The following is a 115,343-nucleotide window of genomic DNA, read 5'->3' as shown; positions in this document are numbered from 1 at the left end:
AAATTTCTCTTCCTTCCATTACATAGAAAAACATCCAGGCTGATTTCACAGACTGAAAAGCCGCTTGTCCGGTTTTTTTTTGAAAATATCTTTGACAAAATAGTAACAAATCAAAATCAACCGCGTAAATTAGTTTTACAAAATATATACAAATGGGCAAGGAATACCTCGGCGAATTTGAAGAACTGGTGTTGACCATGGTGGGAATCCTTCAGGAGGAAGCCTATGGCAATGCCATCGTGAACGAAATCAAGGAGCGCATGGGTCGCGAATCGAACCTGAGCGCGGTGCACGTCACACTTTATCGGCTGGAAGATAAAGGACTGATCAAATCGAAAATGGGTGGCGCCACCAACGCCAGGGGAGGGCGGCGCAAGCGCATCTTCACCATCACCAACGCCGGCGTGGCCATGCTGCGTGCCATGAAAGACGCGCGCATGGATTTGTGGAAGCTGGTGCCTCAACTAAAATTTATAGGAGGGCGCTAAGCATGGAAACATCAAACCATCCACCGCGATTGGCCCTTCGCTTTGTGAAGTGGATTTGTCCTGCGCATTTATACGAAGGCATTGAAGGCGATCTGCTCGAAGCGTTTGACGCCGACGTGGTTGCCCTGGGCGAACGAAAAGCCCGTTGGCAATTGAGACGACGCGCGCTCGGTTTTTTCCGCCCCGGCATCATTTTGAGAAACAGGTTCACGCTATCCTTTATGTCTATGATTATGGTTAGAAACTATTTCACCGTAGCGACGCGCAACATTTCCAGGCGCAAAGCCTATTCATTCATCAACGCCTTTGGGCTCAGCACCGGCATCGCATTTTGCCTGCTCATTTATTTGTTCATCAACGACGAGCGCAGCTTCGATCAGTTTCATGAAAACAAGGATCGCCTCTTTCGGATGAAAGCAAATGTGTATCGGGGCCATCGCGAAGGAGAATCGAAAAGTCCCTATTTCGAAATGGCGCACATGTCGCTGGGGCTGGCCCCTGCATTGAAATCGGAAGTGCCCGGCGTTCAGTATGCTACCCACTTTTGCCAAAGCCGTGCCTTGCTGAAACACGATGACAAGATTTTTAATGAAGCAATCGCCTATGTGGATGCCGACTTCTTTTCCATGTTTTCGTTTCCACTACAGGAAGGCAACGCCGCTAAACTCTTTTCAACACCCGATGAAGTCGTGCTCACACCCGCGTTGGCCCGAAAATATTTTGGTCGTGAAGACGTGCTCGGACAAACGTTGTTGGTAGGCACAAAACCTTTCACCGTCATGGGCATCGTGCAGGAACCGCCGGCAAATTCAAGCCTGCAGTTTGGTGTATTGCTACCAATGCAAAGCTGGGGCGCTTACAATCCTTACAACCTGGAGCACTGGATCAATCAGGGCTTCCCCACTTTTGTGCAATTGCAAGCCAACGCCAATGCGCAAGCGTTCCGCGCCAGCATAGAGAAGATCACCGAAAAATACCTGGGCGACGAAATGGTGAAATGGCGCGAACAGGAAAAATTGTCGGCCGATGTTCCGGTCTATGAAATGGGATTTACAAAAATCACGGACATTCACCTCGAGAAAGCCATCGCCTGGGACAACGTGAGCGACGCACAATATTCCTGGATTTTGAGCGGCGTGGCGTTGCTCATTCTGTGCATCGCCTGCATCAACTACATATCGCTTGCGCTCACCTCGTCGGCCAAGCGGCGCATGGAAGTTGGTATTCGCAAATCGATGGGAGCGTTTCAAAAACAATTGGTCTATCAGTTTGGTGTAGAGTCGATACTGCTGGCCTTCCTCTCCATGATCATCGGCCTGGCCATGGTCGTGCTGGCGTTGCCGGCATTCAATTCGTTTACGGGAAAAGCTGTGCATCTGGGCGCCCGTGATCTGGCGATGTTTATTGCCGTGGCCCTCGGCTTTGCGCTGCTGGTGGGACTTGTGGCAGGCAGTTATCCGGCCTTCTACTTGTCGCGCTTCAAACCGGCGCAGGTATTGAAAGGGCAATTCACATCACGGCTCACGGCGGGCTTTTCGCGACCGCTTGTTGTGATGCAGTTTGTGCTGTCGTCGTTTCTCATCATCAGCTCGGTGATCATGTACCGGCAAATGGAATTCATCACAACCAAAGACCTGGGGTATAATCAGCATCAGGTAGTGATCATCCCAACCCAGGCCGGATGGGACGAAAACAGCGCGCGGGTGGTAGACAATTTCCGTGCGCGCGCTTTGCAACATCCTTCAGTGAGCATGGTTTCGGCAACAGACAACCCATTTGCCGGATTCGAGTATATGATTTTCGGCTACGCGGTGAAAGGCGAAAACAAGGCCATATACGGCTACACCATTGATCCCTACTACCTGCAAATGTTAAACATACCGGTGGTGCAGGGCCGTGGGTTTTCTCCCGACATGCCGGCCGACACAGTCAACACAATTGTTGTCAACGAGGCCCTGGTGCGCGACATGAAATGGAAAGACCCCATCGGTCAATACCTCAACTTTCATGCGTCCGACCCAACGTCAAAGGGCGCCCAAGTGATCGGCGTGGTGAAGGACTTCCATTTTCTATCCCTGGAGGAAACTATAAAACCTATGTTTTTCTCTATCGACAAGAACAATGGACGTGCGGATAAGATACTGGTGAAAGTGGCACCCCAGGATATGGACCTCACCCTCGATCAACTCCAAAAAGATTTTGCCGCGGTGGCACCCGACAAGCCCTTTGAATATTCGTTTCTTGACGAGAACGTAGCGAAACAATACGCCGCCTATGCGCGATGGATGAACATCATGGGATTCTCAACAGCGTTTGCCATACTCATCTCATGCCTCGGGCTGTTTGGTCTCGCGGGCATCAACGCGCTGAACCGCACAAAGGAAATCGGCATACGCAAAGTGATGGGTGCCGACATGAAAACCATTTTCATTTTACTGAACCGGCAGTATGTGTGGCTTGCGTTGCTGGCGTTCGTCATCGCCGTGCCCTTGTCAACCTACGCGATGAACCGGTGGCTTAACAATTTCCAGTTTCACATCACACTGCAATGGCCATTGTTTGTGGGCAGCATGGCCATAGGACTTTTGGTAGCGTTGGCAGCGGTAAGCTATCACGCCCTGAAAGCTGCAAGGATCAATCCGGCCGATACACTGAAATACGAATAACGCTCATCGCGAATAGACATGCCTGCACAGAAACATCAACCCGATTTAGCCCACGCGGAACACCGCATTCGTTTTTGGATGCGTCTGCTGAAATGGTTTTGCCCTCCAGCGCTCTACGAAGGCATCGAAGGCGACATCCACGAACAGTATATCACAGACGTGGAGACGCTCGGTGAACGTCGGGCAAGACGGCGGCTACGGTGGATGGTGATCCGGTTCTTCAGGCCGGAAATTATCCTGAGAAACAAGTTTGGCCTCCGCGCACAATGGTTGATGGGGTGGCAATGGCTGAAGAATTATTTTGCGCTGGCCGGTCGAAGCATCATAAGAGATAAGGTCACGTCGACGATCCACGTTCTGGGACTTTCCGTTGGTCTTGCTGTAGCCATTCTCATTCTGGCGTATGTGAGGTTTGAACTTAGTTATGATAACTTTCATGAGCATGCCGACCAGACCTACCGTGTCGCCACGAAGGTGATGTTGCAAGGTGATGTGATTTCGCAGGAGACAAACACTTACGACGGAATTCGCACCGCACTGCAGAGCGATTTCCCGGAAGTGAAAACAGCGACGTCGATCTATGGCATGAAACCCGATGGATTGTTTGTGCGCTATGAAGACGAGGAGAAGACGCTGAAACCTCTTGAATCGTTTGAAGCGTTTGCCGCAGACGAACATTTTTTTGACGTGTTCTCTTTCCCCTTGATGCATGGGGCTCCCCATAAAGTGTTTGCAGAAGACTACACGGCCGTGGTTTCAGAAACCCTGGCCCGGAAATATTTCGGGGGCGATGCCATGGGAAAAATTCTGACCACCGACGACGGTGAGGAGAAAAGGCGCTTCACCATCACGGGTGTTGTGGAGGATGTGCCACCGAATTCACATTTCACATTCGACCTTCTGCTTCACTGGACCGGCAAACCCAAGATCAAACAAATCAACACCGACTTCTGGGTCTGGGGTGGGCAGCTGTATGCTGTGCTCAGCAACGGTGCCGATCCCCGGGCGCTCGAAACAAAACTCAACCGCCTCGCGCGCGAGAGAAATGGATTGAAAGCAAAGAAAGACGACTATGGACAAACCAGCACGTTTTTGCTCCAGCCGTTGCGCGACATTCACCTTCACTCACACCTCCAATACGAACTGGGTGTGAATGGAAACAGTGTTGAAGTGTATGTACTCTGTTTCCTGGCCATCATCATCCTCGCCATTGCCTGGATCAACTACATTAACCTGTCCACCGCCGTGGCCATCGAGAAAATCAAAGCCGTGGGTATACGCAAGGTCATGGGGGCATCGCGTATGGGGTTGTGGTGGCAGGTTCTTACGGAGGCCGCCGTGTTCAACGCGTTGTCGATGACCGTGGCGGTGGGCATTGTGGCCCTGGCTTTCCCCACCATTGCAGCCCTTGTGCATTTGCCCTCCGGTGCGTTGGTTTGGGTTGATGGCAAGGTGTTGCTGGCACTGCTGTGTTTCTTTGGCATCAGCACATTGATTTCGGGGGCCTATCCCGCCTATGTGATCGCGTCGTTTTATCCTGTCTCGGCACTGAAGGGAAAGGGAGCGAAGGTTAATGTTTCGCTGCGCAAATTTCTGGTTGTGTTTCAGTTTTCATCAGCCCTCATTTTGATTGTCGTCACGCTCGTGTCGAGCGAGCAACTCACCTTTATGCGCACACGGGCGTTGGGATTCACCACCGATCGCCTGCTGGTGGTCAAAGCCTTCAACTTCGACGCAGAAATCTGGTCAGACTCGGCCGGAGGTTTTATGATGGATGAAGCCTATGCCCGGCAAGCGGAGGGGTTTAAGGAAGCACTTCGCGGAACCTCATCGGTCGCGAATGTGGCTACACTATCGCACCTGCCCGGAGAAAGCGTGAACTGGGGCTCGGAGTTTAAAGCACCCTCGGTCGATCCCGAAAAAGCCATTCGACTAAAGGCCGTTGGCGTGGACTATGATTTCCTGAAAACACTGGGCGTTCGCCTCATTGCCGGCCGAAATTTTTCACCTGACTTTTCTACCGACCGTGGCAACGAGGGCAAGCGCGCCGTGCTGTTAAACGAAGAGGCCGTGGCACGACTGGGGTTCAAAGATCCCGCATCGGCCGTGCACCAACATCTTCAAACCTATTGGGGTGCCGACTATGAAATTGTGGGTGTAGTCAACTCCTATCACCAGCTTTCACTCAAAGAAAATTTTGAGCCGCTGTATTTCATCCTTCAGCCCCGCGCACTTTCGTATTATGCACTGCAACTTGAAGCGACCGATTTGTCGGAAGCCGTGGGCAACGTAGAAACAATCTGGAAGCGCCATTTTCCGGATCGACCCTTCAATCATTTTTTCCTCGACCACTATTTCAACGCACAATATCAATCCGACAAACGTTTTGCAACTATCGCGGCAGTGCTATCGGCCCTGGCTGTTTTCATCGCGTGCCTGGGACTGTATGGAATGACTTCGTGTGCCGTAGCACAACGCACAAAAGAAATCGGCATACGCAAAGTGCTGGGCGCATCGATGGCCAGCCTCGTCCAACTCTTTTCGCGCGATCTCGTATGGCGCATCCTGTTGGCCAACCTACTCACGGCACCCTTTCTATACGTTGGCATTCGGCATTGGATGGAGAGCTACGCATTTCGGATCCCACTCACCGTTTGGTTTTTCGCGGTGCCGCTGGCAGGCATGCTGGCGCTTGCGTTGTTGACCGTGAGTGTGAAAATTGTTTTCACGTCGCGAAGAAATCCCGTCGACAGTCTGAAACACGAATAAGGCCGACCACGCTGCTTACAAGGGCCGTCCAACCGCAGAAACTTTAAAAATAGGGGCGATTCCCTGGTTCCTCAACGGATTGAAATGCGCCGAAAGATTAGGATGAACATTGCGTGCGGGAAATTGTAAAAATTTTGAGTACATTAGCTTACGTATCATTTAAAAGAAGCGCTATGAAAAAAAGTTTTTACTGGGGATTGGTATTAGCAATGGGGTTACCGCTGGTTTTCGGGTCGTGTAACAAGGATGATGATCCTGCGCCCGTTGATTCGCTTGTAGGCACGTGGAAGAGAGATGTATACCGATTGACGGATCTCCCAGCCAATTTTTCGAATTTTGAAGGTACTCCGTTTACGTACTATTATTTGGGCAGCTACGAAGAAGGAGTGACGTTCACATTCAAGAGCGACAACACCTACACACGCAATTTTGCCGTCTACATCAATCCGGATTTTTCCGAGACCGGAAAATGGACGCATGAATCGAGCAAAATATCGATGAAGACTGACGACACCGATTTCGACGATGAGGAATTTACCGTGGAAGGCGAAATTACAGCCGATGCCATGACGCTTTCAAAACCTGAAACGTATTCTTTGCTGCCCGATGCAGTCACCGATACGTTAACAAACGCCTGGGCAGAGGCACACGAAGAAGAGCTGGATAAATATTTCCAGCAAGTGAACGTAAAACTTTTGTTCGTTTTCGACAAAGTAAAAACACCTTAGTCGGTAAGGAAAAGAACAGATCAACAGAAGCCGCGATGTCCTCGCGGCTTTTTTTGTGAATTGTGTGAACGTGCCAAAAATGCTAAATTCGTAGCACCAGTTGCTTTGTTTAATAAATACGGAAGGGCATGAGTGTAGAAACTAAACGAAAATTTACACAGTCAGAATACCTGGAAGCTGAGCGGAAAGCCTCGGTGAAGAGCGAGTTCTACAAAGGCGAGATCTTTGCAATGTCCGGAGCATCGTTCAATCACAACGTCATAACGACGAATTTCCTTGTAGCCCTGAGTATCTTGCTAAAGAACAAATCCTACAGACCCTTTGGCAGCGATATGCGCCTGCATATTCCCGCCAATTCATTATTGACCTACCCCGATATCTCAGTGGTCTGCGGCGAAATCGAATTGCTCGACAGCAACTTCGACACCATGTTGAATCCCAGTTTTGTGGCAGAAGTGCTATCCCCGTCTACGCGCGATTATGATACAGGCGGAAAATTCACCCTCTACAGATCCATCTCAACACTGAAGGAATACTGGACGGTATCGTCCTATGACTTTGGAATTTTGAAATATGTGAAACAGCCCGATGGCGACTGGCTTCTCAGCGAAATCAACGAACTGGGTGTCGTGGTCAAACTCAACAGCCTTGACATCGAAATACAAACCAACGATCTCTACAACGGCGTTAAATTTTAACGGATCTAATCAAAACCTGCTCTTCGCCCAGGTAGCCACGGTTTCACCAATCGCCAGCGACGATGTTGCAGCTGGGGAGGGAGCGTTGCAAACATTAATCACCTGTTTGCCTTCCACGATAAGAAAATCGTCCAGTAGCCCGCCCGTGCGGTCGCAGGCCTGAGCCCGAACTCCGGCGCCGCCTTCCATAAGATCCTCCTCGCGTATGTCGGGCATCAGCTTTTGAAGGGCTTTGGTAAACGCGGCTTTCGAGTAGGAGCGGTGCATTTCACCGAGCCCCGTGCGCCAGTACTTCGAAACAATTTTCCGGAACCCGGGCCAGGCCAACGTTTCGCCCAACTCAGCCAGGTTCACGTTCGATTTCTTATAGCCTTCGCGCGCGAACGCGAGCACGGCATTCGGTCCGCACTCCACGCCGCCACCCGGCATGGTGGTGAAGTGAACCCCCAGGAACGGGAAGTTTGGATCGGGCACCGGATAGATGAGCGTCTTCACCAGGTATTCTTTTTCTTTCTTCAGCTTGTAATATTCGCCTCGAAAAGGAATAATCTTCACATCAATATTGGGTGCCGTCAGCTTCGCGATCTTGTCAGAATAAAGTCCGGCGCAATTCACCACCAGCTTGCCCGTATAGCTTTCTTTTTGGGTCACCACCACCGCCTTGTCAGAGCCCAGTTGGATGTCGATCACTTTTTCACCCAGACGCAACACGCCGCCCAGTTGCTGGAACACCTCGGCATATTTTTCGGCCACCACGCGGTAGTCCACGATGCCGGTTTGAGGAACGTGTATGCCCGCAATGCCGGCCACGTGGGGCTCATGCTCTTTAAGCTCGCCCGCGTTTAGCATCTTCAGGTTTTGCAGCCCGTTTTGCTGGCCACGTTCGAATATGTTTTTGAGATAGGGAAGTTCTGTTTCGTCGGTGGCCACAATCACTTTTCCACACAGCTCAAAGGGTATGCTGTGCGTGCGACAGAAGTCGATGAGCAGGTGATAGCCACGGATGCAATTGGTGGCCTTGAGGCTGCCGGGTTTGTAGTAGATGCCCGAGTGAATAACGTTGCTGTTATTGCCTGTCTGATGGTTTGCGACCACGGTCTCTTTCTCCACCACCACCACCTTCAGCGCCGGTGTGCTGCTTTTCAGTTGGAGTGCTGTAGCCAGACCAACTGCGCCACCGCCCACTATGATTACATCGTATTGCACAGAATTTTTTTTGCGAAACTAAGGATAAATCGGGTGTCGTAAAATTAAAATTCGCCTATGCCCGGATAGGTATGATGCGCACCGTGAGCGTGGAGTCCACCACCACAAAATGATTCTCCGGCACGAGTGTCCACGAGGTGTCGTCGGTTAGTTTTTCGGAGACCACCAACACCGCGTGGTCGTCGTCCTCGGGTGCCACCAGCTGCGACACGCCGTCTTCCACAACATAGCGGCTTCCTTCGGAGTGATACAGGGTAAGTGGCGGATCTTCGGAGGATGTAATGTAGCGCGTGCCCACCGTGAACAGCCCATTGGTCACCACCATGTTGAGATAGGCAGGTTCGTTAATGCCGTTGTCACTCATAAGTTTCTTCAGCTCAACAAACAAGTGCTCAAAGGCATCGATGACGGCTTCGGGGTCAATGGTTTTGTGGTGATCAAAAAGATAGTTGAGGAACCAGGCGAAGAGGTGCTCGGAGTCGGTTTGCCCCTTGATCCAGGTGTATAGTTCATCGCTCAGCGGCTCACGCAGTTTTCGTTTGATGCGTTGAAAGTCCTCCACGCCGCCGTTGTGCATCATGAGAATGTTTTTGTATTGGAAGGGATGGCAGTTAGACTCGGACACTTCGCCCACGCTGGCGGCCCGCACATGCGCCACAAAACAATCGGTCTTGATCTTGGGGGCCAGGTTGCGCAGGTTTCGGTTGCTCCACGCCGGGCTCACCGACACAAACGTGACGGGTTCCGAATAGACCTCCGGCACATACCAGCCAATGCCAAAGCCGTCGCCATTGAGAGGCTCTTCCAGTTCTTTGGCGTTGATGCTTTGGTTGACGAGAGAGTTTTTGGGTTGATACAGCAGCTTGTCAATGACGATGGGCGTGCCCAGATAGGCCATTAATCGACACATAGTATTGGGGTATTAAGATGGATTCTAAAAGTTACGGTTTTGCCGTTAATAAAAAATCGATGCGACGCATGAGACGCAACCGCGGGGAATAATTAAATTCGGGCAGGGATGCAGGTTTAGGAGGGAGCAAAGAACATCCATCCCAAATCTGCTGAACACGGCAAAGGGAGAAAACTGCGAAACAGGAGCAATCCTTACCCGATGTCAGAAAAGCATGATTTTTCACACATTTTACGACAAGGACGGGTATATTTTTGCATGCTCTTCAAAGAAACAGTATTATTACCGATCATGAAAAAAGTCCCCTTTATCGTGCTTTTTCTGGCCATGAGTTCTCTTTCCGCGTTGGCCCAGAATTACAAGATGCATTCCGTGTTCATCTATAGCTTTACCCGCTACGTGCAATGGCCGGATGCCTACAACCAGGGCGATTTTGAAATTATGGTACTGGGCGATTCGCCGATCGTCAACGAATTGAAAGCATTGGCCCAAGCCAAAAAAGTCGGCGACCGCACCATCAAGGTCACACGAATCAAAAGCCCATCCGAAATCAAAAAGTGCAACATGCTTTTTGTACCCGCCGACAAATCGGCGCAAATCACCGAGGTGATGGACAAGGTCAATGCACAATCCATACTGGTGGTCACTGAAGAGCCGGGACTGGGAGCCAAGGGGAGCAACATCAATTTTATCGTGAAAGACGGTAAATTGGCGTTCGAATTGAACCAGGCCGCCGCCAACAAACAAGGCCTCAAGGTCAGCAATGAATTATCCCGCCTCGCGATATTGATCTAACACAACTTATGGAAGAGACACAAAAGAAGAAGAAGAGTCTTCGTTTAACCATCGGTAATAAAATACTGGCTGGTTTTCTTATTTTAATAGCCCTGTTCATCGTGAACGTGCTAATCGTTATTTGGAAAGGGAACGTCATCGATAGCGTTGTGAATAGCTCAAGTAATGTATACCGCCCCTCGCAGTCAGGCATCAAAGATTTTATCCTGATGGTGACCCGCTCAAAAATGCTCGTCACCAACTGGGTCTACCTGCAAACCAACCAGGAAGATAAAAACGCGTTGCGCCAACTGCAGGACTACGACTATCCCGCACTGAAAGGCGAACTCACCAAACTGATGGCCACCTGGGAAAGCGACAGTCAGAAACGCTGGATGGACACGGTGTTCCTGAGTTTCGATACACTGCTGAACGTGCAAAAGGAATCCATCATGGCCAACCTGCAGTCGTTCGAAAACTATGAAGATCCACTCACCAAGCTTTTGGCAGAAGATGCCATCGAAAGCCAGGTGATCCCGCGCACAACCAAACTCATCACGCTCCTCAACCGCGTGGCCGCCAAACAAACCGAGGTGACCGTGCGTTCGGATAATGAAATTAAAGACTCCATCAAAAGCCTTAGAAACTACACCCTCTTTCTCGGGACAAGTATTATTCTCATAGGCCTCTTCAGCGCATTCTTCCTCCGAAGGGCCATCACCAAGCCCGTCAACTTCCTCAAGAACGTGGTGGTGAAACTGGGACGTGGCGAACTGGTGGAAGAGAAACAAGCCCAATTCACCAACGACGAAATTGGAGACATGGCCGTGGCCATGGACAACCTCGTGACGGGTTTGAAAGGCACAAGCCTCTTTGCAGAAAATATCGGTAATGGAAATTACCAAACGGAATTCAAACCGTTGAGCGAGCACGACGTGCTGGGCAACGCCCTCATCAACATGCGCGACAACCTTTCGAAAGTTGCCGACGACGATAAGAAACGCAACTGGGCCACCGAAGGCATGGCGAAGTTCGGAGAGATCCTGCGCACCAACACCAACGACCTCAACAAACTCGCCGACGAGATTGTGGGTAACCTGGTGAAATACCTCAAAGCCAACCAGGGCGCACTCTACATCATTGACGACGCCGACGAAAACGAAGAACCCACCATGTCGATGAAGGCATGCTATGCCTGGGACAAAAAGAAATTCCTGAACCAAAAGATCTACCGCGGCGAAGGCCTTGCCGGTCAGGCCTGGCAGGAAGGCGACCTCGTGTACCTCACGGAAGTGCCGCAGAACTATATTAAGATCACCTCAGGTCTTGGCGACTCAAATCCTACCAGCGTGCTCATCGTGCCGCTGAAGGTGAACGACCAGATTTTTGGTGTGGTGGAAATAGCCTCCTTCAACCTCTTCCAGGATTTCGAAATGGAATTCGTGCAGAAGATAGCCGAAAGCATAGCGTCGACCATTTCGTCGGTAAAAATCAACGCGCGCACACAGCGCCTGTTGGAAGAATCGCAGGAGATGACCGAACAAATGCGTGCTCAGGAAGAAGAGATGCGCCAGAACATGGAAGAACTCCAGGCGACACAGGAAGAAATGCAACGCAGCCAATCCGAAACCGACAGCACCCTGTCGGCCATTCACGGCTCCCTGTCGGTTGCCGACTACAGCATAGACGGCTCCATCACGAAAGTGAACAGCAACTTCCTCGAACTCTTCGGCTACACGCAAGACGATGTGATGGGAGAACACCACCGCATCTTCGCGACCAAAGAAGATAAAGCCAGCGACGACTACCGTCAGTTCTGGAAGGATCTTGCGGCAGGCTACCCCAAGAAAGGAACCTTCAAACGCATGAATCGCAAGGGCGAAATCATAACCGTGCGTTCCAGCTTCTCGCCAATCAAGAACCGCACAGGTGAGGTGGTGAAATTGATGGAGATCACGTATGAATTAAAATAAATCTGAAACGTCAGGGGCTCCACAGGCGGGTGGCCATGACGTTGCGAAATAAAAGACGAAGAGGCCGCCTTGTGGGCGGCCTCTTCGTCTTTTAGTCGCAGTCAAATGCGGTTGGCCCACAAAAGTTAGCTCTCAATTCCTCATGCACGCACGTTCAATAAATTTCAGGTGTTGGCTTTGAGATGCACCCGTTAATAGCGATCTTCATGAAATCGCATCCGCACGCGCCAAAGTGCCAAATATCCAGACCTCTCCAACATCTTAGTAACATCCTAGAAAGTCCCTTGAAACACCCTTGGTTAGGTAGGTCATGTGCAGGTCATCGTCGGGGTATGTACGGGGTCAAAGCACGTATAATGTACCGTCGACCACCCGGAAAGGAGTCAAGTCCCAACAAAAACGAGGCTGCAAAAAAATTGTTGATCTAAAATGGGGGAGTGCCCGCATGGATTTATCGATGAGACTGACCTGTCAATACTCGGTCGACATCTCAAAGTGTGCTTCGGCCGAATCCATCACTTTACCCTCTTCGCACTTTAACACGCGCGCAGGAAATTTTTTGATGAGGCCATAGCTGTGTGTCGCCATCAGCACGGCGGTACCTGTTTTATTGATCTGTTGGAAGATCTTCATGATACCGGCCGACACTTCGGGGTCAAGATTACCGGTGGGTTCATCGGCAAGCAATATTTGGGGTTCGTTCAACAGGGCACGGGCAATCACCACGCGTTGTTGTTCGCCGCCCGAAAGTTGATGGGGCATTTTCTTTTCAACCGAACCAAGGCCCACTTGCATGAGCACTTCCGATGCACGTGCGCGCATTTTCACATTGTCGCGCCAGCCGGTGGCTTTCATCACAAACATGAGGTTTTCGCCCACGGAGCGATCGTTGAAAAGCTGGAAGTCCTGGAAGATGATGCCGAGTTTTCGGCGAAGTAGGGGAATTTCGCCGGCCTTAATGCCGCGGATATTAAACCCGCACACATCGATGTCGCCCAGTCGGAGGGTGAGGTCGGCATACAATGTTTTCAGCAGTGAAGATTTACCCGAGCCGGTGCGGCCTACGAGGTAGACAAATTCTCCCTTCTCAATATTAAAGGAAATGTTTCCCAGCACCGTGTTGTGGTCCTGGAAGATGCTCGCGTCCTTAACGCGTACGACGGGGTCGGTAGAGAACATTTCGGTAGTCACAAAATTGAAACGCGCATGGAGGCGATTTGTTTTACGAAACCGCTTCCATGCGCTGATTCATCTAGCCATTGGCCTTCTTGTGGTCGGCGAGGAATTTTGCCAGACCGGCATCCGTGAGCGGATGGTTCAGCAAGGCAGTGATTACGTTGAGGGGGCAAGTTGCCACATCGGCACCCAACTCTGCGCATTGCAGCAAGTGGATGGTGTGACGTACCGAAGCCGCCAGAATTTGCGTTTCGTAGCCGTAGTTGTTGTAGATGTTCACGATCTGCGCGATCAGCTCCATACCGTCCTGTCCAACATCATCCAAACGGCCGATGAAGGGAGACACGTAAGAAGCGCCGGCTTTGGCTGCCATGAGCGCCTGGCCTGCCGAGAAAATCAGTGTGCAGTTGGTACGGATACCATCGGCGCTGAATTTCTTGATGGCTTTCACGCCTTCTTTAATCATGGGTATTTTCACAACAATCTTATCGTCGATCTTCGCCAGTTCACGGCCCTCCTTCATGATGTTGTCAAAATCGGTGGCGATAACTTCCGCGCTCACATTGTCATCCACAATTTTGCAGATGGCTTTGTAGTGATTGCGAACGTTCTCCGTGCCCGAAATACCTTCTCTCGCCATCAGCGAAGGATTGGTGGTTACGCCGTCCAACACGCCGAGGTCGTAGGCTTCCTTGATTTCGTTAAGATTTGCGGTGTCAATGAAAAATTTCATGCGTATAAATGGTTTTTTACGGTTTCGTGATTCCCGGTCCGCCCTATGGTGAGGGCCCATGCGGTGGCCACGTTTGTTAATTATGGCTTAAAGGTAAGCATGATTTAAGAAATCTCTGTCGAAAAAATCGGCTTTCGGGAAACGCCGGGCAAAGAGGGGAAAAAACAAAAAAATGGCAAACCGAACATCGCACCGCTACAACCACCTACCCTTGCTACCTTCCGGTCCTGGGGGATTCAGCAGGAGCTGGTCGTGCCGATTTGCCGGTGCAAAGATACGAGCATCAATGGATAATTGACAACTCGCCCCATAAAATTCCCACAGAAGGCTGTTATCCCGCTAAGCCTGAGAGATATAAATTGAACTCCAGGGCGCTGCCGTCTTCAAATCCGTCCACTTTCAGATCTTCCAGCACCTCCGCATCGAAATCCAGATCGCGACGTTCCACCGCACCGGAGGGGAGCAGGGTGAGTTCGGTTCCCTTCCACAATATCGGGTTCACCTTCACCAGGATGGTCATGCCTTCAAATTCTTTCCTGAAATACTGATGAACGATATTGCTGTCTTTCCCCATTTCATGTTTCTTTAACGCATGGTTCGACTGGACTTGCCTGAGCATTTTTTCACAGATCGCCTGTCGGTTCAGCGGCTAAGGTACGAAGACGCAGAAGAAATTTTCTACGCCTACGCCAGCAAGCAAGAAGCCACCCAATTCATCTCCTGGCCCACCCATCGCACCATGGCCGACACCGAGTCGTATCTGCGCTATGCGGTGACCGCCTGGAATGTAGGCACTGACTATTCGTTTTCCATTCGGCTAAGGGAAAGCCGTCGGCTCATCGGCAGCTTTGGCGTTATAAATGAAGAGGGCAAGTTGCAGTTCGGCTACATTTTCAGCCCCACCCAATGGGGCAACGGCTATGCCACCGAAGTGTGCCGCGCCATGATGCCGTTGCTTCGGGACCAATACGGCGTGTATCGCATTCAGAGTTTTGTAGATGCAGACAACATCGCATCGGCGCGTGTGCTGGAAAAGAGCGGCCTCATCGAGGAAGCGCGGCTGCCGGGCTGGTTCAGGTTTGTGAATCAACGCGACAAGGTGAAAGACTGCATTCACTATCGCCTTCCCCTCGAAAAAATACGCTAGACCGTTAGCTCGGCTTCCTGTGTAGTAAGCCGGCGCACAGCTTGCCCGGCGCGTTGTTGTTCAATTCGCGGCGCGATCGCGGCCAGTTGGTCTTCCAGAAGATCGGCCCATGTGTTGAGATACTTTACCACATCGGGTTTCAAATTATGATGAAGGTTTCTTTCTGCCACGGGTAGGCGGTGCAAAACGTTGCCATCCGAAAGTCGCTCGAGGTGTTTCAGATCGTCGGTGTCGAACCCTTGCATCAGCATGTCGTCAATCACCGTGTCCATGGGCAGACCGCTTGCCGGGCAATAGTCATTGAGCTGTTCGCTCCAGTCGCCGTGACGCTGCATGGCGCGGCGGTGAATTTCATCCTTGCGAAGGTGTGTCACTTCCTGCGCCAGAAAGCCGCAGTTGCACGACCCCATATGGCCCCATTGATAGGTGTTGCTTTGCTGTAGTGCCTGCGCGGTGCGCCTCAGCAATTGAATGATTTCGTATGATGCCCGGGCCATAAGATGTGGGGTATAGTGAGGATGGAAGCTGCTATCAAAACCGTGAAATATCAATTTTTAAATAGTTTCAATCGTTTGTAAGAGAAATTAAGTGTACATTCACCTATTCTAAAATCCACATAGGCTCAGCGAATGTTTGTTAACGCACACACCGAAACGTTAAAAGAACTACAGGCTTCAGGAGCCCCCGCCAAGGGGTTGACTTTGGATGATCATTATCTCTGGCAAAACTTCCGGAAGGATAATGAGCTCGCGTTTTCGGTGCTTTACAACAAATACACGCCCAAGCTTTTCAACTACGGCATGCACTATTGCAGCGACCGCGACCTGGTGCTCGATTGCCTGCAGGAATTGTTCTCGTCCTTCTGGGCTAAACGCAAAACCCTGCCCGATGTTTATTCCATCAGCTCCTATCTCTTCAAGTCGTTTCGGCGGCTGCTGCAAAAAAAGCTGACCTGGCGCCGCCGGTTTTTGCTTTCCCTGGATGCCAATCCTCACCCCAGTTTCGAAATCACATTGCCGTTCGAACACACGCTGGTGCAGGAAGAAGCCGAGAACGAACGCTCCGAGAAACTGAAGCGCAACCTCCAGAAGCTCACACGACGCCAACGCGAGGCCCTCTTTCTGAAATTCTACAACAACCTCAACTACGCCGACATCGCGTCCATTATGGAGCTACAGGTTGATTCGGTATATAACATCATCTCCAAAGCGCTGGATAGCCTTCGGCGGGAAATGAAAGGTTGAGAGCGTAATACGATTTTTCGCCCAAGGGCTGTTTGGCAAAACGGTCAGTCTACTTCCAGTTGCTCCAGAATGTCGGCCATGGCTTCGAAATCTTTCAGACCGGGTTTGATTTCAGCGGTCCCATTCAGCACGACGCCCTTCACATGCGGATTGTCGAGAAGCACATTCAGATCCTCTTTTGATTCAAGAACCAGCAGCGTAGGGTATGCAGACGGGTTCACGTTTTGTCCGTGCTGAATCACGTAGGAGGGATGCAGGGGTAGGTTGGGCAATTCGTCGTTTTCGCGCACCGATACAATAAAGGGAAGGGGCAGGGAGTCAAACAGGGCCAGCTCGGCAGCACCCATTTCGAGATAATCGGGCTTATAATTTTCGAGAATCTTGTCGAGGTCGGACGCGTGTTGCAGGCCATAGATTTCGGCTACCACAGAAGGCCCCGTCACCCAGCCGCGAATTTCCTGGAAAAGTTTCGATTCAATAAACTGGGGTTGTCCTTCCACCACGCTAAAACCCAGCAAATCAACGCCCATCCCGGCGCAATAGCGGGCATCGCTAAGGTTGGTGATGTTGCCTACTTTCACGAACGTTTTTAACGCCATAGTTTTAGTGCTCCAGAAAAAATAACTTTGTGACTATTTACGTTCAAAGGTGTGCCGGGATTAAAGAAAAACCTACTATCGGTGAAGCATTTTTTTAGATACCTCTTGGGGATGGTGGCATGTGCGGCGGTCTCGTGTAGTTCACCCGATGTTCGCAGAACCGATCACGGCGAAAGCTATTTTCCCCTGCAAAAGGGATTCTACCAAATCTATGACGTCAACCAGGTGAAGTACGTCCTGGGCGTGCCGGAAACGCTCGCCTATGAACTGAAGGTGCAGGTGGCCGACTCGTTTGCTACGTCCAACGGCGACTACACCTATGTGCTCTATCGCAGCAAACGCAATGCGGGAGAAACCAGCTGGACCTACCTCGACACGTGGTCAGCCACACGCAGCGATAGACAGGCCGTGGTGCAGGAAGAAAACGTGGCCTATGTTAAACTTACTTTTCCCGTCGCGGAAGGCATTTCCTGGAATGGAAATCAATTCAACACCGGCGTCGAGGAAACCTACAGCCTTCAGAACCTTGGCCAGCCCCAGGCTGTGGGCACTACCGTGTTTGAGGATTGCATCACGGTGAATCAAAGCGACAACAACGACCTCATTGTGTTTCTGGATCAGCGCCAGGAAATCTACGCGCGCCAGGCGGGTCTTATCTCCAAACAAATTACACAACTTCACTATTGCACCGACACCAACGCCGGTTGCCTCGGCCAGCAGATTGTTGACGAGGGAATCATCTACACGCAAACCCTGAAGACACATGGTGTGGAGTAAGGCGATCCTGACGCTGCTGTGCTCGGCCATCCTGGCGACAACTACTGCACAGGTGAACCGCTACATGGTTTTTTTTAAAGACCGAACAGGCACATCCTACAGCGTTGACGCGCCCCTTGTCTTTCTCTCGCAGCGCGCAATCGATCGCCGAACACAACAAGGAGTTAACATAACCGAACAGGATTTTCCGGTAAACAAGGCCTACGTGGAGGCACTGCAAGATGCTGGTGCCGAAACATTCTTCTCCACCCGCTGGATGAACGGCGTGCTGGTGCAATGCGACAACGCGTTGCTGCCCACGTTGCAAGCCCTCGCCTTTGTTGACCACGTGGAGTTTGTGGCGCCCAACGCAAAATTGCAAAAGTCAGGAAGAAAGAAAGTGACCTACGCCATCAAGGCCGACGAGGTGGCTTCGAAAACGCAGGCGCAGTTGCAGATGATAGGCCTCGACCAGATGCAGGCCGCAGGCTACAAAGGACAAACCCGGGTGATCGGCGTGTTCGACGGCGGTTTTCCCGGCGTGAACACCACCACACCATTTCAACACCTCATCGACAACCATCAAATCGACCTCGCGGCCTCGCGCGACTTCATTGCCAATTCCGACAACGTGTTTCAATACAATGAACATGGCACCGAAGTGTTCTCCATCATCGCCGCCAACCAACAAGGCGTCTTTACGGGCGGGGCATATGAAGCCACTTATCAGCTCTACGTCACGGAAGATACGGGATCGGAATATCGCATCGAAGAATACAACTGGCTCTTCGCCGCCGAGCGGGCCGATAGCGCAGGCGTTGACATTGTGAATTCGTCGCTTGGCTATTTTGATTTCGACGACGCGTCCATGAACTATGCCAAAAGTGCGATGGATGGCAAGACCACGGTGATCTCACAAGCTGCGCAGTGGCTGGCCGACCGCGGCGTGGTGGTGGTGTGCAGCGCCGGTAACGAAGGCGGCAAAGCCTGGCAAATAGTGACGGCCCCGGCCGATGCCAAAGACGTGCTCGCCACAGGCTGCGTGAGCATGGGAGGCATTCGCTATGGTTCAAGTTCCATCGGCCCCTCGGCCGACGGAAGAATAAAACCGGATGTGGCAGCCATGGGCGTTTCCAACAGCATCATCCGTCCCGATGGTTCCACTGGAAGTGCCACGGGCACCTCGGTGGCGGCTCCGCTCATCACAAGCCTTGTGGCCGGGGTGTGGCAACGCTATCCGGAGCTGAGCGCCAAAGAAGTGATGGACCTGATCCGGAAGTCCGCGTCGCAGGCCAACAACCCCGACAACCTGTTAGGCTATGGCATCCCCAACTTCAAAGCAGTGGTGAATTACGTGGAGCAACAAACGCAGGAAAATACGTTCGAAGTTTATCCCAACCCCATCACACACGACTCCCTCACCATCCGCCCGTTCAACCCCAACGAAGTGGCAACGTGCCAGGTGGAAATCGTGTCGTCGCAGGGACGTTTGGTGCTGCGCAGCGAGATCGCGTTCTCGTGGCTTGCCCGCACCTACACGGCCGACCTTTCGCAGGTGGCGTCGGGAGTGTATGTGCTCCGGCTGACCTGGGGTGATCGACGGTTCGTCTACAAGCTCATCAAGATTTAGGAAGATCAAATTTCTCAAATCCCCTTGGCGTTAGCGGCGAAGTCTTATTTTTGTTCGCAGATTTTACCGACACACATGCAAACGCCCATCATTGCCCCATCCATCCTAGCCGCCGACTTTGCCAACCTGGAACGCGAAGTGAAAATGATCAACGCGAGCGAAGCCGACTGGATGCACGTCGACATTATGGACGGTGTGTTTGTGCCCAACTTCTCTATGGGCCTTCCCGTGGTGGAAGCCGTGAAGCGTCATGCGAAAAAACCGCTCGATGTTCACCTCATGATTGTGAATCCCGAGCGTTACCTCGCCGCGTTCTGCAATGCCGGTGCGCATTCCATTTCGGTTCACGTGGAGGCCTGCACCCATCTGCACAGCACCATTCAGCAGATCAAAGCCCTGGGATGCCAGGCTGGAGTGGCCATCAACCCGCACACACCCGTGGTGCAGCTCGAAAACATTATCGCCGACATCGACCTGGTGTGCGTCATGTCTGTGAACCCCGGCTTTGGCGGACAGAAGTTTATTGAACACACCTACCGCAAAGTGGAGAAACTCAAAAAGCTGATCCTCGACAACAACGCTCACGCCAAAATTGAAATCGACGGCGGTGTGAACCAGCAAAATGCCAAGTTGCTGCTGGATGCCGGCGCCGATGTGCTTGTGGCGGGAAACTTTGTGTTCAGCTCCGAAAACCCCATTGAGACGATCCGGTTGCTAAAGGCCATCCGGTAATTTTTCTGCAGGACCGTGCCCCCTAAAAAACTTTCACGGCACTTTCTCCGTATCTTCGGCAAGGTTCTTGTTTTTCAAGCTATCATATTCGCGTTCCCATGAAATACTTCGTCATCGCTGCCCTGGTTGCCTCGCTATCTTTCTCCTGTCAACGAAGTGTTACCCGCGTCACCCCCGACACCGCCATCGATCTGAGCGGCCGCTGGAACGACTCTGATTCGCGCATCGTAGCCGACAAAATGATCAGCGAGCTCATGACTTCCGAAAAATTCAAGGAATATGCGAAGGAGAAAGGCCGTAAGCCCGCCATTGTGGTGGGCCTGATCCGGAACAAAACCAGCGAACACATCGACGCCGACAACTACATCAAAAAGCTGGAAGTGGCCATCTATAATTCCAACTTCGCCGAAGTGGTGGAGTCGGAAACCTTTCGCGACAAACTCCGGCAAGAGCGCGCCCAACAGCAGGACTTTGCCGATCCCGCCACCGTGTCGCAGTGGGGCAAGGAAATCGGCGCAAGCCTCATGCTGTTTGGCGACATGACGTCGGAAACAGACACCAGCAACAAAAAGCGCGTCGTCAACTACATCACCACACTCTACCTCACCGACATCGAGACCGGCAAACGCGTGTGGTACGGACAGCAGGAGATCAAGAAATTTGTGAAGAACTGATAGCACACATGAAGCGCGTGTTGTTTCGTGGACTCTTACTCATCGTCGCCGTCACGTCACTGTCGGCTTGCGCCACCTATTATCAACAGCACGGCGAGTTCAACTACGAGTTTGAAAAGGGCGATCTGAAGCAGGCCCTCAACGCCATGAAACCCGGCGAAGCCGAAAGTAAATCGCGCTTCATCTACTTCGTGAACAAAGGACTGCTGCTTTCCATCACAGGCCAGTATGCCGAAAGCAACGACTACTTCGAAAAGGCATTTCTTTTTGGCGAAGACTATCGCATCAACTATTTCAACGAAGCAACGTCCTATCTCACCAATCCCAACTTCACCGTCTATCGCGGCGAAGACCACGAACATTTGATGTTGCTCTATTTCAAAGCCATCAACTACCTGAAGTTAAATCAACCCGAAAGCGCACTGATCGAATGCCGTCGCCTCAACATCCGCCTCAACCAGCTCACCGACAAATATGCCTCCGAAGAAAAATTGCAGCGCGACGCGTTCATTCACACGCTCATGGGCATCATCTATCAATCGGCCAAAGACTACAACAACGCCTTCATTGCTTATCGGAATGCGGTAGACGTCTATGAAAATGACTACGCCCGCATGTTCAGCATGACGGTGCCGGAACAACTCAAAAAAGACCTGCTCAACACCGCCTACTGGACAGGCTTTGTAGACGAGTTTGAAAACTATAAAGCCAAATTCGACATGCCCGACTACACGGCGGTGCAACCCGATGCCGAACTGGTTTTTTTCTGGCACAACGGACTTGCCCCTGTGAAAAGCGAGTGGAGCATTAATTTTGTGATCGCCCCCGGCGTGGGCAACGTCATGGTGTTCAGCAATGAGCAACTGGGATTTTCATTTCCCTTCCCTGTAGAAGACGAGAAAGAGCGGCGCGATCTCGCCAGCCTGCAGGTGTTTCGCGTGGCATTTCCGCGCTATGTGGAGCGCCCGTTGTATTTCCCTTCGGCAAACCTCGAAAGTGCCGGAGCAACCTATCCGTTAGCACTGGCCGAAGACATCAACAAGGTTGCCTTTAAAAGTTTGCGTCAGCGCATGCTCCAGGAATTTGGAAAAGGACTTTTGCGTGCAGCCCTGAAAAAAGCGGCCGAGCAAGGCCTTCGGAAAAAGGACGACCGCCTGGGTGCTGTGTTGGGCATGGTCAACGCCATGACAGAAAAAGCCGACACCCGAAACTGGCAAACATTGCCACACAGCATCTTCTATGCCCGCATGCCGCTGAAGGAAGGCGCAAACAACGTGAAGCTCACCTTGCAAAACGGCGAACACCAGCCCACCGACTACAACTTTACCTACGAGCCCAAAAAAGGACAGACACTTTTTCATACCTTCTCGTCGTTAGAAACATTACCGGCGAGCTATAGCTTTTACTGAGGGGAACCACCACCAAAATTTCTGTGGCGCGACACACCGGCAACGCGTATCTTGTATACTTTTCGCGACACTTGGGCGACAGTATGGTTTGAATTTCCCGTAGGCGGTGATGCGCCACAGGCAACAATAGGATGATTGCGGAATTTGACTTACCTTTAACGCCCAATGAGCAGATTATGAACGGCTTACATTTTTTGACTTTTGAGGCATAAACCGGTTTTTTTTCTGAGACGTTACACCCCAATACTGGCGCTTGTTGTTCTGTGTCTGGCATGCCTGCCCGAGTCGGCCTGGGCACAATACGAAAGCGAAAGCGACGCCTCAATTCCCCTCGAAAACTTCTACATCAAACGCCAAGGCATCAGCGGCTTCCGGCGAATACTGAGCAAAGTAACCTTTGGCCTCAGCACCGGCTATGGCAACACAACGTTCAAGCATGATCTGAAAGGTTATGGCATTTTGCAGAACCCCGACTCGGTGCCTAAACTGTTTCCCGGCAACACCGTGGGAACCGGCTATTCGAAATGGGTGAACAAGATAACCCCCACCGGCAACACGGTACAGGCAGGAGCCTTCCTGGCCAACTCCGACACCACCAAGCTGGGCTTCAAAGGCAAATCGTTTAACATCCCCATCAAGGCCACCATACACGTGGAGTTCGACCGGTATCGCATCGGCGCGGGCTATTCGTTTGAGTACACGCACATGGGAACCTTCAAGCCCACCAACTATGGCGACCGGATCAGCGCATTCAACACCGACTTCTCCAGCTTCTTTCTGAAGAAATACTTCGGCATGATCGGCGGCACCGTCTACCGCTACAACGAATACCTGCTGGTGATCGACGCCAACATCGGTGGCTACAGCATGGGCAAGAACTTCGACAAGAGTGTGATGCAGAAGGGCGTGTATCTCAACATCGGCGCGGCGGTGGAGCGGGAGATGTCGGAATATTTCCGGGTGTTTGTGCGGCCGTCATACGAGATCAAGAGCTACAAGATAACACCCCCCGAAGGTGGGCAAAGCATCACGAATAAATTCAATGCGTTCTATGTGAACGTGGGCGTGACCTATCGTTTCCCCGAATTGCGCAGGTGCTTCCTGAAGACGTGCAAAGCACAGATGAATCACGCGCACGGCAACCGCGAGTATCGCAGCCGCGTGCATCCCATCTACAAAAAACAGAACCCGCACTACGGCGAAAATCATCCCAACCTCATCAAGTACAAAGGCAAAAACAAGCGCAAGCTCAGCCCGTACTGATCGCTTTGCCAGCACGGTTTTTCAACGTTTGTGAAGCACCAAAATCAACTGCAAAAAACACGATAAACTATTTGCGGATAGCGGTTAATAAACAGTGTTTTTTATTATCTTGCACAGCTTTAAAAAGAGCCCCTTTTAAGCTAAAAACAACGATTTTACATGGCAGAAGATAGTGGAGGCCTACCCCCAGCAAGGCAAAGTATAATTCCCATCAACATTGAAGATGAAATGCGCGGTGCGTACATCGACTATTCGATGTCCGTAATCATTTCACGCGCATTGCCCGACGTTCGCGACGGCCTCAAGCCGGTGCACAGACGCGTGCTCTACGGGATGCAGGAATTGGGTGTGAACTACAACAAGCCCTATAAAAAATCCGCCAGAATCGTGGGCGAGGTTTTGGGTAAGTATCACCCCCACGGCGATTCGTCCGTGTACGACACCATGGTGCGTATGGCACAAGACTGGTCCCTGCGCTACACGCTGGTAGACGGTCAGGGAAACTTCGGTTCTATCGACGGCGACTTTCCAGCCGCCATGCGCTACACCGAAGCCCGCCTCAAACGCATTGCAGAAGAATTGCTGGCCGACATCAACAAAGAAACGGTTGACTTCCAGCCCAACTTCGACGACTCGCTCACGGAGCCCACAGTGCTTCCCGGCAAGATCCCCAACCTGCTCATCAACGGCTCTTCCGGAATTGCCGTGGGCATGGCCACCAACATGGCACCCCACAACCTCACCGAAGTCATCAACGGCATCGTTGCCTACATTGACAACAATGAGATTACCATTCCGGAACTGATGCAGCACATCACAGCCCCCGACTTCCCCACCGGCGCAATCATCTATGGTCACTCCGGCATTCAGGAAGCGTTCATGACCGGCCGGGGGCGCATCGTGGTGCGTTCGAAAGCCGAAATCGTGACCTCGCCCACCGGCAAGGACCAGATTGTGGTGACGGAAATTCCCTACATGGTGAACAAAGCCATGATGATCGAAAAAACCGCCGCCCTCATCAACGAGAAAAAAATCGAAGGCATCTCCGACATCCGCGACGAATCGGATCGCGAAGGCTACCGTGTGGTCTATGACCTGAAGCGCGACGCCATCCCCAACATCGTTCTCAACAACCTTTTCAAATACACACAGCTTCAGTCGGCCTTCAGTGTCAACAACGTGGCCCTGGTGAAAGGCCGGCCCGTAACGCTGAACCTGAAAGACCTCATCAAATATTTCGTAGAGCACCGTCACGAAGTGGTGGTTCGCCGCACGAAATACGAACTGGCCGAAGCCGAAAAGAGAGCACACATCCTGGAAGGTTATCTCATCGCCCTCGACAACCTGGACGAAGTGATCTCCCTCATACGCAACTCTAAAGATCCGGAAACGGCACGCGAAGGATTGATGACGCGTTTTGGTCTCACCGAGATCCAATCCAAAGCCATTCTCGACATGCGCCTGCAGCGCCTTACTGGCCTGGAGCGTGACAAGATTCAGGAAGAATACAAAGAAGTGAAAGCACTCATCGACCGCCTCAACGAAATTCTGGCGAGCGAAGCCCTGCGCATGCAAATCATCAAAGACGAGCTTGCCGAATTGAAAGATCGCTATGGCGACGCGCGCAGAACCGAAGTGGTGGCCAATGAAGACGACATCTCGTATGAGGACATGATCCCCAACGAAGAAATGCTCATCACCATTTCCAATCAGGGCTACATCAAACGCACTTCCCTGTCCGAATTCCGTACGCAGGGTAGGGGGGGCGTTGGATCACGCGGTGCCGCCACCAAAGAAGACGACTTCACCGAGCACATGTTTGTGGCCCAGGCCCACAACTACCTGCTCATTTTCACCGACCAGGGCAAAGTATACTGGAAGAGAGTTTACGAAATTCCCGAGGGAACAAAAACGTCGAAAGGCCGGGCTGTGCAAAACCTGATCAACATCGAGCCCGGCGACACCGTGCGGGCGGTGATCAACGTGAAAAACCTCACAGACGAAGAATACATCAACAACAACTTCGTGATCTTGTGCACGGAGAACGGAACCATCAAGAAGACGTCGCTCGAAGCCTACTCACGTCCCCGTCAGGGCGGCATCACGGCCATCTCCATACACGAAGGCGACCGGTTGTTGAATGCTTCCATGACCAATGGAAAAAATCACATCATCATAGCCAAAAGCGAAGGCAAGGCGGTTCACTTTAACGAAAACGACGTGCGCCCCATGGGCCGGACGGCAGCCGGTGTTCGCGCCGTCACGCTCGAGTCGGAAACCGACAAAGTGATCGGCATGGTGTGCATCAGCCGCGAAGACGCCAACCTGCTGGTGGTTTCTGAAAACGGCTACGGCAAGCGTTCGCTCATCGACGACTACCGCATCACCAAACGGGGCGGCAAGGGCGTGAAGACGCTCAACATCACAGACAAAACTGGCAAGCTTGTTGCCATCAAGGAAGTGGGAGATGATGATGAACTGATGATCATCAACCGTTCGGGCATAACCATCCGCATCAAAGTGGGCGAACTCCGTGTCATGGGGCGCGCTACACAGGGCGTAAGGCTTATCAAACTGAACGATGATGACCGCATCTCGTCCGTTGAAAAAATTCAGAAGATCGAAAAGATCGAAGATGAAGTGAAGGAAGCCGGACTTGACACGCCGCCCGACACCGACATCAAGCCTGAAGACGGCGCAGCATTACCCCCGGATTTAAATCAAGAACCATAAACCCTACAGTTAACATGATGAAAAGAATAGCACTCTTACTGTTAATGGTGGTCACCGTTTCCGCGTATGCACAAAAGGCGGTGAAACCCAACCTTAACAAAGCGTTGAGCCTCTACAAAGAGGGCAAGCTGGATGAAGCCAAAACGATGATCGACCTGGCAACTACCTACGAAAAAACCACGAACGATGCCAAGACCTACTATTATAAAGGTCTGATCTACGCTGCCATCGACACCACATCAAACGAAACCTACAAGGCATTGGCCCCCGATGCATTTCAGACAGCCCTCGACGCTTTCAAAAAAGGCGATGATATGAACACCGGCAAAGAGCACTTTGTGCAGGAAGCCAGCGGTCTGCCCGTAACCAAAACACAGCAAATTGCCGTGTGGGCAAACGGATACCTCAACAAAGGTGCAACCCTCTATCAGGAAGAAGACCTGGAAGGTGCTTTGAAGAACTTTGAAAAAGTGCAACTCATCACCCCCAAAGACACCACAGCCTATTTCTATGCAGGCTTCGTGTCGAACGGCCTGGAGAACTGGGACAAAGCTGAAAGCAACTTCAAGAAATATATGGAGTTGGGTGGAAAATCGCCCGATGCCTACTCGGTGTTGGTGAACATCAACAGCGGTCCTAAAGAAAACAAAGAAGAAGCGTTGAAACTGGTTCGCGAGGCGAAAGCAAAATTCCCTAAAAACACAGACTTCCCCAAAGTGGAGATCGGGTTGCTCATCGACTTGAAACGCATCGATGAAGCAAAATCAGGATTGGAATCGGCCGTGAAGAAGGAACCCAACAACAAGATCCTTCACTTCTATTTGGGCTACGCCAACCAGAACCTGAACAACAATGCCGAAGCAAAGAAAAACTACGAAGAAGCACTCCGCATCGATCCGAAGTATTTCGAAGCATCGTTCTACCTGGCCAAATTGATGTATACCGACGCAGCAAACCTGAAGAAAGAAATGTCGAGCCTCGGCATCTCGCAAGCCGATCGCAAGAAGAAAGTGGAGATCGACAAAGTGTTGGTAGAGAAACTGAAAGTGGCATTGCCCTATTGGGAAAACACCGAAAAGCTGAACCCCAGCGATCAGGAAGTTTTGGATGTGCTCTACTCGATCTATCGCGACCTCGGTCTGGAAGATCAAAGCAAGCGCATTGAAAAACGCTACAAAGAACTCGGCCTCGAAAACTAAGCGGCCAAAAGAAAATAGAAGAGAGGCTGGTAGCGATACCAGCCTCTCTTTTTTTGCTTTAGTGAAGCGAAGGAAAATCAAGCACCACATCGTCGGTTCCGTAGGGATAGCCCACGCACGTGAGCACCCGGCCCGACGCCAGTTCTTTATCGAGCAGCACTTCATTATAGGAGAGCCACACTTTTCCCTGCAGGCAGGTGGCCGAACATGTGCCGCACTTGCCGGCCTCACAACTGTAGGGCAACACGACGCCCGCGCGCTTGGCCGTTTCCAAAATAGTGAGAGGATATTGAACCGTTAGCGCATGCGTGTGCCCGGCGTAGTGAAGCGTTACGCGGTGGGGCAACTGATCGGGAGGAAGTTCTTTCACAACGGGTTTAACGGTGCTGAAAATTTCCTTTCGGATTTGTGCTTGCGGAACACCCTCTGTCAGCAGCGTGATCGAAATCATCTGCATGTAGTCGTGTGGGCCACAGAGGTAAAACAGAGCCTTGTCTTTTTCGGCGCCCAGTGTTTTGTCGAGATAATGCTGAAGCATCAGTTTGCTGATCCTCGCCTTCATCAGATCTTTCGCCACACTGAACAGGTAGAGGACGTGAAAATTTGGAAATGTTTTTTCGAGTGTTTTCAGTGCGGTGTAGAATATCGCACGGTCCTCCGAGCGATTGCTGTATACCAAATAGACATGAAGTGTTGGGTGATCGTGCAAAAGCGTTTTGATAAGCGGCAACATCGGCGTAATGCCACTGCCGGCCGCCATAAAAAAATAGTGTGAGTGTCCTTCAATGTGCTCGGGCAATAAGAAGAACCCCGAGGCGCCAATGGTCAGCAGGGTGTCGCCCACGGCGCAATGATCGAACAGAAAACGGGAGTATTCGCCGTTGTCGATGCGCTTCACCGTGATGGTGAGCGGCTCACCCCAATGTGGGTGCGATGAAATAGAGTACGAGCGTCGTTCTTCTTTGCCCGGCTTGAGAAACACCAGGGTGAGAAACTGTCCCGGCTGATAGGCGAGGGGCGAGTCGTGGTGCAACACAAACGACTTGGTGTCGGGTGTTTCGAGACGGATTTCAGCAATGGTGACGGCGATATAGGGCGATTCGTTCATGTGTTATTTTATGCTAACGGTAGGCAAGATAAATCGCGGATGGCATATCTTTTCGCAGCTTTTTAATCAAACGATTCCATAATGGAACATCCCGAATAGGGAATATTTTCATTGGAATTTCACTTTTGCTGGAAAATTTTAATTTACATTTGCGAGCTTTCGCAATGGTCTGGAACAAATTGAAATGAACATAACGTTCACGAAAATCAGGAGAATATCAGGAGTGGTTTTTGAGGCCCTGCTCATCACGTGCATCATGGGCTGCTTGCGATCGACTCCCAGGACCGGTTTTTCCAAGACAGAATATTCCCTTACGGTTGGCGCACTTTCCTCGAAAACGCTCGTGATGCATCAGGCTGCTGACTCCGGTGTGAGGATCGTTTCCTTCAGCCGTGGTTCCATCAGTGTGGGGGATGTTTTTGCCCAAAGTGTTGAACTTTTCAACATCTCTTTCTACCGCAATGCCGCACTTTTCATCAATGCTTTTCAGCGCAACATATTCTATGTGCTCATCACGGCTAACGCTCCTTAGGCATGGGCATTCTTTTTTCTGATAGTTCTTTATCAGAAAGTTTCAAAATAGCTTTTTATTACACGATATTACGCTTTCATATCATTTGAATATGAACCCCTAACATGCTTGGAGCTGCACTATCATTCAGAGATTTATTGAACCCCGAAACGATCATCCAATACGGAGGGCTTGTCCTTCTGATCGGGATCATCTTCGCGGAAACCGGGCTGTTCTTTGGTTTTTTCCTCCCCGGAGATTCGTTGTTGTTTGCAGCGGGCTTATTGTGCGAATCAAAATACTTGAGCACACCTGTGGGCATTTTAATTCCATTGCTTATTTTGGCGGCCATCCTGGGGTCGACGGTCGGTTATGGCATCGGCCGATGGGCAAAGAACTACCTCGAACATCGCAAAGAAAACTTCTTCTATAAGAAGAAATACATTGATATGACGGAGACGTTCTACCAGCGACACGGCATGATGGCGTTCGTGTTGGGTAGATTTCTTCCTATTGTCAGAACCTTTGTTCCGATCCTGGCCGGCATGGCCCGCATCGATTTCAAAAAGTTCTGGATCTATAATTTACTCGGCGCCACAGCGTGGATCGTCTCCATGGTTTTGGCGGGATACTTGTTAGGGAACGCTTTTCCGGGACTTATTGATCACCTCGAGATCATCGTCGTGGTCATGATTCTCGTTTCAACGATCCCCGTGATCACAACGTTTCTCCGGAGCCAGCGGAAAGTGTTGAAAGAGAAAGTGAAATAGCTGGATCCATGCGTACCCTTGATGAGATGAAAAAGAATTTTTAAAAAACAGAAAAATAAATAGACGGTGCCTGTGACTTTTGAGGGTGCCTGAGATTATAGACTTGTCTTTGTTACCGGGCAAGTCTAAGAATTGAACCTTGTTTCTTTACTTAAACTTTAATAAAACTTGTAAACCTTTAACTTATGAAAACTCAGAATTCCTCCAATTCCTTAGCTGACAGCGTAAAATCCGGATTTGCCGCGGTTATAATCCCTGTAGAACTTGCCCTGGCGTATCTGTTTTATTTCTTTGTGCTGGGTGCTGAAGAAAACTTCGACGCCAGCCATCACCCCGTAAACTATTTGGGTACCGTTCACGAAGGTGGTCCCGCCATCGTACCCATCCTGATTTCTCTTTTGATGATGACCGTTACGTTTGCCATTGAACGTCTGTTCACCATTGCTAAAGCAAAAGGAAAAGGCAGCGTTCGCTCTTTTGTTCAGAAGATCAGAACACTCCTCGCTTCGGGTAACATCGCACAAGCCATCGCAGAATGCGACAAACAAAAAGGATCGGTTGCCAACGTGGTAAAAGCCGGCCTTTCGAAATACAATGCCTTGTTGGGCGACAACACACTGGATGCTGAGCAAAAAGTATTGCTGATCCAGAAAGACATCGAAGAAACAACACAACTTGAAATGCCCATGTTGGAGAAGAACCTCGTTATCATCGCCACCATCGCTTCGATCGCAACCCTGATGGGTCTGTTGGGAACGGTATTGGGTATGATCAACGCCTTCTCGGCCATGGCACAAGCCGGTGCTCCTGATGCGGTGAAACTGGCAAGCGGTATCTCTGAAGCCCTTATCAACACAGCGTTGGGTATCGGTACTTCCGCGGTAGCCATCGTGTTCTACAACTACTTCACTTCCGCTATTGATGCATTGACTTACGGTATTGATGAAACGAGCTACAGCATCGTTCAAAACTTTACGGCAAAATCTAAAGGTTAATTTTTATGGGAAAAGTAAAAGTACATAGGAGTTCTCCGTCGCTCGACATGACGCCTATGGTTGACTTGGCTTTCTTGTTGGTAACGTTCTTCATGCTCACTACAAAGTTTGCACCTGAAGAGCCGGTGTCGGTAGACATGCCGTCTTCGGTATCGGTTATCAAACTTCCGGAAGTCGATATCTTGACCATATCCATCTCCAAAGATGGCGTTGTCTTCTTCAACATGGACGGAAAATACAACCGTCAGGAACTGTTGGGGAAAATGGGCACGGAGTATAACATCCCTTTTTCGGATGAAGAAAAAGAACGATTCTCTGTACTTCCCAGCTTCGGTCTTGACATCAGAAACCTGAAAGAGTTTCTGGCGCTCGGCCCAGACGAACGGAAGAAGGTGAAGCAAAACGGAATCCCCACCGACTCCCTCAACAATCAGCTGGCGAAGTGGGTAGTATTCTCACGTACCACAAACCCCAAGCTTCGTATCGCCATCAAAGGCGACCGCGATTCAAACTACCCGGTAGTGGAAGACGTGATCAACACACTGATCGATAACCGCGTAACACGGTTCAATCTGATCACGAACATGGAAAAAGGTCCAGCACAACTTAATTGATAAAACTATGTCAGAAGTAAGTCAGCAAGGTGGTGGTGGTAGTAAGGACGGCAAAGTAAGAAGTAAGAAATCGTCAACGAAAATTGACATGACACCCATGGTGGATCTTGCTTTCTTGTTGCTCACGTTCTTCATGCTCACCACGACCTTCAATAAACCACAGACGATGGAGATCACCATGCCGGACAAACCGAAGCCTGATGATGTTCAGCCCGAAGTGAACGAGAAACGGGTACTCACCCTTATTTTGGGTGAGGGAGATAAGATCTATTGGTACAAAGGGATCACCGATCCTAAATTAGAAGTAACCAATTTTTCTGCAGATGGCATTCGTAAAGTGTTGTTGACACAGAACGCTCAAACCAAGGATATGATCATCCTGATCAAAGCACTGGAGAAATCCAAGTACAAGAACATGGTGGATATCCTGGACGAGATGAACATCACTGACATGAAGCGATACGCCATTGTGAAAGTGACGGATACGGATAAGGAATTAGTAAAAGAATTGAACTTATGAAAGCAGAACAATTAACCGTTCAGTCCCAGTGGGAAGACATGGTGTTCGAGAACCGGAACAAGGAATACGGTGCGTATTTCATCCGGAAGTCATACTCGAAACACGTGATCTTTGCATTGATCGCGATGCTCTTCGTGTTGGGCTTCGTGCTGGCATACCCCACCATTTCCGAATGGATAAAGGGGCAGCAAGAGGTTGAAGCTCCGGTGCTGAAAACCACGAAATACACTGACTTGGCGGCACCTCCGCCAATCCAGGAAAACACACCTCCTCCTCCGAAGTTGGACATTCCCCCTCCGGTGAAGACCATCATTAAATTCCTTCCTCCGAAAGTAACGGAGAAAGAAGTTCAGGAAGAGGAAGAAATGCCTACGATCGACGAGATCAAGGAGAATGACACAGGAGCAGAAACTGTGGAAGGCACAGGCGAAGTGGTGTTCGATGAACCCGTAGCCGAAGTGACCAAGCCCGCAGTAGAAGAAGATGTGATCTTCACCGTAGTAGAACAACCCGCAGAATTCGAAGGTGGTCTCCAGGCCATGTCGAAATTCGTGGGCAAGAACCTGAAATATCCCGCTGTGGCTCGCCGCATGGGCATTGAAGGATCGGTGTTCGTGAGCTTCGTGGTAGACAAAGCTGGTAACATCAGCGATGTGCAGGTAATCAAAGGTGTGAGCGCCGAGTGCGACAAAGAAGCTGCACGTGTGGTTTCGATCATGCCTCCCTGGAAGCCTGGTAAACAAAACGGTAAGGCTGTAAAGTCACGTTTTGTGTTGCCTATCAAATTCAAATTGTCAACGTAGTATCATGAGACCCAGAACTGATGGTTACAAACCGGCTGCGCCGTTCGAGATGATTATGAAATATCTCGGGTTGGCCATGGCAGTAGTGTATGTTGTCATTGGGGTGGCGATAGTTTGGCGGGCGGATGAAATGTTCAGGCTCCCGTCAAACTATTCGTTACCATTGGGATGTCTCCTGATCATATACGGACTGTTCAGAGGATACGGCGTGTACCGTAAATACTTCAAATAATTGCAAACGAAATGAGGAACGCTGTCTATGCCGTATTAATCTTGGCGTTCGTCGGTGCCTGCACAAGGAGTAGCAAAAGAGAGTACATCGAAGATACCCCCACAGCCGGTCACATCAAGATCGCAGTGGACGAATCGTTGAAGCCTCTCATGGAAGCGGAAATCGACGCCTTCGAAGGCTTGTATAAAAATGCGCACGTCGATGCCATCTATACCTCCGAAGACGAAGCCATTGCCCTGGTGCTGAAAGACACGGCCCGCATAGCCATTGTTACCCGGAAAATCAGAAAAGAAGAACAAACCGTTCTCGATACCCAAAAGATTGTTCCCAACGAAGTGAAGTTTGCCAAAGATGGCATTGCACTCATTTTGCACAAGAACAATGTCGACACCGTACTACAACTGAGCCAGTTGAAAGAAATTCTGGAAGGTAAAATCACCGACTGGAAGCAAATCAATAAAAAAGCGGCATCTGCTAAAATAGAGGTGGTCTTCGATCACCCCAATTCCGGCATTATACGCTATTTGCGCGATTCGCTGGGTGACTTCGGAAACCTGCCCGCCAATTGCTTTGCCGTCAACTCCAACGAAGCTGTGGTTGACTACGTGTCGAAAAAGAAAAATGCCATTGGCTTGATCGGTGTGGGCTGGATCAGCGACAACGACGATTCTACCTCCAATCGCTTCATGCAACAGATAAAAGTTGCGGGGATCACCCGCAGCAGCGAGGCCTACGAACCATTCCAGGCCTACATAGCACAAAAACTTTACCCCCTTTCACGAGATATTTTTATGGTGAGCCGCGAAACGAAGCCAAGACTTGGCAGCGGATTTGTAGCGTTTGTAGCAAGCGAAAAAGGACAGCGGATTGTTCTAAAACTCGGCCTCGTGCCAACAACCATGCCCATTCGCATTGTAGAAGTAAATCGTGAACCTATTCATTAATTCAGAAAGTATGAAAAAGAGATTTGAAATTGTAGATAGCGTTAACCTTAAACAATTCCTACTGGGCCTGGTCATGCTGGTGTCTGTGGCGGCTTCGGCGCAACAAGACCCTGAGGTGACAAAGGCGTTGCGACTCATTGAATTGGACAAACCGTCGCAAGCCATTTCCACACTGGAAAAGGCCATCGCAGCGAACCCCGCGCCAGCACCCCTGTATTATTACCTCGGCTATGCCCAGATTAAAAACGGCGAACGCGAAAAGGCAAAAGCCACGTTCACCAAAGGCATTGCTGCCGACGAAAAACAAGCCTTGAACTATGTAGGCAAAGGCCTCATTGCGCTCCAGGAAAAACAAGCCACCGATGCCAAAGCCCTTTTCGATAAAGCGCTTGCCCTCACCAAGTCGAAAGACGTGACGGTGCTCCAGGCTGTTGCCGAAGCTTACCTCGGCAGCAATCAGACTGCAAAGGACGCCATGCCCTTGCTTGAAAAAGCAAAGAAGCTTGACGAAAAGAATGCGATGACCGAAGTGCTCCTTGGCGACGCATTTCTTGGTGTGAACAACGGTGGTGCTGCGGTGAGTGCCTACGAGCGCGCAGCCAAACTGGACCCTAAAATCGCATTGCCCCACTACAAAATCGGGTTGGTATACCTCCGTTCGCAAAACGTGCCGGTAGCCGAAGAAGCTTTTAACAAAGCAATCTCGATCGACCCCGAGTACACCCTCGCCTACAAAGAGCTTGGCGAATTGTACTACCTGGCGAAAGACGGTGCTAAAGCGGTGAAAAACTATGAAGTGTATATGGCGCACAGCGAGAAAGCTGAACAAAACAGAACCCGCTATGCATTCTTCATCTTCATGTCGAAGGACTATGCCCGTGCAAACAAGGAATTCGCGACCATCGTGGCCAAGCCCGATGTTCCTCCGATCGCGCTGAAGTATTATGCTGCCTCGCTGTTCGAATCGGGCAACCTGGAAGAAAGCCAGAAGGCCTTCGATAGATATTTCTCGGTACAAAACGAGAAAGCCGAAGCCTCGGAGTTTGCCTACTATGGCAAACTGTTGTTGAAAACAGGCAAGGATTCATTGGCTGTGGTAAACTTCCAGAAGAGTCTTGAGATCGAAAAGAACCAACCCGAAATTCGCGAGTTGGCGGCTGAGACCCTGTTCAAACTGAAGCGCTACAATGACGCCATACCACAATACAGAGCGTTGATTCCGCTGCGTTCGAAGCCATCGCCTAAGGATTATTTTAACCTGGGTCGTGCCTTCTATCTGACGGAACAATACGCACCTGCCGATTCGGCGTTCACAAAGCTTATTGAGATCCAGCCCAATCTGCCGGCCAGCTACCTGTGGGATGCCCGCGCCAAAGCAGGTCTTGATCCCGAGTCGGAAGCAGGCGTGGCAAAGCCAGTATATGAGCAGCTGATCGAAAAGTCATTGGCGACACCCGAGAAATCGAATAAGAAGGATCTGATGGAAGCCTATTCTTACCTGGGCTATTACTACTTCCTGAAGTCGGACCGCAAGCAGTCGAAATTGAACTGGGAGAAGGTGTTGGCCATCGATCCCAACGATGTGAAGGCGCTTGAGGCTATCAAGGCCCTTCAGCAACAATAAGAATTGAAACAGGATTTCCTCGAGGGGTGAAGCTCCTTGAGGGAATTTTCTGTTCAGCACTCAAGAAAGACAAGTAAAGATTTGGCCGGGGAGCCAGCAGGGCAACAACGTGCATCCATGCGTTAAAGTTAAAGGTTGCGCATGACCCATTAGCATCGTTGCCCTGCCCTGGCCATTTTGTTTTAAGAGTTGCAAGTATATCAAATCTGATCGGTTTAATGTATACCGGTCACGACCAAAATTCACCGAAAGAGGCCCCCAAAGGGCCTTTTTTCATTTCCAGGCCACCATTTGCCCCAAGACGCGGGGGGCCAAACGGTCACCCCATCCATACCTTCCGCTCCATTCATATCTTGACCAAGGTTGGCTTTCAGCCAACCTTCCCTTCCGGCACCACCCAGTCCAAATCCATTTCACCTTTTCACAACACACCTCCGCCTCACCATCAAGTCAACGCTAACTTCTTCCATCACAACAGCACACATCAACACTCCATCTGGCCCCTCACGCGACCGCTTGTCAACACCGTTATTTCGGGCTAAATTAGAATGATTCTTAACTCAAAAGAGATGTCCGACATCAAACGTATGCGTAAGAAATGAGTAGCATTTTTTATGTTTCTGATGCATTATAACAGTTAAGAAAGCAATACTTTTACCACGAAATTGAAACCTTATGGAAGATTCCGGTCTGATTCAATACGCACCGATAGCCATCATGTTTGTGGTTGCCCTCGGCTTCGTGGGAACAACCATGGTGGCCACACACTTGCTTGGCCCCAAGCGCAAAACCAAGATCAAACAGGATGCCTTTGAGTGCGGTATCGAGCCCGTTGGCAACGCCCGTGTTCCCTTCAACATCAAATATTTCCTCGTGGCCATTCTCTTTGTTTTGTTCGACGTGGAGGTGATCTTTATGTACCCCTGGGCAGTGAACTTCAAAGGACTGGGAATGACAGGTTTCATTGAAATGGTTTTGTTCATCAGCACGCTGTTGCTGGGATTTTATTATATCATCAAGAAAGGCGCCCTCAAGTGGGAGGATTGACATAACGCACATGGAAGCAACAACAACAAAAGTGAAGATGGTGGAGCGGCCCGACGGGCTGGAAGGCACGGGTTTCTTTGCCACGAGCCTGGAGAAGGTGGTGGGCATGGCCCGAAAGAATTCCATCTGGCCGTTGCCGTTCGCCACGTCGTGCTGTGGCATCGAGTTCATGGCCACCATGGGTGCGCACTATGACCTGGCCCGCTTCGGATCGGAGCGTTTGAGCTTCTCGCCACGCCAGGCCGACCTGCTGATGGTGATGGGAACCATTGCCAAGAAGATGGGCCCCGTGCTGCGCCAGGTCTATGAACAGATGGCTGAACCCCGTTGGGTGCTTTCGGTAGGAGCATGTGCTTCCAGCGGTGGCATATTCGATACCTATAGCGTGTTGCAAGGCATTGACCGCATCATTCCCGTTGACGTATATGTGCCCGGTTGCCCCCCGCGCCCCGAACAGATCATTGACGGTGTGATGAAGATCCAATACCTCGTGGAAAACGAATCGCTTCGCCGCAGAGACTCTGCCGAATACAAAGCCATGTTGAACCAATACGGAATTGAATAGCATGGAAGGAACAGCCCTCGAAAAAAACATCGCCGTACTGAACGAAAAATTTGAAGGGGAGATACTTCATTCAGCCATGCTGTATGATTTTCCGACCATCACCCTCAAGAAGGACAAGATCATCGAGATCATCAAATACCTGAAAGACCACACCGACACCAAATACCATTACCTCACCACCTTGTGTGGCATTCACTATCCGGAGCTCAACCAGATCGCGATCATGTATCAGCTTCACAACATGATGAGTGGGGAGCGTGTTCGGTTGAAGATTTATTTGCCGGCCGAGAACCCGCAGGTGCCCACGCTCACCAGTGTGCATGCATCGGCCAACTGGATGGAACGCGAGACGTTTGATTTTTTTGGTGTGATCTTCACCGGCCACCCCAACCTGAAGCGCATCCTCAATGTGGAAGACATGATCGTGTTCCCGCTGCGCAAGGAAATTCCGCTGGAAGACCAGGTGCGGGTAGATAAGAACGACACTATGTTTGGACGATAAAATCCTATGGAAGAAGTTAAGCAACAATTCACCGATCAAGCATACCAGGAAGAAGAAAAGCAGTACTCATATCTGAACCTTGGCCCGACTCACCCGGCCACGCACGGTATTTTTCAGAACGTACTGAAAATGGATGGCGAGATCATTGTGGATGCGGAACCTACCATCGGCTACATTCACAGAGCATTCGAAAAACTGGCCGAACGCCGCCCGTTCAACCAGATCACCCCCATCACCGACCGCATGAACTATTGCTCGGCCCCCATCAACAACCTGGGCTGGCACATGACGGTAGAAAAACTTATCGGCGCCGACATTCCCAAGCGCGTGCAATACATGCGCGTGATCATTATGGAACTGGCCCGCATCACCGACCACTTGATTTGCAACGCCGTGATCGGTGTAGACACAGGGGCCTTGACCGGCTTTGTGTATATGTTCCAACAGCGCGAGCTGGTGTATGAAATCTACGAAGAGATCTGCGGCGCCCGCCTCACGTCGAACATCGGACGGATTGGTGGTTTTGAGCGCGACTTCTCTCCGAAAGCATGGGAGAAAATCCATCGCTTCCTCAAAGAGTTTCCGAAAGTGCTGAAGGAGTTTGAAAACCTCCTGGAACGCAACCGGATTTTTATGGACCGCACCATTGGCGTGGGCGGCATCACAGGCGAGCGTGCGCTGGAGTATAGCTTCTCCGGACCAAACCTTCGCGCTGCCGGTGTTGACTACGACGTGCGCGTGGCGAGACCCTACAGCTCGTATGAAGACTTCAACTTCATCATCCCCGTGGGAACCAACGGCGACGTGTATGATCGCTTCATGGTGCGCCAGGGTGAGATGTGGGAAAGCCTCAGCATCATTGAGCAGGCCATTAAAAACATGCCCGACGGACCTTTCCATGCGAAAGTGCCTGATTTCTATTTGCCCCCCAAAGAAGAAGTATATAACAACATGGAAGCGCTCATCTATCACTTCAAGATTGTGATGGGTGAAACGGATGTGCCGAAAGGCGAAGTGTATCACTGTGTGGAAGGCGGAAACGGAGAACTCGGTTTCTACCTGATTAGCGACGGCGGACGCACTCCTTTCAGACTGCACATGCGCCGTCCTTGTTTCATTTATTATCAAGCGTACCCGGAGATGATCAAAGGCTCTATGTTGTCGGATGCGATTCTGACCATGAGTAGCATGAATGTGATTGCCGGCGAACTGGATGCCTGAGAAAACGGAAAAGATGGAAGAGATAAAATTTTCTGAACAGTCACTCGCGTTGGTGAACAGAATCATCAAGCGTTATCCTGAAGGAAGACAAAAGTCGGCGTTGCTGCCCGTGTTGCACGTGGCGCAGGCGGAGTTTAACGGATGGCTGAGCCCCCCGGTGATGGACTATGTGGCCTCGCTGCTGAGCATCAAGCCTGTGGAAGTATATGAAGTGGCGTCGTTCTATTCCATGTATAACCTGGAGCCTGTGGGCACGTGCCTCATTGAGGTGTGTCAGACCGGTCCGTGCTGGTTGCGCGGCTCCGACGACATTGTGGCCCATCTGGAAAACAAACTGAACATCAAAGTAGGGGAGACCACCGCCGACGGCATGTTCACCCTGAAAACGGTGGAATGTTTGGGCTCGTGTGGCACAGCACCGATGTTGCAGTGTGGTGCAAAGTATCACGAGAACCTGACCACCGACAAAGTGGACGCGCTGGTAGAAGACCTGCGCTCGGCCAATGTGCGCAGCACGTACATGAAGTGAGTTTGAATTTGTTTCGGCGTGGTGAAAGCCTTACGCAAACCAAAAAACGAAACTCGCGATCCGGCCAGGGATTGAAATGGAAAGCCCGAATGCGATGGGCGTGTGTGGTGGCCGGACTTGCAATGGAAAGCCCGATCCGCCAGCTGGCGGAGGCCGCCAAAAAATTGAATTGACATTTGCCGATCTCATGGAGAGAAGCGAATAAACAGAACATAAAAGATCAACGGAAACCAAAACCAATGGGCAAGAAGTTATTAACGGAAAACATCAACGTCCCTGGGATAGAAACGTTTGAGGTCTATCGCAAAAACGGCGGCTATGCTTCGGTGGAAAAAGCACTGAAGACGATGACGCCCGACGAGGTGACGGAAGAGGTGAAGAAGTCGGGATTGCGTGGACGGGGAGGTGCTGGTTTTCCGGCCGGCATGAAGTGGAGCTTTTTGGATCGCAAATCGGAGAAGCCACGCTACCTGGTGTGCAACGCCGACGAAAGCGAGCCGGGCACTTTCAAAGACCGTTACCTGATGGAGAAGATGCCTCACCTGTTGGTGGAAGGCATGATCACAGGCAGCTATGCCCTTGGCGCAAAGACCTCGTACATCTATATCCGCGGCGAGTACATGTACATTGTACGCATTCTGGAGAAGGCCATTGACGAAGCCTATGCCGCCGGATTTCTTGGACAAAATATTTTAGGCACAGGCTATTCGCTCGACCTCTATGTGCACCCCGGCGCCGGCGCCTATATCTGTGGCGAAGAAACCGCGTTGCTCGAATCGCTCGAAGGCAAGCGTGGCAATCCGCGGTTGAAGCCTCCGTTCCCTGCGGTGGCCGGTTTGTATGCCGCTCCCACGGTGGTGAACAACGTGGAGACTATTGCGGCCGTGGTTCCCATTGTGAACCTGGGTGGCGATGAATATGCAAAGACAGGCATCGGCAAGAGCACGGGAACAAAATTGATTTCGGCTAGCGGCCACATCAACAAGCCCGGCATCTATGAAATTGAACTGGGCTTGCCCGTAGAAGAATTTATCTACAGCGACGAATATTGTGGTGGCATCTGGAAAGGAAGAAAGATGAAAGCCGTTGTGGCCGGAGGTTCGTCCGTACCCATTTTGCCTGCCGACCTCATTCTGAAAACAGCCAAAGGCGAACAACGCCTCATGACCTATGAGTCACTTGCCGACGGCGGGTTTGTGAGCGGCACCATGTTGGGCTCGGGAGGTTTTATTGTCTATGACGAAACGGCCTGCATCGTGCGCAACCTGTGGACGTTTGCCCGCTTCTATCATCACGAATCGTGCGGCCAGTGCAGCCCTTGCCGTGAAGGCACCGGCTGGATGGAGAAAGTGTTGCACCGCATCGAGCACGGTCATGGCCATAGCGGCGACATTGACCTGCTGGTGGACGTGGCAAAGAAAATTGAAGGCAACACCATTTGCCCGTTGGGTGACGCAGCAGCCTGGCCTGTAGCCAGTGCGATACGTCACTTCCGCGAAGAATTTGAATATCACGTGAAGTATCCCGAGAAAGTGAAGAACCCGAAACACTTTGAAGTGGAGCCCTTTGTTTCTGAAAAGAAACTGGAGGCAGTGGGAGCCTGATAGGGAAGCGACACAAAACAAAAATAGATCAAAAGCAAGAACCGATAACGCAAGAGCGACATGGCAAAAGTAACGATAGACGGTGTGGAGGTTGAGGTAGCCGATGGCACCACAATTTTGAATGCAGCGCGACAGATTGGTGGCGACCTCGTGCCGCCCGCGATGTGTTACTACACCAGTTTGAAAGACAGTGGCGGAAAGTGCCGCGTGTGCCTGGTGAAGGTGACGCAGGGCTCGGCCAAAGATCCGCGCCCCATGCCCAAGCTGGTGGCCTCGTGCCGCACGCCCGTGATGGATGGCATGGTGGTGCAAAACATCACCTCGCCCGAAGTGCTGGAAGCCCGCAAAGGCGTTGTAGAATTTTTGCTGCTGAACCACCCGCTGGATTGCCCCATCTGCGACCAGGCCGGCGAATGCGATTTGCAGAACCTGGCCTACGAACACGGAGCAGCCAAAACCCGCTATGAAGAAGACCGCCGCACGTTCGAGAAAATCGACATTGGCGACAAGATAAAACTGCACATGACGCGCTGCATTCTGTGCTATCGCTGCACCTATGTGGCCGACCAACTCACCGACGGCCGTGTGCACGGCATCATGAACCGCGGCGACAAATCGGAGATCAGCACCTACATCGAGAAAGCGGTAGACAACGACTTCTCGGGCAACATGATTGACGTGTGCCCCGTGGGCGCGCTCACCGACAAGACCTTCCGCTTCAAGAGCCGTGTGTGGTTCACCAACCCGCAAGATGCGCACCGCGATTGCCCCAAGTGTTCGGGCAAAGTGGTGTTGTGGATGAAGGGCGACGATGTGCTGCGCGTTTCTGCGCGCAAAGATCAATATGGCGAAGTGAAAGAGTACATTTGCAACGAATGCCGCTACGACCACAAGAACGTGGCGGACTGGACGGTGGAAGGCCCTCGCCACATAGACCGTCACTCGGTGATTGCACAGAATCACTACGAGCGCACCGACCTGCTGGCGATGAAGAAAGAGATTGAACGTCAGATTGAATTTGAAAAAGGAAAAACACTACCCGAACCTAATCCTTCGCTAACGGCATGATTTCATCCTTCCTGATTTATAAGACCATTTTGGTGGTGGCCGTGTTCGCGATCACCTTGTTTGTGGCGGCCTACTCCACGTATGCCGAGCGCAAGGTCGCTGCCTTTTTGCAGGACCGTGTTGGCCCGGACCGTGCGGGACCCTTTGGCATGTTTCAGCCGCTGGCCGATGGGTTGAAGTTCATGATGAAAGAGGAGATTATACCGGACTCTGCCAATAGATTTTTATTTATCCTGGGGCCATCCATTGCGATGCTCACGGCATTGATGGCGGGTGTGGTGATTCCCTGGGGAAATACACTGGTGATCAATGGCGAGTCGTATACACTTCAGATCGCTGAACTCAACATCGGCATTTTGTATGTGTTCGCCGTAGTGTCCATTGGCGTGTACGGCATCATGATTGGTGGCTGGGCGTCGAACAATAAGTTCTCGTTGCTGGGCGCCATTCGTGCCTCGGCACAAATGATCAGCTATGAAATTGCCATGGGGCTTTCGATCATCGCGTTGGTGATTACAACCGGCACGTTGAGTTTGCGCGAGATCAGCCTGTTGCAAGCCGGTGGTGTGGGAAGCGACTGGAATTTTTGGAATGTGCTCTATCAACCTGTGGGCTTCATCATCTTCCTGATCTGTGCCTTTGCAGAATGTAACCGCACCCCGTTCGACTTGCCCGAGTGCGAGACAGAACTTGTGGGGGGCTATCACACGGAGTATAGCAGCATGAAGCTTGCGCTGTATTTGTTTGCCGAATATGTGAACATGTTCATCTCGTCGGCAGTGATCTCGATCCTGTATTTTGGCGGCTTCAACTTCCCGTTCATGAATGACCTGGGGTTGGATCAAAATACCATCACCATTCTGGGTACGGTATTCTTCTTTGCAAAAATCACCTTCTTCATATTCTTCTTCATGTGGATTCGCTGGACCATTCCACGTTTCCGCTACGATCAGTTGATGAACCTCGGATGGAAAGCGCTGATACCGCTGGCGGTGATCAATATATTTATTACGGGACTAGTGATGATTTTAACCAGCAAATAAGCCCATGCAAGCCTTAACCAATCGCTCGAAAGTAGTAGTGAAGAAAGAGATGAGCTTCCTGGAGCGGATCTATTTGCCCGCCATTCTGGGAGGTGTAGTCATCACCATCAAACATTTGTTCAAGAAGAGCGCCACGGTGCGCTATCCTGAAAAGAAACGCGAGATCAGCCAGATATGGCGCGGACAACACACCCTGAAACGCGACGAAAAAGGAGCGGAGCGCTGCACAGCCTGTGGCTTGTGTGCTGTGGCCTGCCCGGCAGAAGCCATCACCATGACGGCCGCCGAGCGTGTGAAAGGCGAAGAGAATTTGTATCGTGAAGAGAAATACGCCTCCACCTACGAAATCAACATGCTGCGCTGCATCTTCTGCGGCTTGTGTGAAGAAGCATGTCCAAAGGAGGCGATCTTCCTCACCGATCGCATTGTGACGACGGATTATGCCAGAGGCGAATTCATTTACGGTAAAGATAAATTGGTGGAGCCTGTTGATGCACGCGTGGATGTGACCCCGCGCCAGACGGCCGCCGTGCTTGAATTCAAAACGCAAAAGCAATTCAGTCATAACAAATAACCTATTTCGCAGTGCCGACGCTAAACCTGTTTTACTTTCTCTCATTCGTAGCCGTACTCTCCGCCCTGCTGGTCGTGTTTTCGAAAAACCCGATGCACAGTGTATTGTATCTCATCATCACGTTTTTCGCCATCGGCGGACACTATCTGTTGATGAACGCGGAGTTTCTGTTTGTGGTGCACATCATTGTGTATGCCGGCGCGATCATGGTCTTGTTCCTCTATGTGATAATGCTGCTGAACCTGAACCAGGAATCGGAGCCACACAAGAGCACCGTGTTGAAGTTTGCCGCTACCATTTGCGGCGGGCTGCTGTTGCTCATTCTGGTGGCTGCGTTCAAAGGCGCGGATCAACTTCCCGCAGCGGCAACCGAACACACCGTGGGCTATGTGAAAAGCCTGGGCATGGTCCTGTTCACCGAATATCTTCTCCCCTTCGAAATAACCTCGGTGTTGTTGTTGGCCGCCATGGTGGGCGCCGTGATGTTGGGAAAACCCGAGCGCCTGAACAAAGGATGATTTGACCAAAAGTTGACATACGAAAAAAAGCATACATGATTCCTATAGACTATTACCTCTGGCTTAGTGCGACCCTGTTCACCATCGGTGTGCTGGGCGTTTTATACCGCAGGAATGCCATCATTGTTTTTATGTGCATCGAGCTGATGTTGAATGCCGTGAACCTGGTGATGGTGGCGTTTTCGAACTATATGAACGATGCCGCCGGACAGGTGTTTGTGTTTTTCATCATGGCCGTGGCCGCAGCCGAAGTGGCGGTGGGCCTCGCGATCCTCATCATGATGTATCGCATCACACGCACAACCGATATTAATATTTTGAATCGCTTAAAATGGTAGGGATGGATGCTCTGATAACCCTTATTCCTGTATTGCCCTTGCTGGGCTTTCTCATCATCGCCCTCAGCGGACGCAGACTGGGACACGGCGCGGCTTCTTTTGTGGCCTGTGGCGTTGTGTTCCTCGCCTTCATATTCGCCATCGTGGCGTTCACCCAACTCATTTCCATGCCCGAAGACCACCGCTATTTTTCGGTGCTGGTGTTCGACTGGATTCACACGGCGGGCTTCTCGGCCGACATCAGCTTCCTGGTAGATCCGTTGTCGGGCTTCATGCTGCTCATCATCACCGGTGTGGGCTTTCTCATTCACCTGTATTCCATCGGCTACATGCACGACGATGCAGGCTTCAACAAGTTTTTCTCGTACCTGAACCTGTTTGTGTTCTTCATGCTGTTGCTTGTGATGGGTTCCAACTACCTGCTCATGTTTGTGGGCTGGGAAGGCGTGGGCCTTTGCTCGTATCTGCTTATCGGCTTCTGGTTCAAGAACCACGACTATAACAAAGCGGCCAACAAAGCTTTCATCATGAACCGCATTGGCGACCTTGGGCTTATCCTGGGCGTTGTGTTGATCTTTGTTCACTTCGGCAGCATCAACTATGTTGACGTGTTTCCCAAAGCCGCTTCCGTAGACGCATCCATGATCACGCTCATCACCGTGTTGCTGTTTATCGGCGCGATGGGAAAGAGCGCGCAGATCCCATTATACACATGGTTGCCCGATGCCATGGCGGGTCCTACGCCCGTGTCGGCACTCATCCACGCCGCCACCATGGTGACGGCCGGTATCTATATGGTGGCGCGCAACAACGTGCTCTATTCGCTGTCGCCTGCTGCGATGCAGCTGGTGTTGATTGTGGGCCTGGCCACGGCGCTGTTTGCAGCAACCATTGCCATTGCACAAAACGATATTAAGAAAGTGCTGGCCTATTCCACCGTCAGCCAACTGGGGTTGATGTTTGTGGCGTTGGGTGTGGGTGCTTATTCAACGGGCATCTTCCACATGGCCACGCACGCGTTCTTCAAGGCGCTGTTGTTCCTCGGGGCCGGTAGCGTGATTCACGCGTTGCAAGGCGAACAGGACATTCGCAACATGGGTGGGTTAAAGAAACATTTGCCCATCACCTACATCACATTCCTCGCGGGTGTGCTGGCCATTTCGGGTATTCCCCCGTTTGCCGGTTTCTTCTCGAAAGATGAAATTCTGGCGCAGGCTTTTGCACAGAATCCTGTGGCGTGGGGTGTGGCGCTGGTGGCGTCGTTGCTCACATCGTTCTATATGTTCCGGTTGTTTTTCCTCACGTTCTTTGGTGCGCCCCGTGCGAGCCACGACGTGATGCATCACATACACGAATCGCCCAAGAGCATGTCGGTGCCGTTGATGGTGCTGGGCGTGTTGTCGGTGATTGGCGGGTTCATGAACATTCCCGAAGTGTTGGGAGGTTCGGCCTGGTTAAATGAATTTATGTCGCCGGTGTTTGCGCCGTCGAAAGCCATATTGGAACATCACCACCTCGATCACGCCACAGAGTTTGGTTTGATGGGTGTAGTGATCGTGCTCACGCTGGTGATGATCGGTATTGCCTACGTGATGTATGTAAAGAAAAATCAGGTGCCTGCCGCAGAAGGAGAAGCTATTGGCGGACTCCACAACACGGTGCTGCACAAATATTATATCGACGAGCTCTACGACGGCATTGTGGTGAAACCGCTTTTCTGGTTCTCGAAAAAGTTTGACGATGTGGTGGAACGCCTCGGTGTTGACGGCCTCGTGAATGCATTTGGTGGTGCCGTGGTGAAAGCCAGTCAGGGCATGCGCCTGTTGCAAAACGGAAGCATCGGCTTCTACATCTTTGTGATGGCCATCAGCATTATTCTGATGTTGACCTTTTTTGTGATCCGGTAGTCTTTTTGAGTGAGATAAAATTATGATGATATTGTTTTTACTTTCCTGGCCCTTACTCGCATCGCTGCTGCTGTTTGCGTTCAAGCCCAAGCAAGCGTGGGTAGTGGCCTTCGTCGCATCCCTCATTGAATTGGTGGCGTCGCTGGTGCTGGTGTTTCAGTTCGACAAGAGCGCTGCTGTGGAGTATGCTATCAACGTTCCGTGGATCGCTTCCCTGGGTGTGAACTTCGCCATTGGTTTTGATGGCATCAGCTTGTTGCTGGTGTTGCTCACCACGGTGTTGGTTCCGTTCATCATTCTTTCATCCACAAAGCATTCGTACAGCTCGGCCTTCTACGGTTTGGTGCTCATGATGCAGATGGCCCTCATCGGCGTGTTCACCGCCATGGATGGATTTCTGTTCTATCTGTTCTGGGAAATTGCCCTCATTCCGATCTACTTCATCTGTTTGATCTGGGGTGGCGAAGACCGCGGCCGCATCACACTGAAATTTTTTATCTACACCCTGGCGGGCAGCTTGCTCATGCTGGTGGCGTTGATCTATCTCTACTTCCAGACACCCGGATCGCACAGCTTCGAAATTCAGGCGCTGTATGAAGCCGGTCGCGCCTTGCCGCTGGCCGAACAAGGCTTCATTTTCTGGGGCTTGTTCATTGCCTTTGCCATCAAGATGCCGGTGTTCCCGTTTCACACGTGGCAACCCGATACGTATAGCGTAGCGCCTTCGCAGGGCACCATGCTGTTGTCGGGCATCATGTTGAAGATGGGCTTGTATGGCGTGATCCGCTGGCTTGTGCCGGTGGTGCCTGCCGGTGTGCACGAGTGGGGCATGACGGCCGTGGTGTTGTCGGTGATCGGCATCATCTATGGATCGTGCATCGCCATCGTTCAAAAAGATTTTAAACGACTCATTGCCTATTCATCCATTGCCCACGTGGGGCTGATCTCTGCAGGTATCTTCACACTGAACAAAATTGGTGTGCAGGGTGCGTTGATCCAGATGTTGAGCCACGGCATACTCGTGTTTGGGTTGTTCTATGGCATCGACATCATTGAAACCCGCGTGAAGACGCGCACGCTGTCGGCGTTGGGTGGCATACGCCATGTGGCGCCGGTGTTTTCGGCAGTGTTCACGGTGGTGATGCTGGGCACGTTGGCCTTGCCGTTCACCAGCGGCTTTGTCGGCGAGTTTTTGCTGATCAACTCTATCTTCCAATACAACGCCATTCTCGGGGCGGTAGGTGGTCTCACGATCATTCTCGGCGCCGTGTATATGTTGCGCAGCTTTCAACAAGCCATGTTGGGTGAAACCAACAGCACAACCGAATCTTTCGTGGACCTGAGTGGTCGCGAAAAGCTGGTGTTGTTCCCTATCGTGGTCATCATCATTGTGATGGGCATATATCCCGATCCATTGCTGTCGATTTCCGAATCGGCCGTGACGAATCTTTTATCGATTGTTCAAGAATTTTCCGCTTCTGCAAAATAGTATGAATGCACTGCTGGTCATTTGTGGTCTAGGTTTCGTATCGCTTCTCGCCGAGATCGCCAATTTTAAAAAGTTGCTCACCGTGCTGGTCATCCTGGCACTTGCTGCCGCCGTGGTGCTGGTGGTGCTCGACTGGAACACGTCGCAGTCGCTCTATCACGACATGGTGGTGTTCGACAATTTTGCACTGGGCTTCACCGGTCTGTTGTGTCTGGTCACGCTCGGTTGGTATTGGATGACCCGCGACTTCTTCGAAAATCACCCGCACCAATCCGATCGTTTGGCGTTGGTGGTGTTTGCATTGGCCGGGGGCATCATCATGGTGTCGTTCAACAACATGGCCATGCTGTTTCTGGGCATCGAGATTTTGTCGATATCGCTTTATGTGCTGGCTGGCAGCAATAAAGCCAGCCTGCTTTCGAATGAGGCGGCTTTCAAGTATTTCCTCATGGGATCGTTCGCCACGGGCTTCCTGCTGATGGGCATTGCCCTGGTGTATGGCGCAACCGGTTCGTTCGACATCACCAAAATATCGGCGCACGTGGCGTCGCATGCCGACAGCCTCCCGCGCTTTTTCCACGCCGGTGTGTTGTTGATTTTTGTAGGCATGACATTCAAGATCTCTGCGGTTCCTTTTCACTTCTGGGCTCCTGATGTATATGAAGGATCGCCCACACCCGTAACGGCCTTCATGTCGACCGTGGTGAAGACGGCAGCGTTGGCGGCGTTCTTCCGGATGTTTGCATCGTGCTTTGCATCGGTCGAAGCATCCTATCACATCGTGCTTCAGGTCATCATTGTGCTCACGCTGGTGGTGGCAAACGTAACGGCGGTGTATCAGGGCAGTGTGAAAAGAATACTGGCCTACTCCAGCGTAGCGCACGTGGGCTACATATTGTTGGCCATCATGTCGTCGGGCAGTGCAGCTTCGGGCGTGTTGTTCTACTACATGGCATCCTATTCCGTGGCCTCTATCGCGGCCTTCGCGGTGTTGCAGGCCGTGGAGTTGTCGTCGGGTAGCACGGGCGTGGACGCCTTCAACGGGCTCTATCACAGAAATCCTTTCCTGGCGGTGGTCATGACCATTGCCATCCTTTCGCTGGCGGGCATTCCGCCGTTGGCCGGCTTCTTTGGAAAATACCTGGTCTTTGCACAGGCCTTGCAGCATGGCTATCTGCCCTTCGTCATTCTGGGTGTGCTCACCTCGCTCATTGGTATCTACTACTATTTCAAAGTGCTCATCGCCATGTATCGCGCGGAAAAGGAGGGACCCCGTCCCGACAAATATTCCACGGTGCTGCTGGTGTTATTGGTGGCGGCCATCCTGGCGCTGGGAATATTTCCCGACCACGTGATCGGCCTGCTGAGACTCTAAACCCTTTTGTGTGCGCACAAATCCACCTCCGGGCCATAGCCACGGGGTGCTTTGCATGTTCTAACACCTTCTGAAAGAGCGTGTTGTTTTGCTTTTCTTTTTCAAAAAAGTTATATTCAATCGATTGAATTTAAACAGCCTATGGGAAAAGTAAATGACATTTTGCAAGGTAAAGGACGGAACGTATTTTCCGTTGACCCCGACACAATGGTGTATAGTGCCATTGAACTGATGTGTGCAAAGAACATCGGTGGCCTCATGATCGTCGAGCACGGAAAGCTCGTCGGTATCTTCACAGAACGCGACTATGCGCGCAAGCTCATCCTGAAAGGGAAGTCCTCCAAAGACACACCCATCAAAGAGTTGATGACGCACAAGCCCTTCACGGTGACTCCCGAAAACAGTATTGAAGAGTGCATGGGACTGATGACAGCCAAACACATCCGGCACTTGCCCGTGGAAGAAGACGGCGTGCTGGTGGGCATGATCTCCATTGGCGACGTGGTGAAGTTTGTCATTGAAGAACAGAAGAACATCATCGAACACCTGGAAAGTTATATATCACGCTAAGGCATTGTTTCGGGTTCTTGTCCCGAAAACGCTTTACAAGAAAAAGGGCCGCTTGAATTTTCAAGCGGCCCTTTTCTATTTCGTAAGAGGCTTTGTTAGAAGCGGAACGAAACGCCCAGGTTCACGTCGCTCATGTTGTCATAGCCCGTTTCGAGGTATGCGCCAAAGGAGTCAGTGAAGTAGTAGCGTGCACCCACTTTCACAGCAACGTTCACTTCTGTTGCAGTGTCGTCGCCAAAACCGGCGTTGCTCACGGCACGATTGCGGAGGGCCAAGCCTGCGCCTGCATACACGTCGAGTTGTTTCACCGGAATGAGTTTGTTGAAGTGATAGTAGCCCATCACCGCCATATGGAACGCAGTGATTTTTGCTTTCTCGGCATTACCGTTGTACTTGTAAGAACCACCTGTGATGCCCAGCTCGCCACCGATGCCCACTTCATCCATGATGCCGTGTTCGTATTTTGCGTAGAGCACAGGGAGTGAAGAGTGGCTGCCATAGCCGTTCCAATAGCCAACTGGTTTGTTGGGGAAACCCAGACCGAAAGATAGAATGCCAGTCGACTTGGAGTAAGATCCACTGTTTCTTGACTTGTAAGGAGAGTTATAGAACGCCTTACCACTTTGTGCCTGGAGAGCACCTGCGGACAACATTCCAGCCAAAACTAAAAAGACTACTTTTTTCATTTGTTTGTAAAGTTTATTTAAGTTCAAATTCATGCAATTTCTGTTCCTCAAATCTAGGAGTGTAACGGAAATAAATCAAAATGGATATAGGTGACCCAAAGCCATTTTTCTACCACCCGGCTAATAATACGCCTGTTCAAACAGTCCTCACCTTGGGGCGTTGAGTATACACCTTGAGGTGGCGCAATAAACAGGTTCAGATTGGTCAGTGATTATGGATAGGTCTATGCCTCGTCCAGAATCACAACCTTCTCCATCACGTCGCCCTGGCGCACAGCATCAATCACGTCGAGACCTTCATACACCTTGCCGAACACGGTGTGGTTACGGTCCAGATGTTTGGTGTTGTCGCGGCTGTGGCAAATAAAGAACTGCGAACCACCCGTGTTGCGTCCGGCATGCGCCATAGATAAAACACCGCGATCGTGGTATTGGTTATCGCCCGTGAGCTCGCAATTGATATGGTAGCCGGGGCCGCCGTTGCCAATGCCGTTGGGGCATCCGCCCTGGATAACAAAGTTGGGGATGACCCGGTGGAAGGTGAGGCCGTCGTAAAATCCTTTTTCCGCCAGGGTGATGAAATTCTTCACGGTGTTGGGGGCATCTTTCTCGAAGAACTTAATCTTCATGACGCCTTTTTTAGTATGAATTTCTGCGATCTTCATGGTATTTGAATTTAGGCCGCAATTTAGCACGAGATATTCATTTTGATAGCCGAAATTTGAATTTGACAAGCGTAGGCACACAGTTTTCGGTGTCTGCCACGGGCCGCCTTATACTCATTTTCTTTGCCATGAAAAAGTGTATTACCCATAAAAAAATGTATGCCACACAGACCCTGGCCGAAGATGCCCTCATCGACGCGCGGGCGCGCTTTCACTATCGCGGGCAGCAGGGACCGGTGGCCGTTTACAAATGCGACGAATGCGGACAATATCACCTCACCTCGCAAGGCGACATGAATGCACGCCTCTCGCAAGACATTGCCGCCGGAAAGATTGACCTGCAAAAGGAAGCCAATCACTGGCTCGATAAAATGAAAAAGCGTTAACAGCGCATAACCCCAAAACCCTCATGAAAAGCATCACAAGAATTCACACGGCGCACTATCAACCCATCGCCGACCTGGTCACCTACACGGCCATGCCTGCAGGAAGCCTGGAGCATATCGATCCGTTTCTGTTACTTAACCACCACGGCCACCAGGTCTATTCAAAACACAACCATGGCCTGCCCTTTGGGCCACACCCGCACCGCGGCATGGAAACCGTCACGTTTATTCTGGAAGGCGACATCATGCACCGCGACTCGGGCGGTCACGAAAGTGTTATTGAAAGCGGCGGCGTGCAATGGATGACGGCCGGCAGCGGCCTCATTCACGCAGAAACTTCTTCCGATCGTTTCAGAAGCGAAGGCGGCCCGCTGGAGATACTGCAACTGTGGCTAAACCTCCCCGGTCGCCTGAAGATGACCGCACCAAAATATACGGGTCTTCAAAAGGACAATATCCCCTCCGTTGCGTTAGACAACGGCAACGTGACCCTGAACATGATCTCCGGCAACTGGCAAGGCAACACCGGAGCATTCACCTCACTGACCGGCATTGCGTTGAGCACCGTCTATTTCAAGGCAGGAGGGAAGCTGAACACAACAGTGCCCGCTGACGAAAACATTTTGTTTTATGTGATCCGTGGCAGCCTGAAGGTGAACGAAGCAACCGCAGAAACCCATCAGCTGGTGGAGTTCGGACAGGAAGGCGACGATCAACTGGCCATTGAAGCCACCGACGACAGCACACTGCTCTTCGGCCATGGCGCACCGCTGCACGAAACCATTGTGGCGCAGGGCCCCTTTGTGATGAACACCGCCGAAGAGATTGCCGAAGCCTATAGCGACTATCGCGAAGGCAAGTTTGGCACGTGGGGTTAGGGTGAGCGAAGGCTGTTAAAACAAAAAGAGACCGGCGTCGATAACAATCGCGCCGGCCTCTTTTGTATGAAGCATACCTTATTGTTTCAGTTCCAGTGTTTCGGGCGTGCGTGACACAACGCGTGTCCATTTCAGAATCACTTCGTGGCGCACCTTGTCGTCTTTCAGCAGCACAACGTTGGAAGGCTGCATCACGCCGTCAACTTCCGCGGTGTTTTCGAAAGGATCGTGTTGCACGGTGATGTGATAGTCGGTTTCCAGATAGCGATAGCGCAGGTTGAACGAAGGCCAGCTGTCGGGAACACACGGCAGCACCGAGAGTTTGTCGCCCTCGCGTTTCAACCCCAGGAACGATTCCAGAATCAGTTGATACATCCACCCTGCCGAGCCGGTATACCACGTCCAGCCACCGCGTCCCGTGTGAGGATAAACGCCATAGACATCGGCCGCCATCACATACGGCTCCACTTTGTAGACAGCCACATCAGCTTCGGACTTGCCGTGTTGAATGGGGTTTATCATATTCAACAACTCCCACGTGTGGTGGCGATCGCCAAGCTTTGCGAAGGCCATCACCATCCAGATGGCAGCATGTGTATACTGCCCGCCATTCTCGCGCACACCGGGAACATACCCCTTAATATAGCCCGGATCCATTTCACTCTTGTCGAACGGAGGTTCCAGCAATTGAATCAGTTTCTTGTCTTTGTTGATGAGGAATTGATCGACCGACTTCATGGCCAGTTGCACGCGTTCAGGATCACCGGCACCCGAGAGAATGGACCAGCTTTGCGCGATAGAATCAATACGGCATTCGTCATTATCGGAAGAGCCCAGGGGAGTGCCGTCGTCGAAATAGGCGCGGCGATACCACTGTCCATCCCAGGCATTTTTATTAATGTTCTGTTTCAGCAACGATGCGTTTTGTTTGCAAACATCAACAAAGGCCAGATCACTCTGCGACTCGGCCAGCGGAATGAAACGGTTCAGCACATCATAGAGGAAAAACGCGAGCCAAACGCTTTCGCCTTTGCCGTGAATGCCCACCATGTTCATGCCGTCGTTCCAATCGCCCGAGCCAATGAACGGAAGCCCGTGCTTGCCATAGTGCAACGCGCGTTGTATGGCGCGCTTGCCGTGCTCATAGATGCTGCCGCGCCGTTCAGACACAAGCGGAAGATCGTAGTACGATTCTTCCTGTGCATTCAACGGTCGCCCTTCGAGAAACGTCGTCGTTTCGGTCAACACAGACGCGTCGCCGGTTGTGGCCACATACCGACTGGTGACATAGGGGAGCCAGAGAAAATCGTCGGAGCAAAGCGTGCGCACGCCGCGGCCCACGGGCGGATGCCACCAGTGTTGTGCATCGCCTTCCTGGAATTGTCGCGACGCGGCCAACAGAATCTGCTCGCGGGTGAGTTCGGGTTCGGCATGAAGCAACGCCAACGTATCCTGCAACTGATCGCGGAAACCAAACGCGCCACCCGATTGATAGAAACCACTGCGTCCCCACAAGCGACACGACATCACCTGATATTGCAGCCAGCCATTGGTGAGAATGTTCAACGACGTGTCGGGTGTTTCAATCTGAATGGTGCCCAGTGTATGATTCCAGAAGGCTTTCACTTTTTTCAATTCGGCAGCAGCACCGTCGTTGTCGCGGAACTGGCGGATGAGAAGCTCCACTTCGTGACGATCGCGGCCTGCACCCATGGTGAAGATCACCTCGCGTGTAGCACCCGGCTCCAGTTCGAACGGAACCTGCAACGCCGTGCAAGGGTCAGTGCCCGCGCCATAGCGACCCGAAAGTTTTGCGCGGCGCATGCCGTCTGGATTTTTCAGAGAGCCGTTGCGGCCAACAAACTCTGTGCGGTCGGTGGTGAACGTATAGTGCGCTTCGTCCACATCGAAGAAGGCCATGCGGTTGGGAAACTCGGTGTTGTAGGAATTTTTGATGAGCAACGTGCCGGTGCGTGTTTCCAACTCCGACACAATGTGCATCGCCGACTTGGAGCGCAGGTTGCCCAACACCCACTCGGCATAGCCCGTCACCGAAAGCTTGCGGGCTTTGGCTGAGTTGTTCCTGATTTTGATGACCATGAATTTGACAGACGCTTCCTTCGCCACAAACGTACACGCCTCCGAGGCGATGCCGTCGTGTGCATAGTCGAACGAGCTATAGCCAAAACCATGACGTGTGGTGTAGCCATCAATGCCCGGTGCGGGCCCCGGCATGGGCGACCAGAACTCGCCGTTCTCTTCGTCGCGCAGGTAATAGGCTTCGCCACTGGCGTCGCTCACCGGATCGTTGTGCCATGGCGTGAGACGGAATCCGTGTGCATTTTCAGACCACGTATACGACGGACCGTTCTCGGTGATGATGGTGCCGAAGTTTGGATTGGCAATGACATTGATCCACGGCAGCGGCGTGGTTTGATTCACACCCGAATGGATCACATACTCTTTTCCATCGGCAGAGAATCCACCACGGCCATTAAAGAACTGAAGCGTATTGTTAACCGGCATCTTCGCTTTGGTGACCGGCGCCGGAAGCGTGGTTGGCGTGAGGTAGGGGATGACCTGCTTCGAGGTGGTGCGCTTGTTCATCTGGTCTTCCAGCGTGCCACGGCTATCGGAAATGATGACGCGTGCCACGGCCTGCAACAGAATGCGATCTTCGGTCGACACCTGGTCGACGGGCCGCACAAATATTCTTCCCTGCTTGTCGGACGTGTTGGTGCCAATACCCGCCGCGATGAGCCCTTGAATCTGGTCCTGCAACAACTGGCGGTAGCCGCTCGGATCTTCATTGAGAATGACAAGGTCGGCAGCAAGACCTTTCAAATGCCAGTAGGCTTGCGCCTGAATGAGTTGTTTCACCAGCGTGATGTTGGCACTGTCCGACACATGCAGCAACACAATGGGCAGATCGCCCGAGATGGAATAGCTCCACAACGCCGACTGTCCGCGTTGATTCTTGAGCAACACACCCGACGCTGCGCGCAGGGCTGGGTTGGTGTAGATGACAGAGCTGGCCAGGCGTCCATACAGCTCGGCCTCGGCCTCCGTAGCGTTGATCTGACGCAGCACCACCTGGCTATGCGTCCACGACAACTCGAACGCGCGGTCGCGAAGGTGCAGATCCTGGTAGCGGTCAATGAGGTTCTGGCTGGCCTCGCGTGTGTCGGCAATGCCGGTAATGATGTCGATGGTCACGATCTCGTCGGGCTGGAGGCTGAGACGATACTGGATGGCCACGATAGGATCGAGCACCGAACCCTGCGAACCCGACAACGGCGAGTCGCTGTCCATCACATGCGGATGGCGCACAGTGTGGCCACGGCCAATAAACTTGAGCCGGTCGGTTTCATAGGAAATGGTGTGGGCCTGCGGCGTGTTCACCTTCATGAGGTGGAACATAAACGGCGGACGTTCATCCTTCGAGCGCGGGCGACGTGTGCAGAGCAACGCTTGTTGCTGCGACAGAATTTCCGTTTGCACAAAAAGATTGCTGAACGTGGGATGCGCCGCATCGGCCACCGGAATGGCCAGCACCACTTCGGCATAGCTGGTAAACTCCAGGCGGCGATATTCTTTCGAACGGTTGGTGATGTGAATCCTCCTGATTTCGATATCGTCTTCGGGAGACACAATCACTTCCGTATACGTTTCAATATTCTCATCGCGTCGGCGATATTCCACACGGCCTTGCGAGAACACGGCGGTGTATTGATCGGCCTCCTTCGCGGTGGGCTGGTGCGTGTTTGACCAGAACACATCCGAATTCAAATCGCGGATGTAGCAGAAAGCACCCCACGTGTCGGTGGTGGTGTCTTCGCGCCAGCGCGTCACGGCCATCTCTTTCCAGCGGCTGTAGCCGCCCCCCGCGTTGGTCATCATCACATGATAGCGCCCGTTCGACAACAACTGCACTTCCGGTGTGGGCGTATGCGGTGTGTGGATCACGCGGATCTGCGAATGCAGGGCAATGGGCGTGATGTCTTCCATTTCGGTAGAAGCCGAATAGTAGCCAATGGCTTTCGGCACTTGTTCCTGCAACAGCAAAAGCGCGGTTTGAAACTGAGCGTCGGCTTCGAAACGTTTTTGCATGGGCTGGTCGAGCAGCAGGTAGGCCAGCGAAAGCAGCCCCATGCCCTGATGGTGGGCCATAAACGTTTGAATGACCACGCGCGATTGCCCGCGCGGCAATCGCGCCGGCGTGTAATCTATCGATTCGAAAAAGCCGAACTTCCCTTCAAAGCCTTCTTCCTGCAACCTGCGAAGGTTGCTATAGGATGCCTTGGGATCGATCATCAAGGCCATCACCGTAGCATAAGGCGCAATGACCAGGTCCAACCCAAGCCCGCGTTTAAAGCCCAGCCCGGGCACGCCAAAGGCGCGGTATTGATAGGTGAGGCTGGCGTCAACAATGTTGTAGCACGACTCGGAGATGCCCCAGGGTACCCGTTGCTGGCGGCCGTATTCAATCTGTTTCTTCACGGTGCCTTTGCAGGTTTCGTCCAGCAAGGTGTTTTCGTAGGTGGGCATCACCAGCACGGGCATGAGGTATTCGAACATGGAACCGCTCCACGACAACAACACCGGAGTGTTGTCGGCCGTGGTGAGGCGACGGCCCAGGGCAAACCAGCTTTCTTGGGGAAGCTTGCCTTGCGCAATGGCCACAAACACACCGAGGCGTGCTTCGGAAGCCAGCAGGTCGTAGAAGCTCGCGTCGCGATGATTCTCGTCCACGTTGAAGCCGATGGCCAGCAGGCGTTGCGACTTGTCGTAGAGGAAGCCATATTCCATGTCGGCAAACTGTTCCGCCTGGTTGGCGAGATCCTGAATCACGGCCATGCGCGCCCGCGCATGTTCGCTGGCGGTGGCGCAATGTTTTTCTATGCTTTCTATCCAACGCTGTTCAAGGTCGGTGCCCATTCGCAGCGCTTCAAAATGTTCTTTGTGAATCTTGGGCCACGACGCCACCTGGAGCAGCGTAGGGATTTCTTTTGGAAGCACGGCGGCGCAACGTTCGGTGGGCGCCGTCAGCACGATCCATGGCGTGAGCATGGCAAACTCCTGGGCCACACGCTTCAGTTGTTCGGCGCAGGCCGATAGCCAGAATTGCAACTCGCTGTCGGTTTGGTCGCGCAGTTCGTCGTGCACGTTCTGGAAGCGCGACGCAAAGGTTTCCCACCGCGTGGCGGCGGTCACCACGTCCACGTTGGCAATAGGGTTACCGTTGTTGAACTCGTCGCACAGTGCGGCGAGGCCTGCATGTTTGTTGTTGTTTTGAATGGCGGCCAGCCGCAGTGTGTCGTGTAGGCCGTCCCACACGTGAACGGAAATTATTTTTGACGAAGGCAATGCCAGAAGGCCTTGACGCAAGGTGAGAAGGTGACCGGCAAAGTTTCCACTGTCCACCGTGGAGATGTAGCGCGGGTTCAGGGTGTGCAGGGTCTGCGTGTCATACCAGTTATAGAAGTGGCCGAGATAGCGATCCATCACGGCAAGCGTGCCAAAGGTGTTGGTGGTGCGTTCCAGTAAAGTGGACACGGTGCTGTAGCCAAAGTCCACCGCCGTGAGGTTGGCCAGCAGCGACAAGCCGATGTTGGTGGGCGACGTGCGATGGGCCACCACGGGAATAGGATATTGCTGAAGATTATCCGGCGGAAGCCAATGATCTTCTTTGGTGACGAGGCTTTCGAAAAACGCCCACGTTTTGCGGGCCAGCTCGCGCAGATACAGCTTCTCGTCTTCGTTAATCGACGAGCGCTGCGGAGGCAAGGGTCGACTGAGCCACCACACCAGCGAAGGCGACACGGCCCACACCAGCACAAAGGGAAACGCGATCCACAAGGCTTCGGGTTTGTATTGCCACAGGTAAGCAAAAATCAAAAACGACGACAGCGTAGACACCCACATCATCATATAAGCATCGCCAGGACTTTCCGTTTTCTTTTGCACAAAGCCCGACGGATTCCACTCCAGCAACTTGCGCCGGCTGATGTAGATGCGCCACAGCGTTCGCACAATGGCGTCGAGGCTCATAAAGGCTTCGAAGGGCAGGCACACCAGGGTGAACAGGGCCTGCAACATATTTTTATAGGTAGCCAGGAAGGAGTTGTTGAGGTGCTGGCCATAGGTGATCTCCGGTGGCTTGCGCAGACCACTCCACGTAGATTGCAACAACGACGGCAACATCACCATGCCAATGGTGATGAGCGTCCAGAACCAGGGATCGGGCATCAGCGTCCAGCCCAGCACGAGGATGGCCATGAACGCGATGGGAATAATGCTGCGCCGCAGATTGTCGAAGATCTTCCAGCGCGACAGGGCGGAGATGGAATTTTTAGTGAATCTTTTTTTGGCACCGGGCACAAACGGAAGGAACCAGTTGGCAATCTGCCAGTCACCACGCGTCCAGCGGTGGCGTCGTGCGGCGTCCATGCTGTAGCGCGAAGGATATTCTTCGTAGAACTGCACGTCGCTGGCAAACCCGCAGCGTGCATACGAACCTTCCAGCAAATCGTGACTGAGAATCCGGTTCTCCGGGAAACGCGCGCCAACGGCTTTCTCGAAAGCGTCTACGTCATAAATCCCTTTCCCGATAAACGATCCTTCTTCAAACACATCCTGATAAAGATCGGACGTGACGCGTGTATAGGGATCGATGCCCGAGTCGGTTTCGTGCATACGCGTGTAGCGCGAGCGCACGGCCCCGTGCAGGCTCACGGCAATGCGCGGTTGAATGATGCCATAGCCTTCCACCACGCGCTTCAGCTTCTCGCTGTAGCGCGCCTGGTTGAGCGGGTGCGCCATCAGGCCCACAAGCTTCCATGCGGCGTCGCGGGGCAGTTGAGTGTCGGTGTCGAGTGTGATCACAAACTTCACGTTGGTGAAGAACCGTTCGTGACCTACAATGTGCGAGAAGCGATCTTTGCCTTCGCCTTTCAGAAGTTGGTTGAGGTCGCCCAGTTTGCCGCGCTTGCGTTCATAGCCCATCCACACCTTGTCGCGCGCATTCCAGACCCGGGGCCGGTGAAAGAGGCAAAACGCGTCGGGATTCTTCGCCGCATATTTCACATTGAGCGCGTTGATGCTCTTCTCCACAAAATCAATCAGCGCCGCGTCGTCGGGCATCACTTCCTGGGGAGCATCCTTGAAATCGGTCAGCAATCCAAAAATAAGATTCTTGTCGCGGTTGGCCAGGAAGCGCACTTCCAGATCTTCCACCAAACCAGCCGCCTGCTTCACGTTGGCGATGATGGTAGGCACCACCACCAGCGTGCGATTCTCCGGCGGAATGCCCGTAGAAAAATCCATGCGGGGCAAAGGCTTGGGCGCCGCCAGCACAGTAGCCCACCAGTTGATCAGCGCCAGCGCCAGATGGCTTGCGCCCAGCGTGGCCAGCACGCCGATAACAATCAGCAACGTGTCGCGAAGGCCATCGTCGTAGGCTTTGGAAATGAACGCATAGCTGACCACCGCCACAATGAGCAGGGCCACCGAGAAGTACAGCACACGTGCGCTCTTCGATAAAAATCTTTCCAGCGCCTGAAACGAATTCAACTTCATCTTCGACGCCTTCTCCGTCTGCGTCACACCACGGCCCACCAGATAGTAGCCCACGTGTGCCTTGCGCGTGTCGGAGGGATTAGACGCTGCGCTGCTCCGGGCCAGGTCAATGGCCGTGCGGGCCACTTCATACTCCGACAGCGTGCTGCGCTTGGCAATTTTTTCGACCGCGTGCCGGTAGTTGTCGCGCGTATAGAAATCCATCTTTGGATACACACCATCCACATCGCTCAGCAACGTCTGCTCCACAATGCTCATGGTCTCCACAAACTCGCGCCAGTCCATCTTGGCGAGGAAGCGCAGGCTGTTAATGCTGTTGCTCATCGACAATTGGTCGGCCGCCTGTTTCTGATTCTCCTGCAGCACCATCAGGTTGATGGTGGTGGCAATTTCGGAGAGGTGTTGTTCAAGCCAGGTGAGGGGCAAGGTTAGGTCGAGGCCCTTCCATTGCAGCTTGCGTGTGAACTCGGCCACAAACGCACTCACCATGGGCGGATTGGAACGCGCCATGTCGGCAATGGTGATCACAAGGTCTTTGGGATTTTCTTCGGCGGTTTGAATAACACGGTCACCCCATTCCGTGGCGAGGTCTGCGTCCACCCTGTCAACAGCAATGCGCGCGGCCACGCGGCTAAGGTTTTCCAAGAGCGCCAGTCGCAGCAGGATGGGAATGGCCCACAATTCGCCCAGCGTGAGGAAATTCACTTTCTGGTAGGCAGCAATAAAACTGCTGAGGCTGTTGATATCCACCCGGCCATCGCTGTGCGAGATGATCTGGATGGCGATGTCATACACTCTGGGAAAGCCTGCAGCCGGACCGTTGCTGAGGCGGGGCAGGCCTTTGCTATAGCCTTTGGGCAAATAGCGTTTGCCTATGCGTATTTGATCTTCAATTAAATAGAAGTTGTCGAGCAGCCATTCGCCGGCGGGCGTGATGGCTTTTTTTTCGCGCACCGAATCGTGCAGGAGCGAGGTGACGTGAAAGAGAATGCTTTCATTTTCAGCCAGGCGTTTCAGCAAAAGTTCGGGTGCCTGTTCGGTGCTGACCGTGTGGGTGGCGGCGAGGTGTTGCGCCAGTTGCTCCATTTGTTCGGTGCTGAAGAGTTCGGAGCGGAGGGGAGGCTTTTCGTTTACGTCTTGCCTCACAAAGTTATCTTTTTGAAAGCGTTGCAGAAGGGGGGATAGAATTTCGTCAAGAGTTGCTTTCGCTTTCATGTTTAAGGATTTGATTCGTCATAATAAAAAAGTAATCTCCGCTTGCGCAGAGAAAAATTTTGTAACGGCGCTGAAGATCACGGTGTGCCTCAGCTGAACATTTTGGTGAGCTCTTCCCACAACACGGGCTTCTCGAGAATGCGAAAAGCCGACGCCGACGTTTTGGGCACGTCGAGGGCGCTGATGAGGTTGAGTTGTGTTTGCGGGTAGTTCACCAGAATGAACTCCGTTTTGCCCCAGCCCAGGCCATCGGGCAGGTTGTTGTCGAGGAAGATGTAGTCGGGCTTCTGCTCTTCCAGCAGCCGCATGCCTTCGGCGATGGTGTGCGCCACGTAGACATCGTATTTTTTTGGTGTGAAGAAATGCTTCATGAGGATGCCCAGGTCCTCTTCATCGTCAATGATCAGCACTTTTTTGTTTTTCATATGGTTTCACTTGGCCACGGTAGTGTAAAAACCTTACCAGAAATTGAGCGGGGAAAGCGGCCCCTGTGGGGAGGCAATGGGGTGAGATGGGGAATTAAGGACACAAAAAGTGTGGAGGGAATTGCCCCTTTTGGGATGTTGGATTCGGGTGATAATGAGCTTTTTGTGGCGAATCAAACGCCACGGCCGGAGGCCTGGCTTCGCGTCGGGTTCGAAAAATGAATGCCTCCCGCATGGCCAGAATGGGGTGCAACGCACCGCCAGGCCTCCAGGCCGTTGCGAGCCGTCTCGAAACTTATTTTCGGCTGGGTTGCGATTGTTTCGGGGCAACTTTTATATTTGCACTTCCTTTTTGAAAAGGGGGCTGAATTCAACACTGGAGAGGTGGGTGAGTGGCTGAAACCAATAGTTTGCTAAACTGTCGTACGGGTTATTCTGTACCGGGGGTTCGAATCCCCCCCTCTCCGCATTCCGATTTTGTAGGGCTTGACCGGCGGTGGTTGTGATTTTTGATTGATTTATGTTTGATTTCGAAAAGCTAGAAGTGTATCAGATTGCCAAAGGGGTTGTTACCGATTCCTTGAAAATCATATACTCTAACGCCAACCTCGACCCCTACATCAAGGAACAATGGAAAAAGGCCAGCATGGACATCCTGCTGAACCTGGCCGAAGGCACCGGAAGGATGACCAACGCCGACAAAAAGCACTACATCACCATCTCGCGCAGCGCGGTGTTCGAGTGCGTCACCATCCTGCAAATCCTCGGCGAAACGGGAAGCCTTCCCTTGGCCGAAGCCCAGGGCCTCTACGAGCGCTACGAAAAGATTTCGAAGATGCTCCTCGGCATGTACAGAAGTCACGAATAAGAAAAACATAAAACCAGGTCCGATAGCTCAACTGGATAGAGCATCAGCCTTCTAAGCTGACGGTTCGGGGTTCGAGTCCCTGTCGGATCACAAATACATCAATCAAATCATTCAAAAGCTCGAAATCTCGCTGATTTCGGGCTTTTTTGTTTTCCAGAAGGTGTCAATTTGTTCATATTTTATCAAAAGTCTGGTGAGCAAATCGAGACCAAGAAATTTCTGGTGAGCACTGCTCTCGATTGGTTGTAAGTAGTTGAAAATCAAGATGTTCAACTGCTAAACATCTTGATCGTCCGATAACAACAATGGAGATTTATAACCATTTAAACAGTTATCGTATGAACAAAACCCTTAAAATTCTCTTCTATTTGAAGAAACGGTCTGGCTATACGTCCGGGCCGCTTCCAATCTACCTTCGTGTCACAGTAGACAGTCAGCGGATGGAGGGCGCATCACAGCGCGAAATTGACCCCGATAAATGGGACGTTACAAAACAGGTGGCAAAAGGAAATACTGCAGAGGCCCGTCAACTCAACAGTTTTCTTGATTCACTTCGAAATCAAATCTATGAGGCACAGCGAGATCTTCTTAATCGAGGTGAGGAAATAACTGCACAAGGCCTAAAAAATGTCCTTTATGGCTTCACCGACTCTAGTAGAACGATCTGCGAAGCATATGAATACGTAATAGCTCAGGTTCACGAACTTGTTGGACGAGAATATGCAGTAGGTACACTGAGAAGATACAACGCAGCCTATGCAGCCATAAAGGCTTTTCTGTTGTCAAAGCATGGACTAAAGGACTTGCCGATCAAAGATTTGTCTTCGCGATTCATCATCGAATTCGAGTTTTTCTTAAAGTCAGTTCGCAACGTTCAGCATAACACTGCAATGAGTATCATAAAAAAACTAAGACGCGTAATTCGTATTTCTTTAGCAAATAGTTGGATTGAAAAAGATCCGTTCGCGAACTATAAAATCAAGGTTCGTGAGACCAATCGTGGCTTCCTAACCGAACATGAATTATCAGCAATTAGGGCTAAAATATTCCTCTCGGAGCGATTAACTCAAATCCGTGATGTCTTCGTGTTTTGTTGTTTCACGGGTCTATCCTACAGCGATGTAAAAGCACTTACGCGCAGCGATATCACCGTGGGAATTGATGGCGGGAAGTGGATATTCATATCGCGCCAAAAGACGAATGCATCTACACGTATCCCATTGTTGTCACCTGCGCTTGAAATTATATCGCGCTATGAACAACACATTGTTTGCGTGAATAAAGGGAAACTCTTGCCGGTTCCCAGTAACCAAAAGACCAATGAGTACCTGAAGGAAATAGCGGTCCGGTGTGATATTAATAAGAATCTTACGTTTCACTTAGCGCGGCATACATTTGCGACGACGGTCACATTAACAAATGGAGTGCCTCTCGAAACAGTAAGCAAAATGTTAGGACATCGAACCATTCGTGCAACTCAGCAGTATGCGAAAATAGTCGATTTGAAGGTCAGTAGTGATATGAAGGCTTTGCACTCAAAATATGACAAAATAGATGAAAGCGCAGTTAACGAATGAGGTAATATTTTGGTCATGCAAATGATCAAAAAAATGAATTGAAACTGGCTGCCTTGTTGGTTGATATGGCGGCTTTTAGATATGTCGACGTAGAATATATCCGCGCTTGTCGCATTAATCACGGCCGATACAAGTGAGAAGGTCGAGTCAAATCGGATCTGACGCAGTTGCTATAAGGGGCAAGTACTATAAACTTTACGGTATTTCATGAGTATCCCAGTTGTTGTGATTGGAGAATATGTGTGTATGAGTGCCATCGGAAAGAATTGCACCTTTCATTATTCGGCATTATTTGTTTATTCAGAAAACAGTGAATTTATTTTACTCAAGAGAGAACGCCATCCGAAATGAGGATTTTCTCTGCTGAGATTTTTAGTATTTCGGATCTTAGTTGAGGCCAGTTCGTACTGGCCTTGCTTACGTAAGAAAGATCGCTGATGATTAATTCCACAAAATCCAGGAATTCGTCTTTGGTTTCCGCGCCCCGTATTTGCGAGCTTGTCTGACTTTTCCGAGGGCAATTATGATATACAACAAAGCAATGCAGGTTAGCCTCATCAAAGAAGAAGTTGAGCCGATGAGCGTCGTTGCCGTTATTTTGTTGGATAGAAAGTGTGGTCACTGCTTAATTTTTGTACACAAATGTTGTATCACTAATGACTGAAGTACCGTTCGATGTGCTAGCAATTACTTTCAATATTCCCTTATATGATGAATTGCCGGCAGAAAAGATTACGCTTGTTTTTCCAGAACTGTCGCTAGAAAGCATTTCATTTCTGAAGTTCTCTTTAGGGAAGGCATGACCAGCGTCATCGGTGACAATGAAGGTGATTCGATTGCCGATGGTTGGGACACCATTTTTCCTTGTAATTGTCGATGAGATTGTGATCTTTCTCACCTTGGAATACGAATAGGGAATCTCGGCCACACGCCTGGCATTCATATAGTGATTGTGAGAAATTGGACAGATGGATAGGACGAGCAATTCTTGCCGTGTCAATTTCATTTCTAATCGTATCGCGGGTCCTCACAGCCCGTGCATAATCAACCCGCCCTGTGGCCGTGACGGATGCAAGGGTGACTGAGTCGAGGCTCCGCAAAGCTCTTTCTTTTCTCGGTACATAAAGCGAACTGTTACGGGTTAGAAAATCTATCATTGCATGAGCAACAACGGCATTACTCGTGCTGCTATTCATAAGATCAATCGCCAGCTTTAAGAAATCGCTTGATTCCTTCTCATTCTGTTTTCGGTGAACATCAAGATGATAACTTCTGCCGGGCTTAATACCGTTGAAATGCGCCAATAGAACATGTTTTTTTCCACGCTTTGAAATAGCAAATGTATCTGCCTGACCTGCGTCTTTCGTAATTTTATGTTTGCGATGGCTGATATACTCAACTGAGATGGGGTCAACGGGATAAGAATACTCTATTGAAATGTAAAATGGCCTGTCAAAATCAACAGCCTCCGTCAGTCTGTTTGTGATCGTGTCTATTTTGTATGTCTTCTCGTTTGCTACTTCGATTTGAGCAGAAGCAAACGAGTTAATTAATCCGAGCCCGCCAAGCAGCAAAAAACGGAGTGAGACTGGATTAAAAATTCGATCTAGCATAGGTTAGGTAAATTGAAAAAAGCCCATCCTTCTCTCAGTTCGTATGAACTAGAGACGGATGGGCTCATTCAATTATACAAAATAAAAATGTCACGTCAAAAAAAAACATCTTCATCCCCGGTCCAAAATGGTCCGAGTAAGCGTAGGTCGTCTTCCGCTTAGGTAAAGATGATTCGACCGAGTCTCGGGCTACCCAAATAGTCGCTTAGCCATTTCAACTTTAATCCTGGCTATTAGTTTTGTTTGCAGAGTCAACTGATTTTCCAATAGATGAAAGGCTTGGAATTGCTCAACCATCTTTGAAAATTCCACAGGATTAAGCAATGATTTTTCAATAGCACGCTTTATCTCGTCTTGAACGTCTCTAATTCTAATGAACGGGATCACTGAACCGACCAGAAGAGGAATGTACCTTCCCGCTTTCCACAAACTGTAACAGATCCAGAAGAGCTTTTGCTTGTCTTCTTTCGAATCGGTAGTGATGACAAAACAGTTCGGGCAAGGTTTGTCCAGCGGTTTACCAGCGTTGTATCCTTTGGACAGGATGAAGAAATGATTGGCCTTGTAGGCAGCGGAGATTCGGTGTGTTTTGATGTTTAGTATTTGCATGGCATTCTCTTTTTTACCATGCACTCCAAAGGGTTGTATTGTAAAATCTAGCATATCGTCAGGATCAGCGTTTTTCGTGTCAAGGGGGTCGATGCAAAAAATGGGAATGACTCTACAATCGACACTTGCTTGCCCTTGACACGAAGGATTTAAGCTGATCCTACATTTGCTTTCGATTTTACGGATCGCATGTAAAACAGAGAATGGCATGCCACTAAACCACCAAATGTTTGAGCGTTACAAATGCAGCACAAATCCTAGACGGAAGCTTTTCTTCCTTTCGCTTTCCGCTCGCCAGGTTCCTCGTTCATTTTCTCTTTCGTGTCGGCTTTCTTATCTTCGGTGTTTTTGGAGTTACTTTCCTGGATTTTTTCTCCCTGGCCTTTATGTTCCCTCACGCCTTGAAACTGCTTTTGCATGCCTTCGTTGTAGACGTTGATGGTGCGATCTTTTGGGCTGGCCTCGATATACATTTTTTCCTCCTCACCATTGCGGGCGAACGTCACCGGTTGGAGATTTCCTTTCTGCATGGACTTGACGAGTTCAGCCGTACCGGCAGCATCTTTGAGTTCTTTGATGGGATGTTTGAGGAGGCTTTTCTCCACATCGAATCCCCAGGCAGAATGATATTGCTGGACCTTGTGATTTCCATTCTCTTCCTTCTTGGCGTTGAGCATCAGCCAGGCGTCATAGGGTTGACCTTCCTTATTGGTTAATTCTTTGTGGACGGCACGGCCATCCAGGAGATTGTACGCTTCTTTTGCCGTGATGCCTTTTCCTTTGTTGATGTAAAATGTTTGCGACCGCTCTTGCTCAGGGTCGGGCTTGGCTAGTGTTGCCCTGTAGCTATTGAGAAAATACATGTCATTCTGTTTTGACTTTCCAAAGTCAATTGAAAATTCAACGACATCTTTCTTGTCGCCTTTGGAAAACTCCGCCAGCATGGGCAGTTTGAATTTTTCTTCTCCTGCCTGCATTTTCTTTTCCAGTTCGGCATTGAGCTTATCGCCAAAGCCAAGGAAGAAAAGACGTTCCTTTAAGAATTCTGCGTTTTCTTTGTTCATGATTGATACGTATTTAAAAGTGATTGAGTAAGCGATAGACTTATTTAAGAGGGTGCAATGATCTTTGCCTTGATAAGAGACCTATTACGGACTTGTAATTGGAGATGCCTTCCACCATTCTTTTCCATCAGTTCAATAATGAAGACCTTGGCATCCGGAAGGGTGCACTTGGGAATGGCAAAGACAATATCCTCGCTGCTTTTGCCAGCAAAGACGTCGACTTTTCCTGTATGGTAGATCGGCTCTTGCGCTACTTCCTGCGAGGCTGTTCGTTTCACGTTCTGCTTATCCCGGATGTAGAAGCGAAGCATGTCGGTATGAAAAGGAATGTTCGAGCCGTTGGTAACCCTGAGGTGATAGAATAGCGTGTTGTCCTGAATGTATATTCCCTGCAGGGCCAGTTTCATTTGATATCGGGCGGTAGAATTGACCGGACGCTTCGTTTTTAACGCCAGAACAGTGCTCGCACTTTTTTCAAGGGTGACACTCGTATTCTCGTCCTTGAAGGTCACCCGAGGATTAGTACTGTCGCCTACCTGTATGGTAAAGGCCTTCGGAGCGTCAGCATACGTGACCAGAAAATGGTGCAATCTTCCGTCAATAGTGATGACGGTGAGATTTGTTTCTTTAAACTTCACCCTTCCGGCTTTTACCTGGAGCACATTTTCTACTCCCTTTACCTTTTGTGCCAGGATGTCGCGGCTTCCACGATCCACCGCGGAGATGCCCGCTGGAAAGATAATGCTCGACGTTTTGTTGACGGTTAGTTCCAGTAGCGATTGGGCGAAGGTTGTATGTGCTACGCAGCAGCAAAACACAATGGCTGCGAGTACAGTTTTTAATTTGAATTGCATAGATGTTGTCGTTTTGATTTGGTCTTGTTTGATTGATTTTAAGGTACTCGATGCACTAGAAGATGTCCCCCAGACTGGTGCACCAGATCAGGAAGCGTACATAAAGGCCCGTGAAAAGGCTGACGAGCATGGGGATCATGGTGAGTGTTTTTATGACGTTAGATGTTATGGTTTAACTATTGATTTTTGAGTACGATCGGAGTGAGGTGACTAAGATGGCTTTTGATTGGCGTCCTTGATCAGGATATGATACCCGGCCTTCACCGATATTTTGATCAGCTTTGCTTTTTTACTGAAGAGTCCCTTTGCCGCTTCGATTCCGGCGGTTGCTGCTTGAACACCGAGCGAATTGTCCAGGGAGTTCAATTGTATGCCTTGGATGGATTGGCTCGTGGCTTGTTTTGCTGCATCACGCGTAATAGCACCTGGAATATAAATTCCATCAAGGCCATCCAAATCGAACACTTTTAGCGCAACCGGAAACAAGGAATTCTCATCCCGTATGGATGTAATTCCGATGACTAACCGTTCACCGGCAATAGAGCAGACGCCGTATATGAACTGATCCTTTTTGATTAGATGTCCGTTGATAAAGACATCGGAAAGCAATCTCATTTTGATGGTTGATCCGGCCACGACGGTTTGTGTACCATGGATGACGGCCTGGATCGCGTTGTCTTCCGCATGTTCTCCCCGATATTCATCTAGTCCGTAGAAAGCGTTTTGACTTTCGGGGAATTCACCCCGCTGACTGATCGGCCCTAAGGAGTCGTTTTCGATGTCCTTTTCGACTAGGGTAATATTGTCCTCTTCCTGGGCCGCCTCGACTTCGTAGAGGTGCGTCTGGTTTAATTGACGTTGTGTTTTGATCTTGTCCGCTATCCGCTCTGGATGTTGGATGTCGAGAATTTTTTCGAGGACGCCCTCGATCTGTTGCATCTCCGGATCACCCTCGCCGGGCGAAGCCATCATTTGCATCATGGTCTCCAGGCGTGTTACGTCACTGTTGTCAGATGGTTCCCGGGGCGCAATCGTGGAAGTCGTGCTTGTTTCAGGAGCCACTTCTGGCAATGACTGTGGTTCAGCGATCTGCCGCGTTAATTGTTCAATCTTACTGTTGATGAGTGCTTCCTGGGTTGAGATCTGGTGATACCGATCCTTTTGTCCAAGCGAAGTATTGAGCCGGCTTGTTTTGTCGGGAACGGTATCCGGTGCGCTTCCGTGGAGTGTTGCGACAACATAATACGGATCGTTGCGCCTGGCCTCGTCATATTTGATAGAGTCGCGTCTGGCCTGCTCATACAATGTGAATTTGTCCCACAACTCGTCTTCTTTTTCAAAATGGGCACCGGGGAGGTTGAAGTTTAAACCCGACGTTACTGTTTCTGCTTTTACCGGCGTGCCTTGTCCACCGCCGAGTGCCCAAAAAATCATGGTGATAAAAGGGAATGCCAACAGGGGCAGCACCATATAAAACCTGCGTTGCTGTAAGAATTTTTGTGAATGCGTTTTCATGGGATTGTATTGTTAGTTGTTAGTAATTTTCGGTTTACTCGTTTTTACTCATGCCACTGGATGAGGCGTGCCACGCTGTCGAGCAGTCCATGGCGGCCTTGCAGGATTTCTTGAAAGGCGTGCACGTCATGGATTTTTAAGCTGTCCATCGCGTGCTTGAAATCGCGCAGCATCTCAAGATCCGCTGGTGATAGCCGGGGCGCTTCCGGTAGTGGGATCACGGCGGTAGCGATCTTTCCTTCCGGTAATCGTGCCCTATGCGCCTGGTCTTGGGTAAAGGGTGCAACCACCATGGCTACGCACAAGCTGGCCATGATGCACCCTGTAAGGATGAGGTAGCGCTTTTGTGTTTTCACAGGCAAACGGTTGAGGTTGCCGCCGAGCTTGTCGGCCATGGCCTTTTTGAGCGATTCTATTTTTTCGATGGCATTCATTGGTTTATCGGTTTAAGGTTTGGATGTCTTTGTTCTCGATGGTATTCCAGTGCTCGATCAGAAAGCCATGTGGGTTGTGATCGGACCGGGCAACGTTCCGTAAAGTGCCTTCGGAAATGAGACTGCGGATGACAATGGAGGTGGCGCGAAGAATGCGCTGCTTGGCATAGTAGCGGAAATAGTACGGGTAGCGGTCCAGGTCAATACGGATGCTGTCCACTTCTATGGTTTGGCTGATGTTGCCCGAGATGATATTGGCGTAGTAGCGATTCTCTTTGAGATTGTCATACTGCTGCTTTGCCGAAATATCAGCCAGATACAGAGCCTTGGTTATCCCGGTACGAATCATTTTGTCATCGGGGTCCAGGGTAAAGAAATGGTGATGAAATATTCTTACATGGTCTTTCGCCTCTACCGGAATATTATCTTTTCGCTCCGCCGAATACGCTTCCAGCGCTTTGGCATTGGAAAGGATGTAGATGCGTGCTTGCGAGGCGGTGATCAGGGCAAAGCTCTGGTACACCGTATAGCCGCAGATGAGAACGCAGGCGGCGATGAGGGCAAGGGAAAAAGTCCTGATGTGGCGGAAGGCGGTGTCAATATTTTTGAGTTGCTGAAACATGAGTTTGGTTATTTTTTGCCAGAGAGTTTATCGTTCATAAAGTCATTGCGGGTGTGCGTGCTGCCCTGACCCGATGCTGTGTTTTCCTGCGAGGAAGTATTCAATACCTTCACCGCAGCTCGCGCTCCTGAGGCGGTAGAAATAGCGGCACCCGAAAACAGGTTCGACGTTTTGTAAAGGAGCGTGCTAGCGCCGCCGGCATGGACGATGTAATTGGCAACAGAAGGCACGGTGAAGTAGCCGACAATGCCAATAATGAGGAAGATCAGGTATCCGGTGTCGGCTGCACTAAAGAAGGTGTCGCCGTAGCGGTCGATCTGCGCCAGATCAATGCGAAGCATGTTCTCCTGAATCTTGGCAATGATGCTTCCAAAGATGTTAGCCACGGGAAGCCAAAGGAATACGTTGATGTAGCGAGCGATCCAGACGGTGAGCGTGTTTTGCAAACCGTCGAAGATGGACAGCCCAAATACGAGCGGTCCTAAGATTGCCAGCACGATGAGCAGGAAGGTGCGGAGTGTATTGATGCAGAGTGCTGCGGCCTCATAAAGGATGTGGAGAATTTCCGAGAGCCATTGCTTGAGCGCATTCTTAATGCCGTAGGCAGTTTTGGTCATCAGGAATTGAATACCGTTGCTAAGCAGGTTGGGATCCTCATCGTCTCCGTCGGGGTTTGCATAGCGATACCATTTTCCGTGTGTTGCTTCATCGCCAAACAATTGGTAAAGGACTGTTTTCTTTATAGCCTCTTCCTTCTGCTTTAGCAGATAAGCAATGGCATCGTTGGAGCGGGTCATCATGGCGCCGGTGCCGGTGACGGTTGGCTGCAATACGCCGTTCATCAGGGAGATCACATAGGGAAAAAGTGCAATGGCAAGCCCGATAGCAAAGGGCCTGAGCAGCGGGTAAAAATCTATGGCTTCGGCGTTGGCTATGCTGCGCCACACGCGCGCGCCGATATACCAGAGGGCGGCAAATCCACCGATACCTTGTCCAACACCGATAAGCTGATCGCACAGCGGTAACATATCGGTGTAAAGCTGATCCAAGACGCTTTGCAGGGTGTGAATTTCTCCAGAGTAGGTTTGTGCCTGGGATACTTTTGGCAAAAGAAGTCCCGCGGTCGCTAGTGCAGCGACCTTTAAAAAAATCGTTTTCATAATAATGTGTTAAGGAGTTACCTCATAGAGTTTTTGTAGTGTGCCGATCGCATGTCTCTCCTTCGCGCGCTGTGTGACGAGCACCTGGGTGCTGCCGTTGAAGGCTTTCAGGAATGAGACTTTGTTTTGCATGTCCAGGTAAATGCGATCAATGGAGGAAAGCCTTTCTTCATCGCTCATCCGTAGGCGATTCGCCGTGATGACGATAAGCAATTCATCCAGGTTGCGTAAACTCTGGTTAAACAGGTGTGCATACACATTCTCCAGGTAGCGAATTTCACGCACTGTTAGATTCGGATCGTTCCTGAATCTGTCAAAGACGCGCTTGTATTCCTTTACCAGGAATTGCTGGTAGCCGATGATGTAGGGAATGCGCTTGTAGTTTCTCACCGCAGGGCTTACCGCATAGAGACCATCGAGAAACACCTGGTGAATGTTAAAATTCCCCTCGGCAATGTCCTTGATGGTGTTATACCCTTTGGTAAGAATCTTGTATCCCTTGTACATGTTATCCAGGATCTCTTCGAGCTGCTTTAGTTTTTCCAGATTAAGGATGAGCTGCGCAATCTCCTGTGCCTGCGCCGCCACAGCAGACGGGAGACACACGGACATGAAAAGGATTATCATTAGTTTTTTCATAAACAGGATTTTTAAGAGGATCTACATTTCAAGTATGATCTTTTCGCTACTACGAACCTGGTGACGTTCTTTCGCACGCTGGTTGGCAAGAAGCTGTGTCGAGGAAACAAAGCATTTGGTGAAGGTATAGTTGTCCGCCATTTCTTCGTAAATCTTATCCAGGTGCAGCAATCGCTCGTCGTCTTTCATTTCCGCCTGGCCGGCAGTGAGTATGAGGGTCAATTCATCGATGGCGTCATGGCATTCGGTAAGCATTCCCTGGTGAACATCCTGCATGTATTTTATTTCCGCTTCGGTAAAATAGTCACTGTCGGCGACCTGAATCTGGAGTTTATCAAACAAGCGGATGATAGATTCCTGGTACATGACAATGACCTTGACCTGCGGAGCATGGCTCACCAAAGGATTCACGGTCTTCAAAGAATTCAGGTACGTCTTATCCTGCAGGAGAGAACCGCCCTTGATATCGCCAATGGTGGTAAGGCCCTTGTCCACAATCTCATAGCCTTGTTTTAAATATCCCAGGTAAACCTTTAGTGCGGCAATCTGCTGGACCAGATACTTTATCTGCGTTTTCTTCTGGCTGAACCATTCATTAAAGGTTGGTGCATCCTGCGACCTTGCCGAGGAAGCCAGTAAGAGAAGAAGGATAACTACTGCTGAGATTTTTTTCATGGGCTGTTTTTGTTATAGTGTTAGCTGGCGCCATTTGTTTTTATTATGTCGTTGGCTTCTTTTGGCGTTGGCAAGTCTTCAGGATATGTAATGGCGATTTCCTTTTTTCTGAATACCCCGCGGTAGTCTCCAGCTCAATTCTTCCCCCGAAATCCAGAGAGTCGGTAAATGCAGTATTGAACATACACCGGACAAAAGGCTCGTCCTCATCATCCCAGTGCGAGAACGTGGTGAGATGAATTTTGTCAACAACCTTTTCATCCTCGTAGCACTGGTAGACATACTTGGTCAAATTTTCCAGCAACTTTCCAGGAAGCCGTAGTTGGAGACAAATGTGCCATCCTATCCCTTTCGATTCATGTATTGCACGAAGCCATCAATGTGAGAGAACATGTGTTGCATATTGTCAAAGGCCATATAGTTTTTTCACCTTGTCAATCTCATATTGTGTTCTGGCCCGGCTAATGCTGAGCTGGAAAGTATTCATGTTGAATTCCAGCAGGTCTGCCAGGTTCTGTTCGATGCGCTCTGCGGACTGGGTAAGAATGGCAAGACGTTGTGCGTCGCTCATTTGGGTCTTAAAGGAATTGATCACGAGCAGGAGCTGGTCCAGGTTCCGGATGCTATCATCGAGAATGCCTTTGTAGACGCGGTACATGTAGTCGATTTCTTTTTCTGTAAAATGGTCGTCATTGCGTACCAGTGTCCAGGCCCGGTTAAATTCTTTGACAATCCGGATCTGCTTGTCCATGATCTGCCGGATACGCTGATAGGTTGACAGTGCGGTCTTTACCTTCCAGAGCTCGTCATAATACTCCTTAAAAAGCTTCCGATGTTTGTCGGTCCAGTCGGCAATCTCCGTGAGCTTTAGTTCGGAAAGCTTGTTTTCCAACACACGTTGCGCATTCTGAAGCCAGATCGTTTTGTTCTGTAACCGCTGGATCATCAGATCGACGGCTTTGATCACTCTCTTGATGGCTTCCTTAATGATGATCGCAATGGCAATCGCAGCCTTCGCCTCCTGCTGCGGTGGCGTTACAAGCAGACACGAAAACGTCAGCAGTAACACGAGGGCGATTTTCTTTACATGTCCCATAGGAAAGAATTATACTGAATGTCCGACGCGTAGTTCATGGGCCAGGGCAGCAATCCCCTTTCGGATATCACCGTATTTTTTGGTGTATGCCTGTACCTTCATCTTTTCAGATTCTTCTGTGGTGTAGGCCAGGTATTCTTCCAGCGACACTTCCGTAGCATAGACTTTTGAAAGCACGCCGCCCAGACTAATGAAGACCTCTTTGTACCTGCGCGTAGGATCATTGCTTTTGTTGATGGAGAGTACCAGAGCTTTCTCCTTCTCGGTGAGACCAAGCAATTCCTGGATCTGATCGAATTTGTTTTGATACTTACTCTGATCGAGTAGAATCTTGCAATCCGAGTTGTTGATGATGGCTTGCTTCACGATAGGCGAACTGATGATATCTTCTACTTCCTGGGTCACGACAATGGCCTCCCCGTAAAACTTGCGCACCGTTTTGAACAGGTACTTGATGTATTCGGCCATGCCTTCCTTGGCAATAGCTTTCCAGGCTTCCTCGATCAGGATCATCTTGCGGATACCTTTGAGCTTGCGCATCTTAGAAATGAAAACTTCCATGATAATGATGGTGACCACGGGAAAGAGAATCGGGTGGTCCTTGATGTTGTCCAGCTCAAAGACGATGAACCGTTCGCGCAGGAGATCCAGATTCTTGGTGGCGTTCAGCAGGTAGTCGAACTCACCGCCTTTATAATAGGGGCGTAAGACGTAAAGGAAGTTCTCGGCGTCAAAATCTTTCTCTTTGACCTTATCCGCCTTCAGGATGGGGACAAACTCGTCACGCAGGAATTCATAGTAGGTGTTAAAACAGGGAAAGATATTTTTGCTCTTGCCCAGTCGTTCATAATACAGCTGAAGGGAAATGGACAGGGCCACGTATTCTGATCGGTTAAAGGTCTCATCATCTTTTTTCCAAAGGGCGAGCAAAAGCGTTTTGATGCTTTCCTTTTTCTCGGTGTCAAGCGTATCGGCGCCACTAATAAAGAAGGGATTAAACTTGATCGGATTGGATTCGTCGTAGGTGAAGTAATAACCACCCACCAGATCGCACAGACCTTTGTAGGAATGCCCGACGTCCACCAGCACAATGTGGGTACCCTGTTCATAGTAAGAGCGCACCATATGGTTTGTAAAAAACGATTTGCCGCTGCCGGAGGGACCAAGGATGAATTTATTCCGGTTGGTGCAAATGCCTCGTTTTACGGGTTCATCCGAAATGTCTACATGCACCGGCTTTCCGGTTAAACGATCCCCAAGACGAATGCCTACCGGACTTATGGAAGACCGGTAGCATGTCTCCAAATTCAGAAAGCATGTAGCCTGCTCGGCAAATGTGTCAAAGGTTTCGTTCATAGGGAAGTCCGCTTCGTTGCCCGGTATGCCTGCCCAGAAGATCTGCGGCGCGCCATCGGTTTCCTGACGGGCGACGGCATCCATTTGGGCAAGGGCCGAGGAGACTTGCGTTTTGAGCTCTTTGAGTTCTGCTTTACTATCGGTCCAGAGCATCACATTGAAATGCGCTTTTACAGGCTGACGTTGCTCGCCAATGGCTTCGTTGAGAAAGTCATTGGTGGCGTCACGACTGATGGCGTTTTCGCGCGAGTAGGTAGACAGCGATTGCAGACGAAGACGCTTGCTTTCCAGCTGCTTGATGGTCTTGTTCACATCATCCATGAAGATGTACTGATTGTAGATGTGGTTACAGGACAGCAATTGGCCTACGGGCGAGGCAAAGCCCACGCTGAACTTCGTCTTGTCGGTGGAGTACTTATCATAGTTGATGCGCGAGCCGCACAGCGAGGGCAAGTCTTCCACGTCAGAAAGCGAGAACAGCTGACAGTGCTGATCACCGATCTGAAGGCCATCTTTGAAATGAATGTCCCGGATCACGGGCGTTTCCTTTTCGGAAAGCAGAAAACAGTATCGTTCCAGAAGCCCGGCTTTTTTACGCGTTCCCGCCAGCGCGTCATTGTCTATGCGCTTGAGCTTTACAAATCCGCTGTCGGATAGAATCCGTTCAAACTGCCCTGCGCTGTCGAGAAACTCTTGGATGCGGGCGGGATTGACCGCGTCGGCAGGAACAAGGTGTGGCCGAATCAGACCAGAGAACAAGGAGCTGGACGGTCTGCGGTCAACCGGTTTATGAGTAAGCATGATGTAACAGGTATGCTCTAGGGATGGGCGTTCGTTAAAAAAACGTTCGCTGGAACGGGTGAGAAAGGAGAGGTCTGCGTTCTCAAAATCGGCGCGATGCTTTTGAGAAAAGAACCAGTCTTGCTTATGAAAGAGCGAATTCTTGGGCAAGACCTTGATCGCTTTCACCAGCACCTGGTGAAAGGCCTCATAGTCCTGATCGGAAAGCGTAAATATTTCCGGTAGCGTCGCCTCAAAGGCGAGTGTGACGTCTCCCTGCTTGGAGAGAATGCAGTCATGCTCGACTTTGTAGATCGGGAATGTTTGAAGAAGTGGAAGGGAGGGTGACATAAGAACTACTTTGATAAGTGAATAAAAATCTTTCGCGTTCTTCCGGCGAGCGAGGCCGGAATATTTCTTTTGGCGAGTTTTTTTACCAGGCCATGCTGACCGTAGGTGTCGCTGAGTTTATACACGCCCATGAAAAGGAGTGCACCCAGAAGCGCAAGGATGCCCAGGCACAAGAACATGTTCACGCCACAGATGTAGAGCACAGCAAAGACAATCAGCAGAACGATTACACCCATGCCCAGATACCCGATGTATTGTGCCTTGAGTCCCTTGAACTCGATGGGTCTGTTGATGCCTTTGTTTATCTTATAAACGCTGTTCATACAATCTGATTCTTACACGCCAAAGAAGGACTTGAGTACGGTGGCCACCACCACCAGGAAAATGCAGCTTCCAAACCATGCTGCTGCCACGCGACCGGTGTCCGGATCGCCGCCGTTCCATTTTTGATAAACCTTTACCGCGCCAATGAGCCCCAGCACGGCGCCGATGGCATACATGAGGTTAGTGCCTGTTTCGAAGTAACTTCGCACGCGCATGTTGGCTTCGTTGATACCGGCGTTGCCGTCCTGGGCGTAGGCGTACGCATAGCACAGGAGGTAACCAATCAGGGCCAGGGCAAAGGCTTTGCCTTTCTTGAAATTGAATTGTGGATGTTTCATAATGGAGGAGTTTAAAATGTTTGAATTATTTAAGTGACTTGCTGGACGTTGTCCACCAAGCTGTGATTTCTGAGAGGGAAACTTCAAAGGAGAATTGACGTGCAGCATCGTGCAGGTAGAGGCTAATGGCTTGCTGATAGGAGGTCCCCAAAAGTTGAGGATAGCGGATGAAGAGCGCGTGAAAGAACTCAGCAGTCTCGGCCTGGCTGGAATTGTATTCAACGACCAGGCCAACGAGTGTTTTGATTTCCTCCAGCAGATCGGCAACGCTGCCTACCAGCAACTGGTCATTGGATTTGCTTTCAACAATTTGAACGGGTTGTTGAATGCTTTCCTGAAGCGCATCGGCGGATGCAATGGCAATCTCTTCGCCTTGAACGGAAGATACTTTCTGTGCCATGGATTCTTGCTGGACGTTTACTTCGCCCATGAAGTTTGTTAACGAATTTGTTTCCCGTGAAAACGGTGGGGGTGCAGGATTGAACCGTGCCTTTGCCCACGTGATAAGGTCTTTGCTATATAGGAGCAATACCGTGATGCTATAATACGCGGCACTGGCAAAGAGGATTGCCGAAAAAAATACTTTCCAGGTGAGTGAATTGAACATATGCTTTCGTGTTTGATTCGAAAGCGAATGTCATCGATTGACAGCCGTCAATGTTCATACTAGAAATCTACTAGAGTCGATTTATGGACAAAATGTTTCCGGGGTACCCTGGCAGCACTGGGTAGGTGAGCGGTCGATATTGCGCTGGTTGGGTTGATAATACATCATGCGCCTCCGTGCTAGTCATCCATGCGCTCTAACCGTAGTAAGAATTTCGATTTGAGATCATCTAGAAAATTTGCCTGTTTACCTTTTCGCATGCGGATTTTCTGAATAAAATCGTAATGGTTGTCAATTCTGATGTTGAACATTTCTTCAAAGGCTTTGACTAATTTTTTAACGTCGATGTCCCCATTGTTTATACGGCCTGACGCGTGCAAAGCAACTAAAAGCTCAATGGCATCCGACTTCTTACCCGTCCAGTTCAGATCGAACGGTTTGCCTGCAGGCCTGTCCAGGGCGGTTAATCGGTGTTGGATAGTAGACTTTAGTAACTCATTAGCCAGGAGCTTTGCGAGCCGGTCATCGTAGCCGGTAGAGAAATTTTGGTCGATCAGTCCCCGGAAGGATGTGCGTTTGCGTGTAAAATAGACATCGTCAAAATGAGTTTGGCCGCCCATGCAATACAAATAGAATTCATTGTTCTTTCGTGCATACCGTTCCATCTTGACGAGCAACCCCTCATAATATTTTTTCCGTGCCTCAGAATCCTTAAATGAATCAAATAGACATAGTGAATACTCCGCTTTGTAATAGTAGTAGTGACTGGTCAATACCGGCTTTGATTCCTTGAAGAACTTTATTTCCTCCAGTTGGTCAGAAAAGGTATAGCGGTAAGAAAATTGTTGGAGGTCATGGATCAAATCCTGAACAAGAGGAATCATGCGCGCGGCAAAGGTGAGACTTTCCGGATGGGTGGACCGAATCTGGTCAGCCTGCTGCTTCATTTGGGTCTGAAGGGTGTCGGTAAATTCGAGGATGGTCATAGCGGTATGGGGTTAAGCTGAGGTCGAGCCATTAAGCCTATCGTCAATGATAATTTTTATGTCGTCTTTGATATTGAGGTAATTTTGCAGGATCTGATCCGCTGTGATGGTACGGACGACAGGAATGGGAACGAATGCCGCCTCTTCTTTCTTCAAAGCGGCGTGGTCGTTTAAGATTTCTGAATGAAACACTTTGAGAGCTATCTTCTGGTCAGGATCATCGGCAACCATGCCTACGAATTCCCCTGATGAAAGTGAAGCGATTTTAGAGGGTGGTACGGCGGCATCGAGGTTGGTGGATTTACTTAGGGAAGTATCGGTCCGATTAATGGAGATGCTTTCGCGCTGTTGCACAATTTTTCCAAATCGCTCGGAAAGTAATTTGGCCGTCTCGCCGACCACTTGGCCACTGATAACATTACCCACGATATTCATAATAACCTCAGCCTGGTCCCGGCCATAGTCTTTTTTAAGTTGAGCGTAGTCCTGGACTGCGACTGTGGTCGCGACCTTGTTGGATCTTGCTGTGGCAATGAGGCTATCCAGGTTATTAAAGAACACCGTTGGAAATTCATCAAAGATCAGACTGCTTTTGAGCTTTCCTTTTTTGTTGACCAGCTTGATTACTCTGGAAATATAGAGAGACAAGACGGCCCCGAAGATTTGTTGCTTCTGGGGATTGTTTCCCATACAGACTATCTTGGGAGATTCCGGGTTGTTGATATCCAGGGTAAAATCATTTCCGGACAGAACATAATAGAGCTGCGGTGAGGAGAGCCTGGCCATGCCTATCTTAGCTGAAGCGATCTGACCTTCGAGTTGATCCCACGCTTCGTGACGATACGCCGATTCGAACGGATTTATCAGGACATCTATTTCAGGTTCGGTACGCAGTAAGGGAAACAGCGTCGTGTATTCAAGCTGCATAAGTTCGATCACATGTGGCAGTGTACAATATTTACCTTCCTCGTACTTTCTTAAAAACCAGATGATGGCGGTGACGAAGTTTATTGGTGACTCTACAAAGAAGTCCCCCTGCTTTTTGATCCAGTCTCGGTTTAGCCCCAGCATGATGGTCCGGGAAGATTCGCTTGCGTCGGTGATGTCCTCCATGGTGGCCGGGTCCAAGGGATTGCACCGGTGCATGATCCGATCAAATTCAATCACATAAAACTGAGGTTTTACCGCAAAGGAATTTCCACAATTGAGCAGGGCGTTGTAGGCGATGATGGAGAGGTCATCATATTTGAAATCATAAATAAACATGCTGAACCCCTTTTTGATATGCTGGGTAATGATGTGGCGAATGACAAAGTATGACTTGCCTGCGCCCGGGGTTCCGATCACAAGCAACGCGCGGAACGGATTGATAAAATTTATCCAACTCCTATGCACGGTTCCCTTTAAAAGGTATTGCGCCGGAAGATTTATGGAGTATTCATTCTCCAGTAAGCGTTCTTCCTGCGGAAAGGATTCGTTCAGGGAATTGAATATATCAGCACCCAACTTTACGTTAATGAGCCGTGACAACCAGGTGCCTCCGGTAAGGGTCAACAAATACCCGGTCGTGAGCAAGAAGATATATCCGGCAGATATGGCTTGCGCGGAGCCCTGAACGACAAACACAAAATGAGACAAAAGAAAAATGGTTACCCCCGCACCGATCAGGTAAAGTGACGTTGACAAACGAAGGTCTTCATCTTTCTTTCCTTTCGCCCCGACCAGGGAAACAATCAATAGTGCCAGTGACAATAATTTCGATGTCTCAATGCTGCGAAAAAGTCCGGTGGAGATGATGTTGATCATGATGCGGTCGATAAAGGGGTGGGTCAGTCCCCATTCGACCCAGGCGGAATGTGTGTAGTGGTAGATGTGAAGGGTCAACAGCACGATGCTGCACATACGGGTCATGTCGATGATCTTTCGTAGGGCCTGTTCGTTTTCTCCGGTTTGCATAGTCTATTGATTTACAAGCTTCGTCTTCTGCGTTTTCTTCTTTTCTTGCCCAGGCGTAAGGCTGCCTCCGGTGAACTTCTATCCACGTCGTCGGCCGTAACAATCCCTTTTAAAATTCCAGAAGGAGAAGTGCCAGGCGGTGATTGGGATGGAGCGTGGGGCTTTCCCGATGATACGGTGCGTGTTGTGAACCCAGGTCTGAACGGTTTGGCTGAATCCGTGTGGGTGGCGATTCGCGACAGTATGGAAGACGCACTGTAGGACTTACCCAGATCGCTTCCATTGAAGACCACCTGTCGCCTGGTGTCAACAAACGTGAGACCGTATATTCTGCCCTCGGCGTTACTTCGGAACAGCGCCACGATGCCTTTTTCGGAAAGCACTTTCATCAGGCCATTTTTATCGGTCACCCCAAGGGCAATGGCGTTGTCTATGGTTTCCCGTATACCATTTTTCAGGGGTTGTTTGAGAACATCATTGAGTTTGAACTGCTTTTCCAGAAATGCCAGCGTGGGCTTTCCGTAGAGGGCGCTCGCCTTTACCGGGATGCCGACACAATTTCCGCGGCCGTCGATGATGCTGTAGAGTAGCCCTTTGCGTTCAAACATTTTGGAATGTTCCTTACCGCGTTCAGCCCGAACATTGTAAAGCCCCAGGACAGCATTTAATTCCGGAATAGAGGAATACCGGTAAGACCGGGTCACCACGCTAACCACATTGGAAATGCCCCGCCGGCTTTCACTTTTTCCATAGATGACTTTTTCAATGTCAACGGGACGGACGTCCAGTGAACGTTTAGTTTTGCCCGAGGCTTCAACCAATTGGAATTCTTTTTCAATGGCCTTCCTCGCCGTTTCAGATTGATTTTTTCCCAGGTAATGGATGGGTATCCGCTTTCCGTTCTCTTGGATCAGCGTGGTCAGGATATGAACGTGCGGATGCGCTGCATCGTGATGCTGGTAGACCAGGTACGGTTGATTTCCGAAGCCGATTCGATCCATGTACGCACGAGCAATCCCATTAAGGGTATCCACATCCAATTTCTCGCCGGGATCAAAATTCAGGGAGATGTGCAGGGTATTGGTCTTGGTTCTTGTATTGTGCTGATGAAGATCCTGGAAGCGGTCAAGTTTATCGTTAAAGCCCAACTCACTAGCCTCGCCCTTGAATAGATTGGCCTGGATGCATTCGGCTTTTCCTTCCTGGACTTTCTGCTCATTATAATTTAATGCACCGCGCATATTTTTTCCACTTATGATTTTGGCAACCATGAGGCGTGCATTTTGTCCAGCAGGGTAAGCAAGGCATCAACCTTTCCCTGAACCTTTTTGTACTCGTCCAGGATTTTCAATGCCTCGAAGATTTTTTTATTGGGTAGCGATGTAGAATTAAAGTACCGCGTGACTTGATTGACATTTGTCCCGATACTGCGCAGTTCCTTTCGGATGGCTGTCAATTCGACAGCCAAGGTTTCAGACGAAGCATCTTTGTGATACCAGATAATCTCTTCCCGTTGCAAGATCATGCGCGCAAATTCTCCCAGCGTCAGGCAGTTGCTATTCTTGCGAAGTTCTTCAAGCCTGATAAAAAACTTCTCTGACACCCTTACACCAATCAGGTGCTTCAGGGGTTCAACCTTGTTGTATCGGCGTCCCATCACCTGGAAGTTTTGATCAAGAAAAAGAAGCCGAGTTCCGAGGCTTCGCACCCGAGGAGCCGGGAGGCGATGCGGCAAGAGAACAAATGTGTTAACATTTGTACATCTTGCTCCGCGCCAAAACCCGCGCGGTGTCCAGGCAGGCATGCCGTATTCCACGACGTGTTTTTTTTGCTTAGTGTGTATGTTCGTTTTTGTTTTTGAGCACAACTCCACGGTGGCGATTTCTTATTGGACAAGGTGCTGTCGCGACCGCGTACAGCCGTGTTCAGTATGCAGGAAGCAAGGCTGTGGCAGAACAGGCGAGTGCCGTATTTCGACACACGGATACAAAAAATGATAGACGTTGTTACCTGTCGTTGTGTCAGAAGTAAACCGGATAGGCACCCACAAGAGATCTGCAGGAATGCCCAGAAGAATTTGATGTTAAGCATAGCGTGATGGGGGTTGTGAACCATGGCACAAACCACGCTTGTAACACCCAAAGAAAACAGTCACAACTGTCCTAGGACACCTCGTAACTGGTTTATAATCAAAGAGAAATATTTTTAAAGTATTTCTGATCGGCACTATGGCTACTTTTGTATCAGCGCAAAACTCGGTGCGTCCCTTACGCTAAAACCGTCTCTTCAAAATATGCTTTATGACTTCGGAAAGTACACATCCTATCTTGCACGAACCCATCCAGCGTATGGATGTAAGCCTGGAGTTTAAAGCCATGGCAAAAGCCAATGGCTATAAAACGTTGGAAGATATTTTGCAAAGTCGATTGAACGACCTGCCCTACAAGCCGCAGTCAGGTTATCGAATGCTGAAGGAATTGCTGGATATTTTGGACGCGAATGGACTAACGGATCTGATTCGATGAATGTCCCTTTTTCATAACGGGAAACGTGTGGTCAATTCCAAGCGCTAAGGTATTACTTGATTAGAACATATCGTCGTCTAAAATTCCATTACATACTAATGTTCTGTACATAGCCTATCCTTTAGCCTGCAAACAAAATGATTTCGTAAACATTTAGTGTATGAAGTAGGGTGGTGATGGTTTTTCTTGTTATTAGGTAAAGAGCACTAAACTAAACTCTTTGCCAATGCACCGGACGATATCCACGGGAGCCCTAGCCGCCATTCTTGTGATACTGTTTGCCTATACGGCCTTCAGTAAGTTGTTGGACGTTGAGACTTTCAGCGATCAAATGCGCAATCAACCCTTGCCATCGTCGGTCACTGCGGCTCTTGTTTGGATTGTGCCAACCGCCGAGCTGGTGGCGGTAGTATTGCTCATCGTAGAGCGACTACGACGATTTGGCTTTCTTTTATCTTTTTTGATACTGCTCACCTTTTCAGTTTACACGGGTCTTGTTCTGGCCAGGCGTTTTGCCTTTATCCCGTGTTCGTGTGGCGGTATTTTTAGGACCTTGTCTTGGGAGGCGCATTTGATTGTGAATGTCATCTCCATGCTCATTGCCTTTACGGGCTGGTTGATATTAAGAAGTACACCCAAACATCATTGACTTGCTGGTAAGCGCTCGGTTGATCTCCGGGCACAGGGATAAGCCGAAAACCTGAAAGAGAGTAGGCGTTATTAGAAACCGTAAACGGTTTGTTGCTTTTTGAGAAACGTTAAAAAAGCATCCAAAAGTTATGAAACGATTTATTTTGAAATTCCTTCCCGCAGTTGCTTTTGTATTCGCTGCCGGCGTCGCCGTGGTGGCCCATGGATCTGTCACTCGCCCGGAGGGTGTGCTGAAAGCCAAGATCAATGGAACCTGGCAACCGATCAGTGAGGGCCAGGGAAATTGTTTGACCAGCGCAGACGAGTGTAAGGCTCGATTCAATGCGCAAAACCAGATGATCCAAGGTTCTCTGGTTCCGGGCACGTATGTTTCGCAGTAGTCAACCTAAACTGTGAGTAAAAAAGCATGGAGAGAAATCTCCATGCTTTCTTTTTTTACGGAAACTCCTGCTTAAATACGGCTTCAATTTTTTCCATCAAGATGGGCTTAGAGAAGAAATAGTCAATGCCCAGGGCATGCGCCTGATTGATCTCGACCGGGTCGCAGGTTGAGGAAAACATAACGGTGAGCATCTTTAACCCTTTCAGACAATCGATCTCCATTGCCTCGGTATAAAACTGAAATCCATTCATCACCGGCATGTGAAGATCCAGCAAGACGATGGTGGGTACGCTCATCTGACCACTGCACGCATGATTTAAGATTTCGAGTGCCTCCTGACCGTTGTATGCACTGTAAATCTTATTGATGCACGAGTAGGTCGACAATACTTTCTTGCTTAAGTAATGCACCAGGGAGTCGTCGTCTACGATCATCACGTTTCGTTGTTGCATCGCCATGCTAGCGCGGGTTTTGCTCTACATCCGAATTCTGTATCTCCTGGTTGGGTAGGGGAAAGGCATACCGAAGATCATTTGGCGGTAGGGTATAGGTTACGCCGTTGATGACCCTGGACAGCGTGACAGCGAACTTTGAATCTTTCCCGAGCCTTCTCAGATCGCTCCACCGCGAGGTCCGAAACGCGAGCTCTTTTTGCCTTTCCTCCAGGATGATGCCGAGCAAGCTGCCTGGATTTGTTTCGGTAATGGGGATAAACATGCCGGCAACCCACCGCTTTTCCAGCAACGCGTTCAAATCCTTCCGAGCGCCATCGCTATTGCCCTGCCTCACCCGACTCTCGGCGCGTATCAGATAGACTTCATCATTAGCAATCCCACCAAAGAAAGGCGAGGACCCTGTGTAGCTTCCCTTAAAGGAGTAACGATTCGGGCTGCGCAAGCGGAAGAACATCGTCTTGCGCAGGTCCTTATCATTGTAGGATGCATAAAGCGTGGTGTCTGCATAAATGTTTGAAAAGACTGCATAGCTGTACAAAATCTGCTGGCTATGAAAAAGTATTTCGTCATTCATGCGGGGGATGGGACGAAAGTCATTGGGATTTAAGGTGTTGTAGTCCAACAGCACACTGTTTAATGCCAGCGCCTTTGATGCATAGTCTTCGGCCTCTTTGTAGTGCGCCATCGTGAGGTGAATCCTGGCCAGCAAAGCATAGGCGGCGGGCAGCGTTGGCCGCGTCTTGTATGGTGAATGAACCGGTAAAAAGTCAAGGGACAGCGTCAGGTCTTCCAGGATTTGCGCATACGTCTGAGCCAAAGTGGCCTGCCTCGCAGGCGCATTAACGTTGGGAGAAAGACGGATCGGGATTCCAAGCGTCGTCGCCGCATCCTTTTCCGTGTAGGGCAACGTAAAATGGTCGGTGAGTTGATGAAGCGCATGCGCCCTGAAAAAGAGCGCACTACCCTTTAAACTTTTCCACTGCGCTTCGCTTGCCGGCGTCACGGCAATCTTTTCAAGCCCCTCCAGCACGACGTTGGCATAAAACACCTGCTGATAGGGGATATTCCAGTCGTTGCATGGCTCCCCGTTGTAGGTGTCCTTTGCCCAGATGTAGGTATTTCGCTCCGTGGCGGTGAGCAGTCCCTTCCATCCGTTGTCGGTGGTGAACGCATCATCGGAAGCAATCATGCCGATGGCTGGGGTGATGTTCATCACGCGGTCGGCGTTGTCGAGCAGCGCCTGAAAGTCTTCCAGCGTCTGCGGCACCACCAGGGACTTGTCTGGCTTTTTATCCAGGTAATCTTCGCTGCAGGCGAAGGCCAACAGCACGGTTAACACGACCAGAAAGGCACGGAGATAGGGGTTGGTTTTCATAGCGTACAATTTTTAAAAGTGATGAGAGAAATCAAGTCAGTAATCAGAATTCAATCCTTACTCCGGCGGCAAAGCTCCGGACCGGTTTCATTGTGGGATAGTCCGGATCCAGGGCGACGTCCGTTGCCTTCCAGAGTATCCCCAGGTTATTGGCATAGAGATAAAACTGTACGTTGCTGAACGGGAGCCTGGCCAGCGTAGCCCTATTAAGGGTGTAGGTAAGGTTTACATCCTGCAACCGGACATGATCACCTTTCTCCACCAGGGCCGAAGAATTCAGATAGAAATTGTCACGGTTTATATCGATAAATTCGGGCATGGACGGAACGCTGGTGAAAAGCTCGTCGCCAGGGTGTTGCCAGCGCGCGCCATAGTCTGCATGGTCCACGCTACCGCTCAGGACATTGGCGTAACGAACGGAACTTCGTTTGAAGTAATACCCCAGACGATAACTAATATTGACAGAGAGTGAAAAGTTTCTCCAGGAGAACGTGTTGCGTACTGAACCGAAAGATGTCGGTCGTGCCGAACCATGATACACGATCGACTCCGGCGTAGACTTGCCGATGATGGCGGCATAGTCGGTACTTTCTACCCCTTCAACATAACCTTTGGGATTACCCTCCGGATCGAGTCCCGCCCAGTCAAAGCTATAGATGGCAAAGAGCGGTTTATCTTCCAGGGGATAGGAAACCAGCGCGCTTCCGCTTCCGGAATAGACATAGTTCGTCGGCGCGGCCTTGATCTTATAGGAGGTGACTTTCTCAGTCAAGTGACTGAAAAGAAAATTTGTTGTCCACTTGATCCCACGATTGATGTTTTGTGTGTTGAGCACCAGGTCAACGCCGCTCCCGCGTGTATTGGCATTGTTGCCTCGGAAGACAGCGACTCCTGACGAGGGCGGAAACGGCGAGGAGCCAATCAGGTTCTTACCCCATTTGGTATAGTACTCAATACTGCCACTTAGCGCCTGGTTCTTGGTTTCGAAGTCTATGCCCGTATTCCAAATGCGCACTTGCTCCCATTGCAATTCCGGGTTGGGTGGATTAAGAATGGTGCTGTAGGGAAGACCGGTGAGGGAGTTGTAGCCCAAACTCACCGCGGTGGTGTAGGCCGTCACCGATTTATCAATGTTGCCATTGTAGCCGTAGGTGGTCCGAAGCTTTAAATAGGGCAACCAGGCAGTATCCATAAAACCTTCGTTGGTTGCCGTCCATGCGAGCCCCACCGACCACAGGGGTACACCCCGTTGGTTGGCTTTCACACCGAACAGGTTTGACATATCCTTGCGTCCACTGGCGGAAAGCGTGTATCGGCGTTTATAGGTATAGGCCGCATTCCCGTAGTACGAAACAAAACGATCGGTCAAGGACTGGACGCCGTCATTGTTTGGTATGGAGTAGTATTGATACACGTTATTGTACAGCGGAAAAAACGTGGTGTAGTCGACTCGTTGCGTGGTGGCCAGTCCATTGTTGTAGCCGTAATAACGAAACGTATTTCCATCGGTATTGAGCTCCTTGACTTCGTATCCACCCAAGGCATGCACATCATGGTCGTCCCACGTTTTGCCAAAGTTTAGCTGGGCACGGAAATTATAACTGGAAGACTGCACATCGTTTGCATCCAGGATGCCGCTTGCCGGAATAGGCCGAACGAGATTTCCATCGGAATCGACCTGTGTGAATTTGTTGATCTGATCGCGCGTGACATAGGAATCGATCGACTGATTGTTGCGCATGGCGTTGCTACTGTTCCAATACTGATACAACGCCTCTGCACGTAAGGAAGAGGTGATTTTATAGGCTAGCCTCGCATTGAGTCGTAAATCATTTACGCGTGAGGTATTGTCGGCATAATTAATTTCATCGAGGGGAGTGTATTTCCAGTTCAACAGACCATCGCTTTGCGCCTGCTCCACAAAACCAAGCCGATAGTCTTTTACGACAGAAAGATTATTTCCTGCCCCGTCCTTCAGCTGAGCATACGGATACAGCGGCGATGCTGAATCAAAGCGCAGATTGGTCAGTCCCTCATTCTTCTTTTCTTTCCGTACTTCCGCATAGTATGCCCCGAGGCTTACCTCCAGCTTATCCTTCATCAAAGACCAGGCGTTGCTGGCATTGAGCGTAAACCGGTTAAAGCTATTGCCCACCAGGCCCTCCAGGTTCTTATCAAAACCAACCGATACGTTATAGCGATTGTGCGCTGACCCGCCCTGTATACCGAGGGCATACTGCTGGTTTGTACTATTGCGGTATAAATATTTCTCATAGTCATTTCGCACGTCAAGTCCGCGCAAGGCATCGAGCCTTTGGTCCAGCGTTTGATTGTCCAAAAGCCCATCGCGATGGGCGATCATGAGCTCCACGGCGGGCGTCAGGGGCGCATGGCTATCAGAAGATTCGGCGCTTTCATAAAAGCCCTTAGCAAAAAGAGATTTTTCCACGTCTAAAAAATCCGAGGTTGACATGCGCGGCACATAAAACATATCGGGCCGTTCTGCCACCGTAACATTTGAATTGAAATACACGTGAGGTGCCAGGTCGCGGACTCCCTTTTTGGTTGTGATCACAATCACCCCATTCCCGGCACGCGCTCCCCAAATGGAGGCTGCCGCCGCATCCTTGAGGACGGTGATGCTTTCCACATCGTTGGGATTGATGTTCGCGATGTCTCCATCGTAGGGGAAATTGTCAATGACAATCAAGGGACTCGCATTACCGAAAATCGTACTCCGACCACGGATGCTGATGTCGGTGGCTCCCTCGACATTGCGGTTGAAGATTAATCCACTGGTGACGTCTTCAAGTCTGGATAGCACATCTGTACTGACGCGGCGATTCACCAGGGTATTTTCAATTTGCGCAAAAGATCCTGTCGCGCGTTCCTTGGGCACTTGTTCATAACCGGTGGAAACGATCATCACTTCCTCCAGGGTGGCAATATCTTCGACAAGATTAATGTTAAGTTCAGCCTCAGTGCCCACAACAACTTCCTGTGCTGCATAGCCGATAAAAGAAAAAATAAGCACATCTTTTTCGCGGACATTAAGTGTGTATTTGCCATCGGAATCCGTGGCCGTCCCTTGCGTGGTTCCTTTGATAATGACATTCACTCCAGGCAACGGCTGCCGGTCTCCCGCGGAGCGTACGCGGCCTTCGACACGCATCTGACAAAGCGCATCAATGCTGCCGCAAAAAAGAAGAAAGACGAGTAATAGATTTTTCATAGGTATAGGATTTGGTTAATGAGTTCTGATAAGGGGTTTAGATCATGGCGCATCGCGGATGACCAGCATGTCAACCTCCTGCACACGCTCCACAAGATCAAGGTCGTATGCTGCCAATGCACGGCGGATATCAGCCACGTTGCTTAGTGTCGCATCAAGCTTGATGTCCACGTTGCCTGTATAGCCCGTGTTATCGATCACAGGTATTTTAAGATGCTGGAGGTAATAATTAAGCTGGGTTACGAGGAAACCGACGCCCGCGTTGGTGAAGGAGAGTCCAAAGCCGTCATCCGAATTTTCGGCTACGCTCCCCCGGGACTTTATCTTATCTACAGCCGATGTCCTGACAAGCGCCAGTGTAGGCACTGCCCGTTTTTCGACCACCGCTTGATACTGTGGAAAGAGCCGCGTCATATCCTGACGCATAATTTCGAAGACATGCGTGGACAAATGGGGAGGTACGATGAGCTCGTAACACCAGGAGTTGTTTTTCAACCACGCGCGAAACGCTTCGCCTTGCGCGCTAGAAACAACATTTTCGGGATGCTTGACCTCCAGCACGATCCGACTCCTATTAAAATAGCGCGTATCGTCACTCCACGCCAGGGCAAACATGAATTGTATCCATGCGTTGGGCATACTGACGCGGGTAATGCGACCTTCACGATCGCGGATAATATCATAGCGGGGTTGAACGCCTTCGAGGTAGCCTGTGAGCAGCGACTGAAAAACTACGTCCTGTTTTTCCATACCGATAGACTGGAATGACAAGGGCTCATCCGGTGTGTAGGGTACAGCCACATCATCCCGTTTCTCCGCCAGCGAAAGCGGCGACTTGTCCAGCACTTTACGAATGGTCGCGGCATTGACATCCCGGTGATCCGTGATGGCCACCACCGTGCCCGCAGGATCAATCCATACATAATGCGGGAGTTCATGGTGAGGAAAAAACTTGATCAGCGTCGTATCACCAGTGGCCATGGGCAAACGAATGCCCTTCAGCTTCGGCGCCCTGTTGAGCAACCGCTCTACTTCATTTCGTCCCTGACGGGTCACGGGCAGAAATTGAACATCGGCAGCAAACGCCCGTTGCAACGAATCAGACTTGGGCATCATGGCCACACAAGGCGAGCACCAGGTTGCCCAGAAATCCAGAATGAGGAGCTTCCCGCGAAACTCACCCACAGAAGCCTGGCCGGTAGGGTAGTGGAGGATATTTCGAACAATGATATCGGAGGGCAGCTTATCGCCAATGGCGAGTGCCTTTTGCGTATAGCCCACCGTGTTCACACTAAGACAAAGAGTAAGGACGGCAACGAAGATGCCCAAGGTTCCCAGGAACGGCCGAAAATAAAGACATGGCGGTGCCCAGAAGCATAATTTTGATTTCATGCTCAAAGTATTAGTTGAAAAAAGAGAAACAGGAAAAGAAACTGATAAGGAAAACAGCCACAAAGGCCACAAGCCCGATGCTGGTGATGCACCGGCACGCAGAAGAGTATAGCCGTGCCGGGCATGCACCAGTGGGCTAACCTAACTCAGCTTGGAGGACGTTTACAGAGTAAGAAAATTCGTTCTGACCGACTCATGTTTTAAACTGTTTAAACAGTACAGAAAACTATGAGCGTCTAAAGGTGTAAGCAAGAATAACCAGTAACCAAAAAATATGGCGTGGAACCCAACTTACCGTTATCGAGGTACTGGTATACCATGTCACGAATAAGTGGGCCCACGCCAATGGCGTGAGCACCTCACTTATTGCCTCGTGACGTTAAGAAAATTACCAGTTTTCGATAACGAGACGCTAAGTGCGAATGCTTCAATTTCTTGAGGATTCGCTAATATAATCTTAATGCAATTATACTCCATCCTTCTAAAAGGTTGGGTAAGCAAATATAAAGCACATCGGCGTTAATATCCAATTTATTGGATAAAAATAGATTATTTAAGCGATCACATTGCTCATGTGAGAAAAATAGAAAGGAAGGAGAGCTTAGTTCGATTCGGAAAGCGCTTAAAGGGGATTAGAGAAGCCGCCAATGTTACTCAAGAGCAAATTCACTACGCAACAGGAATAACCCAGCCATACATTTCAGCGGTCGAATCGGGTGCATTAACAATAGGACTATCTCATATTGCTGTACTGGCGGAATTTTTTGGGTTGGAGGAATATGAGCTGTTTCAATATAAATCCCAAATTCCGGAGCCGGACCAACTAAAGAAGAATATTACATCTTTTCTAAAAAGGAACGACATTGATCCGTCGACCTTTCTTAAGAAGGGGCTCACCCATTTGTTAAAGGGCAAGGTACTGTCATCTAAGTTTTTCACCACACCAAAGTATACAAGTGAAATCAGGTCATTTCTATATGAGAGATTCGATGCAAATTTTACTACGACAGCGATTTCGCAAGCTTTAGAAAATCTACGAAAACAGGGACTCGTTGACAAAATAGCCACAGATAAGAAATCCAAATTTCAATATAAAAGTAAAGAATGAAATCGCTCCAGTACTCGATTTTTTGCTGTGGAGTTTCATCCGTCGTTTGAACCACATATATCGGTTCGAATCCGCTCGAGACCTCTAAAAACCTCGAATGCTGCATGTATTCGAGGTTTTTTTATGCCCTTGGAACACCATTAGAATTTTTTTCTCCAGACATCGCTGATAGATGATTGAATTTAAGAAATATTTTGAATTCAAATGAAATTCCGTGAATAAGCAATGGCGGGTCTATGATTATCGCCCGGTGTTTTTCAGACTTAACAAATTAGAGCAAACACAATCATTTGCGAAATATTTTCAGTGATCTCGTGGCAAATGATCTAGTTTGTCATTGGTTGCTATTTTGAGCCTTCATATGGGCAAACTTCGAAGTATGCAGTTCGTTTTAAATAGAAGTTTATTTTCAAACGAGATGGATTTACGAGAGCAATTTGTACGGGAAATTTTTGAGACCTATCTTAAAAATGTCATCTCCAAAACTATCCCTACCGCTATACGAAATGCGCTAAAGGAAAGTAATATTTGTCAACGGCAGGAATTTGTCTCGATCAAGGAAGCATCAAAAAAATATGATGTGTCTACCAGGACGCTATACAATTATCATAAGAGAGGATATATCACGTTGCGCAGCACCGAAGGGAAAACATTTGTTTCTGTTATTGAACTTGAAGACCATATAAAGAACCATCCAATTCCCAGAAATCCTTGGTAAGCGTCTTAACTGGGCAAAAGCACCTATTTCATTCACGCTGCCGAAATCAAAGCACACATAACGGAACATAATGTTCCGTTTACTAGGCATAAGAAGTCACTCCGGGTTTCAAACCCTGAAACCTTAAATCAATAGGGGACCCTAGCATTGTATCAACTTAGTTTGCGGTCCTAGGGCTATGGGAATAGAGATTAATAAACTATATTCGTTATAGAGCCCATCGTGAAGCTTATCCTATGATAAGTGCATGATGGGCTATTTATTTTAGTTGATTTTAGGCTCCAACCAGGCACATCGCGAGCAAGATTTAGGGAGTTAAAATCAAGTTGGCTAGTTAGGATTTTCCGGTTGAACGTAGAGGTGATCCGCGAAGGACGATTTTATCTCGGATAAAATTGGAATCCGGACCGGGGGTTTAGCCTAAGGTCGGCATCCTTGATAACTAGGTCTTATTTGAAAATAGAGGCAGTTCCAGTTGATACGCCGACGCCTCGTTGACATAGAATTTAACTACAACGAATTTTTCAAGGTATGATCAAGCTCGAAAGAACAAATCCTCCGAAGGTATTGTCCAATGCAGATTTTAATAAAGAGAGAAAAAAGATTGCTCTGTTCTACAAGGAAATCGACACGCAGCGCAGGTACAGCTTCAGTTTCCCGTTCAGAGGGGAGATAGGCAAGGAGCTGTTAAAAATTTCACATAACAAATGTTCATTCTGCGAGAACTTCATATTGGAAGGTATGGACGCCGATGTCGACTGTTTTCGGCCTAAATCGGTGTATTGGTGGTTGGCGTATGAATGGGATAATTTGGTTCCGATTTGCGCTGAATGTCAACGCTACAAGGCAGATGAGTTTCCGGTGAAGAATGTCCTGGACATGGACGAGCTTCGCAGAAGAAAAATTTCGCAATTAAACTTGCTTGAGCAACCGCTTTTGATCGATCCTTTTCTTGAAAATCCGCTGGAGCATTTTGTGTATGATGTTACTCCGCGCGATGGGTACGTAGTCATGAGGGGTGTGACGGAAAAAGGTAAAATATCCATTGAGACTTTCGGATTGAATAGAGAACATCTATTAACGGAAAGATATAGAGTATACATGGCGGCCAAAAGCCTATTCGATGCGAATAAACTTGCTATTGACGCGAAGAATTTGTTTGAGGACAAAAGCCAGCAACTAAAAACAGAGCTGGAAAATTACCTGCTGCAATCCTGGAGTAATATTCTAACGATGGCAAACCGAAGAGGGCGTTTCGCGGGCATGATATTCTATTTGTTTGCCGAGCTTTTAAAAAGACTGACTGAATACCATTCGGCTGTCTTGGAACGACCCATAAAGGAGCCAAAGGATAAAATTAGTATTTCGAAGTTTTTACCGACGAAAATTGAATTATCGAATTTCAAGTCTCTTGAGAACATTGAGTTGGAGCTAAGGTCGGTAAAAGAAAACACCACTGAACTTCTCAATACCGACGCCGCGTCGGAGGATTCTTACAAGGAATCATGGCTTTTACTTTTAGGAGAGAACGGTGTTGGGAAGAGCTCAATTCTTCAGGCAATTGTACTCGCCTTGCTTCCCGATGATGCACGTGCTCAATACCTGAACGAAGATCCCGATATTCTTAGAAACGGTAAAAAAAATGGATACGTAAAAATACATCTTGACAACGGAGAGCTTGTTCACCTCACATTCGACAAAAAGGGCAATGTAAAAAACAATGTTGCTGAATTTAATGACTATCTCTTGGCCTATGGATCGACGCGACTTTTGCCAAAAGGGGACATAAAGCCTGAGGAATCTAATAATCGTATTAAGGTTGGGAATCTGTTTAACTATTCAATTGCACTGGAGAATGCGATTTCGTGGCTGCTTGGTTTGAATGATGATGATTTTGACCAAGCCGGACTGTATCTTAAAGACCTTCTGTTTCTCAAGAATAATATTTCCCGAACAGGCAAAGATGTATTCACCGAGGAAAAGAAAGGCTTCAAAGTAAAACTGAGCTCCTTAAGTGACGGTTACAGGACGTTGCTAGCACTGGCGGTTGACATGCTGAAGGTTTTTGCTACTCAAATGAAAGACAATCGGTATCGCGACATCAGGAATTATGCTCGCGGAGTTGTTCTGATCGATGAGATCGGGACGCATCTACATCCAAAGTGGAAAATGCGAATTGTTACCCGCCTGCGTGAGGCGCTTCCGAAGGTTTTTTTTATTGTTACTACCCATGACCCGCTGTGCCTTCGTGGATTGCGGGATCGCGAAGTTGCCGTGTTGGTCAAGGACGCAGACACCGATAGAATAAGTATACTGGAAAACCTGCCCGCTCCGAACGGACTTCGGATAGATCAAATTCTTACCTCTAAGTTTTTCGGCCTTAGCAGTACCATTGACCCGGAATCTGAACTTTTGTTCGAACAGTATTATAAGCTGCTTGCTATTGCTGAAAATAAAAGAACAGAACAAGACCGGACGGCTATCGATACCTTACAAGGAAAATTGAATGGATTGAAGCAGTTAGGTGATAACCCGAGAGAAGAATTATTCTACTATGCGATCGATGAAATCCTAGCGAAACACAAAAGCGACGATGACTTTAAAATCGAATCACTAAAACCTGAAGTTATTAAAGCGGTTAACAATATTTTGGATCAAGTGACAATTAAACAGGCATAATGATTTCCGTTGAAAGACTTCCAAAGGACCTTGGCTTTGCTTCCAAAGCTTTTCATAAAAAGCTCAAGAATGAGATAAAGAAAGCTACTGCGTATTATGCCGGTGCAATGCCCGCTAAAACTTTTGAATTTTCGTGCTACAAGCATGAGGAGATTAAAAAGCAATTGACAACGCTGTTTAATGGGAAATGCGCGTATTGCGATAGTTCGATTGTTCACATTACCTACGGCGATTCCGAACACTTCCGGCCGAAGTCGATTTATTGGTGGCTGGGATATGATTGGGATAACCTGCTCTTCGCTTGTGAGAAATGTAACCGCACTGCTAAGAACAATCAATTCCCGTTGTATAAAGGGGTAAAAACCAAATGCGCTCCCGGCGATACCAAAGCATTCGACAAAGAAGAAAGCAGGTTTAGGTTGCTAGTAAACCCTTGCCTAGAAGATCCGGAAACTTTCTTTGAATACGATACAAAAAAAGCGATGATCGTTCCTAAGAAAAACTTGAGCACCGATCCGAAAAAATTAGAGATGGCCCGTACATCGATAGATGTTTATGGACTTCAAAGGCATGAGTTGGTAGTCGAGCGACACAAGCACATCATTCTCCTGCTCGCGCAGGTAGACTCTGCAACGACGGCGATAGCGAATTATAATAAAATGTATTCCTATTCGCTATCCATACGGAATTACTTCGAAGCGAATATGGCAGCCGAGGTTAAGAAGCTCTTGGTATACCTTGAGCCGTCACGTCAATATCTTGGCTTGACAAAGCAAATACTAAGAAAATTCTTCAAGGAAAATAGGCTCAAGTGTCCGTTTTGAAACGCCTCTATATGTGAAAGGACCACCTGATGGGCGGTCCTTTACTTTTTGATTTTTGTAATTAGAATTTGATCTTATGCGCAAGGCATATTTATCAATATAATGAAGAGGGGTTCCTCAATTGGTGACCGGCGCAGGAAGTTCCGATTTCGGTTCTACAACATCAGGATAAAGCGCCATTGTCAATTCATTTAGTAATGGTTTGATTTCCCGGACAAGTCGCATTTTATCAGGGTCCGTGATATCCTCTTCCATCGTCGCTTTCAATACTAGTATTTGAATAGGAACATTCAGAGCGACGCAAATCCGTTCCAGAATCTCCATGTCGGGTCTTTTGGTGTCGTTTTCAATTTCTGATAAATAAGATTTAGAAATTTGACTTCGTTCTGCCAGATCGATTTGTTTGAAACCTCTTTCTAATCTTACCGAGGCAATTGTTTTTCCGAGTTTCATAATGGTTCGTATTTATTAGTAAAAAAGTTAATGAGTAGATTTTATAAAAAGAAATATGGAACCCTTAATTCCTTAAGGGTTCCATATCTCGGATTGATTACTTTCTTCGCCAATTTCGTATTTCGGCCATGTCAAAAATTAAAGCCATTTCTTCTTGGCTGAACATCGTCTCAAAATACACGATCAACTCCGCGTTGCCCGCCTTAAAGAGTTCTCTCAATTTAGGTAGGTCGTCGTATAACACGGCATCCATCATTGCACTACACAGTTCAACGAACTGATGTAAACGAATCGCATCATCAGGATTCTTGGTATCCATATTCTGGATCACCTTGTCCTGCAGAGTTTGGAGAACATAAAAGAGTTGAATGCTCATTGGGGGTCAATTTTTTACCTGTCTACACCTTTCAGTCTTGTTCCATGTACAAGTTAACGAATTGCAGCGAATAAAGTTCGCTGTTAGCGAATAAAGTTCGCTTGTTTGTAAATATGCCTTTTTTAGCCGGATTGGGCCTATATTTTTTGGGTATTGTGGCGCTGGTTGGAGATTCCGACCCCATTGACCACTTTGTTTCAGGAGGGCGTGACCAGCTAAAGTTACCCGAGGAGGTGAACTTCGCCTTGGTTTCGAACCCCTTGATTGCAAGACTCGTTTCTGGTAAAATAGTGGCGGAATTGGGTGTTCACGTGATCTGAAAATTGATGGTCAGGGCAAAATGAAAGAGGTGGTCAGCCACTTCGGATTCTCCAGTTATCAACCTGACGGTGAAATTTCCGCTGGACATTTTAACGGTGCTGACGGGCGTCAGCGGCTCGGGAAATCGACACTCATCAAAAGAATCTTTGAATGTATTGCCGCGGAATTCATTCACTGAATCGTAATCACTAATCATTTTTTTAGCTTTTTGTAAAGTCGGTCATTTTTTCTCACCGTTTGTGCGTGATTTTCTTGCGAGGTAAACTATCAATGAGTGTTTGCATTTTGGTAACGGATTGTTTCACGTGGCGATTCTAGCCGCAACATTTCTTGCTCAGCATTTTACGATTATTCTTTCTAGCAGTCTTCTACTATGCTAAAAACGCTGATGTGGCCACCTAGATTGTTGTCAGATAATCAATTCGCAACATGTCAAGGTAAACTAGCGATGGCGGGATTGATAATTTGATTGCGCGACTCAGATTGTAGCATTTTCCTCCCGTACAATTCATTCTTATGGGGCATAGTAAAGTGATAGTCCGTAAGCAAAGTTTCATTTAGAACAGTCAAATCATTTCTAACAAAAAACAATAACTATGGAAAAGTATTTTATTGTTCAGGGTAAAGGTGGAGCGGGCAAGTCGCTGCTTGCTTTTATGCCTGCAGAAAAGTATCAAGACGCAGTGATTCTTGATCTCGATGACGCGATCCAGTCAACTAAACAACAACTAGACCGCGGTACTTTCATGGAGTTTTTTCAAAGTATAGCGGTAGCAGACCACCCGCTCTATATTGCGGATCTAGGCGGAAGTGTTTCTGAGCAGCTGCCCAAATTTTTTGCCCCCAATAGCCTTCAGGGGACCTTGAGTTTGCTTCAGGCAAGCAATATTCATCTCCAACTCGTTTGTGTGGTCGGTGGTGGAAATATTTTTAAAGCTACCATGACGTATCTGGATGAGCTTGTTGCATCTACCCGGGGAGCCATTGAAATCGTTGTTGCTCACAATGGTATGTATCCCTGTACGCCAAGTCAGCAGGAGCAGTTGCAACAGTATGTCTTGGAGCATACGCTACCCTTGATACCCTTTGACCTGGCAGAGGATAAAAACGAAAGCGCGATGCGAAACATAGAGACGGTGATGAAAGACGGCCAAGGACTTGCAAGTGTCAGCCCTTTATATCGATCTATTTCATGGAATCAATTAAAAAACTAAATCTATAGGTCATGGCCATGACTGATAAGGAACGCGTCCAACTAAGGGCATATTCCATTTCATTGCTAAGCCAGTATGGGTTCAGGTTTAGCGAAAATGACCCCGCCCTCCCTGTACAATTTTCGAACGATTTTTTAGAAGATTTGAAACGACTGGCAGGCTTAGCGGCATAATTGTACAGGTTTTCCGGGCTTTTTCAATAAGGGGCAGGCAATGGGAGGAGAAGTTAATAGTGAATGGATTCTCTTTCTCGACGCCTTTGGATCGATCAAATAATACACCGTCATCAAAGAAATTGGAGGAAGAGATTATAAGAAATTCTGAAAGGAGTTGGTTTCTAGATGTTGCGATATGCATTCGAAATCATTGGCCTATTCACCGCGTCGCAAAATAAAGTTGCCGAAGGTAGCGGAATAATCCACTTTGCATTTAATGTAACGGGCTTAATGATCACCGTGGAGTTATGGCTCTATCCACTCGGATGGATTGATCTGACCTTTTTCTGTGTCAAATATTTTGAAATTGAACGGACTTTCAAAAGGGGATGCACGCCCGATGACGGCACCCGTTTCCATATGAACTCCTTCCTTCACGATCACACTATCCATTCGCCCATAGACAGTCATGTACCGGCCATGTCTTAGGATAGCCCAGGTACCACGATCTGATTTGATAATTTTTTTCACCGTTCCAGCCGACACTGATTTCACATTGCAGTGTTTTGTGTACCTGTAGATCTGACAATCCCATTCCACACAGGCATACGAAATTAGTGTCGTTGGTTTTTGGTTCTGACTAACGAAGGTCTCGTCATATCCATCCAGGGGGCGCATGGTGCCTTTCAATGCCTCGAACTGTTGCGTCAGATTTTTTTCATCGAGACGAATGGGAGCGACATCCGCTATGCGAGTGCAGCTTTCTATAAGCAGTAGAAGGGAGATAGACGCTAGCCTAGTTTGATACTTAGTCATAGATGAAGCAGACGTGTTATTCTTTCATTTTAAGTTTGTCCATATAACAAGTGTATTGGTGAAGACACTTTTTGTTAAGGATATACGTAGAGCAGTTGTGGCGTACTTGATTTTAAGAGGGTCGCCATAGGCAGTTCAATCGGATCTTCGCATACTGGGTCCGGAGAGAATTGAACTACGTTTATAGATTTCTATTGGCCAACATCTTGGTGGCTGTGATTTTTAAGTGCACCGTTTTTCCCACCAGCCATTGCTTGTTCTTTTAGCGGAAGGACACGGAGGAGGAGGAGGGAAATGAACTTTGCCTCAATCCATTGATTTACAATATCTTAAAAGTGAGGATTCGGTGTACTCACCAGTTCACTCACCACTTTTTTGACTGCATTTTCAAGAGATCAATATAGCAAAGGGTATGGTTCTTTTTGGGCGTTGCCTAGGAATTTTTAGAGCCTCTTGCCCAAATTATTCTCTCGTAGTTTTAGCTTCTTGTCGCCTGATGGTAGGATAGGTGGAAGTGCGGATTCAGTGGCTATTTCTGGAAACTCTGTATAGGTCAAAATTATTCTGATCTCGACAGATCACACATACTAGTTCCCTAGCTTGTCTTTCGGTTTTTGAGACTCTAGGCTGCAGAGATTAGCTTTTTCAACCCTGCAAGTTTGACTGTGGCATCGGCTCAGAAAAACTTTCCCATCAGAAAAAACAAAAGTCCCAGTAACGGGACTTTCTATGCATTAGGGCCTAGGCCTCCTCAATTTCATAGCGGGAGTCGAACCCGCACGTTTTTTTCAAAACCAGGGGTTGGCAACCCCTTGCGTCTGCCAAAATTCCGCCATACGCTCGGGGGTAATACGTGTTCATGTTCCATAAAGTTCAGCCTGGATAAAAAAAATGTTTGTTTTCTCAAAAATGGCCCTTTTTGGCTATCGATTAAACACATCTCGCTAATTTTAAAGAGGCTTTTAGCGATCCCCGTTAGAATTAATCTCCAAGGCGAATGATTAAAATTGGTAGAAATGACCCTTGCCCATGCGGAAGCGGTAAAAAATACAAGCACTGTCACATTGATACCGAGGTGCCCATCCCGGAAGTCCGCGATATGCTAAAATCTGATAAACGTAACATCCAACATCTGTTCGACAACTGCAAAGCCCTGAATTCAGTCATTGTTTTAGGGGCGTTACAGTTATTCCCATCCAATCACGGCTGGAACCTTCACATAGAAGAGTTAGCCAATGAATTTTTGCGTCGTGTTGAAAAGAACAAAGGGCTGCGCCCGCCCGCATGGACCGAATTGGAAAGCATCATTCCGACATGCGGTGCTGGTCTGTATGTAGAACCTCCTTTAAACCCGTTCACGACCAACGTCATCTTCAGAAATGGCAATAACACCGTGTATCCGGGAATCTTCAATCATGGCACGCACATCTTAAATGAGATGATACGGGTTCTACATCACGACAAATCTCTTCCGGAAGGCTTCATAAAAATGGTATCGCAGGGAATCGGACTGCTTCTGGAAATGTCTCATCAGATCGCGCTTCAACTTGGGCATACACGTTATATGGACGTTGTCAATGAATCGCAAAGAATTGAATTTCCAGGTTATGAAGAAGGGATAAAGACCATCAGTGCAATTACTTTTACTAATGATGACATCATCGCTATCTGCAATGGTTACGAAATTTCACCGGAGGTGATTACGGAGTTCTTAGTTGACACCGACCTTAAAAATGACGATCCTGAAAATAACATCCTGATCACAAAACCTTTGCTCAAAGACGGAGACGACATTGTTGTTTACTCCCCAACAACAATCGTAAGCAGTCTGATCCATTTTGCCTGCGACCAGTCTATGAAACATAATTGCAACACGGAATTTATGAAAGCTCTCCAGGACGAGCAGCTTTCCGTAGCAAAGAAAGCGTTTCACGAAATGAATTGGTCGTTGACGGACATTCAATTGCCGACATCTCCTAATTCTTTACATGCAGACGAACTTGTATGTATGTTCGACAATCAGAAACTGGCTTACGTTTGCTTCTTACGGAAGAATGTTGATCCGAAACGAACTTCTGAGATGCTGGAGGGAAGAAAGAAGGTGGTTTTTGAATATCTCAAAACGATCAACCCTGACCAACCTTTTGATGTATTGACGCTCTATGTTTATCCGGATATTGGTGAAAATGTTCTTTGGAAATGGGATAAGCCGACTGATGGTAATTATTCTCTAATGTTTGGCGTACATGAATTGCAATTAATCGCAAGCCGTGAACACACGAATGCTCTGACGCTTTGGAAATTTGCAAAAGCTCTATATCACGCCGGGGAGAAAGTGAAGTTTCTGTGCAGGGGCGGGTTAACCGAACTCTTTTCAATATTCGAGTTCAATCAGGGAAGCCTTCTGCATCCGACGGAAGTAACGGGAATCAATGGCGTGCAGCTGATAGAAAGTAACAATGCAGCCGAACTTTTTACTGAGCATTACGTCCGCAGGGACGAACATGCAATAATGACAAAGTTTGAGGGAACCGTTGGATTTTTTCAGGTAGTGCGTTATCGCAAGTATGCTCCCATTTACACCATCGACACCGGAGACGAAAGTCCATACCTGATACTTGATGGTTTCAGAATGCCAATCTGGTTCAAGATTGAGCAGGATAATGGCAAGAACAGCAAGTGGGCTCATTATATAGCAGACGCTATTGCCTTCTGGTTGTGGCGGATGAAAGACGAACTAGCGCACGTCCTGGAAGAACAATCATTTTTCAAGTTTGAATTCGAGATCGTTGTTGATCAAAGTCTGGATAACGAGAAAGGCTTTATCATTAAGGATTTCCCTGAGAACGTTGAAATAAAGATCGAAACCGCGCCTATGAAAATCCGACTTTTCATTCCTTTCGATTTTATCTACGAAGCGTGGAAATCCAATAATCAGGCGGACCGTCTCTTGCTAAAAACCGCTTTGAACGGGTTGATTCAATACATCCGTGAGGCAGGCAAAGACATTGAACTCACACCCGAAGACATTGATCGTATCATTGAAAAGATCATGATACCTGAAAATGCCAAGATGATTCTCTTCAATGATTCATCATACGACGTAAGGCTCGATGATCGCAACCTGCCGCCGGTCCATTACATTCCGGAAGCTGACGAATCCATGGTTCTCGAAAATATCGTTTCATGGCTACCAAAGGGATATTCAATTCCGGAAGAGATTACTGATGTTGAACTAAAGAAAAAATTGTTCGACGATCTAGTTACCGTGCTAGTTGAACGTATCACGAAAAAGCTGGAAACGATGAACGGCCCAAAGCTCTTGGAGTGGCTGATCCGACTCAATGAGCGTTGCACACAAATAAAAGAATTTAGGGAAATTCTCATACCAGCAAAGATTGCCTGTTTCAGCGAGTTTGATGACGAGGTTTCATACTTGCAGGATGAAAAGAAAGACGTTGTGGCAACATCACATGCCCTTCGTACGCTGATTGAATTTGTCGCTACCAAGATCCCGTCCGGTACGAAATGGCCGAACTATGATGACATCGATGAATTACTCGCTATGGTGCACCAACTTACAAACTTTGGTGCACTGAGGGAAGCGATTACATTCGGATTTGCCGATCCAAAAATGGGATTGCTTCCGTCCGGCAGAATCGGTATTGACAAGTCATTCGAGCAGGATGTCTTAACTCCATTCTTTGAAGCGAAAACAGAAGGAACAGTATTAGGGTATGTTGAGCATTTTGAAAGTAAATACCAGGCTTCTCACCGGAAGAAAGAAACCCAACAGGAACGTGACGCCGAACTTGAAGCCGCCTTTCTTGAAGAATGTGGAATCGAATTGCCGCTTTTAATACGCGTCGTATGTGAGTTGAGAGATTTTGGATTTGAAAAGGGTCAAGGATTCATTCGCATTCTGAAAAAAGATGCTATCAGTCTGATTTTGAAAAAGTATCCTGAGGTTACCGAAACTCAAGCGCAACAAGTCTTTCAATTTTTGACACTCCTCGAACGTGCTGGCATTGGTAAACCTCCTTCGGGTTACGGAAGTCAGGACATTTTTCCGTGGCGTTTCAATCGGCCGATTTCATATTTGAGAAGGCCACTTATCAACTACAAGGACGAAAAAGGTGATGAACATTTGTACTACGGGTATCGTCATCTGGTCTCATACCTTGACCACCTCTTTTATCTTATTTACAATGGAAAGTTACCTGAACGCACGTCAAAGAAAATGCGTGACTATATGGGTACCGTACTTGGTGAGAAGGGTACGCCTTTCAGGAACGAGGCAAAAAACTGGTTCAAAAAGAATTCAAAACTGCAGGTCATCGAACACCAAATTCCGATTTATAAGTTAAGCGGCAATGAGAAAGACAGAGAACTTGGCGATATCGATTTACTGGTAATTGATACGGTTAACAAAGTGTTCTATCCCATTGAGTGCAAGCATAAATCCGGCGCAAGAAACATCCTTGAAATGAAAAGGGAAATGGACGATTTTTTTGGCCGCGATAGCAAAAGCAAAGATGCCAAACTCTTGAAACATGAAAAGCGAGATGCTTGGTTAAAGAGCAATCTCACACGACTTAAGTCATTCGTAAACGATCCGGAGTCCTTCAGCGTCCGTTCGTTGATACTTTCAGCAGAAGAAATAGCAGTTGGTTTTCTGGCAAAAGATTCAGAGATGCCAATCGTTTTGTTCAATCAATTGAAATTAAAAGGCGATTCAATTATTACGAATCCACCCGCGAAATAATATCTTCAAAATATTTAAGCAACTCTTATGTACACGAATTTAGCCGTACTTAACAGTGATGCAATAAATCGGAAAAGGATCAAGTTTACGGTGGGAGCTTTGGAGGATGCAATCTATAAAAATTGTATCAGAGGCATTCCTTCGTTGTTAGGTCACGACGGTCTGCAGCCAATTGGTTGGAATTTTCCGTTTGCTCTGTACATGGAGCCGAAATTGACGAGGCTTATCGGTGAGTATCAGATCGTACAAACAAATGACGATCAGACTTTAGTCAACAAGGCTTACAGCGCTGCCGTAGCGCGGCGGTATCACGAAGAGTGTGAACCATACCGGGAGGCCCTTGAAAAATTAATTGGAGATCACCAGACCGAGAATGGTAGATATGTAGGTTTGGGATGCGCCGCATATCTAGACGAGGGCATATTGACTAAGGTATATCCTCACCTGGCCTCGATATCGGATTCCGACGGTTTAGCATTCTTGGACGAGTTAATGAGAGATTTTGAATACTTGGGACAAGGTGTATTCAAAGACAGGAACCGGGATGTTTCAATTTTTTGTCACCAGTATTTTCGGCGCAGTCTTTCCCACATCAACAACTTTCACTTTGACTTCCTGCATCATTTCATAAAACTTCACGGGAGGCCTGGCATTAAGCTTCGGATTGCATTGGATAAAAACTTGATCGGTGTTGCCTCATCATTTCACGAGCGGGAGGAACTAGAATACGCCTGGGGTCCGCAGTATTCCGAGGACGTTGACAAGATACGCCCTGGCGTGACCCACTACGATTGCGATGAACAACAAAAAACGTTCTCGGGGGTATCCGGAATGCAATTCTGGTGGAAGGATGATTCCAATAATAAAATTCTTGAAGCAGAAGAATTGCGAAATGATCCAACCGAGGGTGCCAAGAGCGATCGCTACGGCTGTAGGTACATTCATTCCATCTATGATGTCGAAAACAAAACATTCGAACACTTTGATGGCGCCATTAGAATGTATGATACCGAAAGCATGATAACGCGTCTTGAAAAAGAAATGAATAAAGCAGGTAAGAACTCGTTATACACCAAATTGTTTCGCATAGATGGAGAACTTAAACTGAATGATTGGAAGTCGCTGATCACATTTTACTATCAAGGAAACCCCATTCCATATGAGTACTTCGGGTTGAAGGAAGAACTTGAAAAGTTGTTCGTGGGAGATCACCCGATTCAAAGTAAGTCGATTGTCGAAGAATGGGTGCCTTACAAAATGGAAGCTACTGACGGAGTACGGCTATTCTTGTCGTATCATAAACAGACCGATGTAGCCGTTGCGTACGACCGGATTATCATCAACCCAGATTCAGTAACAATGGTTGATGGTCGATACGACGTGGTTGAGTTTCATACATTGGAAATCCAAAAAGCATTGAAACGACTTGGTCAGTATCTAACGATTCCCGCGAATATCAAGTTTATTAACCCACACGACAACTGCATTAACTTTCCCACTATACTTCATAGTAAATCAAATCTATCCGATAAGCTTCAGAAAACAGTGACGGCTTATCTTACAATACTTCACTCACTAGCGGATAAGAATCCTACGATTGCCATGACCCTGGCATGGCCATTGGAAGATAAGGAAGTTCGGCTTTCAATCTTTGGTAAGTCGACTGAAATTGCTTCATGGCTTAAAGCTAATCTCAACATTCCAGTTGAATATTTAGAGTTTCGTAAGTGGGTCGAAAAACAAAGTGTCTGGCTCGGAAAAAATTATGACGCTAATTTCAATAAACATGATTTGTTCGATCTAATAAGTCGCGACGGGGTAATATTCATTCATCGAAAAACGGTGGACCCCGACTGGATTACATTCAAGGAGAATGAAAAAGGTGAATTAGGCTACGAATTAAAATTCCCTAAAGAAAACGCGGACCTTTTTACGGCTGTGAAAGAAGGTAATTTACAAGCCGGAGTTTTTTATATCGTTGAAGCAGCTTTTTGCAGCAAGACAAAAATGGATTATTTCCTGTCTGACACGTCCAAGCTATTGGACGAAGGCGTGTCAGCCGTGATTACCGAAGTAGGAACACTTGGAGCATTTTGGACTGATTCCGCGCGCCTATTGGCGATGGAGTCACCACGTAATCAGGGATAGACCTCAAGATGGACCATTACTTCATAAGCACTCGAATAGTAAAATTGATGAAAACTTAAATATGCGGCACAAATGAAGTACTTCCTAGAGTATGAGTTTAAAACTGAGATGGATAACTATTGTTGGTTTCCTCTTTTTATTGAGGCGCAAAATTTCGAGGAAGCTGAGTTAATATCAATCACGATCAAAACAGCGTTAATAGAAAAGTACACTTTGAAAAACAGACCTTCAGTTGTCTGGGTGGTCGATAATTTCAAAGCGGATCAAATTAACGAATACGTAAATCAACGATTTTCGCGTTGTATCAGAAATCTCCTCCACTTTCGTGTTTTAAAATTTGACGTGTTACCGACAATGCCTGAATTGAACTATTCCGAGCACGTGAGTATAATTAAATCAGACAGGGGCCTCACTGTTGATTCGATTCCAAAGCTTGTTGACCAGCGTTCTTTTAATGTTGGTCTTTACGGTCAAATGATAGAGGTTGGATTCCAAGAGTTTTTGCTTATAGATGTAATGGATGTTTCGAGCACACTGGAAATTTACTTTATCGTAGAGATTCCAGCGGCACAATTAAAATTTACCGGACTAGTTAACGAGGGCATTTGGAAAGATGCACATTTGAAAGGTTATAAAATGAGGGTTGACGCTCCTCATACGCCGGACGGGAAAAGACATGTTCATATTGCCCATAATAAGCATACGCACAGCAAGGATAAACAAGTCTCCTGGAACGACGATAAAACGCGTCACGACAAGAAAACATTTGATTCAAACTTTCACGGCATGGAGCGCGCTAAAGAAATCGCCCGGAGGGCACTTGGTTTGAATGACGATGCTATCCTAGAGCGATATCTCCCAACCGCAGAACTTATTGTTGAGAGTGAAGAATTAGCTGTACATAAAAATGGTTCAATCTTTCTAAAACTGAACTAGGTTTTCTGGGCTATCAAACTGAACGGCGCTCTAAGGTTGAATTTATCAGAGGGCTACTGCTCAGGTTACGGCATTTACAGGTCTGCTAGGTCCGCCTTATGGTTTTGTACGTGGGCCTGACAACTCAGACAGGCATCGGAATGCATGTTGAGGCGGGGACAATCAGCTGATTTTGAGCCCAGCGGAATCACGACCTAAAATCTCTTTAAGTTTGCCGTACTCCATCCGGGATTTGAACCCAGCAACCACTCTGCTGCCTTTCAATGTTTTAGACATGACGAAAATATTGAGTCACCAGTTAACTCACTTTTTATAAATTCTATGTTAATGCTATTGCCTAAATGCTTCTTTCGTCAAAGGAGCGTGCGTTGAATGGAAAAGACGGAGAAGGAGTTGTGCGAATTTCAATTAGCTGTAACGCAAGTATTGCTGTCTCAGAATGGGGACCAAGAATTGGCCGACATGGTAAATTCTTCTACTGCCCCGGAGAGAATCGAACTCCGATCATAAATATCTGTGAGTCAATATTTTGGTGGTCGGTTTTTTTGGAATACACCTTTTTTCCACCTATGAAATCAAACCAAATTGTAACAATCCGTATGACTAATGTACGCAGTTGATTCCTTAACAGCAACTTGCTCACCGAAAAGCTCATAACTTCCCCACAGTTCTCGGTGTCTTTCTTGTGCGCCATGTGCATGCTGGGATGTACACGTTTTTTCCAGAGGTTGTAATGATGATAAAAGGAAGTTCTGCTAAAGCCATCAGGATATTGAGCATGATATTCGTCCCACAAGCGTAGCAGGGTAACGCCACGCTGACGCAATCGCTTTTCCTGCTGCTTTAGAAAATCCTGAAGAGGTAGAAGACGATCATCCACGATCGCCTCTGGCTCTTTATAGAATAGTTCATTAAGCTCCTTGTCTGGCAGTTGGTTAATCTGTTCCGAAGTGGTTTTAAGCCCGAATGTCATTGCGTACAACTATTTGAATCTTCCCCAAATAGTGACCAAAGGAGGAAATTCTATACACTATGTCTATGACGCCTGCGGACGCAAACTACATCAGTATGCAACCTATGGCGGGCAGAGTATTCAAACTGACTATGGCCCTGGATTGCAGTATGAAAATAATGTTTTGCAATTTGTTAATCATCCAGAGGGAAGAGTGGTGATGGCCAATGCTAAGTTAATTTACACCAATTCAGCAGGCAGCGTGTCAGCGTATACAGGAGTCAATTGTACCCTTAGCGTGGTAACACCAACAGGTCCGACCGGTGAAGACTACGTTAAGGTAGTCAGCAACGGAACCACATCACGCACTGGAACCTTTCCAATTGGTGGGAGTTTTCCTGTCTCCCCAGGCGAGCGCTACAAAATCCGAATTAGGGGTTATAGGGACAAAGGGGCGGCAGCGAGCAGTAATCCTGCATATCTACTGATAAAAGTAAACGGAGTTGATGCCAGCTGGCCAGGTGCCGTATTGCCTTTGAGTTCCACCGGCCAGGCAGAATCATGGATTGAGCAGACGATCACTATTCCGGCGGGAGCTTCAATGCTTCAGGCCGGCGTGGTGTGGAACACAGTCCTCAATGGTGAAGCAATTTTTGTTAACGATATGGAAATATCGAAGCTTGAAACTTCTTCTCCTGAGTACCAGTATCACCTGAAGGATCATTTAGGCAACGTCCGGGTCACTTTCACAAACAAGCCGGAAACTGACGCTAGCCTTGCAACAATTGAAACCGATCAAGCAAATGCTGAGCGGGCCAAATATTTGTATTACGACGAGGCAGTCCGCGTCAACGCAAACCTCTTTGATCACACTAATGAAGAGACGGGTGTAGTAGAAGCACCGCCTTCCGGAAGCATTTCCATACATAAGGAAGCAGAAGCCTATTCTTCACAAAACGGAATGGTGGTGGCGTCGGGCAGTCTCACCAGCTGCGATGATGCCGATTGGGCACAATACAATGCCATCAATCTCACCGGCATCATGGCATTGAAAGTTCAGTGTTCTGCTGCGCAGAGCATTGGAAGAATTGAGGTGCGGATCGGCAGTGTTTCGGGTACGGTGATCGGCACATTACAGGGACCGAACACCGGAAATTCAGCTGTCTTTACGTCGTTCACTATCCCTATTGCGACAACAACAGGCTCACAAAATGTTGTGCTGCTTTTTAAGGGAGGAACAGGCATAGCCAATATAGACTATCTAGATTTTACCGGACCAGGCTCGGGAGGCCAGCCTGTGAAAGGGGTTAACATAGCCCCAGGCAGAATAACTTTAACCATTGGGCAGACAGGCCAGTTGTCAAAAACAATAACGCCACTGGAGGCAACAAACCAGGCTGTGACATGGTCGTCCAGCAACACCGCCATTGCAACTGTAAATACAAGCGGGATAGTGACGGCCGTAGCGGCGGGATCTGCGCTGATAACAGTGTCGACTAGCGATGGTTTTTTTTCGGCGAAGGCCGCAGTGAGCGTTAAACCTGCAGATGGCAACATGGTGTTGAACCCAGAATTCGATTTGACCACAACACAATGGACGCTCTTTGATAATACAGGAACAAATCATACCAATGGTGGAACGACCCTGGCAGCTGTTACCGGCGCCGGATTGTCAGGGACCAATGCAGCGTATGTAGATGTAAAGAATACAAACAACGAGAGCTGGACACTACAGTTGCGTCAGGCTTTAAACGTTAGAATTGAAGCGGGCAAAACGTATGAGATCACCTTTATGGGCAAAGGTCAGACCGCTCGGACGATTAATGCTGCCTTGCAGGGTGGCTTGAATGGTACCGATTTCTGGAATCAATCCATTAATTTGACTACGACCGCCCAAACTTTTGGACCTTATACTTTTTCATGCACTGATGGAAGGGTGAATGCCGAATCGTTGTTTAATTTGACGTTCTACCTGGCCAAAGGAACGATAAGCGATGTGTGTGGAGATTCCGAGCCCATTGACCACTTTGTTTCAGGAGGACGTGACCAGCTAAAGTTACTTGAGGACTTAAACTTCGCCAAGGTTTCGAACCCCTTGATTGCTAGAGTCGTTTCTGGTCAAATGATAGCGAAATTGGGTGGTCACGTGATCTGAAAATTGATGGTCAGGGCAAAACGGAAGAAGATGGTCAGTCACTTCGGATTCTCCATCATAGGTAGGCACCCACTCCTAAAACGCGAAGGGTAGATGTGAAGGAAGTACGAAATTCTTAGTAGCGCGTGACCTTGTACTACGTACAGATTCAAGGCCCGGTAACTCAGTGATACAGTCATTGAACGAACGAGATGGGACAAACCTATATTCAATGTATGCAAGTACGTTGGAGAGTATCAGATACATCAAGTATGTGTGCGGTACGAGGGGAGTCCTACCTATGCCCAATAATCTAGTGATTTATATTCAGTATAGTTATTAAGTATATTATTATCTATATTATTATCTATATTAATACACGTACTATATAGCGTTACTTACAAACTGTATGTCTGAGTATGAAATAGAAATGGAGTATAAAAGAAAGAGAGATGATGTGTTGGATAATTCTCTCTTTCTTGAAGAACGAATCAACAAGCTGCTTGCAGAGCTTTTACAGATAGATGCACCAAATTCAATTTCTCTTTCGAATAAGGATTCTGCATTATCATTCAATACAAAGGTTGGCCTACTAATTGACATCGGTGCGTTGGAAAAGGATGAGAGACAAAAATTCATGTACTTCATGGCCATCAGGAACAAATTCATGCATGTTCGTAGTGTGTTTACATTCAGCCAATGTTTTAGTACCGTTGATGGCCTCGAAAAGTATCTGCGGAAACATTACATTGCTTCTGATTCGCTATCCAATGAAGGGCAACTTGAAAAACTATATCGTTCCCTCGCGAACGATGTGTTGTCGATCTCTCACAGAATTGAATACAATGTTGGTATGGCGGGAATTAAAAGAAGCTCTGTTGAGAACCTTGCCAAGGCAAGGGAAATTATGATTCCCGCAGTAGTCGAAATAGAAACAGCATTGCAAGACAAGAAGTTAGATCGAAAGAAAATTCAAAAGTCTGTAGAGTGGTTGAAGGGGTTATTGCAGTTCACAGCTAGCTTCCAAAAAGAAGATTGAGCTATATCTTGACAAATTAGCTATTCAATCTAAGGGTCTCAATAATCAATTTATAGTGGATTGAATCAAGACTTTGGATCGCTTTGTTCAGATCACTGTCTGCGTCAATGTCCTCAACCTGATCCTGAAAAAGATCATCTTTAGATACAAAAGTTCGGTAGAGCACATATTGATTTACCTTATCACATTCACCTAATGCCAATCCACCATGCAGCGGAAGTTGGGCTTTGAGTATTCCGTTACCAAGGTCTCTGGTTAGTTGTGTCGCGCTGATCCGGAAATCTTTGTAAAATTCAAACGCTGTCTCCAATACGGTCAGTTCCTTCTTTAAGCAACGTTGCGCGTATCGATGGAAGAAATGTGCAGTGAAGAAGTTCACACCGATGGCACCCTTTGTCACCCAAACATAACCATCACTGGAATGGTACCAACAGCCAACAGCGTAGTCAATTCCCTTCTTGTCGATTCCGTAGATATAGACAGTGAGAAGCGTGTTGGAACCAATCTTTTGTTGATAGGCATGAACTTTCTTACTGGCCTTCAACATCTGTTTAGCTACATCCTTGACTTTGGTATCAATCCTTTTTTGATTGCTTGTGATCTCCGAAACAATGTGCTTCGTAACCTCTTTATGGGACATTGATGGGAGTATCATTTTTTAACTATTGGGGTAGAAATTGAGCTTGGCGACAATATATTCCTCTGACGCTGGAAGGAACCCCTGCTGTCCAATCGCCTTGTATTGATGAGCAAAATCAAGTAAAGATGTTAGTACTTGTTTAAAAGCAACAGCATTTCTATCATAAAGGATAGCTTGATAACGGTGCAGGAAATCCATCATGTACCCATGATACTCTTCCACCAAATCCTCAAGCAACACATAATCACCAAGGGTTGAAATATATCCCTTAGAGTTGTTCCATCGATCACTCTTCAATAGTTCGGCTACCGGATATACAATCTTTGTGTGCCCCCATTTGGAATCGAATCTCAGCGAAGGGCCAAAATTTGTTTGATGGAGAATATTGTTCCTCATATCGCTGAAAAACTTCGTGAGGTTCATTTTATGTAACTTTTTCCATTCGGCAAGTAGGTCATTTTTCCAAGGCAATGGCTCTGCATGCTTTTTTAGAATGTCGAGCAACGAAAATTGTGATGAAATATAGTTGTGTATATATACCATGCCGTTGCTGAGAATTTCGTTTCTCTTGGCAAAAGCACTGTCATCCAAGTAGAATTCACTCCTGTTGGTTTGAAATAATCCCGTCAGAACTCTGTGATTAAATTCATATATGTAGATCGCACGGTCTACCGGAAAAATAGTGTTCGTATACGTGATGTAATTTTCTGTTGACATCAGCTCCATTACGTTTCTGTTTATTACGTTAACCGGAGCATTCATAATCTTTTGGATGTCGTCACGAAACTTACTCATGATCAATGGTATTTTCAGCGAAGTAAAAAATTTAATTCCTTATCAAATAGTTTGGAAAAATCTGCTGCAGTGCTAATCTTATTAGCGATCATCTCAGCAAACTTCCTTTTGGTTTTGCCCTCTTCTTTGTAGTCTCCCTTTACTGTCGCGAATTCAGAATTGAATTGTGTATATATCGCATTGTCTAAATTGGGATAGTATTCTTCAATACTTCCACGCTTTAATTCAATTAATGGATTGTAAACTTGTTTGGAAATTCTGTCGACTATTTCTTTCTGGTCACGCGGCAGACCTGACCTATTGTCTAGGATGACTTTGTATCTAGTACCATAGAACGGGTTGCATTTAAGCAGTGTATTTATCCGGCTCAATTCTTTAAAGGTCTCTGTGAATTTGCCTGCGTTAGTTACACCAGATGCGGAAATGAATGTGATGTTCCTGAGCAAATCCTTCTCTTTTGCTGTATCGAGGATTATTTGCATAGAGGCTTCTTCGAGCAACACAAAATTCTCAGGGTAGCCCAAATCAGTCACGTCACCGCCCAACATTTGCCCCATTATTTGTGAGCATTTGTGACTTGGGAAACCACTACTTCTTGCAATTGGATTCATATCGAGATCAATCATTTTCCCATCACTCATCGGGTAAATCTTGTGGGATGTGTAGTCTGATATTCCACCGATAATAAATGGGCTATGAGTTGAGATTACGCAGATCAACTTTTCTTGCACGGCTGTCGGCAATGTGGCGATGGTGGTCTCGATAAATTTTGGTATCTGCTTCTGCAGATCAGGATGCAGATTATTTTCTGGTTCTTCCAAGAGCAACAGGATATTATCAACTAGTTCAGGCTTTACGGACTTCAAGGACTCTAATGTCCAGCGTAAGAAATTGAATGATTTGAGACCACTAGCAAAATATTGCGCATCAACTTCCCGACCTTCAGGATCAAGCAGGATTGTTCTGGTGGGTGCCGAGCTAAACGCAGGTTGCTGTGCCGTCCTCGCCTCTGTGATGTTCATCTGTAGAATTCTTGATGACTCGTTCAAGAATTCGTGGGATTGTGGATACAATGCATGATACCGAAATTCTTGAGTGGTTACATTATTGGCTCCCATTTCAGTCCCACCGGAATTAGTCTGCATGATCGCGAGGCTTAGATTACCCTCATCAGATGTGTGATTAGGATTGATGTTAGCTGGCTCCCATTTTATTCTCCGAGACTTTTGCCCATTTGAAAATTCAACGTGACTACCTTCAATGCAAAATGTCTTCGCATTTCCACCATCGGTGAGATGTGACATCGCGTTTATGACGCTTGTCTTTCCACTACCATTTTTACCCACGAGCCAATTGACTTTGGCAAAATCATCAAGAACGGCTTCCTCAATTCTTTTGTACTTGACAATGGTTAAAGTCGTTGGCATATAGCTGTGGGGGTTAGTCTGTAGAGGTGTGGAGATTGAACGACAATGATCATTCAATACGTGATAGATTGAATGTAGCAAGATGTAAACGAAAATGGAAGACTCACGCCTTCCACCGATGGGCTTTCAATCAGTTCGCAGAAAATCTTTCCGTAGTGGTAAAAACGTTGTAAACGCGTAGTGGTAATCGCGTAACGTATTGATTATCAGATCCTATAGTAGCCCCGGCAGGGATTACAAAGCCCTTATAAATGCTTGGTTTACAACTTAAAAGAGAATCATAGGAAATCTCATTCACCTAATCTCACACCCAACCTTTTTCGAGTAATCGTTATCAAATTTAGCGACTTGAAATCTAAAATGCCATTCAATTAGCGTGGAAATTCCTTCCAATTGTAAATCCGGGTTTTCGGAACGCTGCGTAAGCTTCCCCTGAGTAGCTACACTCGAATGTAATAATTATCATCGTAAACCCCCTTGTTGGAATGTGGGATACTCGGTGTCGGCCTGTGCGGCTGGGAGTCTTCCACATTTCAACAGGAACGCCCGTGGCGTAATGTTATCTAAGCTGTCATGGGGTCGAACATTGTTGTATT

At 48.8% G+C, this 115,343-nt stretch carries 100 protein-coding genes and 2 tRNA genes; 59 read left to right on the top strand and 43 right to left on the bottom strand.

All coding sequences use genetic code 11. The features are described from left to right. The first annotated feature begins 152 nt into the window (after nucleotides 1-152). The 5 genes from JI741_RS27060 to JI741_RS27040 all read left to right on the top strand — a co-directional run bounded on the left by JI741_RS27060 (nucleotide 153) and on the right by JI741_RS27040 (nucleotide 7,349). Nucleotides 153-488 (top strand): PadR family transcriptional regulator, encoded by a 336-nt coding sequence (locus JI741_RS27060; RefSeq protein WP_202014956.1) that lies wholly within the window; start codon nucleotides 153-155, stop codon nucleotides 486-488. 2 nt (nucleotides 489-490) lie between these two features. Continuing rightward, nucleotides 491-3,154: an ABC transporter permease gene (locus JI741_RS27055; protein ID WP_202014953.1), complete on the top strand. Its 2,664-nt coding sequence runs from the start codon at nucleotides 491-493 to the stop codon at nucleotides 3,152-3,154. 78 nt (nucleotides 3,155-3,232) lie between these two features. After that, nucleotides 3,233-5,923, top strand: a complete 2,691-nt coding sequence (locus JI741_RS27050) for an ABC transporter permease (protein WP_202014951.1) — start codon at nucleotides 3,233-3,235, stop codon at nucleotides 5,921-5,923. 173 nt (nucleotides 5,924-6,096) lie between these two features. Next, nucleotides 6,097-6,651: a hypothetical protein gene (locus JI741_RS27045; protein ID WP_202014949.1), complete on the top strand. Its 555-nt coding sequence runs from the start codon at nucleotides 6,097-6,099 to the stop codon at nucleotides 6,649-6,651. Between the two features lie 128 nt (nucleotides 6,652-6,779). Then, a complete protein-coding gene (locus JI741_RS27040) occupies nucleotides 6,780-7,349 on the top strand; it encodes a Uma2 family endonuclease (protein ID WP_202014947.1) in 570 nt (189 codons plus the stop codon). A 9-nt stretch (nucleotides 7,350-7,358) separates the two neighbouring features. Here the strand turns inward: JI741_RS27040 and lhgD are convergent, their stop codons facing one another. Together lhgD and JI741_RS27030 are read right to left on the bottom strand one after the other, a co-directional pair. After that, nucleotides 7,359-8,555 carry an L-2-hydroxyglutarate dehydrogenase gene (gene lhgD, locus JI741_RS27035; protein ID WP_202014945.1) on the bottom strand — a complete coding sequence of 399 codons (1,197 nt, stop codon included), beginning with the start codon at nucleotides 8,553-8,555 and terminating at the stop codon, nucleotides 7,359-7,361. Between the two features lie 55 nt (nucleotides 8,556-8,610). Continuing rightward, the gene (locus tag JI741_RS27030; protein WP_202014943.1) at nucleotides 8,611-9,465 is read right to left on the bottom strand and encodes a class II glutamine amidotransferase; all 855 of its coding nucleotides are present in this window, start codon (nucleotides 9,463-9,465) and stop codon (nucleotides 8,611-8,613) included. A gap of 291 nt (nucleotides 9,466-9,756) precedes the next feature. Between JI741_RS27030 and JI741_RS27025 the strand changes: the two genes are divergently transcribed. Both JI741_RS27025 and JI741_RS27020 read left to right on the top strand, forming a co-directional pair. After that, nucleotides 9,757-10,260 (top strand): YfiR family protein, encoded by a 504-nt coding sequence (locus JI741_RS27025; protein WP_202014940.1) that lies wholly within the window; start codon nucleotides 9,757-9,759, stop codon nucleotides 10,258-10,260. An 8-nt stretch (nucleotides 10,261-10,268) separates the two neighbouring features. After that, a complete protein-coding gene (locus JI741_RS27020) occupies nucleotides 10,269-12,212 on the top strand; it encodes a GAF domain-containing protein (RefSeq protein ID WP_202014938.1) in 1,944 nt (647 codons plus the stop codon). Between the two features lie 471 nt (nucleotides 12,213-12,683). Here the strand turns inward: JI741_RS27020 and JI741_RS27015 are convergent, their stop codons facing one another. The 3 genes from JI741_RS27015 to JI741_RS27005 form a co-directional block, all read right to left on the bottom strand. Next, a complete protein-coding gene (locus JI741_RS27015; protein WP_202015167.1) occupies nucleotides 12,684-13,391 on the bottom strand; it encodes a cell division ATP-binding protein FtsE in 708 nt (235 codons plus the stop codon). A 73-nt stretch (nucleotides 13,392-13,464) separates the two neighbouring features. Continuing rightward, on the bottom strand, nucleotides 13,465-14,121 hold the full coding sequence (fsa, locus tag JI741_RS27010) for a fructose-6-phosphate aldolase (protein ID WP_202014936.1): 657 nt from the start codon (nucleotides 14,119-14,121) through the stop codon (nucleotides 13,465-13,467). A gap of 331 nt (nucleotides 14,122-14,452) precedes the next feature. Next, entirely contained in the window at nucleotides 14,453-14,695 is a 243-nt protein-coding gene (locus JI741_RS27005) for a hypothetical protein (RefSeq protein WP_202014934.1), read from the bottom strand. 18 nt (nucleotides 14,696-14,713) lie between these two features. Between JI741_RS27005 and JI741_RS27000 the strand changes: the two genes are divergently transcribed. Next, entirely contained in the window at nucleotides 14,714-15,268 is a 555-nt protein-coding gene (locus tag JI741_RS27000) for a GNAT family N-acetyltransferase (protein WP_202014932.1), read from the top strand. On the opposite strand, the gene JI741_RS26995 is transcribed toward JI741_RS27000, so the two are convergent. Next, a complete protein-coding gene (locus tag JI741_RS26995; protein ID WP_236676295.1) occupies nucleotides 15,265-15,765 on the bottom strand; it encodes a hypothetical protein in 501 nt (166 codons plus the stop codon). The genes JI741_RS27000 and JI741_RS26995 overlap by 4 nt on opposite strands. 132 nt (nucleotides 15,766-15,897) lie before the next feature. Between JI741_RS26995 and JI741_RS26990 the strand changes: the two genes are divergently transcribed. Then, nucleotides 15,898-16,512 (top strand): RNA polymerase sigma factor, encoded by a 615-nt coding sequence (locus JI741_RS26990; protein ID WP_202014930.1) that lies wholly within the window; start codon nucleotides 15,898-15,900, stop codon nucleotides 16,510-16,512. A 44-nt stretch (nucleotides 16,513-16,556) separates the two neighbouring features. Here the strand turns inward: JI741_RS26990 and JI741_RS26985 are convergent, their stop codons facing one another. After that, nucleotides 16,557-17,111, bottom strand: a complete 555-nt coding sequence (locus JI741_RS26985) for a beta/alpha barrel domain-containing protein (RefSeq protein WP_202014928.1) — start codon at nucleotides 17,109-17,111, stop codon at nucleotides 16,557-16,559. Nucleotides 17,112-17,336: 225 nt separating this feature from the next. On the opposite strand from JI741_RS26985, the gene JI741_RS26980 reads away from it, so the two are divergent. From JI741_RS26980 to JI741_RS26945, 8 genes are all read left to right on the top strand, one after another. After that, nucleotides 17,337-17,888: a hypothetical protein gene (locus JI741_RS26980; RefSeq protein ID WP_202014926.1), complete on the top strand. Its 552-nt coding sequence runs from the start codon at nucleotides 17,337-17,339 to the stop codon at nucleotides 17,886-17,888. Beyond that, nucleotides 17,875-19,497 carry a S8/S53 family peptidase gene (locus JI741_RS26975; protein WP_202014924.1) on the top strand — a complete coding sequence of 541 codons (1,623 nt, stop codon included), beginning with the start codon at nucleotides 17,875-17,877 and terminating at the stop codon, nucleotides 19,495-19,497. Before JI741_RS26980 ends, JI741_RS26975 begins: the two co-directional genes overlap by 14 nt. Before the next feature lie 75 nt (nucleotides 19,498-19,572). After that, nucleotides 19,573-20,229: a ribulose-phosphate 3-epimerase gene (gene rpe / locus JI741_RS26970; RefSeq protein WP_202014922.1), complete on the top strand. Its 657-nt coding sequence runs from the start codon at nucleotides 19,573-19,575 to the stop codon at nucleotides 20,227-20,229. Between the two features lie 98 nt (nucleotides 20,230-20,327). Then, nucleotides 20,328-20,903, top strand: coding sequence for a penicillin-binding protein activator LpoB (locus JI741_RS26965; RefSeq protein WP_202014921.1), 576 nt, complete (start codon nucleotides 20,328-20,330; stop codon nucleotides 20,901-20,903). Nucleotides 20,904-20,911: 8 nt separating this feature from the next. Then, the gene (locus tag JI741_RS26960; RefSeq protein WP_202014919.1) at nucleotides 20,912-22,312 is read left to right on the top strand and encodes a COG3014 family protein; all 1,401 of its coding nucleotides are present in this window, start codon (nucleotides 20,912-20,914) and stop codon (nucleotides 22,310-22,312) included. A 201-nt stretch (nucleotides 22,313-22,513) separates the two neighbouring features. Next, entirely contained in the window at nucleotides 22,514-23,575 is a 1,062-nt protein-coding gene (locus JI741_RS26955; protein WP_202014917.1) for a putative outer membrane beta-barrel protein, read from the top strand. A gap of 159 nt (nucleotides 23,576-23,734) precedes the next feature. Continuing rightward, nucleotides 23,735-26,308 (top strand): DNA gyrase subunit A, encoded by a 2,574-nt coding sequence (gyrA, locus tag JI741_RS26950; RefSeq protein ID WP_202014915.1) that lies wholly within the window; start codon nucleotides 23,735-23,737, stop codon nucleotides 26,306-26,308. A 14-nt stretch (nucleotides 26,309-26,322) separates the two neighbouring features. Continuing rightward, on the top strand, nucleotides 26,323-27,507 hold the full coding sequence (locus tag JI741_RS26945) for a tetratricopeptide repeat protein (RefSeq protein ID WP_202014913.1): 1,185 nt from the start codon (nucleotides 26,323-26,325) through the stop codon (nucleotides 27,505-27,507). A 58-nt stretch (nucleotides 27,508-27,565) separates the two neighbouring features. Here JI741_RS26945 and JI741_RS26940 read toward each other — a convergent pair whose 3' ends face one another. Beyond that, nucleotides 27,566-28,615, bottom strand: a complete 1,050-nt coding sequence (locus tag JI741_RS26940; protein WP_202014910.1) for a ferredoxin--NADP reductase — start codon at nucleotides 28,613-28,615, stop codon at nucleotides 27,566-27,568. Between the two features lie 184 nt (nucleotides 28,616-28,799). Here JI741_RS26940 and JI741_RS26935 point away from each other — a divergent pair, with 184 nt between their 5' ends. The 23 genes from JI741_RS26935 to JI741_RS26825 all read left to right on the top strand — a co-directional run bounded on the left by JI741_RS26935 (nucleotide 28,800) and on the right by JI741_RS26825 (nucleotide 49,978). Further along, nucleotides 28,800-29,147, top strand: a complete 348-nt coding sequence (locus JI741_RS26935; RefSeq protein ID WP_202014908.1) for a hypothetical protein — start codon at nucleotides 28,800-28,802, stop codon at nucleotides 29,145-29,147. Between the two features lie 104 nt (nucleotides 29,148-29,251). Next, entirely contained in the window at nucleotides 29,252-29,896 is a 645-nt protein-coding gene (locus JI741_RS26930; protein ID WP_202014907.1) for a DedA family protein, read from the top strand. A 185-nt stretch (nucleotides 29,897-30,081) separates the two neighbouring features. Next, nucleotides 30,082-30,891, top strand: a complete 810-nt coding sequence (locus JI741_RS26925) for a MotA/TolQ/ExbB proton channel family protein (RefSeq protein WP_202014905.1) — start codon at nucleotides 30,082-30,084, stop codon at nucleotides 30,889-30,891. Between the two features lie 5 nt (nucleotides 30,892-30,896). Next, entirely contained in the window at nucleotides 30,897-31,505 is a 609-nt protein-coding gene (locus JI741_RS26920) for an ExbD/TolR family protein (protein ID WP_202014903.1), read from the top strand. 7 nt (nucleotides 31,506-31,512) lie between these two features. Continuing rightward, nucleotides 31,513-32,025 carry an ExbD/TolR family protein gene (locus JI741_RS26915; protein ID WP_202014901.1) on the top strand — a complete coding sequence of 171 codons (513 nt, stop codon included), beginning with the start codon at nucleotides 31,513-31,515 and terminating at the stop codon, nucleotides 32,023-32,025. Beyond that, a complete protein-coding gene (locus tag JI741_RS26910) occupies nucleotides 32,022-32,828 on the top strand; it encodes an energy transducer TonB (protein ID WP_202014899.1) in 807 nt (268 codons plus the stop codon). Before JI741_RS26915 ends, JI741_RS26910 begins: the two co-directional genes overlap by 4 nt. 243 nt (nucleotides 32,829-33,071) lie before the next feature. Continuing rightward, entirely contained in the window at nucleotides 33,072-34,004 is a 933-nt protein-coding gene (locus tag JI741_RS26905) for a PstS family phosphate ABC transporter substrate-binding protein (protein ID WP_202014897.1), read from the top strand. Between the two features lie 10 nt (nucleotides 34,005-34,014). Further along, nucleotides 34,015-35,628 carry a tetratricopeptide repeat protein gene (locus tag JI741_RS26900; RefSeq protein ID WP_202014895.1) on the top strand — a complete coding sequence of 538 codons (1,614 nt, stop codon included), beginning with the start codon at nucleotides 34,015-34,017 and terminating at the stop codon, nucleotides 35,626-35,628. Nucleotides 35,629-36,303: 675 nt separating this feature from the next. Continuing rightward, a complete protein-coding gene (locus tag JI741_RS26895; protein WP_202014893.1) occupies nucleotides 36,304-36,675 on the top strand; it encodes an NADH-quinone oxidoreductase subunit A in 372 nt (123 codons plus the stop codon). A gap of 10 nt (nucleotides 36,676-36,685) precedes the next feature. Further along, nucleotides 36,686-37,240 (top strand): NADH-quinone oxidoreductase subunit B, encoded by a 555-nt coding sequence (locus JI741_RS26890; protein WP_202014891.1) that lies wholly within the window; start codon nucleotides 36,686-36,688, stop codon nucleotides 37,238-37,240. Between the two features lies 1 nt (nucleotide 37,241). After that, complete coding sequence (locus JI741_RS26885) at nucleotides 37,242-37,742, top strand: NADH-quinone oxidoreductase subunit C (RefSeq protein ID WP_202014888.1); 501 nt, start codon at nucleotides 37,242-37,244, stop codon at nucleotides 37,740-37,742. Between the two features lie 6 nt (nucleotides 37,743-37,748). Further along, nucleotides 37,749-38,963: an NADH dehydrogenase (quinone) subunit D gene (gene nuoD, locus JI741_RS26880; RefSeq protein ID WP_202014886.1), complete on the top strand. Its 1,215-nt coding sequence runs from the start codon at nucleotides 37,749-37,751 to the stop codon at nucleotides 38,961-38,963. 13 nt (nucleotides 38,964-38,976) lie between these two features. Continuing rightward, complete coding sequence (locus tag JI741_RS26875; protein ID WP_202014884.1) at nucleotides 38,977-39,492, top strand: NADH-quinone oxidoreductase subunit NuoE family protein; 516 nt, start codon at nucleotides 38,977-38,979, stop codon at nucleotides 39,490-39,492. Between the two features lie 239 nt (nucleotides 39,493-39,731). Next, entirely contained in the window at nucleotides 39,732-41,096 is a 1,365-nt protein-coding gene (gene nuoF / locus JI741_RS26870) for an NADH-quinone oxidoreductase subunit NuoF (protein ID WP_202014882.1), read from the top strand. A gap of 60 nt (nucleotides 41,097-41,156) precedes the next feature. After that, nucleotides 41,157-42,164 (top strand): NADH-quinone oxidoreductase subunit G, encoded by a 1,008-nt coding sequence (locus JI741_RS26865; protein WP_202014880.1) that lies wholly within the window; start codon nucleotides 41,157-41,159, stop codon nucleotides 42,162-42,164. Then, complete coding sequence (gene nuoH, locus JI741_RS26860) at nucleotides 42,161-43,207, top strand: NADH-quinone oxidoreductase subunit NuoH (protein ID WP_202014878.1); 1,047 nt, start codon at nucleotides 42,161-42,163, stop codon at nucleotides 43,205-43,207. The genes JI741_RS26865 and nuoH overlap by 4 nt, the downstream gene beginning before the upstream one ends. Before the next feature lie 4 nt (nucleotides 43,208-43,211). Next, complete coding sequence (locus tag JI741_RS26855) at nucleotides 43,212-43,781, top strand: NuoI/complex I 23 kDa subunit family protein (protein ID WP_236676294.1); 570 nt, start codon at nucleotides 43,212-43,214, stop codon at nucleotides 43,779-43,781. Between the two features lie 11 nt (nucleotides 43,782-43,792). Next, the gene (locus JI741_RS26850) at nucleotides 43,793-44,299 is read left to right on the top strand and encodes an NADH-quinone oxidoreductase subunit J family protein (RefSeq protein ID WP_369411871.1); all 507 of its coding nucleotides are present in this window, start codon (nucleotides 43,793-43,795) and stop codon (nucleotides 44,297-44,299) included. A 35-nt stretch (nucleotides 44,300-44,334) separates the two neighbouring features. Continuing rightward, nucleotides 44,335-44,637 (top strand): NADH-quinone oxidoreductase subunit NuoK, encoded by a 303-nt coding sequence (nuoK, locus tag JI741_RS26845; protein ID WP_236676293.1) that lies wholly within the window; start codon nucleotides 44,335-44,337, stop codon nucleotides 44,635-44,637. A 2-nt stretch (nucleotides 44,638-44,639) separates the two neighbouring features. Next, complete coding sequence (gene nuoL / locus JI741_RS26840) at nucleotides 44,640-46,544, top strand: NADH-quinone oxidoreductase subunit L (RefSeq protein ID WP_202014874.1); 1,905 nt, start codon at nucleotides 44,640-44,642, stop codon at nucleotides 46,542-46,544. Between the two features lie 22 nt (nucleotides 46,545-46,566). Next, nucleotides 46,567-48,033, top strand: a complete 1,467-nt coding sequence (locus JI741_RS26835) for a complex I subunit 4 family protein (RefSeq protein ID WP_202014872.1) — start codon at nucleotides 46,567-46,569, stop codon at nucleotides 48,031-48,033. Nucleotide 48,034: 1 nt separating this feature from the next. Then, the gene (locus tag JI741_RS26830) at nucleotides 48,035-49,408 is read left to right on the top strand and encodes an NADH-quinone oxidoreductase subunit N (protein ID WP_202014870.1); all 1,374 of its coding nucleotides are present in this window, start codon (nucleotides 48,035-48,037) and stop codon (nucleotides 49,406-49,408) included. 141 nt (nucleotides 49,409-49,549) lie between these two features. After that, nucleotides 49,550-49,978, top strand: a complete 429-nt coding sequence (locus JI741_RS26825; RefSeq protein ID WP_202014868.1) for a CBS domain-containing protein — start codon at nucleotides 49,550-49,552, stop codon at nucleotides 49,976-49,978. Nucleotides 49,979-50,073: 95 nt separating this feature from the next. Here JI741_RS26825 and JI741_RS26820 read toward each other — a convergent pair whose 3' ends face one another. Together JI741_RS26820 and JI741_RS26815 are read right to left on the bottom strand one after the other, a co-directional pair. After that, nucleotides 50,074-50,664 carry an outer membrane beta-barrel protein gene (locus JI741_RS26820; protein WP_202014866.1) on the bottom strand — a complete coding sequence of 197 codons (591 nt, stop codon included), beginning with the start codon at nucleotides 50,662-50,664 and terminating at the stop codon, nucleotides 50,074-50,076. Between the two features lie 224 nt (nucleotides 50,665-50,888). Next, entirely contained in the window at nucleotides 50,889-51,329 is a 441-nt protein-coding gene (locus tag JI741_RS26815; RefSeq protein ID WP_202014864.1) for a peptidylprolyl isomerase, read from the bottom strand. Nucleotides 51,330-51,457: 128 nt separating this feature from the next. On the opposite strand from JI741_RS26815, the gene JI741_RS26810 reads away from it, so the two are divergent. Beyond that, complete coding sequence (locus JI741_RS26810; protein WP_202014862.1) at nucleotides 51,458-51,715, top strand: hypothetical protein; 258 nt, start codon at nucleotides 51,458-51,460, stop codon at nucleotides 51,713-51,715. 23 nt (nucleotides 51,716-51,738) lie between these two features. Next, the gene (locus JI741_RS26805; protein WP_202014860.1) at nucleotides 51,739-52,593 is read left to right on the top strand and encodes a pirin family protein; all 855 of its coding nucleotides are present in this window, start codon (nucleotides 51,739-51,741) and stop codon (nucleotides 52,591-52,593) included. A 78-nt stretch (nucleotides 52,594-52,671) separates the two neighbouring features. On the opposite strand, the gene JI741_RS26800 is transcribed toward JI741_RS26805, so the two are convergent. Beyond that, nucleotides 52,672-61,386 (bottom strand): GH36-type glycosyl hydrolase domain-containing protein, encoded by an 8,715-nt coding sequence (locus JI741_RS26800; RefSeq protein ID WP_202014859.1) that lies wholly within the window; start codon nucleotides 61,384-61,386, stop codon nucleotides 52,672-52,674. Between the two features lie 89 nt (nucleotides 61,387-61,475). Continuing rightward, on the bottom strand, nucleotides 61,476-61,811 hold the full coding sequence (locus JI741_RS26795) for a response regulator (protein WP_202014857.1): 336 nt from the start codon (nucleotides 61,809-61,811) through the stop codon (nucleotides 61,476-61,478). Between the two features lie 378 nt (nucleotides 61,812-62,189). Between JI741_RS26795 and JI741_RS26790 the strand changes: the two genes are divergently transcribed. From JI741_RS26790 to JI741_RS26775, 4 genes are all read left to right on the top strand, one after another. After that, a tRNA-Ser gene (locus JI741_RS26790) sits at nucleotides 62,190-62,278 on the top strand. Nucleotides 62,279-62,331: 53 nt separating this feature from the next. After that, on the top strand, nucleotides 62,332-62,679 hold the full coding sequence (locus JI741_RS26785) for a four helix bundle protein (protein ID WP_202014855.1): 348 nt from the start codon (nucleotides 62,332-62,334) through the stop codon (nucleotides 62,677-62,679). 16 nt (nucleotides 62,680-62,695) lie between these two features. Next, nucleotides 62,696-62,769: transfer RNA gene (locus JI741_RS26780), tRNA-Arg, on the top strand. A gap of 248 nt (nucleotides 62,770-63,017) precedes the next feature. Then, entirely contained in the window at nucleotides 63,018-64,256 is a 1,239-nt protein-coding gene (locus JI741_RS26775) for a site-specific integrase (RefSeq protein WP_202014853.1), read from the top strand. Between the two features lie 809 nt (nucleotides 64,257-65,065). Here JI741_RS26775 and JI741_RS26770 read toward each other — a convergent pair. From JI741_RS26770 to JI741_RS26680, 19 genes are all read right to left on the bottom strand, one after another. After that, on the bottom strand, nucleotides 65,066-65,869 hold the full coding sequence (locus JI741_RS26770) for a hypothetical protein (RefSeq protein ID WP_202014851.1): 804 nt from the start codon (nucleotides 65,867-65,869) through the stop codon (nucleotides 65,066-65,068). 189 nt (nucleotides 65,870-66,058) lie between these two features. After that, entirely contained in the window at nucleotides 66,059-66,532 is a 474-nt protein-coding gene (locus tag JI741_RS26765; protein ID WP_202014849.1) for a DUF6943 family protein, read from the bottom strand. Between the two features lie 203 nt (nucleotides 66,533-66,735). Continuing rightward, nucleotides 66,736-67,542 carry a hypothetical protein gene (locus JI741_RS26760; protein ID WP_202014847.1) on the bottom strand — a complete coding sequence of 269 codons (807 nt, stop codon included), beginning with the start codon at nucleotides 67,540-67,542 and terminating at the stop codon, nucleotides 66,736-66,738. Nucleotides 67,543-67,586: 44 nt separating this feature from the next. Next, nucleotides 67,587-68,396 (bottom strand): conjugative transposon protein TraN, encoded by an 810-nt coding sequence (gene traN / locus JI741_RS26755; protein WP_202014846.1) that lies wholly within the window; start codon nucleotides 68,394-68,396, stop codon nucleotides 67,587-67,589. A gap of 210 nt (nucleotides 68,397-68,606) precedes the next feature. Next, complete coding sequence (traM, locus tag JI741_RS26750) at nucleotides 68,607-69,911, bottom strand: conjugative transposon protein TraM (RefSeq protein ID WP_202014844.1); 1,305 nt, start codon at nucleotides 69,909-69,911, stop codon at nucleotides 68,607-68,609. 44 nt (nucleotides 69,912-69,955) lie between these two features. Then, nucleotides 69,956-70,345 (bottom strand): hypothetical protein, encoded by a 390-nt coding sequence (locus JI741_RS26745; RefSeq protein WP_202014842.1) that lies wholly within the window; start codon nucleotides 70,343-70,345, stop codon nucleotides 69,956-69,958. A 4-nt stretch (nucleotides 70,346-70,349) separates the two neighbouring features. Then, entirely contained in the window at nucleotides 70,350-70,967 is a 618-nt protein-coding gene (traK, locus tag JI741_RS26740; RefSeq protein ID WP_202014840.1) for a conjugative transposon protein TraK, read from the bottom strand. An 8-nt stretch (nucleotides 70,968-70,975) separates the two neighbouring features. Then, on the bottom strand, nucleotides 70,976-72,127 hold the full coding sequence (gene traJ, locus JI741_RS26735; protein ID WP_202014839.1) for a conjugative transposon protein TraJ: 1,152 nt from the start codon (nucleotides 72,125-72,127) through the stop codon (nucleotides 70,976-70,978). Between the two features lie 9 nt (nucleotides 72,128-72,136). Further along, nucleotides 72,137-72,766: a TerB family tellurite resistance protein gene (locus JI741_RS26730; protein WP_202014837.1), complete on the bottom strand. Its 630-nt coding sequence runs from the start codon at nucleotides 72,764-72,766 to the stop codon at nucleotides 72,137-72,139. 21 nt (nucleotides 72,767-72,787) lie between these two features. After that, nucleotides 72,788-73,441, bottom strand: a complete 654-nt coding sequence (locus tag JI741_RS26725) for a hypothetical protein (protein WP_202014835.1) — start codon at nucleotides 73,439-73,441, stop codon at nucleotides 72,788-72,790. Between the two features lie 406 nt (nucleotides 73,442-73,847). Further along, entirely contained in the window at nucleotides 73,848-74,537 is a 690-nt protein-coding gene (locus JI741_RS26720; RefSeq protein ID WP_202014833.1) for a conjugal transfer protein TraI, read from the bottom strand. Nucleotides 74,538-74,546: 9 nt separating this feature from the next. Then, a complete protein-coding gene (locus tag JI741_RS26715) occupies nucleotides 74,547-77,024 on the bottom strand; it encodes a TraG family conjugative transposon ATPase (RefSeq protein WP_202014831.1) in 2,478 nt (825 codons plus the stop codon). Nucleotides 77,025-77,029: 5 nt separating this feature from the next. Beyond that, entirely contained in the window at nucleotides 77,030-77,347 is a 318-nt protein-coding gene (locus JI741_RS26710; protein ID WP_202014828.1) for a DUF4133 domain-containing protein, read from the bottom strand. A gap of 12 nt (nucleotides 77,348-77,359) precedes the next feature. Next, nucleotides 77,360-77,686: a DUF4134 domain-containing protein gene (locus tag JI741_RS26705; protein ID WP_202014826.1), complete on the bottom strand. Its 327-nt coding sequence runs from the start codon at nucleotides 77,684-77,686 to the stop codon at nucleotides 77,360-77,362. A gap of 25 nt (nucleotides 77,687-77,711) precedes the next feature. Beyond that, the gene (locus JI741_RS26700; RefSeq protein WP_236676291.1) at nucleotides 77,712-78,293 is read right to left on the bottom strand and encodes a hypothetical protein; all 582 of its coding nucleotides are present in this window, start codon (nucleotides 78,291-78,293) and stop codon (nucleotides 77,712-77,714) included. A gap of 179 nt (nucleotides 78,294-78,472) precedes the next feature. Then, complete coding sequence (locus JI741_RS26695; protein ID WP_202014822.1) at nucleotides 78,473-79,279, bottom strand: RteC domain-containing protein; 807 nt, start codon at nucleotides 79,277-79,279, stop codon at nucleotides 78,473-78,475. Nucleotides 79,280-79,291: 12 nt separating this feature from the next. Continuing rightward, nucleotides 79,292-81,235 (bottom strand): conjugal transfer protein MobC, encoded by a 1,944-nt coding sequence (gene mobC / locus JI741_RS26690; protein WP_202014820.1) that lies wholly within the window; start codon nucleotides 81,233-81,235, stop codon nucleotides 79,292-79,294. Between the two features lie 11 nt (nucleotides 81,236-81,246). Then, a complete protein-coding gene (locus JI741_RS26685) occupies nucleotides 81,247-82,506 on the bottom strand; it encodes a relaxase/mobilization nuclease domain-containing protein (RefSeq protein WP_202014818.1) in 1,260 nt (419 codons plus the stop codon). Beyond that, nucleotides 82,488-83,051, bottom strand: a complete 564-nt coding sequence (locus JI741_RS26680) for a plasmid mobilization protein (RefSeq protein WP_202014816.1) — start codon at nucleotides 83,049-83,051, stop codon at nucleotides 82,488-82,490. The genes JI741_RS26685 and JI741_RS26680 overlap by 19 nt, the downstream gene beginning before the upstream one ends. A gap of 532 nt (nucleotides 83,052-83,583) precedes the next feature. Between JI741_RS26680 and JI741_RS26675 the strand changes: the two genes are divergently transcribed. The 3 genes from JI741_RS26675 to JI741_RS26665 all read left to right on the top strand — a co-directional run bounded on the left by JI741_RS26675 (nucleotide 83,584) and on the right by JI741_RS26665 (nucleotide 84,791). Beyond that, a complete protein-coding gene (locus tag JI741_RS26675) occupies nucleotides 83,584-83,760 on the top strand; it encodes a hypothetical protein (RefSeq protein ID WP_202014814.1) in 177 nt (58 codons plus the stop codon). A 226-nt stretch (nucleotides 83,761-83,986) separates the two neighbouring features. Further along, complete coding sequence (locus tag JI741_RS26670) at nucleotides 83,987-84,409, top strand: MauE/DoxX family redox-associated membrane protein (protein WP_202014812.1); 423 nt, start codon at nucleotides 83,987-83,989, stop codon at nucleotides 84,407-84,409. 130 nt (nucleotides 84,410-84,539) lie between these two features. After that, nucleotides 84,540-84,791, top strand: coding sequence for a DUF6520 family protein (locus tag JI741_RS26665; RefSeq protein ID WP_202014810.1), 252 nt, complete (start codon nucleotides 84,540-84,542; stop codon nucleotides 84,789-84,791). A gap of 55 nt (nucleotides 84,792-84,846) precedes the next feature. Here the strand turns inward: JI741_RS26665 and JI741_RS26660 are convergent, their stop codons facing one another. From JI741_RS26660 to JI741_RS26645, 4 genes are read right to left on the bottom strand one after another with little or no spacing between them, the layout of a single operon-like run. Next, entirely contained in the window at nucleotides 84,847-85,251 is a 405-nt protein-coding gene (locus JI741_RS26660; protein ID WP_202014808.1) for a response regulator, read from the bottom strand. Nucleotide 85,252: 1 nt separating this feature from the next. Continuing rightward, on the bottom strand, nucleotides 85,253-86,623 hold the full coding sequence (locus JI741_RS26655) for a RagB/SusD family nutrient uptake outer membrane protein (protein WP_202014806.1): 1,371 nt from the start codon (nucleotides 86,621-86,623) through the stop codon (nucleotides 85,253-85,255). Nucleotides 86,624-86,666: 43 nt separating this feature from the next. Continuing rightward, on the bottom strand, nucleotides 86,667-89,855 hold the full coding sequence (locus JI741_RS26650; protein WP_202014804.1) for a SusC/RagA family TonB-linked outer membrane protein: 3,189 nt from the start codon (nucleotides 89,853-89,855) through the stop codon (nucleotides 86,667-86,669). Nucleotides 89,856-89,897: 42 nt separating this feature from the next. After that, nucleotides 89,898-91,247: a TlpA family protein disulfide reductase gene (locus tag JI741_RS26645; protein ID WP_202014802.1), complete on the bottom strand. Its 1,350-nt coding sequence runs from the start codon at nucleotides 91,245-91,247 to the stop codon at nucleotides 89,898-89,900. Between the two features lie 574 nt (nucleotides 91,248-91,821). Between JI741_RS26645 and JI741_RS26640 the strand changes: the two genes are divergently transcribed. From JI741_RS26640 to JI741_RS26625, 4 genes are all read left to right on the top strand, one after another. Then, nucleotides 91,822-92,355, top strand: coding sequence for a helix-turn-helix domain-containing protein (locus JI741_RS26640; RefSeq protein ID WP_202014800.1), 534 nt, complete (start codon nucleotides 91,822-91,824; stop codon nucleotides 92,353-92,355). A 361-nt stretch (nucleotides 92,356-92,716) separates the two neighbouring features. Beyond that, nucleotides 92,717-93,073: a MerR family transcriptional regulator gene (locus tag JI741_RS33160; protein WP_369411869.1), complete on the top strand. Its 357-nt coding sequence runs from the start codon at nucleotides 92,717-92,719 to the stop codon at nucleotides 93,071-93,073. Between the two features lie 531 nt (nucleotides 93,074-93,604). Next, entirely contained in the window at nucleotides 93,605-95,752 is a 2,148-nt protein-coding gene (locus tag JI741_RS26630) for an AAA family ATPase (RefSeq protein ID WP_202014796.1), read from the top strand. Continuing rightward, nucleotides 95,752-96,576, top strand: coding sequence for a retron system putative HNH endonuclease (locus JI741_RS26625; RefSeq protein ID WP_202014794.1), 825 nt, complete (start codon nucleotides 95,752-95,754; stop codon nucleotides 96,574-96,576). Before JI741_RS26630 ends, JI741_RS26625 begins: the two co-directional genes overlap by 1 nt. A 117-nt stretch (nucleotides 96,577-96,693) precedes the next feature. Here JI741_RS26625 and JI741_RS26620 read toward each other — a convergent pair whose 3' ends face one another. The 3 genes from JI741_RS26620 to JI741_RS26610 all read right to left on the bottom strand — a co-directional run bounded on the left by JI741_RS26620 (nucleotide 96,694) and on the right by JI741_RS26610 (nucleotide 97,922). Next, nucleotides 96,694-97,029 (bottom strand): helix-turn-helix domain-containing protein, encoded by a 336-nt coding sequence (locus JI741_RS26620; RefSeq protein ID WP_202014792.1) that lies wholly within the window; start codon nucleotides 97,027-97,029, stop codon nucleotides 96,694-96,696. A 97-nt stretch (nucleotides 97,030-97,126) separates the two neighbouring features. Next, the gene (locus JI741_RS26615) at nucleotides 97,127-97,405 is read right to left on the bottom strand and encodes a hypothetical protein (protein WP_202014790.1); all 279 of its coding nucleotides are present in this window, start codon (nucleotides 97,403-97,405) and stop codon (nucleotides 97,127-97,129) included. A 307-nt stretch (nucleotides 97,406-97,712) separates the two neighbouring features. Next, nucleotides 97,713-97,922, bottom strand: a complete 210-nt coding sequence (locus JI741_RS26610; RefSeq protein WP_202014788.1) for a hypothetical protein — start codon at nucleotides 97,920-97,922, stop codon at nucleotides 97,713-97,715. A 400-nt stretch (nucleotides 97,923-98,322) separates the two neighbouring features. Here JI741_RS26610 and JI741_RS26605 point away from each other — a divergent pair, with 400 nt between their 5' ends. Continuing rightward, on the top strand, nucleotides 98,323-98,940 hold the full coding sequence (locus JI741_RS26605; RefSeq protein WP_202014786.1) for a P-loop NTPase family protein: 618 nt from the start codon (nucleotides 98,323-98,325) through the stop codon (nucleotides 98,938-98,940). A 461-nt stretch (nucleotides 98,941-99,401) separates the two neighbouring features. On the opposite strand, the gene JI741_RS26600 is transcribed toward JI741_RS26605, so the two are convergent. After that, a complete protein-coding gene (locus JI741_RS26600; RefSeq protein WP_202014783.1) occupies nucleotides 99,402-99,911 on the bottom strand; it encodes a M23 family metallopeptidase in 510 nt (169 codons plus the stop codon). A 997-nt stretch (nucleotides 99,912-100,908) separates the two neighbouring features. Between JI741_RS26600 and JI741_RS26595 the strand changes: the two genes are divergently transcribed. The 3 genes from JI741_RS26595 to JI741_RS26585 all read left to right on the top strand — a co-directional run bounded on the left by JI741_RS26595 (nucleotide 100,909) and on the right by JI741_RS26585 (nucleotide 107,760). Beyond that, entirely contained in the window at nucleotides 100,909-104,676 is a 3,768-nt protein-coding gene (locus JI741_RS26595; RefSeq protein ID WP_202014781.1) for a YecA family protein, read from the top strand. A 27-nt stretch (nucleotides 104,677-104,703) separates the two neighbouring features. Continuing rightward, nucleotides 104,704-106,824 (top strand): hypothetical protein, encoded by a 2,121-nt coding sequence (locus JI741_RS26590; protein ID WP_202014779.1) that lies wholly within the window; start codon nucleotides 104,704-104,706, stop codon nucleotides 106,822-106,824. A 72-nt stretch (nucleotides 106,825-106,896) separates the two neighbouring features. Continuing rightward, nucleotides 106,897-107,760, top strand: a complete 864-nt coding sequence (locus JI741_RS26585; RefSeq protein ID WP_202014777.1) for a DUF6367 family protein — start codon at nucleotides 106,897-106,899, stop codon at nucleotides 107,758-107,760. Between the two features lie 475 nt (nucleotides 107,761-108,235). Here the strand turns inward: JI741_RS26585 and JI741_RS26580 are convergent, their stop codons facing one another. Beyond that, on the bottom strand, nucleotides 108,236-108,733 hold the full coding sequence (locus JI741_RS26580; protein WP_202014775.1) for a hypothetical protein: 498 nt from the start codon (nucleotides 108,731-108,733) through the stop codon (nucleotides 108,236-108,238). Nucleotides 108,734-108,746: 13 nt separating this feature from the next. On the opposite strand from JI741_RS26580, the gene JI741_RS26575 reads away from it, so the two are divergent. Next, on the top strand, nucleotides 108,747-110,867 hold the full coding sequence (locus tag JI741_RS26575; protein WP_202014773.1) for a carbohydrate-binding protein: 2,121 nt from the start codon (nucleotides 108,747-108,749) through the stop codon (nucleotides 110,865-110,867). Nucleotides 110,868-111,255: 388 nt separating this feature from the next. Next, complete coding sequence (locus tag JI741_RS26570; protein ID WP_202014771.1) at nucleotides 111,256-111,885, top strand: hypothetical protein; 630 nt, start codon at nucleotides 111,256-111,258, stop codon at nucleotides 111,883-111,885. Nucleotides 111,886-111,901: 16 nt separating this feature from the next. Here the strand turns inward: JI741_RS26570 and JI741_RS26565 are convergent, their stop codons facing one another. From JI741_RS26565 to JI741_RS26555, 3 genes are read right to left on the bottom strand one after another with little or no spacing between them, the layout of a single operon-like run. After that, complete coding sequence (locus tag JI741_RS26565) at nucleotides 111,902-112,525, bottom strand: hypothetical protein (protein WP_202014769.1); 624 nt, start codon at nucleotides 112,523-112,525, stop codon at nucleotides 111,902-111,904. Nucleotides 112,526-112,543: 18 nt separating this feature from the next. Continuing rightward, the gene (locus JI741_RS26560) at nucleotides 112,544-113,320 is read right to left on the bottom strand and encodes a hypothetical protein (RefSeq protein ID WP_202014767.1); all 777 of its coding nucleotides are present in this window, start codon (nucleotides 113,318-113,320) and stop codon (nucleotides 112,544-112,546) included. A gap of 14 nt (nucleotides 113,321-113,334) precedes the next feature. Beyond that, nucleotides 113,335-114,747, bottom strand: a complete 1,413-nt coding sequence (locus JI741_RS26555) for an AAA family ATPase (protein WP_202014765.1) — start codon at nucleotides 114,745-114,747, stop codon at nucleotides 113,335-113,337. Between the last annotated feature and the right edge of the window lie 596 nt (nucleotides 114,748-115,343).

The organism is Chryseolinea lacunae, assembly GCF_016735595.1.
In the GTDB taxonomy this organism is placed as follows: Bacteria; Bacteroidota; Bacteroidia; order Cytophagales; family Cyclobacteriaceae; genus Chryseolinea; species Chryseolinea lacunae.
This window is presented reverse-complemented; position numbering and strand designations above follow the sequence as displayed.

Coding starts and splice junctions, on each gene's coding strand:
- JI741_RS26975 (WP_202014924.1), top strand. CDS start 17,875: ATGGTGTGGAGTAAGGCGATCCTGACGCTGCTGTGCTCGGCCATCCTG.
- JI741_RS27030 (WP_202014943.1), bottom strand. CDS start 9,465: ATGTGTCGATTAATGGCCTATCTGGGCACGCCCATCGTCATTGACAAG.
- nuoF (WP_202014882.1), top strand. CDS start 39,732: ATGGGCAAGAAGTTATTAACGGAAAACATCAACGTCCCTGGGATAGAA.
- JI741_RS26715 (WP_202014831.1), bottom strand. CDS start 77,024: ATGTCACCCTCCCTTCCACTTCTTCAAACATTCCCGATCTACAAAGTC.
- JI741_RS26795 (WP_202014857.1), bottom strand. CDS start 61,811: ATGAAAAACAAAAAAGTGCTGATCATTGACGATGAAGAGGACCTGGGC.
- JI741_RS27000 (WP_202014932.1), top strand. CDS start 14,714: ATGGTTCGACTGGACTTGCCTGAGCATTTTTTCACAGATCGCCTGTCG.
- JI741_RS26670 (WP_202014812.1), top strand. CDS start 83,987: ATGCACCGGACGATATCCACGGGAGCCCTAGCCGCCATTCTTGTGATA.
- fsa (WP_202014936.1), bottom strand. CDS start 14,121: ATGAAATTTTTCATTGACACCGCAAATCTTAACGAAATCAAGGAAGCC.
- JI741_RS26810 (WP_202014862.1), top strand. CDS start 51,458: ATGAAAAAGTGTATTACCCATAAAAAAATGTATGCCACACAGACCCTG.
- JI741_RS27020 (WP_202014938.1), top strand. CDS start 10,269: ATGGAAGAGACACAAAAGAAGAAGAAGAGTCTTCGTTTAACCATCGGT.
- JI741_RS26570 (WP_202014771.1), top strand. CDS start 111,256: ATGTCTGAGTATGAAATAGAAATGGAGTATAAAAGAAAGAGAGATGAT.
- JI741_RS26675 (WP_202014814.1), top strand. CDS start 83,584: ATGGATGTAAGCCTGGAGTTTAAAGCCATGGCAAAAGCCAATGGCTAT.
- JI741_RS26645 (WP_202014802.1), bottom strand. CDS start 91,247: ATGAAATCAAAATTATGCTTCTGGGCACCGCCATGTCTTTATTTTCGG.
- JI741_RS26730 (WP_202014837.1), bottom strand. CDS start 72,766: ATGAAAAAACTAATGATAATCCTTTTCATGTCCGTGTGTCTCCCGTCT.
- JI741_RS33160 (WP_369411869.1), top strand. CDS start 92,717: ATGGGCAAACTTCGAAGTATGCAGTTCGTTTTAAATAGAAGTTTATTT.
- JI741_RS26800 (WP_202014859.1), bottom strand. CDS start 61,386: ATGAAAGCGAAAGCAACTCTTGACGAAATTCTATCCCCCCTTCTGCAA.
- nuoK (WP_236676293.1), top strand. CDS start 44,335: ATGATTCCTATAGACTATTACCTCTGGCTTAGTGCGACCCTGTTCACC.
- JI741_RS27005 (WP_202014934.1), bottom strand. CDS start 14,695: ATGGGGAAAGACAGCAATATCGTTCATCAGTATTTCAGGAAAGAATTT.
- JI741_RS26565 (WP_202014769.1), bottom strand. CDS start 112,525: ATGTCCCATAAAGAGGTTACGAAGCACATTGTTTCGGAGATCACAAGC.
- JI741_RS26610 (WP_202014788.1), bottom strand. CDS start 97,922: ATGATTAGTGATTACGATTCAGTGAATGAATTCCGCGGCAATACATTC.
- JI741_RS26560 (WP_202014767.1), bottom strand. CDS start 113,320: ATGAGTAAGTTTCGTGACGACATCCAAAAGATTATGAATGCTCCGGTT.
- JI741_RS26615 (WP_202014790.1), bottom strand. CDS start 97,405: ATGAGCATTCAACTCTTTTATGTTCTCCAAACTCTGCAGGACAAGGTG.
- rpe (WP_202014922.1), top strand. CDS start 19,573: ATGCAAACGCCCATCATTGCCCCATCCATCCTAGCCGCCGACTTTGCC.
- JI741_RS27015 (WP_202015167.1), bottom strand. CDS start 13,391: ATGTTCTCTACCGACCCCGTCGTACGCGTTAAGGACGCGAGCATCTTC.
- JI741_RS26785 (WP_202014855.1), top strand. CDS start 62,332: ATGTTTGATTTCGAAAAGCTAGAAGTGTATCAGATTGCCAAAGGGGTT.
- JI741_RS26905 (WP_202014897.1), top strand. CDS start 33,072: ATGAGGAACGCTGTCTATGCCGTATTAATCTTGGCGTTCGTCGGTGCC.
- JI741_RS26985 (WP_202014928.1), bottom strand. CDS start 17,111: ATGGCGTTAAAAACGTTCGTGAAAGTAGGCAACATCACCAACCTTAGC.
- JI741_RS26765 (WP_202014849.1), bottom strand. CDS start 66,532: ATGCTAGATTTTACAATACAACCCTTTGGAGTGCATGGTAAAAAAGAG.
- JI741_RS26745 (WP_202014842.1), bottom strand. CDS start 70,345: ATGAATGCCATCGAAAAAATAGAATCGCTCAAAAAGGCCATGGCCGAC.
- JI741_RS26885 (WP_202014888.1), top strand. CDS start 37,242: ATGGAAGGAACAGCCCTCGAAAAAAACATCGCCGTACTGAACGAAAAA.
- JI741_RS26665 (WP_202014810.1), top strand. CDS start 84,540: ATGAAACGATTTATTTTGAAATTCCTTCCCGCAGTTGCTTTTGTATTC.
- JI741_RS26865 (WP_202014880.1), top strand. CDS start 41,157: ATGGCAAAAGTAACGATAGACGGTGTGGAGGTTGAGGTAGCCGATGGC.
- JI741_RS26895 (WP_202014893.1), top strand. CDS start 36,304: ATGGAAGATTCCGGTCTGATTCAATACGCACCGATAGCCATCATGTTT.
- JI741_RS26695 (WP_202014822.1), bottom strand. CDS start 79,279: ATGACCATCCTCGAATTTACCGACACCCTTCAGACCCAAATGAAGCAG.
- JI741_RS26685 (WP_202014818.1), bottom strand. CDS start 82,506: ATGGTTGCCAAAATCATAAGTGGAAAAAATATGCGCGGTGCATTAAAT.
- nuoH (WP_202014878.1), top strand. CDS start 42,161: ATGATTTCATCCTTCCTGATTTATAAGACCATTTTGGTGGTGGCCGTG.
- traK (WP_202014840.1), bottom strand. CDS start 70,967: ATGTTTCAGCAACTCAAAAATATTGACACCGCCTTCCGCCACATCAGG.
- JI741_RS27055 (WP_202014953.1), top strand. CDS start 491: ATGGAAACATCAAACCATCCACCGCGATTGGCCCTTCGCTTTGTGAAG.
- JI741_RS26620 (WP_202014792.1), bottom strand. CDS start 97,029: ATGAAACTCGGAAAAACAATTGCCTCGGTAAGATTAGAAAGAGGTTTC.
- JI741_RS26580 (WP_202014775.1), bottom strand. CDS start 108,733: ATGACATTCGGGCTTAAAACCACTTCGGAACAGATTAACCAACTGCCA.
- JI741_RS27040 (WP_202014947.1), top strand. CDS start 6,780: ATGAGTGTAGAAACTAAACGAAAATTTACACAGTCAGAATACCTGGAA.
- JI741_RS27045 (WP_202014949.1), top strand. CDS start 6,097: ATGAAAAAAAGTTTTTACTGGGGATTGGTATTAGCAATGGGGTTACCG.
- JI741_RS26815 (WP_202014864.1), bottom strand. CDS start 51,329: ATGAAGATCGCAGAAATTCATACTAAAAAAGGCGTCATGAAGATTAAG.
- JI741_RS26920 (WP_202014903.1), top strand. CDS start 30,897: ATGGGAAAAGTAAAAGTACATAGGAGTTCTCCGTCGCTCGACATGACG.
- JI741_RS26960 (WP_202014919.1), top strand. CDS start 20,912: ATGAAGCGCGTGTTGTTTCGTGGACTCTTACTCATCGTCGCCGTCACG.
- JI741_RS27060 (WP_202014956.1), top strand. CDS start 153: ATGGGCAAGGAATACCTCGGCGAATTTGAAGAACTGGTGTTGACCATG.
- JI741_RS26945 (WP_202014913.1), top strand. CDS start 26,323: ATGATGAAAAGAATAGCACTCTTACTGTTAATGGTGGTCACCGTTTCC.
- JI741_RS26700 (WP_236676291.1), bottom strand. CDS start 78,293: ATGTTCAATTCACTCACCTGGAAAGTATTTTTTTCGGCAATCCTCTTT.
- JI741_RS26625 (WP_202014794.1), top strand. CDS start 95,752: ATGATTTCCGTTGAAAGACTTCCAAAGGACCTTGGCTTTGCTTCCAAA.
- JI741_RS26995 (WP_236676295.1), bottom strand. CDS start 15,765: ATGGCCCGGGCATCATACGAAATCATTCAATTGCTGAGGCGCACCGCG.
- JI741_RS27025 (WP_202014940.1), top strand. CDS start 9,757: ATGAAAAAAGTCCCCTTTATCGTGCTTTTTCTGGCCATGAGTTCTCTT.
- JI741_RS26720 (WP_202014833.1), bottom strand. CDS start 74,537: ATGGGACATGTAAAGAAAATCGCCCTCGTGTTACTGCTGACGTTTTCG.
- JI741_RS26805 (WP_202014860.1), top strand. CDS start 51,739: ATGAAAAGCATCACAAGAATTCACACGGCGCACTATCAACCCATCGCC.
- JI741_RS26940 (WP_202014910.1), bottom strand. CDS start 28,615: ATGAACGAATCGCCCTATATCGCCGTCACCATTGCTGAAATCCGTCTC.
- JI741_RS26770 (WP_202014851.1), bottom strand. CDS start 65,869: ATGCTAGATCGAATTTTTAATCCAGTCTCACTCCGTTTTTTGCTGCTT.
- JI741_RS26760 (WP_202014847.1), bottom strand. CDS start 67,542: ATGAACAAAGAAAACGCAGAATTCTTAAAGGAACGTCTTTTCTTCCTT.
- traN (WP_202014846.1), bottom strand. CDS start 68,396: ATGCAATTCAAATTAAAAACTGTACTCGCAGCCATTGTGTTTTGCTGC.
- traM (WP_202014844.1), bottom strand. CDS start 69,911: ATGAAAACGCATTCACAAAAATTCTTACAGCAACGCAGGTTTTATATG.
- JI741_RS26925 (WP_202014905.1), top strand. CDS start 30,082: ATGAAAACTCAGAATTCCTCCAATTCCTTAGCTGACAGCGTAAAATCC.
- JI741_RS26775 (WP_202014853.1), top strand. CDS start 63,018: ATGAACAAAACCCTTAAAATTCTCTTCTATTTGAAGAAACGGTCTGGC.
- JI741_RS26900 (WP_202014895.1), top strand. CDS start 34,015: ATGAAAAAGAGATTTGAAATTGTAGATAGCGTTAACCTTAAACAATTC.
- JI741_RS26605 (WP_202014786.1), top strand. CDS start 98,323: ATGGAAAAGTATTTTATTGTTCAGGGTAAAGGTGGAGCGGGCAAGTCG.
- JI741_RS26835 (WP_202014872.1), top strand. CDS start 46,567: ATGATGATATTGTTTTTACTTTCCTGGCCCTTACTCGCATCGCTGCTG.
- JI741_RS26855 (WP_236676294.1), top strand. CDS start 43,212: ATGCAAGCCTTAACCAATCGCTCGAAAGTAGTAGTGAAGAAAGAGATG.
- JI741_RS26830 (WP_202014870.1), top strand. CDS start 48,035: ATGAATGCACTGCTGGTCATTTGTGGTCTAGGTTTCGTATCGCTTCTC.
- JI741_RS26585 (WP_202014777.1), top strand. CDS start 106,897: ATGAAGTACTTCCTAGAGTATGAGTTTAAAACTGAGATGGATAACTAT.
- JI741_RS26965 (WP_202014921.1), top strand. CDS start 20,328: ATGAAATACTTCGTCATCGCTGCCCTGGTTGCCTCGCTATCTTTCTCC.
- JI741_RS26990 (WP_202014930.1), top strand. CDS start 15,898: ATGTTTGTTAACGCACACACCGAAACGTTAAAAGAACTACAGGCTTCA.
- JI741_RS26630 (WP_202014796.1), top strand. CDS start 93,605: ATGATCAAGCTCGAAAGAACAAATCCTCCGAAGGTATTGTCCAATGCA.
- JI741_RS26555 (WP_202014765.1), bottom strand. CDS start 114,747: ATGCCAACGACTTTAACCATTGTCAAGTACAAAAGAATTGAGGAAGCC.
- nuoL (WP_202014874.1), top strand. CDS start 44,640: ATGGATGCTCTGATAACCCTTATTCCTGTATTGCCCTTGCTGGGCTTT.
- JI741_RS26825 (WP_202014868.1), top strand. CDS start 49,550: ATGGGAAAAGTAAATGACATTTTGCAAGGTAAAGGACGGAACGTATTT.
- JI741_RS26910 (WP_202014899.1), top strand. CDS start 32,022: ATGAAAGCAGAACAATTAACCGTTCAGTCCCAGTGGGAAGACATGGTG.
- traJ (WP_202014839.1), bottom strand. CDS start 72,127: ATGAAAACGATTTTTTTAAAGGTCGCTGCACTAGCGACCGCGGGACTT.
- nuoD (WP_202014886.1), top strand. CDS start 37,749: ATGGAAGAAGTTAAGCAACAATTCACCGATCAAGCATACCAGGAAGAA.
- JI741_RS26890 (WP_202014891.1), top strand. CDS start 36,686: ATGGAAGCAACAACAACAAAAGTGAAGATGGTGGAGCGGCCCGACGGG.
- JI741_RS26710 (WP_202014828.1), bottom strand. CDS start 77,347: ATGAACAGCGTTTATAAGATAAACAAAGGCATCAACAGACCCATCGAG.
- JI741_RS26930 (WP_202014907.1), top strand. CDS start 29,252: ATGCTTGGAGCTGCACTATCATTCAGAGATTTATTGAACCCCGAAACG.
- JI741_RS26590 (WP_202014779.1), top strand. CDS start 104,704: ATGTACACGAATTTAGCCGTACTTAACAGTGATGCAATAAATCGGAAA.
- JI741_RS26650 (WP_202014804.1), bottom strand. CDS start 89,855: ATGAAAAATCTATTACTCGTCTTTCTTCTTTTTTGCGGCAGCATTGAT.
- JI741_RS26935 (WP_202014908.1), top strand. CDS start 28,800: ATGAACATAACGTTCACGAAAATCAGGAGAATATCAGGAGTGGTTTTT.
- JI741_RS26705 (WP_202014826.1), bottom strand. CDS start 77,686: ATGAAACATCCACAATTCAATTTCAAGAAAGGCAAAGCCTTTGCCCTG.
- JI741_RS26660 (WP_202014808.1), bottom strand. CDS start 85,251: ATGGCGATGCAACAACGAAACGTGATGATCGTAGACGACGACTCCCTG.
- JI741_RS26595 (WP_202014781.1), top strand. CDS start 100,909: ATGATTAAAATTGGTAGAAATGACCCTTGCCCATGCGGAAGCGGTAAA.
- JI741_RS26725 (WP_202014835.1), bottom strand. CDS start 73,441: ATGAAAAAAATCTCAGCAGTAGTTATCCTTCTTCTCTTACTGGCTTCC.
- mobC (WP_202014820.1), bottom strand. CDS start 81,235: ATGCAAACCGGAGAAAACGAACAGGCCCTACGAAAGATCATCGACATG.
- JI741_RS26820 (WP_202014866.1), bottom strand. CDS start 50,664: ATGAAAAAAGTAGTCTTTTTAGTTTTGGCTGGAATGTTGTCCGCAGGT.
- JI741_RS26600 (WP_202014783.1), bottom strand. CDS start 99,911: ATGACTAAGTATCAAACTAGGCTAGCGTCTATCTCCCTTCTACTGCTT.
- JI741_RS27050 (WP_202014951.1), top strand. CDS start 3,233: ATGCGTCTGCTGAAATGGTTTTGCCCTCCAGCGCTCTACGAAGGCATC.
- gyrA (WP_202014915.1), top strand. CDS start 23,735: ATGGCAGAAGATAGTGGAGGCCTACCCCCAGCAAGGCAAAGTATAATT.
- JI741_RS26875 (WP_202014884.1), top strand. CDS start 38,977: ATGGAAGAGATAAAATTTTCTGAACAGTCACTCGCGTTGGTGAACAGA.
- JI741_RS26655 (WP_202014806.1), bottom strand. CDS start 86,623: ATGAAAACCAACCCCTATCTCCGTGCCTTTCTGGTCGTGTTAACCGTG.
- JI741_RS26915 (WP_202014901.1), top strand. CDS start 31,513: ATGTCAGAAGTAAGTCAGCAAGGTGGTGGTGGTAGTAAGGACGGCAAA.